The sequence below is a fragment of the Chryseobacterium sp. WLY505 genome (genome assembly GCF_030846215.1).
Lineage (GTDB): Bacteria > Bacteroidota > Bacteroidia > Flavobacteriales > Weeksellaceae > Chryseobacterium.
The window spans coordinates 1-115,343 of sequence record NZ_JAVCWI010000013.1 but is presented as its reverse complement, the minus strand read 5'-3'; the positions used below and the strand labels follow the sequence as shown (position 1 = coordinate 115,343).

At 36.5% G+C, this 115,343-nt stretch carries 106 protein-coding genes and 1 tRNA gene (1 of these 107 running past the window's edge); 66 read left to right on the top strand and 41 right to left on the bottom strand.

Going from position 1 to position 115,343, the window contains the following annotated elements:
* Both RAH34_RS20150 and RAH34_RS20145 read left to right on the top strand, forming a co-directional pair.
* On the top strand, window positions 1–585 hold the 3' portion of the coding sequence (locus RAH34_RS20150; RefSeq protein ID WP_306597301.1) for a carboxypeptidase regulatory-like domain-containing protein. 228 nt of this gene lie to the left of the window's left edge; 585 of the gene's 813 nt are visible here — the last part of the coding sequence; the start codon falls outside the window, past its left edge; its stop codon occupies window positions 583–585.
* 79 nt (window positions 586–664) lie between these two features.
* A complete protein-coding gene (locus RAH34_RS20145; protein WP_114822027.1) occupies window positions 665–1,399 on the top strand; it encodes an SIMPL domain-containing protein in 735 nt (244 codons plus the stop codon).
* Window positions 1,400–1,452: 53 nt separating this feature from the next.
* Here the strand turns inward: RAH34_RS20145 and RAH34_RS20140 are convergent, their stop codons facing one another.
* From RAH34_RS20140 to RAH34_RS20120, 5 genes are all read right to left on the bottom strand, one after another.
* Entirely contained in the window at window positions 1,453–1,965 is a 513-nt protein-coding gene (locus RAH34_RS20140; RefSeq protein WP_306597300.1) for a GNAT family N-acetyltransferase, read from the bottom strand.
* Between the two features lie 3 nt (window positions 1,966–1,968).
* The gene (locus RAH34_RS20135) at window positions 1,969–2,190 is read right to left on the bottom strand and encodes a PspC family transcriptional regulator (RefSeq protein WP_034695702.1); all 222 of its coding nucleotides are present in this window, start codon (window positions 2,188–2,190) and stop codon (window positions 1,969–1,971) included.
* A 93-nt stretch (window positions 2,191–2,283) separates the two neighbouring features.
* On the bottom strand, window positions 2,284–3,540 hold the full coding sequence (locus RAH34_RS20130; RefSeq protein WP_306597299.1) for a DUF2851 family protein: 1,257 nt from the start codon (window positions 3,538–3,540) through the stop codon (window positions 2,284–2,286).
* Between the two features lie 27 nt (window positions 3,541–3,567).
* The gene (bshA, locus tag RAH34_RS20125) at window positions 3,568–4,716 is read right to left on the bottom strand and encodes an N-acetyl-alpha-D-glucosaminyl L-malate synthase BshA (protein WP_079240311.1); all 1,149 of its coding nucleotides are present in this window, start codon (window positions 4,714–4,716) and stop codon (window positions 3,568–3,570) included.
* A gap of 26 nt (window positions 4,717–4,742) precedes the next feature.
* Window positions 4,743–6,446, bottom strand: coding sequence for a glycoside hydrolase family 3 protein (locus RAH34_RS20120; RefSeq protein WP_114822024.1), 1,704 nt, complete (start codon window positions 6,444–6,446; stop codon window positions 4,743–4,745).
* Between the two features lie 115 nt (window positions 6,447–6,561).
* Between RAH34_RS20120 and RAH34_RS20115 the strand changes: the two genes are divergently transcribed.
* Entirely contained in the window at window positions 6,562–7,101 is a 540-nt protein-coding gene (locus tag RAH34_RS20115) for a hypothetical protein (protein ID WP_306597298.1), read from the top strand.
* An 87-nt stretch (window positions 7,102–7,188) separates the two neighbouring features.
* On the opposite strand, the gene RAH34_RS20110 is transcribed toward RAH34_RS20115, so the two are convergent.
* From RAH34_RS20110 to RAH34_RS20070, 9 genes are all read right to left on the bottom strand, one after another.
* Complete coding sequence (locus RAH34_RS20110; protein ID WP_306597297.1) at window positions 7,189–8,175, bottom strand: hypothetical protein; 987 nt, start codon at window positions 8,173–8,175, stop codon at window positions 7,189–7,191.
* 151 nt (window positions 8,176–8,326) lie between these two features.
* The gene (gene ribA / locus RAH34_RS20105; RefSeq protein WP_034695719.1) at window positions 8,327–8,923 is read right to left on the bottom strand and encodes a GTP cyclohydrolase II; all 597 of its coding nucleotides are present in this window, start codon (window positions 8,921–8,923) and stop codon (window positions 8,327–8,329) included.
* Window positions 8,924–8,941: 18 nt separating this feature from the next.
* On the bottom strand, window positions 8,942–9,400 hold the full coding sequence (locus tag RAH34_RS20100; RefSeq protein ID WP_114822022.1) for a hypothetical protein: 459 nt from the start codon (window positions 9,398–9,400) through the stop codon (window positions 8,942–8,944).
* Window positions 9,397–10,011, bottom strand: a complete 615-nt coding sequence (locus RAH34_RS20095; RefSeq protein WP_114822021.1) for a DUF4254 domain-containing protein — start codon at window positions 10,009–10,011, stop codon at window positions 9,397–9,399. The genes RAH34_RS20100 and RAH34_RS20095 overlap by 4 nt, the downstream gene beginning before the upstream one ends.
* A 15-nt stretch (window positions 10,012–10,026) precedes the next feature.
* On the bottom strand, window positions 10,027–10,239 hold the full coding sequence (locus RAH34_RS20090; RefSeq protein ID WP_076596910.1) for a twin-arginine translocase TatA/TatE family subunit: 213 nt from the start codon (window positions 10,237–10,239) through the stop codon (window positions 10,027–10,029).
* A 31-nt stretch (window positions 10,240–10,270) separates the two neighbouring features.
* The gene (locus RAH34_RS20085) at window positions 10,271–11,833 is read right to left on the bottom strand and encodes a murein hydrolase activator EnvC (protein WP_114822020.1); all 1,563 of its coding nucleotides are present in this window, start codon (window positions 11,831–11,833) and stop codon (window positions 10,271–10,273) included.
* Window positions 11,830–12,675: a DUF4292 domain-containing protein gene (locus RAH34_RS20080; protein WP_306597296.1), complete on the bottom strand. Its 846-nt coding sequence runs from the start codon at window positions 12,673–12,675 to the stop codon at window positions 11,830–11,832. The genes RAH34_RS20085 and RAH34_RS20080 overlap by 4 nt, the downstream gene beginning before the upstream one ends.
* Window positions 12,676–12,778: 103 nt before the next feature.
* Window positions 12,779–13,795 (bottom strand): sugar phosphate nucleotidyltransferase, encoded by a 1,017-nt coding sequence (locus RAH34_RS20075; protein WP_114822018.1) that lies wholly within the window; start codon window positions 13,793–13,795, stop codon window positions 12,779–12,781.
* A 153-nt stretch (window positions 13,796–13,948) separates the two neighbouring features.
* Window positions 13,949–15,376 (bottom strand): oligosaccharide flippase family protein, encoded by a 1,428-nt coding sequence (locus RAH34_RS20070; protein WP_306597295.1) that lies wholly within the window; start codon window positions 15,374–15,376, stop codon window positions 13,949–13,951.
* Between the two features lie 101 nt (window positions 15,377–15,477).
* On the opposite strand from RAH34_RS20070, the gene RAH34_RS20065 reads away from it, so the two are divergent.
* On the top strand, window positions 15,478–16,815 hold the full coding sequence (locus tag RAH34_RS20065) for a dihydroorotase (RefSeq protein WP_306597294.1): 1,338 nt from the start codon (window positions 15,478–15,480) through the stop codon (window positions 16,813–16,815).
* Window positions 16,816–16,996: 181 nt separating this feature from the next.
* On the opposite strand, the gene RAH34_RS20060 is transcribed toward RAH34_RS20065, so the two are convergent.
* The 3 genes from RAH34_RS20060 to RAH34_RS20050 form a co-directional block, all read right to left on the bottom strand.
* A complete protein-coding gene (locus tag RAH34_RS20060; RefSeq protein ID WP_306597293.1) occupies window positions 16,997–19,294 on the bottom strand; it encodes a GH92 family glycosyl hydrolase in 2,298 nt (765 codons plus the stop codon).
* A 76-nt stretch (window positions 19,295–19,370) separates the two neighbouring features.
* Window positions 19,371–20,054: a response regulator transcription factor gene (locus tag RAH34_RS20055; protein ID WP_306597292.1), complete on the bottom strand. Its 684-nt coding sequence runs from the start codon at window positions 20,052–20,054 to the stop codon at window positions 19,371–19,373.
* A gap of 12 nt (window positions 20,055–20,066) precedes the next feature.
* Window positions 20,067–21,320 carry a sensor histidine kinase KdpD gene (locus tag RAH34_RS20050; RefSeq protein WP_306597291.1) on the bottom strand — a complete coding sequence of 418 codons (1,254 nt, stop codon included), beginning with the start codon at window positions 21,318–21,320 and terminating at the stop codon, window positions 20,067–20,069.
* 159 nt (window positions 21,321–21,479) lie between these two features.
* Here RAH34_RS20050 and RAH34_RS20045 point away from each other — a divergent pair, with 159 nt between their 5' ends.
* The 9 genes from RAH34_RS20045 (at window position 21,480) to RAH34_RS20005 (ending at window position 30,323) form a co-directional block, all read left to right on the top strand.
* Complete coding sequence (locus RAH34_RS20045) at window positions 21,480–21,890, top strand: DUF1573 domain-containing protein (RefSeq protein ID WP_062672251.1); 411 nt, start codon at window positions 21,480–21,482, stop codon at window positions 21,888–21,890.
* A 175-nt stretch (window positions 21,891–22,065) separates the two neighbouring features.
* On the top strand, window positions 22,066–22,947 hold the full coding sequence (locus RAH34_RS20040) for an SDR family oxidoreductase (protein WP_034695744.1): 882 nt from the start codon (window positions 22,066–22,068) through the stop codon (window positions 22,945–22,947).
* Window positions 22,948–23,031: 84 nt separating this feature from the next.
* The gene (locus tag RAH34_RS20035) at window positions 23,032–24,972 is read left to right on the top strand and encodes a M1 family metallopeptidase (protein ID WP_306597290.1); all 1,941 of its coding nucleotides are present in this window, start codon (window positions 23,032–23,034) and stop codon (window positions 24,970–24,972) included.
* A gap of 806 nt (window positions 24,973–25,778) precedes the next feature.
* The gene (locus RAH34_RS20030) at window positions 25,779–26,666 is read left to right on the top strand and encodes a DUF2589 domain-containing protein (RefSeq protein ID WP_306597289.1); all 888 of its coding nucleotides are present in this window, start codon (window positions 25,779–25,781) and stop codon (window positions 26,664–26,666) included.
* A 15-nt stretch (window positions 26,667–26,681) separates the two neighbouring features.
* Complete coding sequence (locus tag RAH34_RS20025) at window positions 26,682–27,377, top strand: hypothetical protein (RefSeq protein WP_114822010.1); 696 nt, start codon at window positions 26,682–26,684, stop codon at window positions 27,375–27,377.
* Complete coding sequence (locus tag RAH34_RS20020) at window positions 27,377–27,955, top strand: hypothetical protein (protein WP_306597288.1); 579 nt, start codon at window positions 27,377–27,379, stop codon at window positions 27,953–27,955. The genes RAH34_RS20025 and RAH34_RS20020 overlap by 1 nt, the downstream gene beginning before the upstream one ends.
* A gap of 11 nt (window positions 27,956–27,966) precedes the next feature.
* On the top strand, window positions 27,967–29,229 hold the full coding sequence (locus RAH34_RS20015) for a S8 family serine peptidase (protein WP_306597287.1): 1,263 nt from the start codon (window positions 27,967–27,969) through the stop codon (window positions 29,227–29,229).
* A complete protein-coding gene (locus tag RAH34_RS20010) occupies window positions 29,226–29,429 on the top strand; it encodes a hypothetical protein (RefSeq protein WP_114822007.1) in 204 nt (67 codons plus the stop codon). The genes RAH34_RS20015 and RAH34_RS20010 overlap by 4 nt, the downstream gene beginning before the upstream one ends.
* Window positions 29,430–29,495: 66 nt before the next feature.
* The gene (locus RAH34_RS20005) at window positions 29,496–30,323 is read left to right on the top strand and encodes an endonuclease/exonuclease/phosphatase family protein (RefSeq protein WP_306597286.1); all 828 of its coding nucleotides are present in this window, start codon (window positions 29,496–29,498) and stop codon (window positions 30,321–30,323) included.
* Window positions 30,324–30,327: 4 nt separating this feature from the next.
* Here the strand turns inward: RAH34_RS20005 and RAH34_RS20000 are convergent, their stop codons facing one another.
* Together RAH34_RS20000 and RAH34_RS19995 are read right to left on the bottom strand one after the other, a co-directional pair.
* Window positions 30,328–31,014 (bottom strand): response regulator transcription factor, encoded by a 687-nt coding sequence (locus tag RAH34_RS20000; RefSeq protein ID WP_306597285.1) that lies wholly within the window; start codon window positions 31,012–31,014, stop codon window positions 30,328–30,330.
* Entirely contained in the window at window positions 31,004–32,326 is a 1,323-nt protein-coding gene (locus tag RAH34_RS19995) for a sensor histidine kinase KdpD (RefSeq protein WP_306597284.1), read from the bottom strand. Before RAH34_RS19995 ends, RAH34_RS20000 begins: the two co-directional genes overlap by 11 nt.
* A 248-nt stretch (window positions 32,327–32,574) precedes the next feature.
* Here RAH34_RS19995 and RAH34_RS19990 point away from each other — a divergent pair, with 248 nt between their 5' ends.
* Window positions 32,575–34,944 (top strand): outer membrane beta-barrel family protein, encoded by a 2,370-nt coding sequence (locus RAH34_RS19990; RefSeq protein ID WP_306597283.1) that lies wholly within the window; start codon window positions 32,575–32,577, stop codon window positions 34,942–34,944.
* A 106-nt stretch (window positions 34,945–35,050) separates the two neighbouring features.
* Window positions 35,051–36,916: a M1 family metallopeptidase gene (locus RAH34_RS19985; protein WP_306597282.1), complete on the top strand. Its 1,866-nt coding sequence runs from the start codon at window positions 35,051–35,053 to the stop codon at window positions 36,914–36,916.
* Window positions 36,917–37,106: 190 nt separating this feature from the next.
* Here RAH34_RS19985 and RAH34_RS19980 read toward each other — a convergent pair whose 3' ends face one another.
* From RAH34_RS19980 to clpB, 9 genes are all read right to left on the bottom strand, one after another.
* On the bottom strand, window positions 37,107–38,516 hold the full coding sequence (locus RAH34_RS19980) for a phosphatase PAP2 family protein (protein WP_306597281.1): 1,410 nt from the start codon (window positions 38,514–38,516) through the stop codon (window positions 37,107–37,109).
* A gap of 108 nt (window positions 38,517–38,624) precedes the next feature.
* Window positions 38,625–39,638 (bottom strand): zinc metalloprotease, encoded by a 1,014-nt coding sequence (locus RAH34_RS19975; protein WP_306597280.1) that lies wholly within the window; start codon window positions 39,636–39,638, stop codon window positions 38,625–38,627.
* Window positions 39,639–40,031: 393 nt separating this feature from the next.
* Window positions 40,032–41,036, bottom strand: coding sequence for a zinc metalloprotease (locus tag RAH34_RS19970; protein ID WP_306597279.1), 1,005 nt, complete (start codon window positions 41,034–41,036; stop codon window positions 40,032–40,034).
* 249 nt (window positions 41,037–41,285) lie between these two features.
* Complete coding sequence (locus tag RAH34_RS19965) at window positions 41,286–41,927, bottom strand: response regulator transcription factor (protein WP_114821999.1); 642 nt, start codon at window positions 41,925–41,927, stop codon at window positions 41,286–41,288.
* A complete protein-coding gene (locus tag RAH34_RS19960; RefSeq protein WP_228412040.1) occupies window positions 41,924–42,580 on the bottom strand; it encodes a sensor histidine kinase in 657 nt (218 codons plus the stop codon). Before RAH34_RS19960 ends, RAH34_RS19965 begins: the two co-directional genes overlap by 4 nt.
* Before the next feature lie 107 nt (window positions 42,581–42,687).
* Window positions 42,688–43,335 carry a hypothetical protein gene (locus RAH34_RS19955; RefSeq protein ID WP_114821997.1) on the bottom strand — a complete coding sequence of 216 codons (648 nt, stop codon included), beginning with the start codon at window positions 43,333–43,335 and terminating at the stop codon, window positions 42,688–42,690.
* A gap of 20 nt (window positions 43,336–43,355) precedes the next feature.
* Complete coding sequence (locus RAH34_RS19950) at window positions 43,356–43,895, bottom strand: hypothetical protein (protein ID WP_114821996.1); 540 nt, start codon at window positions 43,893–43,895, stop codon at window positions 43,356–43,358.
* Between the two features lie 202 nt (window positions 43,896–44,097).
* Entirely contained in the window at window positions 44,098–44,250 is a 153-nt protein-coding gene (locus RAH34_RS19945; protein WP_306597278.1) for a hypothetical protein, read from the bottom strand.
* Window positions 44,251–44,387: 137 nt separating this feature from the next.
* Window positions 44,388–46,982 (bottom strand): ATP-dependent chaperone ClpB, encoded by a 2,595-nt coding sequence (gene clpB, locus RAH34_RS19940; protein ID WP_114821995.1) that lies wholly within the window; start codon window positions 46,980–46,982, stop codon window positions 44,388–44,390.
* Between the two features lie 371 nt (window positions 46,983–47,353).
* On the opposite strand from clpB, the gene RAH34_RS19935 reads away from it, so the two are divergent.
* The 20 genes from RAH34_RS19935 (at window position 47,354) to RAH34_RS19840 (ending at window position 65,064) form a co-directional block, all read left to right on the top strand.
* Window positions 47,354–47,932 (top strand): TetR/AcrR family transcriptional regulator, encoded by a 579-nt coding sequence (locus tag RAH34_RS19935; protein ID WP_306597277.1) that lies wholly within the window; start codon window positions 47,354–47,356, stop codon window positions 47,930–47,932.
* Window positions 47,933–48,174: 242 nt separating this feature from the next.
* Window positions 48,175–49,491, top strand: coding sequence for a phenylacetate--CoA ligase family protein (locus tag RAH34_RS19930; RefSeq protein WP_306597276.1), 1,317 nt, complete (start codon window positions 48,175–48,177; stop codon window positions 49,489–49,491).
* Complete coding sequence (locus tag RAH34_RS19925; protein ID WP_306597275.1) at window positions 49,491–50,576, top strand: 2Fe-2S iron-sulfur cluster-binding protein; 1,086 nt, start codon at window positions 49,491–49,493, stop codon at window positions 50,574–50,576. Before RAH34_RS19930 ends, RAH34_RS19925 begins: the two co-directional genes overlap by 1 nt.
* Before the next feature lie 115 nt (window positions 50,577–50,691).
* Window positions 50,692–51,630, top strand: coding sequence for a 1,2-phenylacetyl-CoA epoxidase subunit PaaA (gene paaA / locus RAH34_RS19920; RefSeq protein WP_062672210.1), 939 nt, complete (start codon window positions 50,692–50,694; stop codon window positions 51,628–51,630).
* A gap of 7 nt (window positions 51,631–51,637) precedes the next feature.
* A complete protein-coding gene (locus RAH34_RS19915) occupies window positions 51,638–52,240 on the top strand; it encodes a hypothetical protein (RefSeq protein WP_306597274.1) in 603 nt (200 codons plus the stop codon).
* Window positions 52,241–52,256: 16 nt separating this feature from the next.
* Window positions 52,257–52,538, top strand: a complete 282-nt coding sequence (gene paaB / locus RAH34_RS19910) for a 1,2-phenylacetyl-CoA epoxidase subunit PaaB (RefSeq protein ID WP_062672207.1) — start codon at window positions 52,257–52,259, stop codon at window positions 52,536–52,538.
* A gap of 101 nt (window positions 52,539–52,639) precedes the next feature.
* On the top strand, window positions 52,640–53,389 hold the full coding sequence (gene paaC / locus RAH34_RS19905; RefSeq protein WP_114821990.1) for a 1,2-phenylacetyl-CoA epoxidase subunit PaaC: 750 nt from the start codon (window positions 52,640–52,642) through the stop codon (window positions 53,387–53,389).
* Between the two features lie 6 nt (window positions 53,390–53,395).
* A complete protein-coding gene (locus tag RAH34_RS19900; protein WP_306597273.1) occupies window positions 53,396–54,205 on the top strand; it encodes an alpha/beta hydrolase in 810 nt (269 codons plus the stop codon).
* 3 nt (window positions 54,206–54,208) lie between these two features.
* Window positions 54,209–54,673 (top strand): 1,2-phenylacetyl-CoA epoxidase subunit PaaD, encoded by a 465-nt coding sequence (gene paaD / locus RAH34_RS19895; protein WP_034695803.1) that lies wholly within the window; start codon window positions 54,209–54,211, stop codon window positions 54,671–54,673.
* 142 nt (window positions 54,674–54,815) lie between these two features.
* Window positions 54,816–55,616, top strand: a complete 801-nt coding sequence (locus tag RAH34_RS19890) for an enoyl-CoA hydratase-related protein (RefSeq protein ID WP_306597272.1) — start codon at window positions 54,816–54,818, stop codon at window positions 55,614–55,616.
* Between the two features lie 79 nt (window positions 55,617–55,695).
* Window positions 55,696–56,829, top strand: coding sequence for a 3-hydroxyacyl-CoA dehydrogenase NAD-binding domain-containing protein (locus RAH34_RS19885; RefSeq protein WP_306597271.1), 1,134 nt, complete (start codon window positions 55,696–55,698; stop codon window positions 56,827–56,829).
* Between the two features lie 270 nt (window positions 56,830–57,099).
* Window positions 57,100–57,408 carry a hypothetical protein gene (locus RAH34_RS19880; RefSeq protein WP_306597270.1) on the top strand — a complete coding sequence of 103 codons (309 nt, stop codon included), beginning with the start codon at window positions 57,100–57,102 and terminating at the stop codon, window positions 57,406–57,408.
* 9 nt (window positions 57,409–57,417) lie between these two features.
* Entirely contained in the window at window positions 57,418–57,831 is a 414-nt protein-coding gene (locus RAH34_RS19875; RefSeq protein ID WP_034695815.1) for a PaaI family thioesterase, read from the top strand.
* Between the two features lie 89 nt (window positions 57,832–57,920).
* Entirely contained in the window at window positions 57,921–59,126 is a 1,206-nt protein-coding gene (gene pcaF, locus RAH34_RS19870; protein ID WP_306597269.1) for a 3-oxoadipyl-CoA thiolase, read from the top strand.
* A 96-nt stretch (window positions 59,127–59,222) separates the two neighbouring features.
* A complete protein-coding gene (locus RAH34_RS19865; RefSeq protein WP_047429267.1) occupies window positions 59,223–59,816 on the top strand; it encodes a transferase hexapeptide repeat family protein in 594 nt (197 codons plus the stop codon).
* Between the two features lie 74 nt (window positions 59,817–59,890).
* Window positions 59,891–60,487 carry a transposase gene (locus RAH34_RS19860; protein ID WP_306597268.1) on the top strand — a complete coding sequence of 199 codons (597 nt, stop codon included), beginning with the start codon at window positions 59,891–59,893 and terminating at the stop codon, window positions 60,485–60,487.
* A 58-nt stretch (window positions 60,488–60,545) separates the two neighbouring features.
* Window positions 60,546–61,373: an alpha/beta hydrolase gene (locus RAH34_RS19855; RefSeq protein ID WP_306597267.1), complete on the top strand. Its 828-nt coding sequence runs from the start codon at window positions 60,546–60,548 to the stop codon at window positions 61,371–61,373.
* A 109-nt stretch (window positions 61,374–61,482) separates the two neighbouring features.
* Window positions 61,483–63,978, top strand: coding sequence for a phenylacetic acid degradation bifunctional protein PaaZ (paaZ, locus tag RAH34_RS19850; RefSeq protein ID WP_306597266.1), 2,496 nt, complete (start codon window positions 61,483–61,485; stop codon window positions 63,976–63,978).
* Between the two features lie 138 nt (window positions 63,979–64,116).
* Window positions 64,117–64,731, top strand: coding sequence for a transposase (locus tag RAH34_RS19845; RefSeq protein ID WP_306597265.1), 615 nt, complete (start codon window positions 64,117–64,119; stop codon window positions 64,729–64,731).
* A 171-nt stretch (window positions 64,732–64,902) separates the two neighbouring features.
* Window positions 64,903–65,064 carry a hypothetical protein gene (locus tag RAH34_RS19840; RefSeq protein ID WP_306597264.1) on the top strand — a complete coding sequence of 54 codons (162 nt, stop codon included), beginning with the start codon at window positions 64,903–64,905 and terminating at the stop codon, window positions 65,062–65,064.
* Between the two features lie 59 nt (window positions 65,065–65,123).
* Here RAH34_RS19840 and RAH34_RS19835 read toward each other — a convergent pair whose 3' ends face one another.
* Complete coding sequence (locus RAH34_RS19835) at window positions 65,124–65,801, bottom strand: CPBP family intramembrane glutamic endopeptidase (RefSeq protein WP_306597263.1); 678 nt, start codon at window positions 65,799–65,801, stop codon at window positions 65,124–65,126.
* A 233-nt stretch (window positions 65,802–66,034) separates the two neighbouring features.
* Between RAH34_RS19835 and RAH34_RS19830 the strand changes: the two genes are divergently transcribed.
* On the top strand, window positions 66,035–66,805 hold the full coding sequence (locus RAH34_RS19830) for a DUF4241 domain-containing protein (RefSeq protein ID WP_306597262.1): 771 nt from the start codon (window positions 66,035–66,037) through the stop codon (window positions 66,803–66,805).
* Window positions 66,806–66,807: 2 nt separating this feature from the next.
* Window positions 66,808–67,494: an SMUG2 DNA glycosylase family protein gene (locus RAH34_RS19825; RefSeq protein ID WP_306597261.1), complete on the top strand. Its 687-nt coding sequence runs from the start codon at window positions 66,808–66,810 to the stop codon at window positions 67,492–67,494.
* A gap of 82 nt (window positions 67,495–67,576) precedes the next feature.
* Here the strand turns inward: RAH34_RS19825 and RAH34_RS19820 are convergent, their stop codons facing one another.
* Window positions 67,577–68,398 (bottom strand): T9SS type A sorting domain-containing protein, encoded by an 822-nt coding sequence (locus RAH34_RS19820; protein WP_114821975.1) that lies wholly within the window; start codon window positions 68,396–68,398, stop codon window positions 67,577–67,579.
* 36 nt (window positions 68,399–68,434) lie between these two features.
* On the bottom strand, window positions 68,435–68,986 hold the full coding sequence (locus RAH34_RS19815) for a phage tail protein (protein WP_114821974.1): 552 nt from the start codon (window positions 68,984–68,986) through the stop codon (window positions 68,435–68,437).
* Between the two features lie 255 nt (window positions 68,987–69,241).
* Here RAH34_RS19815 and RAH34_RS19810 point away from each other — a divergent pair, with 255 nt between their 5' ends.
* From RAH34_RS19810 to RAH34_RS19740, 15 genes are all read left to right on the top strand, one after another.
* Window positions 69,242–70,006: an enoyl-CoA hydratase/isomerase family protein gene (locus RAH34_RS19810; RefSeq protein ID WP_306597260.1), complete on the top strand. Its 765-nt coding sequence runs from the start codon at window positions 69,242–69,244 to the stop codon at window positions 70,004–70,006.
* Window positions 70,007–70,451: 445 nt separating this feature from the next.
* On the top strand, window positions 70,452–73,415 hold the full coding sequence (locus tag RAH34_RS19805; protein WP_306597259.1) for a SusC/RagA family TonB-linked outer membrane protein: 2,964 nt from the start codon (window positions 70,452–70,454) through the stop codon (window positions 73,413–73,415).
* Between the two features lie 10 nt (window positions 73,416–73,425).
* Complete coding sequence (locus tag RAH34_RS19800; protein ID WP_306597258.1) at window positions 73,426–74,928, top strand: RagB/SusD family nutrient uptake outer membrane protein; 1,503 nt, start codon at window positions 73,426–73,428, stop codon at window positions 74,926–74,928.
* A 160-nt stretch (window positions 74,929–75,088) separates the two neighbouring features.
* Complete coding sequence (locus tag RAH34_RS19795) at window positions 75,089–75,706, top strand: hypothetical protein (protein ID WP_306597257.1); 618 nt, start codon at window positions 75,089–75,091, stop codon at window positions 75,704–75,706.
* A 35-nt stretch (window positions 75,707–75,741) separates the two neighbouring features.
* On the top strand, window positions 75,742–76,326 hold the full coding sequence (locus RAH34_RS19790) for a hypothetical protein (RefSeq protein ID WP_306597256.1): 585 nt from the start codon (window positions 75,742–75,744) through the stop codon (window positions 76,324–76,326).
* A 94-nt stretch (window positions 76,327–76,420) separates the two neighbouring features.
* Window positions 76,421–76,711 (top strand): transcriptional regulator, encoded by a 291-nt coding sequence (locus RAH34_RS19785; protein ID WP_034695841.1) that lies wholly within the window; start codon window positions 76,421–76,423, stop codon window positions 76,709–76,711.
* 64 nt (window positions 76,712–76,775) lie between these two features.
* Complete coding sequence (locus RAH34_RS19780) at window positions 76,776–77,066, top strand: hypothetical protein (RefSeq protein WP_114821968.1); 291 nt, start codon at window positions 76,776–76,778, stop codon at window positions 77,064–77,066.
* A gap of 30 nt (window positions 77,067–77,096) precedes the next feature.
* A complete protein-coding gene (locus tag RAH34_RS19775) occupies window positions 77,097–77,393 on the top strand; it encodes a hypothetical protein (RefSeq protein WP_306597255.1) in 297 nt (98 codons plus the stop codon).
* A gap of 25 nt (window positions 77,394–77,418) precedes the next feature.
* Window positions 77,419–77,904: a Coq4 family protein gene (locus RAH34_RS19770; protein ID WP_114821966.1), complete on the top strand. Its 486-nt coding sequence runs from the start codon at window positions 77,419–77,421 to the stop codon at window positions 77,902–77,904.
* Between the two features lie 12 nt (window positions 77,905–77,916).
* Window positions 77,917–78,231: a hypothetical protein gene (locus RAH34_RS19765; protein ID WP_306597254.1), complete on the top strand. Its 315-nt coding sequence runs from the start codon at window positions 77,917–77,919 to the stop codon at window positions 78,229–78,231.
* A 44-nt stretch (window positions 78,232–78,275) separates the two neighbouring features.
* Window positions 78,276–78,791, top strand: a complete 516-nt coding sequence (locus tag RAH34_RS19760) for a hypothetical protein (protein ID WP_306597253.1) — start codon at window positions 78,276–78,278, stop codon at window positions 78,789–78,791.
* A gap of 57 nt (window positions 78,792–78,848) precedes the next feature.
* The gene (locus tag RAH34_RS19755) at window positions 78,849–79,646 is read left to right on the top strand and encodes a DUF4173 domain-containing protein (RefSeq protein ID WP_306597252.1); all 798 of its coding nucleotides are present in this window, start codon (window positions 78,849–78,851) and stop codon (window positions 79,644–79,646) included.
* 6 nt (window positions 79,647–79,652) lie between these two features.
* Window positions 79,653–80,399, top strand: coding sequence for a DUF1361 domain-containing protein (locus RAH34_RS19750; protein ID WP_306597251.1), 747 nt, complete (start codon window positions 79,653–79,655; stop codon window positions 80,397–80,399).
* Between the two features lie 11 nt (window positions 80,400–80,410).
* Complete coding sequence (locus RAH34_RS19745; RefSeq protein ID WP_114821962.1) at window positions 80,411–80,950, top strand: hypothetical protein; 540 nt, start codon at window positions 80,411–80,413, stop codon at window positions 80,948–80,950.
* A gap of 60 nt (window positions 80,951–81,010) precedes the next feature.
* Window positions 81,011–81,523, top strand: a complete 513-nt coding sequence (locus tag RAH34_RS19740; RefSeq protein ID WP_047383035.1) for a hypothetical protein — start codon at window positions 81,011–81,013, stop codon at window positions 81,521–81,523.
* 82 nt (window positions 81,524–81,605) lie between these two features.
* Here RAH34_RS19740 and RAH34_RS19735 read toward each other — a convergent pair whose 3' ends face one another.
* The 3 genes from RAH34_RS19735 to RAH34_RS19725 all read right to left on the bottom strand — a co-directional run bounded on the left by RAH34_RS19735 (window position 81,606) and on the right by RAH34_RS19725 (window position 84,447).
* The gene (locus RAH34_RS19735) at window positions 81,606–83,264 is read right to left on the bottom strand and encodes a S8 family peptidase (RefSeq protein ID WP_306597250.1); all 1,659 of its coding nucleotides are present in this window, start codon (window positions 83,262–83,264) and stop codon (window positions 81,606–81,608) included.
* Window positions 83,265–83,532: 268 nt separating this feature from the next.
* Complete coding sequence (gene dtd, locus RAH34_RS19730) at window positions 83,533–83,982, bottom strand: D-aminoacyl-tRNA deacylase (RefSeq protein ID WP_114821960.1); 450 nt, start codon at window positions 83,980–83,982, stop codon at window positions 83,533–83,535.
* Between the two features lie 9 nt (window positions 83,983–83,991).
* The gene (locus tag RAH34_RS19725) at window positions 83,992–84,447 is read right to left on the bottom strand and encodes a hypothetical protein (protein WP_306597249.1); all 456 of its coding nucleotides are present in this window, start codon (window positions 84,445–84,447) and stop codon (window positions 83,992–83,994) included.
* 109 nt (window positions 84,448–84,556) lie between these two features.
* Here RAH34_RS19725 and greA point away from each other — a divergent pair, with 109 nt between their 5' ends.
* The 7 genes from greA to RAH34_RS19690 all read left to right on the top strand — a co-directional run bounded on the left by greA (window position 84,557) and on the right by RAH34_RS19690 (window position 90,480).
* Complete coding sequence (gene greA, locus RAH34_RS19720; protein WP_034695856.1) at window positions 84,557–85,027, top strand: transcription elongation factor GreA; 471 nt, start codon at window positions 84,557–84,559, stop codon at window positions 85,025–85,027.
* 57 nt (window positions 85,028–85,084) lie between these two features.
* Window positions 85,085–85,474, top strand: coding sequence for an HIT family protein (locus tag RAH34_RS19715; protein WP_047429226.1), 390 nt, complete (start codon window positions 85,085–85,087; stop codon window positions 85,472–85,474).
* Between the two features lie 68 nt (window positions 85,475–85,542).
* Entirely contained in the window at window positions 85,543–86,730 is a 1,188-nt protein-coding gene (clpX, locus tag RAH34_RS19710; protein ID WP_114821958.1) for an ATP-dependent Clp protease ATP-binding subunit ClpX, read from the top strand.
* A gap of 74 nt (window positions 86,731–86,804) precedes the next feature.
* On the top strand, window positions 86,805–88,781 hold the full coding sequence (locus tag RAH34_RS19705; protein WP_114821957.1) for a T9SS type A sorting domain-containing protein: 1,977 nt from the start codon (window positions 86,805–86,807) through the stop codon (window positions 88,779–88,781).
* Window positions 88,782–88,810: 29 nt separating this feature from the next.
* Complete coding sequence (locus RAH34_RS19700) at window positions 88,811–89,008, top strand: signal peptidase (protein WP_226798771.1); 198 nt, start codon at window positions 88,811–88,813, stop codon at window positions 89,006–89,008.
* Between the two features lie 61 nt (window positions 89,009–89,069).
* Window positions 89,070–90,362 (top strand): TlpA disulfide reductase family protein, encoded by a 1,293-nt coding sequence (locus RAH34_RS19695; protein WP_306597248.1) that lies wholly within the window; start codon window positions 89,070–89,072, stop codon window positions 90,360–90,362.
* Between the two features lie 44 nt (window positions 90,363–90,406).
* A tRNA-Met gene (locus RAH34_RS19690) sits at window positions 90,407–90,480 on the top strand.
* A 416-nt stretch (window positions 90,481–90,896) separates the two neighbouring features.
* On the opposite strand, the gene RAH34_RS19685 is transcribed toward RAH34_RS19690, so the two are convergent.
* The 7 genes from RAH34_RS19685 to RAH34_RS19655 form a co-directional block, all read right to left on the bottom strand.
* Window positions 90,897–92,195, bottom strand: a complete 1,299-nt coding sequence (locus RAH34_RS19685) for an HlyD family secretion protein (RefSeq protein ID WP_306597247.1) — start codon at window positions 92,193–92,195, stop codon at window positions 90,897–90,899.
* A 172-nt stretch (window positions 92,196–92,367) separates the two neighbouring features.
* Window positions 92,368–94,563 carry a peptidase domain-containing ABC transporter gene (locus RAH34_RS19680; protein ID WP_114821954.1) on the bottom strand — a complete coding sequence of 732 codons (2,196 nt, stop codon included), beginning with the start codon at window positions 94,561–94,563 and terminating at the stop codon, window positions 92,368–92,370.
* Between the two features lie 190 nt (window positions 94,564–94,753).
* Entirely contained in the window at window positions 94,754–96,268 is a 1,515-nt protein-coding gene (locus tag RAH34_RS19675) for a vitamin K epoxide reductase family protein (protein ID WP_306597246.1), read from the bottom strand.
* A 1,223-nt stretch (window positions 96,269–97,491) separates the two neighbouring features.
* The gene (locus RAH34_RS19670; RefSeq protein WP_306597245.1) at window positions 97,492–98,553 is read right to left on the bottom strand and encodes a DUF3810 domain-containing protein; all 1,062 of its coding nucleotides are present in this window, start codon (window positions 98,551–98,553) and stop codon (window positions 97,492–97,494) included.
* Entirely contained in the window at window positions 98,543–99,988 is a 1,446-nt protein-coding gene (locus RAH34_RS19665; protein ID WP_306597244.1) for an MFS transporter, read from the bottom strand. The genes RAH34_RS19670 and RAH34_RS19665 overlap by 11 nt, the downstream gene beginning before the upstream one ends.
* Before the next feature lie 30 nt (window positions 99,989–100,018).
* On the bottom strand, window positions 100,019–100,756 hold the full coding sequence (locus tag RAH34_RS19660) for a 1-acyl-sn-glycerol-3-phosphate acyltransferase (RefSeq protein ID WP_114821949.1): 738 nt from the start codon (window positions 100,754–100,756) through the stop codon (window positions 100,019–100,021).
* 3 nt (window positions 100,757–100,759) lie between these two features.
* Window positions 100,760–101,218, bottom strand: a complete 459-nt coding sequence (locus RAH34_RS19655) for a GtrA family protein (RefSeq protein WP_062672481.1) — start codon at window positions 101,216–101,218, stop codon at window positions 100,760–100,762.
* Between the two features lie 355 nt (window positions 101,219–101,573).
* Between RAH34_RS19655 and RAH34_RS19650 the strand changes: the two genes are divergently transcribed.
* From RAH34_RS19650 to RAH34_RS19620, 7 genes are all read left to right on the top strand, one after another.
* Window positions 101,574–101,837 (top strand): hypothetical protein, encoded by a 264-nt coding sequence (locus tag RAH34_RS19650; RefSeq protein ID WP_062672483.1) that lies wholly within the window; start codon window positions 101,574–101,576, stop codon window positions 101,835–101,837.
* 85 nt (window positions 101,838–101,922) lie between these two features.
* Window positions 101,923–102,774: an ATPase gene (locus RAH34_RS19645; RefSeq protein WP_306597243.1), complete on the top strand. Its 852-nt coding sequence runs from the start codon at window positions 101,923–101,925 to the stop codon at window positions 102,772–102,774.
* Between the two features lie 16 nt (window positions 102,775–102,790).
* On the top strand, window positions 102,791–105,076 hold the full coding sequence (locus RAH34_RS19640; protein WP_114821946.1) for an NADP-dependent malic enzyme: 2,286 nt from the start codon (window positions 102,791–102,793) through the stop codon (window positions 105,074–105,076).
* 228 nt (window positions 105,077–105,304) lie between these two features.
* Entirely contained in the window at window positions 105,305–105,889 is a 585-nt protein-coding gene (gene ruvA / locus RAH34_RS19635) for a Holliday junction branch migration protein RuvA (protein WP_114821945.1), read from the top strand.
* 57 nt (window positions 105,890–105,946) lie between these two features.
* Entirely contained in the window at window positions 105,947–112,978 is a 7,032-nt protein-coding gene (gene sprA / locus RAH34_RS19630; protein ID WP_306597309.1) for a cell surface protein SprA, read from the top strand.
* Window positions 112,979–113,085: 107 nt separating this feature from the next.
* Window positions 113,086–113,463 carry a glycine cleavage system protein GcvH gene (gene gcvH / locus RAH34_RS19625; protein WP_047098621.1) on the top strand — a complete coding sequence of 126 codons (378 nt, stop codon included), beginning with the start codon at window positions 113,086–113,088 and terminating at the stop codon, window positions 113,461–113,463.
* Window positions 113,438–113,815 (top strand): VanZ family protein, encoded by a 378-nt coding sequence (locus tag RAH34_RS19620; protein ID WP_306597242.1) that lies wholly within the window; start codon window positions 113,438–113,440, stop codon window positions 113,813–113,815. Before gcvH ends, RAH34_RS19620 begins: the two co-directional genes overlap by 26 nt.
* The last annotated feature ends 1,528 nt before the right edge of the window (window positions 113,816–115,343 follow it).

The following is a 115,343-nucleotide window of genomic DNA, read 5'->3' as shown; positions in this document are numbered from 1 at the left end:
GAATTAAGATTTGTAAAAGAAGATTTCAACAGAGTCTCCAGAAGGGTTCTTAGCAATGGGAATAACTTACCTCTGTTTATTACACTTCACCAGATTCCGAGAGATGTGGGTGAAGTAAAAATTGTAAAAAAACTCACCGGAGATCTGGAAACAGATTCCCGGATTGTAGCCAAAGTAGATAAAGGAGAGCAGGTAAGAGATGCCGTTGGCCTTCCGCAGCCGGTAGGAAAAATGAGAGAGAAGCCGGCAGAAGTGAAAAGTGTTCTTTTACCAATACTTTTAGGAAACCTCAATGTTCAGGGCGTATATGACCTGATTAGCGGGAAAGCCAGAAGACAGAAAAGACAATACAGGTATGATGATCTTCAGGAACATATTGCCTGGGTTCGGGATAGAATAGACGATGAATATTTTATCAAAGCCGGAATTCCTGGTGACAGAATTTCAGAATTTATTCAGTTTTCATTTCTGGCAAAACCTCAGGTACGAACGTATGTAAAAGCAAGAAATCTTTCCGGTGTCATGCTGAGGCTGGAAGAAACCGTACCACTTTTTATGGAAAGACTAAAGGAGAGTCAAAAGTAATTCAAATGTTAATAAAATCTTAAAATATTGGAATAGAAATTGATACCATATAATGTAACAATCCAAATTCACAAATTTTATGAATAAAAACATTTTTGCAGTAGCTATTGCAGCACTGGGATTTATCATTGGTCTTGGCTTTTTAGGAAATGCTATTAAAAACAGAAATAAATCTGAAAATACCATTTCCGTAACAGGATTAGGAACAAAACAGTTTACATCAGATCTGATCACCTGGTCCGGAAGTTTTTCCAAAAATAATGTAGACCTGAAATCAGCCTATGATGAACTGGCAATGGATAGAAAAGTAATCAATGACTATCTGCTTTCAAAAGGAATACAACAGAAAGAGATCGTATTTTCTTCGGTAGATATTCAGAAGCAGTTCAGAAGCTATAATGATTCAAACGGAAACTATGTTCAGGGGGAATTCTCTGGTTACAATCTTACCCAAAAGGTTTCTATTGAAAGTAAAGAAGTGGGAAAAATAGAAAACCTTTCCAGAAATATTACCGAAATTATCAACAGGGGAATTGAATTCACTTCTTCTTCACCAGCCTATTTCTACACCAAACTGGCTACAGTGAAACAGGAAATGATTGCCAGCGCCACAAAAGATGCAAAAGAACGTGCTGAGAAAATTGCAGAAAACTCGGGAAGCAGTCTGGGAAATCTGAAAAAGGCAACGATGGGAGTGATTCAGATTACGGCACCCAATTCCAATGAAGATTACTCTTACGGTGGAACTTTCAATACTTCATCCAAAGAAAAAGAAGCCAGTATTACTATCAAACTGGAGTATGAAGTAAATTAATATAAATATCAGTAAAAGAAAAACGCCGGAATAGCTTCCCGGCGTTTTATATTTTAAGCATAAATAATTTTATGAATTTCTTTTTTAGCTTCCTCTATATTTTCAGGAGTGTAGTTAGCAAGCAGCCATAAGTTCAAGGATTTTTTTCCTTCACCATAGCTAGGCTGTACATGAGTGGTATCAATCAGGCTGAAATTATTTCTCTGATAAAAAGAATAACGTCTTGCAGCATCTTCACTCAATTCTGCAGGCTCAATTTCGAGGATAATCTGTGGATAATTGTCCGATAAATGATTCATGATATGAGAACCTAATTTTTTACTTCTGAATGCTTCAAACACTTCAAAATGCTCTACAAAAACAAAAGAACTCAGTTTCCAAAGGATGAGGTAGCCAATAGCTTCCGATTCTTGGATAACAGACATGAATTCTACATAAGGATTTGAAAATAAGCTTTCAAACTTATCTTTATCTCTTTGCTCGTCTACAGGAAAAGTTGTGGTGTATGAAGCATAGATTTCCTGAACCCTATGATCTTCTGCAGAAGTAATCGGTAAAAATTCCATAATTTATAAATCAAAGACACTCGGTCTTCTGGTGATGAAAATATCTTTAATCCAAAGGGTAAATGCCAATCCTAAGTAGATCAGAAAGAAAAATCCAGCCGTTGCAAAAGTAGAGTAGATGAAGAAAATTCTCAATTTAGAAACAGGAATTCCCAGCTTGGCACCTGTTCTTGTCAGTACACCAAACCATTCTCTTTCCATTTTATGACGGATATTACTCAGCATTTCCAGATTGTTATTTAAGAGTTAATCTAATACTCAAAGTTAAGGAATTTTTTTGACAAAGATTTTTGAATGATATAACCGGTTCAGATCCCGTTATTCTTTTAAAAGTTTGAATCCGATAGCGCAGGATAAACAGTTTTTCGGTTCACAAAAGGTTTTATGATGATAAATAAGACTTTGACTTTCCAGAGCGCTGGTGATCTGTAATCCAAGCTTTTTCCAGCCATTAATGACGGTATTTTTCTCGCCATCAATTGTCTTGTAAAGCTCAATGATTTCGTCTGCAATATCTTCCTGATGGTATCTGTAATAAGCATATTGTAGGGGGATTACCGTGTTTACAATGAGAAGATCTACAAAATCTTTACTCAATGTTTTAGGCTGCATTTTGGAAATACTTCCGAAATTAAAATGAAAATCCCAATACTCAGAGGCTTTTATAGATTTGAAAATGGAGTAGAGTTGTTCTGCACTTCTCGCTTCCATAATTTTTGAGAACAAATTCTGATGTTTGTAAAGGTCTGCTAATTGAGACAATCGGATGGTTGGAAAATTGGGAGGTCTTAATCTTAAAAACTTAGGATGAAATTTTAAATCAGAAATGGAAAATTTAGCTTTAATGAAATCAAATTCTCTTTTCCATATTGTCATCTGCCCGTCCTGTGGTTTTTCAAGCCATCCTGAAATTCCGAATAATAAAGCTTCAAGCTGAAGAGGATTCTGACGGATTTTATTGACAATACTGTAATCTATACTTTCTGCAATCTGCCGGAAAATTGAAGCATTTACTTTTAAACCAAATGAGTAGGCAAAACTGTGAAACAGCACTGCTTCAAAGTTATTCTTGTACAGATGTAAGTTCAGTTCAAGCTCTGAAGATTTTTCATCCAGTTTTTTCAGGATACTCTCTTCATGAAAATTGACGGGTATTTTTTTAGGATCAAAAATCTTTTCACAGGCAATAAATTCATCTCCATTAATAAGTTTATCATATTTCCATACGATATTTTCATCAATATAATTATGCAGTTCCAATGTTGGAACTTGCTTTTCTGTAAGTTCACGAATTTCTAAGTCGTGCTGAAATACCACATGAAGAATGATATTGTGGTAATTGGGATCCTGGGAATGATTATGGAAAATCCAGTCTGAAGAGCGTACGTGCAGTTCTATATTTCCTGCGAGAACTAGGCCATTGATTTTGATTTTAGCATCAAGAAAATCAGGGCCTGCATTTTTATTCCATTTTCCGAAATGGATGATCTCAACGGAATTTCCTTCAATATCCTTGAAGTCAAAATGTTTGAAAATCTTATAGTTCCAAAGATATTGAAGTAGTTTTTCCGTCATAAGTGTGACGTAAATATAATAGAAATATTATACTTTCGTCAGCTCCTTATTAAAGTTTTCTATGGTTGTTCTATACATTTTCTCATAGATAGGAAGAATGTTTTTCAAATCGAATTTTATCGCCTGATCTTTCGCATTTTGCTTCATTTTGGCTAAAAGTTCATCATTGCTCAACAATTTGATGGTGTAGTTGCTCATGGCTTCCACATTTCCAATTTCAGCCAAATATCCTGTTTCTCCCTGAATATTCACCTCAGGAATTCCTCCTGCATTGGAACTGATGACCGGCGTATAAGCTGCCATAGCCTCCAAAGCTGCAAGACCGAAACTTTCCTGTTCAGAAGGCAGAAGAAATACATCTGAAAGCTGCAAGATTTTATAGAGATCATTCACCTTTCCTAAAAGGCGGATTTTTGAAATAAGTTCCGGGTTTTCTTCCAGAAACTGATTTACTTTTTCCATATCAGGACCTTCACCAATGATGATCAGCTTGGATTTAACTTTTCTTTCCACATTCTTAAAGATCTGCAGCACTTCGTCTACACGTTTTACAGGACGAAGGTTAGACACGTGGATCAGAATTTTTTCATCAGGATTGGCAAACTGAGTTCTCTGGCACTCAGAGCAGTCATCAAATTCAGAATTATCAATAAAGTTGGTAATCACCTGAATTTCTTTTTTGATATTGAAAAACTGAAGGGTATCTTTTTTCAGACTTTCAGAAACTGAAGTAATCGCATCAGACTGATTGATTGAAAATTCTACGGCGTGTTTATAACTTGGGTGCTGCCCTACAAGGGTAATATCTGTACCATGCAGCGTAGTGACCAACGGGATATCATTATTGTCTTCCTTCAGCATTTGTTTTGCCGTAAAAGCAGCATAAGCATAAGGAATGGCATAATGTGCATGAAGAAGATCCAGTTTATAAAGATTGACAACCCTGTAGATCATAGAGCTTAACGCAATATCATAAGGCTGATACTGGAAAAGGGGATACGTCTGAACATTTACCCTGTGAAAGAAAATATTCGGGTTGGTGATATCTAATCTTGCAGGAAGTGCAGAACTGATGAAATGTACTTCATATCCTTTATTGGCAAGGGACATTCCTAATTCTGTTGCTACAATTCCGCTTCCTCCATAGGTGGGATAGCAAAGTATGCCTATTTTCATTAGATTATTGTTGTTTTAATTTTGTATTATTTGGTTTTTGTTGAGGTTGTCATAGGAAGATCTATACCCATTCCTGGTTTCAACTGATCATTAACCAGTACAGGAAGTTTTCCCCATATTTTTGTTTTTCCGTTGAAAGCATCCGCAGTTGCATTCATAGAATCATCATTGTTTTCATACGAAACGAGAACGGTTGAAACTTTTGAGATGTCAATATCCTTTAAGGCATAAGCACTTCCGAATACATTCAGAATGACATTTTGATTTTTGGTAAGATCAGAAAGTACTCTTTTAGATTCTGCTGAAATTTTATAAGGTTTATAAGCCGTAGAATTATCTTTATGGAAACCTACGATAACTGTAGATCCTGCCGGAATAGTTTTAATTTCCCCAGCTTTTTTAATGATAATATTATTTCCCAATCTGTTGGCGAAAGTCTGGTAAGGAGCTTCTTCAAGAGGAACATAATAAATCTGTTTTCCTGTAAGAGGCAGTAATTTCTTTTCGTCTTTTAATAAAGTCAGTGCATTGGAATAAAGATTCTGTACCAATTGGGTATGAGAATTATTATTCAAGTCAGTATTGATATTTTCAGGATTTTTAGGAGTGTATTGAGTTAATCCAAGGAAATATTTGGTTAAAAGGATTTTTTTCACACTTTCCTCTACTCTGGATTGAGAAATTTCTCCTTTATCAATTGCTTTCTGAATCAGTTTTTTACCTTCAGAAACACCTTGTGAGAAAAGCATGATATCATTTCCTGCTTTAAAGGCCATTGCATCCAGTTCACCAGGTTGGTATTTATTGGCTACAGCGCCCATATTTAATGCATCAGTGATGATTAAACCTTTGTAACCCAGCTTATCTTTCAGTAATCCTGTAATAATATTTTTAGAAACAGAAGCGGGAATTCCTTTTTCTGATTCTAAGCTTGGAACATATAGGTGGGCAACCATTATCCCTCCGATTCCTTTATTCATTAATGCCTTAAATGGTGCCAGTTCCACGGTGTTAAGTCTGTCAATATTGTGAGAAACTACAGGGAGATCAAGGTGAGAATCTGTGCTGGTATCTCCGTGACCCGGGAAGTGTTTAATCGCAGCTAAGATATTATTATCCTGAAGACCATTGGAGTAGGATAGGGCAGAGGTGATTACATTATTCACTTCAGAGCCGAAGCTTCTGTTCCCGATAATCGGATTATCAGGGTTGGTATTGACATCCACTACAGGGGCAAAATCCCAGTTGATTCCCATTCTTTTGCAATCCTCTGCAATTTTTGCAGCCATCTGATACACAAGATTTTTATCCTGAATAGCACCTAATGTCATGGCCCATGGAAATTTGTGAGCGGTGGCAATTCTCTGGTATATTCCCCATTCTGCGTCCATACCGATCATCAAAGGAACTTTAGACTTTTGCTGAAATTCATTCACCAGGTTTATTTCCCTAGCTGCATCATCCTGCATTAAAATCAGACCGCCTATTTTATCATTCGTAACGATATTTCTTATCTCGCTGATATACTCTTCTCCTCTGTTGGTATACAATGCCACAATAAAAAGCTGTCCTAGTTTTTCATCCTGAGAAAGATTTTTATAGGTTTTATCAACCCATTCCTGAGCTTTTTTTACCTCTTCCTTAGTAGCATTTTTTGGCTGATACTGGGCTTTCACCTTAGGGCTTATCAATGCAGCAATAAAGAGTGAAGTGTATAATAATTTCTTCATGACTTTTTGAATAAGAACAAAAATACAATTAAAAAAGTGAGGAAAACAAAGTTTTTGAAATTTTTGGTATATGATTTGAATACGCAATATAAATAATAACTAAACTTTACTAAAAATGAAAAAAATACTTCTTTTCTTATTCCTGGGGGCTGTAGGTTTTACTGCTTATAGCTGTGATAATAGTGATGATGTTGTGGTACAAGGTCAGGATAATGATACGTATTCAACAGCATATGATATTATTCCGAAATTTAATAAACAAGATAGCTATACATATCATTTTGATGATGCATTTAAAAGTCCATTACTTGAATCTGATGTAGTTCTGATTTATTTACAGACAGGTCTTACCAATAATAATTCTCCAATCTGGAAATTACTTACCTATACAGAATATCCTAATAATGGTGCTGATAAAGTTGAATACTCATACGATTTCAGTAAGTTTGATATAGGAATTGATGTGAGATCAACTACTGGAGTTAACCTTGATAATAATCCAGTATACTACACGAACAAAAAATTCAGAGTTGTCATTGTTCCTGCAAAAACAGGTACATCTAAGAGTGAAGCAGCTGCTGCAGTTGATTATTCAGACTACAATAGCGTAATTAAGTATTACAATATTGATGAGTCTAAAATCAAGACTAGATAATTTAGAAATATCTTTTCAGTTTTTTATAATTAAAAAAGTCCCGGGAGAACATCTTCCGGGGCTTTTGATTTTTTTATAATAATTGGGTTAGCAACCTCCTCTAAAACCACATGGTAGATCTGGGTCTGGCGTAGTAACTCTAGGTGGTACTACATGAGTTGGATCAAATGTTTTTTTTATTATTTTTACATTTCTAATGTCAATTGTATATGCACTCTCAGGAACATGATTGGCAGGCCTTTCACCTGATTGTTCGGGTAAATAATATATGATAAGGCTATTCTTAGGTGCTGTTGTAGAAAAATAAAAAGTGTAGGTTTTGTCCTCACGATTCCATTCGGTTGTTTTTTCCGTCTTTTGTGTTTTATAGTAGTTAGCAACAACAACTTTTCGTCCAACATTCGGCCTCTCAGCGCAGGGATCATTTCCAGGTATTTGTGGTGAGTCTGATAATTCCAAGGCTAAAGTTGGAACTGCTTCACTTTTATCAATATTAAATAAGTCGTCATCTAATCTGTTTTCTCGATTGTTATTTTTAGTAACATATATGTAATCTGATATGTTAGAAGTTATAATAATTTCATATGTTTTATTCTCTTCAAAATATTGTTCTATCGAAATTGCATTTGAAATTGGATCGTCTACTATGGTTGCATCTCCTCTTGTTGAAATAACTGTTTTACTGCGATTCTCTGCTTTTAGCATAACACCATGCCAATACAAATAGCCTGAGTAGTTAGGAACTCGACGTGGCTTTCCATAGCCCCTAACTAAATATCCATTTTGCTCTATTGGATTTGGTCCATAACATTTTGTTGAAGTAAAATAACTCCCTTGTGGACTTATTAAATCTGTAAAAGAGCATCCCCCATTTTCGTTTATGACACCAGTAGTAAAAGATAAATCCATTATAACTGATTCGGTAGCATTCTTAGCTAACATATTTTTAGATATCAATGAAAGCTCAGTAGTATTTTTAGGAAGTGAGTTTTCATCTTGAGAATAAAGTATATCATTGCTATTTGCACAGCCAATGAAAAAAAGTGAAGAAATGATAAATAGTGTTTTTTTCATAAAATTATAATTTCATCGCAAAGATAAAACTTTATAAAAAATACACTAATTGGTGAAATGTTATAGAAATAGAATGTTCTATTAATTTCAGTAATTAAAAAGCTCCAAAAAAATATATTTCTTGGAGCTTTTTATTATATCTTTTGGAAAATTAATTATCATTGTCATCCAGAAGATGTCCAAAGAAGTCTTTTTTGGTTTGCAGATATCCTTTGCTTATTTCATTGGCAGGAATCTGTAACGGTACTCTTGAATTAAGGTGAATATTGCTGTCTACAACATATTTTACCTTTTCAGGATTATTGGTGAGAAGGTTGATATCTTTTACATCCAATAGATTCAGGATTTCAATGGCTACGCCAAAGTTTCTATCATCTGCGGGAAGTCCCAGTTCAAGATTAGCCTGTACAGTGTCCAGACCTTTTTCCTGCAGGGAGTATGCCTTCAGTTTATTGATGATCCCGATGTTTCTTCCTTCCTGGCGAAGGTAGATGATAATTCCACCGTTTTCATGGATATATTTCATTGCAGCATCCAATTGTTGGCCGCATTCACATTTTTTTGAATGGAAAACTTCTCCGGTAATACATTCTGAATGGAAACGAACATTGACCGGTTTTGAAAAATCTGTATTTTCAGCAACAATGGCCATATGCGGCATCCAGTCGTTTTCGTTTTCGGAGAAAGCGATCATTCGGAAAGTGCCGTGCTCTGTGGGAACATTGGCTTCCGCCTGAATTTTAATCATTGATAGTTCAATTAGTTTTTAACTTCCTGGCAAAGTATCTTCAATAACAGAAATATTGGTTTTTAAACGCACCAGATATCTGTTCAGCACTTCATCGTCGTCTCTGTCAAGATTTTGCCTTAGCTTTTGAATTTTTTTGTATGATTTTTCGAAGCTTTTAAGGGCTCTGCCTTTTCCTGCAGAATTGCTGGCATCAATAGCATATAAATAATTCTGAAGACTGTATTTCAAGCTGGTGATCTCGTCATTTAATCCATTGTTTTTAAACTTGGGAAAAGTAGAGATCATGTTTGAAATTTCAGAAGCATTTACATTCTGTTTGATATTGATATTAAAATTCTTCTTAGAGCTTCTGTCTGAATCAGACCCTTTAGCATCACTGTAAAAATTATTTGACAACGGAGAAAGATTGAGCTTCTCCGATGCGCAGGAAGATGTTAATATGATAAGTACTCCAAAGAAAAATAGTCGTTTCATTTTTGTTGCCCTTTTTGATAAAGGATTGGGTTAAGACTTTCATCGTTGTACATTTTCATTTGTTTGTACACTTTCATCTTAACGTTACCGTTTTCAATATCAGTAAGCAACTGATCTATAGAAGTTGATAGGTCTTCTTTCTGAGTAAGCAGAACATCCAGTTTAGCCTGGCAGTTGTTTCTGTGTTCTTCAGAAGCAGATTCTCTATTAGCTTCTAACGACATATGATAAACCTTTAATGCAAGAATTGATAGCCTGTCTACTGCCCAAGCGGGAGTTTCTGTATTTATTTTTGCTTCAGGTTTAGGAGTTATATTTTCAAACTTATTAAGAAACCAGCTGTCAATATATTCTACCAGATCAGTTCTTTTCTGATTGGAGGCGTCTATTGTTCTCTTCAGTTGAAGAGCGTCTGCCGGATCAATATTTTCATCTCTAATTATATCTTCCAAATGCCATTGAACGGTATCAATCCAGTTCTTTGCATACAAAATCCGTTCCAAACTATCTTTTTCGAACGGGTTATTAATTAGAGTGTTAACGTCATCAGACACGTGATAGTCTTCAATAGCTTGATTGAAGACTTTCCATGCAGTCTCGGTAAATTTCATTAATTCTGCGGAATTTTAGTTGCTGGAAGAATTGTTATTGTTGGATGCCGATTTATTTTCAGAACCAGGTTTATCTTCTTCTTTTACTGCATCTTTAAATTCCTTGATTCCTGAACCTACTCCTCTCATTAATTCCGGAATTTTCTTTCCTCCAAAAAGTAATACCAAAAGTATTGCTACGATAAGGATGTGCTGCCAAGATAAGGCAAGTATTGTTAGTGTATTCATCTCTTAAAATTTTTGCAAAGTTACACTTTTTTTAATATGAAATCCAACCTAATGGATCAACTGGTGTACTTCCGTTCCATACTTGGAAATCAAGGGTATAAGCGCCATCAAAATCCTGAGCTATTGTACCTACCGGAGTTCCTGATGAAACCTGCTGTCCTTTGGAAACGCTTACATTTCCTAAGTTGGAATAAATGGTAAAATAACTTCCGTGTTTGATGATTACAGTCTTTGTTCCGTCATTGTTGGCGAGAACTGAAGATACTGATCCCGGGAACACTGATTTTGCGCGTGTACCTGAAGGAACGGAAATTTTAATCCCGTTATTTTCTTCAGTAATATTTTTGAAAACAGGGTGTGGCTGTCTTCCGAAACGGTGAGTGATTTGTCCGGCTCTGTCTGCAGGATAACCAAGTCTTCCTCTGTTATCTGCAAAACTGCTTCCTGTAGCGGTGGAAACTCCGTAGCTTGTCATGGCTTTGGTCTCTGCTGCCTTTTTCTCCTCTTCTTTTCTTTTTGTAAGAGCTGCTTCTGCTGCTCTTGCCGCCGCCAATTTATCAGCGGCTTCTTTAGCTCTTGCATTGGCCTCATCCGAAGCTTTTTTAGCGGCTACTCTTCTGGCTTCATCTCTGGCATTGGCTTCTGCTTTTGCTGCTTCTTCATTACGTTTTCTTTCTTCTTCCGCTCTTTTTGCTGCAAGATCTGCTGCTCTTTTGGCTTCTGCTTCTGCAAGTCTTCTTTCTCTTTCAAGGGCCTCTGCTCTTGCCTTGGCTTCCGCTTCAATTCTTGCTTTTTCTCTTTCAGCAGCTAGTTTTGCCAAACGTATTTTTTCTGCTTCCGCTTTCTTTCTGGCTTCTTCTTCTGCTTTGGCAATTCTTATTTCTTCTGCAATAATAGCTCTGATCTGTCCTTCCAATGCTTTAGACTGAACTTGTTTTTGTTTAAGTTCAGCAGTCAGTTTAGATTCGTTTTTCTTGAAATCAGCTACCAATTGCTCCTTTTGAGCTCTCTCGGCATTGATGGTTGCCAGATCTTTCTGTTGGTTAACCAATAGAGTTTCCTTCGCTTTTACAGAGTTTTGTTTCTGAGCGATGGTTTTTTTGATGAGATTAGCGGCATCTGTGATTTCAGCTGCTTTTTTATCCTGGTAGTCCGAGTATTGCTTCAGATATTGAACTCTTCGTATGGCTTCTCCTAAATTTTTAGCAGAAAGTATAAACGTTACTTTGTTCTGTACTCCTTTGTTTTTATAAGCATTCACCAAAACTTCAGCATAGTTTTTTCTTAAAACAGCCAGTTCTTTATTCTGACGGTTGATTTCCAGCTGACGTAAGTAGATATCATCTTCAATGAATCTTTTTTCTTTCTGCGTATTATTATAAACCTTTTCTCTTAAAACCAATTTTTGGTTGACATTAGAGAGATAGGCTACGGAAAGTTTAGATTCACTTCTGGTTTTGGCTAAATCGGTATTTATTTGTGCAATTTGTTTTTTAAGTTCGGCATTCTGCTTTTGCAGCTGTTCTTTGGTCTGCTGTCCATGGTGCAGTCCGAACATCAAAACACCTATTAAAAAGCTAAATTTTCTAATCATTTAATCTCAATTTTCTTATAACTGGATGGTACAGAATAAGGTGTTTCCATCCTCGAAAAGTCAAATTTCGTATTTTCCAGTAAAATCTGACTAGATTTTGAGCCTTTTATAATTATTTTAACATTTTTTGGAAGGCGAATTCCTTCGTATTCATTCCAGTCACTGTAAGAAACCTCCAGTTCGTCTGACGATAGAATATCTTTTAAATTGACAGCGAGTAAATCGTAATTTGTATCATACTGGAGAGCCACTTTATACTCTCTGTTTTTTTCATCCGTTACTATTTTCTGGTTGGTATTGGAAACCATTTTAAATCCCTGTGCATTTTGTGTCAGGTCAAACTGTCTGTCATTAATTTTTACGAAAGTTCTTCCCAGCAATATTTTTTCCAATGATTTATAATCAATGAAATTAACATTCAGCATATTATTAAGATAATCAAAGTCGGAATCTATATAGGTTTTATTGATTTTATCCTGTCCTTTTATCCCTTCCGGTGTAGCAATACCTCTTGCTGCATTGATGAACAAGGCTCTGAGATTCATCCACACCTTTTTATCATTTTCAATATAGATGGTTGCATCCAGTGTAGGAACATAGCTTCCGGTCTCTACCCTTACTTTGCTGTCTATTTTGATTTGATCAAATTTTGGTGGGATCAATACATGTTCGTAAAAAGTGAGCTTATCCCGCACCGGTTCATTGACATCTTTTGGGCTTCCTTCATCTTTTGTAGTATTAATGCTGTCACGGGTCTGATCTGTACCACTTTGAGCAGTGTTACGGGTCTTACAGGATGATAGGGCAAGAATCAGTAAAAGAAAAGGGATCCAGTTTTTCATGTATTTATCTTTAATTAAAAATACGTTGCAATATTAACGCCAAACCACACAAAATCTTTTGTGTGGCTTGATGATATGATGTTTATATAAATATTTTCTATTCTTATTTAGATAAAAAATCTAAAACGGAATAATCTCCTAAAGAAATTTCTCTGGCAACTCCGAAATACTGTGCAGAATTACCGATCATAGAATTGGAAAGATTTCCATGGTTGATTCTTGTATTTTCCTGAATAAGAGAGTTCTCGATATTAGAGTTTACAACAGTTGTGTTGTTTCCTAATGAAACTCCAGGACCTACTTTTGAATTGGATATTTTCACATTTTCTCCAATAAAGCAAGGCTGAATAATCAGAGAGTTTTCAATCACAGCCGAAGCCGGATAATTCTTCATTTCCTCTTTTTCATATTCAAGGATTTTGCTGTTGGTTTCTACTGTAGCATTTTTGTTACCGCAATCCATCCAGTCGTTTACTTTTCCAAGGGTAAATTTCGCTCCTTTAGCTCTAAGGTTTTCAAGAGCTGTTGTCAATTGATATTCACCACCATTTTTAATATCATTATCCATGATATAATTGATTTCTTCCATCAGCTTTTCAGCGCTGTTGAAATAATAAATACCAATAATGGCAAGATCCGAAACGTACGTTGTTGGCTTTTCAACAAAGTCGGTAATGAAACCGTAATTATCCAGTTTTACAACCCCGAAAGCCGATGGATCTTCAACACTTTTCACCCAGATTACTCCGTCAGAATTTTTGTCCAACTGGAAGTCTGCACGGAAAAGAGTGTCTGCAAAAGCAATAACGATATCACCCTGCATAGACTGTTCCGCACATTTAATGGCATGAGCGGTTCCAAGAGGATCGTTTTGATAATATATGCTTCCTTTTGCTCCCAGCTTTTCAGCAATCTGAATAAGGGATCTTTCGATCTCAGGGCCAAAATCTCCGATGATAAAAGCTACCTCTTCAATATTTTCTCCTGCAACTTTAGCAATATCCTCTACCAATCTCTGAACGATCGGTTTTCCAGCAATAGGAATAAGAGGTTTTGGAACTGTCAGTGTATGTGGACGTAATCTGGAACCACGTCCAGCCATAGGCACAATAATTTTCATAAATTATATGTATAAAAGATGTTTTGTTAGTTGTTTTTGATATTTAGGTTAAAGATAATAATTAAAACCTTTGGAAAAGTATGATTTATATCTTTTTAAATAATTGTTTAAATTAACAATAGGTTGGTGTACAAGCAAAATAAAGACCAAAGTTTAATTCTTCCTGATTCTTGATAAAATCAGGTTTTTTTCAGAATAAATCAAAATTCCTGTAAAGATCAAAAAGAGTAAATTACTGGTAATAATATTATAATTGAGAAACTTTACAATGATGAAACTGAAGATACCAAGCAGCAATAGAAAGAAAGACATTTTCTTCATTCTGTAGGGAATAGGATAATATTTTTGACCTAAGAGATAGGAAACAATCATCATAACAACGTAAGCACCAAAAGTAGCCCATGCAGATCCTATCATGCTGTGGTAGTAATTTAAAGCAAGGAGATTAAGTCCTATATTGATTCCTGCTCCGAGCCATGAAATGACAGTTCCCATACTGGTTCTGTCTGTTACCTTATACCATGTTGAAAAGTTATAGTATATTCCAAAGCAAAGATTGGCAATAACAATAATCGGAATAATATCTATAGCGATCCAATAAGACTTATTAGGAATAAAAACTGCTTTCAGCCATGATATATTCGCAATGATTCCCAATGCTACAGCACAGGCGAAAAAGGCAAAATATTCTGCAACTTTGGCGTAGGTTTTTTTCGCATCTCCTTTATCCATTTGTTTAAAGAAGAAAGGTTCAATACCCATTCTGTAAGCGGTAACAAATAATGTCATCAGTACAGCTAGCTTATAGCATCCTCCATAAGCTCCGGCTTCTTCATCTGAAATATGATTTCTCTGGATAGACTTATCAAAATTTTCATTAATCATAAAAGCAAAACCTGCCAGCATCAGCGGAAAGGAATATTTGATCATGCGCTTAAACAAAGAGGTTACAAACTGGAATCTTACCTTTAATATGATAGGAAATAATAATAAGAAGCCCAGCGCACTTCCTGCCAGGTTACTAAAGAAAGGATAGTCAACATTTTGGTCCAATCCCATGCTTTTTGATATACTTGCCGGAATCCAAAAGAATAAAGCTGCGGTAAAAACAGCCTGAAATATAGACTGAACAATTCTTACAGCAGAATATTTAATGGGCTTGTTGTGGAAACGCAGCCATGCAAAAGGAATTACCAACAGATTGTCAAAAAAGGCAATCAGGGCAAACCATCTGATGTATTCAGGGTTATCGTGGTATCCTGCATAATCAGCAATGGGTTGATTGAACAAATAGCACAATGCAAGGAAAAGAGTGGACGTAGAAAATAAAAACCAGAATGAGGTATTGAAGGTTTTTTTCTCATTATCCTCTTCGGCTGAAAATCTGAAATATGCTGTTTCAAAACCAAAAGAAAGGATAATGTTCACAAATGAGATCCACGCATAAAGCTGGGTGAAAATCGCAAAACCTTCATTGGGAATCTTATAGATCAAAAGTGGATTAAGGATAAATAGAATGATTCTTGGCGCTATTGCTCCTACTCCGTAGATGATTGTTTGTCCTAATAGTTTCTTGTACAAAGCCGAATTTTTTTTGCAAATGTAAAACTTTAAGCATTCGTTTTGCGATTTTGGGGTGAATTAAAACTTAAAATCTTAATTTTACAGCGAAATAAATTGAAATGAAAGTTCTTATAAAAAACGTAAATATCGTTAACGAAGGAAAAGTCTTTGAAAGTGATATCCTGATAGAAAATGATTTGATTTCTAAAATAGCGGCAGGTATTTCTGAAGATGCGGATCAGGTTATAGATGGCTCAGGAAAGTATCTTCTTCCCGGAGTAATAGATGACCAGGTGCATTTCCGTGAGCCGGGACTTACCCATAAAGGAGACATTGAAAGCGAATCAAGATCTGCCATAGCTGGTGGAATAACCAGTTTTATAGATCAGCCCAATACTGTTCCCAATGCAGTTACCCAGGAGTTACTGGCAGATAAATATGAGATTGCTTCTCAAAAGGCATATGCCAACTACGGTTTTATGATGGGCGGAACGAATGATAATCTGGAGGAAGTTTTGAAAACAAATCCTAGAAATGTTCCCGGAATTAAGTTGTTTTTAGGTTCATCTACAGGAAATATGCTTGTGGATAATCCGGAAACACTGGAGAATATTTTCAGTAATACCAAAATGCTGATTGCCGTTCACTGTGAAGATGAAGCTACCATCAGAGCCAATACTCAGAAATATATGGATGAATACGGGGATGATATACCTGTAAAATTCCATCACCTGATCAGAAGTGAAGAAGCATGTTATAAGTCTTCATCCAAAGCCATTGAGCTTGCGGAAAAAACGGGAGCGAGACTTCACGTTTTCCATCTTTCAACAGCAAAGGAAATGGAACTTTTCCGAAATGATATTCCCTTAAAAGATAAAAAAATTACTGCTGAGGTTTGTGTTCATCACCTTACTTTTACCAATGAGGATTATGAAACAAGAGGAGGTCTTATCAAATGGAATCCGGCGGTAAAAACCCAGAAAGATAAAGATGCCCTTTGGGAAGCATTATTGGATGACAGAATTGATGTGATTGCTACAGATCATGCGCCACATACTGCAGAAGAGAAAAATAATGTATATACAAAATGCCCCTCAGGAGCACCTTTGGTGCAGCATTCACTGGTGGTGATGCTTGAAAACTATAAGAACGGTAAAATATCGCTTGAGAAAATCGTTGAAAAGATGGCTCATAATCCAGCAATCCTTTTCAAAGTTGAAAAAAGAGGTTTTGTAAGAGAAGGGTATAAAGCGGATCTTGTTTTAGTAGATTTAAATCAGGATTGGACGGTTTCCAAAGACAATTTACTATACAAATGTGGCTGGAGTCCACTGGAAGGAATGAATTTCCACTCTAAAGTTACCCATACTTTTGTCAATGGACATCTGGTGTATGATAATGGTACAATTGCTGAGGGAAAATTCGGAGAAAGATTGCTTTTTGAACCAAGAGATTAATAAAATATTATTAGGATAAATCAATAGGAGCGGGCTTTAGCCCGCTCTCTTATTTTATATCTTCCATTGGCTTCAGCCAAAACTTATTCTTAGTTCTCGCAGATGTAGGAGATTACGCAGATTTTTTTACCCAATCATCTGCTCAATCCGTATTATCTGCGAGAATAGATTTATTCATTATTTACTTCTTCGCTTTATTCCCCATGTAAAAAGTAAGTTTTCCGCCATTCATAATATCAGAATGCTTCAATGTAAAGTTTTTAATCTCTTTTCCATTCAAAAGAACCTTCTGTATATATACATTTTTCGGACTTTGATTGATCGCTTCGATTTCAAAAGTTTTTCCGTTTTCCAGATTCAATACAGCGTTATCAATCGCAGGGCTGCCGATAGCATAATCTTCAGAACCGGGAGCTACAGGATAAAAACCTAATGAACTTAAAATATACCATGCACTCATTTGCCCGGCATCATCATTTCCGCCCAGCCCGTCCGGTGTTGCTTTGTATTGCATTTCCAGAATACGACGGATTTGTGCCTGTGCTTTCCATGGCTGTCCGGCCCAGTTGTAGAAATAAGCTACATGGTGAGCAGGTTCATTTCCGTGAACATAGCCACCGATAATTCCTTCCCTTGTAATATCTTCGGTATCTGCAAAGAATTCATCTGGTAAATGCATCGTGAAGAGTTCGTCCAGTTTAGATGCAAATTTCTTCTTTCCACCCATCATCGTGATCAGTTCCGCTGGATTTTGTGGAACAAAGAAACTGTAGTTCCACGAGTTACCTTCAATAAAACCTTGTCCATGGGTACTTAAGACATCAAAATCCTTTTTAAAGCTTCCATCAGCCAGACGCGGACGCATAAATCCGATCGTTTTGTCGAAATTATTTTTCCAGTTTCCAGACCGTTTGATAAACTGATTATAGATTTCTGTTTTGTTTAAATACTTTGCAAGCTGAGCAATCGCCCAGTCGTCATAGGCATATTCTAATGTATTGGAAACTGAAGTTCCATTCTTTTCAGCAGGAATATATCCAAGATCAATGTATTGTCCGATGCCTTCATAATTTCTTTTATTAGCAGTTTCTATACAAGCTTTCAATGCTTCTTCAGGATCGCCTTTATAATTTCCTTTAATAATGGCATCAGCCACTACACTTACACTGTGGTATCCACTCATACACCAGTTGTCATTGGCGTAATGTGACCAGATCGGCAGCATTTTCATCGAAAACTGATTGTAATGAGCCATCATTGATTTTACCATGTCGCCATTTCGTTTAGGCTGGATGATATTAAAAAATGGATGGAGTGTACGGTAAGTATCCCAAAGAGAGAACGTCGTATAATTGGTAAAGCCATCCGCTTTGTGAACATTCTGATCCAACCCTTTATATTCTCCATTTACGTCCATATAAGTAGTAGGATTAATGAAGGTATGATACATTGCTGTATAGAAATTCGTTTTTTCTGTGTCCGAGCCTTTTATAACAATTTTATTTAATTCCTTATTCCAGTTGTCCTGGGCTTGAGCTTTAGCCTGATCGAAGGTTATATTTCCTGCTTCTTTTTCCAGATTTTCCAGGGCATTGGCCTGGCTTACCGGAGAAATGGCCAATTTTACTTCAATAGCTTCATTTTCACTGGTATCAAAATCAAAATACATTTTCAGATCCTTGCCTGCGATTTCCGGGAAATTCTGATTTTGGTCAAATTTTCGCCAAAACCCTTTATAAACTTGCTTTTCATCGAAATTTTGCTGGCCGTAAGATTTAAAAGGTTTTGAAAACTTCATGGCAAAATAAACCGTTCTGGTTCTTGCCCAGCCGTTGGTCTGCCGGTAGCCTGTGATGGTATTTCCGTTTTCTACACGAACATATGTCCATACATTTTTTCCATCATAGTTATAAATACCAGCCATCAGATCCAGAATAATATGAGACTGGTCAGATTTCGGGAAAGTATAGCGGTGAATTCCCACTCTTGGTGTTGCCGTCAGTTCTGCAAGGATATTGTGATCATCCAGTTTTACTTTGTAATATCCGGCTTCTGCTGTTTCGTTCTGGTGTGAAAATCTACTTCTGTAGCCACTTTCCGGATGGGAAGCTGTTCCCGGATTCAACTGAAGTTTTCCTACAGTAGGCATCACCAGAAAATCTCCCAGATCAGAATGTCCTGTTCCGCTGAAATGGGTAGAGCTGAAACCTACAATGGTTTTATCTTCATAACGGTAGCCGGCACAGTATTTATACACCTCGCCATTATACTTTCCGTTAAGTTCATATGAGATGGAGTCTGTTTCAGGGCTTAGCTGTACGGCACCAAAAGGAACAGTGGCTCCCGGATACGTATGTCCCATCTTTTCGGTTCCGATAAGTGGGTTGACATATTGGATTAATTTTTCAAATTTTTGAGCCTTAAACTGTGTACTTACACATAAAAGAAATAGAAAAACAGTAGATCTGTGATTTTTCATTAATGATCAATTTTCAAAGTTTAAAATTAATTAAAATCATCATTTGCTGTTGTGTTTTAAAGTAATTAAGGGCTATTTATTCTTTTTCAGAAAATCGGAAACCTATTCCGTGGAGGTTTTCTATTAAAATGTTTTGCTCTTCAGCCAGTACTTTTCGTAATCGGGAAATAAATACATCGAGGCTTCGTCCCATAAAATAATCATCATCTCCCCAGATGGCCCTCAGAATTTCCTGTCTTTTGACCACCAGGTTTTTGTGGCGGATAAAATATAAAAGGAGATCAGATTCTCTTTGGGTAAGGGTAACACTGTTTTCCATGCCTTGGAGGGTGTAATTTTTAGGATCAAAATCATATTTCCCAACTTTATATTTGAGCAGAGAAGTATCTGTTTTCTTTGTGCGCTTAAGGAAAACTTCAATTTTCAGCATCAGTTCTTCAATACTGAAAGGCTTTACCAGATAATCATCAGCCCCTATTTTAAGCCCTTTGATTCTGTCTTCTTTTAAAGCTTTTGCAGAGATAAAAATAATCGGAACCTCAGCATTTTTACTACGGATTCGCTGTGCTACCTCAAATCCGTTCATGCCGGGCATCATGATATCCAGCAGACAAATATCGAAATCCTGACTGTTAAATGCTTCCCATGCAGATTCACCATCAGAATAACAGCTGATATCATAATAACTTTCCAGGCTGTCTTCCACCAGAAAAGCTATTGTTTTGTCATCTTCGGCATATAAAATTTTAGATTTCTCCATACTTACACATGATTAATTTGAAAACGGGAAGAAGAGTGTTGTAGTAATTCCTTTATCCTCATTATTCTCCACAGAAATTTTCCAGTGATGCTGTTGAACGACTTTTTTTACATAAAATAATCCCAGTCCGAAACCATTCACTTCTTCACTTCTTTTGGTATGTACCCGATAAAATTTTTCAAAAATATGAGGAATATTTTTAGCGGGAATTCCCATTCCGTTGTCTTTAAACTTTAAATATAAGCCTTTTGAATCTTTATAGGCTGAAATTTTGATCACAGGATTTGTTTCACAATACTTGATGGAATTATCCAGCAGGTTGTAAATGATATTGGTAAAGTGAAATTCATCTGCCATTACTGAAGTACTGTTTTCAATATCGATCTCAATGCTGAGGTCCTTGTTTTTATGCTGCACATTGTCTGCAATTTCCTGAATAAAAGGAAGAAGCAGAATTTTTTGAGGTTTTAATGAAAGCCCGGCCGCATCGTTCTTCGCAATATTCAATATTTTCTCGATATGGCTATTGAGCTTGTGACTTTGATTGATAATAATGGAAGTATAGGTCTGTAGTTTAGAGTTTTCCTGTACCATTTCCTGTTTATTAAGCGCTTCCGAAGCTAAAAGTATTGAGGATAAAGGAGTCTTGAACTCATGAGTCATATTATTGATAAAATCACGCTGCAACTCCGAAAACTTCTTCTGCTGAATGATCGTATAAATAGAATATACATACACCAAAAGGATGATGATAAGGGCAAATGTAAGGAGATACCAGAATCGTAATGAACTGATCAGATAAGTGGTTTTATCCGGGAAGCGTATGGAAAAGTAATAGATCAGATTTTTATGCTTCGGAAAATTGATCACCTTATTGCTGGGGCTTTCCTGATGCGAGGTCATGTATTTTCCATAGATCATTTTATCGCTGTGGCAATTGTATAATGCATACACATAATCTGTATTGATCTGAAAGCGGGTAAATTCTGTCTTTAGATAATATTCAAGAACTACGGGGTGAAATTCATTGTTGATATTAACCACATAATAATCGTTGGCAATATTCTGTACGGGATTTTCAGTATAGGATGTCTTTCCTCCGGAAAGTTTTTCTGCAACCTCCATTAAAGCAATATTGACTTTTTGGTTAAACTTTTTATCTTCAAGATTATAAGCCTGTATCGTCCACATCAATTGTGCTATTAAAATTCCGATAATAGCAATGAACCCCAGTGTGATGATAATATTGAGCCTTTTTATTTTCATTTCCTGAAACAATATTATCCAAAAATATCTATTTATCTTTTATCATTAACAACTCATTAACAAATGTTAGACAGCGGTTAACAAGTTGTAATCACAGTCTGCTTTACATTTGCTATATCGAAAGAAAATAATCAGTTTCAAATATTAAAATGTATACTCATGAAAAAACTAAAAATTACAGCTCTTTTGGCCGTGTTGGCATTCTCTCCTTTTTATGCTAATGTATTGACTGCAGACGCTCCATCCATTGTGAAAATGGTTGCAGATGCTATTAAATGGAAATCAGAATCTATTGATGTGGGAAATATTCCTCAGGGTAAACCGAAATTGATCAGATTTGAGTTTACGAATACAAGCTCAAAACCAATCATTATCCAGAATGTAGCGCCTTCTTGCGGATGTACCACTGCGGATTATACAAAAACACCTATCCAGCCTGGAAAAAAAGGATTTGTGGAAGCCAGCTATAATGCGGCGGCAGTTGGACCATTTATGAAGACGGTAAACGTTACTACCAGTGACAGCAAAACTCCTAAGACACTTTCTTTCAAAGGAGTGGTAGCTTCTTAATACATTGTTTTAACAAATGAAAAAATAGCCTGGTAATTGTTATCAGGCTATTTTCTTTTTACATAGTTAATCTATTTTAAGAATAATATAAGGAACAATTATTTGTAGCATTATTTATCAACCCATTTTAAAGGATTGCATTTCAATATTTAGTATTTTTAAGAAAAAATATTTTATGAGTCTATATACACAACCTATGCTGCGCGAAGGTGCACTAAAAGATAAAGTAGCGATTGTAACAGGAGGCGGAAGCGGTCTTGGAAAAGCGATGACCAAATACTTTCTTGAATTGGGTGCCAAAGTAGTGATTACTTCCAGAAACCTGGAAAAATTACAGGGAACAGCTAAGGAACTGGAAGAAGAAACAGGAGGTAAAGTGCTTTGTGTAGCTTGTGATGTAAGAAACTGGGATGAGGTGGAAGCTATGAAAGAAGCAACGTTGAAAGAATTTGGAAAGATTGATATTTTATTGAATAATGCTGCCGGAAACTTTATCTCTCCCACAGAAAAACTGACTCACTCTGCCTTTGACTCTATCCTTGATATTGTTTTAAAAGGAACAAAAAACTGTACTCTTTCAGTAGGAAAACACTGGATAGATTCTAAAACTCCGGGAACTGTGTTAAATATTGTAACAACATATGCATGGACAGGTTCTGCTTATGTAGTACCATCTGCTTGTGCAAAAGCGGGAGTTCTGGCGATGACCAGATCATTGGCTGTAGAATGGGCAAAATACGGAATCCGTTTCAATGCCATTGCGCCAGGACCTTTCCCAACGAAAGGAGCTTGGGACAGACTTCTTCCTGGAGACCTTCAGGAAAAATTTGATATGAAGAAAAAAGTTCCGTTGAGAAGAGTAGGAGAACATCAGGAGCTTGCCAACCTTGCGGCTTATCTGGTTTCCGATTATTCAGCATATATGAATGGGGAAGTGGTAACCATTGATGGAGGAGAATGGCTTCAGGGAGCCGGAGAGTTCAATATGCTTGAAGCAATTCCTAAAGAAATGTGGGATGCGTTAGAAGCGATGATTAAAGCAAAAAAATCGAATTAAATTAAACTTATATTAAAAAAACTCCCGGATGTGTAACAAATCCGGGAGTTTTTTTTACCTATACACTAAATAATACTTTTTCAAATGAATTTTAAACTTCCAACCCTTGTTTCGACGCTTGCAGTGGTTCTGTTCTCAGGATCTGCCTATGCACAGCAAACTCCGAAATATGATTACGTAGAAGCATTTAAGCCGTTCTTTTATCCGCAGACAGGTACAGCAACCCGCTCTGCAAGCGGACAGCCGGGACACGCTTATTGGCAGAATTCAGCGGATTATCATCTGAATGTCAGTCTGAATGAAGATAAAAAAGAGATTACAGGTACAGCAGAAATTACCTATACCAATAACAGCCCTGACAAATTAGGTTTTCTGTGGCTGCAGCTGGATCAGAACCTGTTTGCAAAAGATTCCAGAGGAAATGGGGTAGTTCCGCTTTCTGGAAGCAGAAATGGAGCTCATGGAGAAGAGTTTAATGGTGGATATACCATTAAATCAGTTAAACTTGACGGTAAAAAAGAAGTAAAATATACCATTACTGATACGAGAATGCAGATTGATCTTCCAAAGGAATTAAAAGCCAATGGTGGAGTTGCAAAAATAGAAATTGAATATTCATTTATTTCTCCTGATTATGGGTCAGACAGAATGGGAATTCAGGATACTAAAAACGGTAAAATATTTACTATCGCACAATGGTATCCGAGAATGTGTGTATATGATGATGTCATGGGATGGAATACGCTACCTTACCTTGGAGCTTCAGAGTTTTATTTGGAATACGGAAATATTACAGCTAATATTACTGTACCTGCCAATCAGTATGTAGTGGCATCCGGAGAACTTCTGAATGAGAAAGAAGTGTACAGCAAAGAAGAAATCAGCAGATGGAATGAGGCGAGAAACAGTGATAAAACAGTAATGATCCGTCCTGAGTCTGAAATCGGTAAAAATAAAACTTCAGGAACAAAAACCTGGAAATTTAAAATTAATCAGACAAGAGATTTTGCATGGGCATCATCTGCCGGATTTATTTTAGATGCTGCAAAAATCAATTTACCTAGTGGAAAAAAATCTCTGGCTATTTCAGCTTATCCTGCGGAGAGTGCCGGTGATAAAGCATGGGGAAGATCTACCGAATACACAAAAGCGGCTATAGAACATTATTCAAAAAAATGGTATGAATATACGTATCCGGCAGCCACCAATGTTGCAGGAAATGAAGGTGGAATGGAATATCCGGGAATTGTTTTCTGCCATATGGATTCCAAAGGGGAAGATCTTTGGGGTGTTACAGACCATGAGTTCGGACACAACTGGTTTCCTATGATTGTAGGATCTAATGAGAGATTATTTGCCTGGATGGACGAAGGGTTCAATACATTCATTAACGGACTTTCAACTGAAGCTTTCAATAAAGGAGAATATTATCGTAAACCGAATCTGGCACGATCAGGAACGTATTTGTTAACTGATAATCTTGAGCCTGTAATGGTAGGACCTGATAATATGAAAGAAAGAAGTATCGGAGCTTTGGCTTACTATAAGCCGGGAACAGGATTGGAAGTTTTAAGAGAAACAATTCTGGGCCCTGAAAAATTTGATAAAGCATTCAGAACATATATTGACCGTTGGGCATTTAAACATCCGACGCCATGGGACTTCTTCCATACAATGGAAAACGTTTCGGGAGAAGAACTGAACTGGTTCTGGAGAGGATGGTTCTTTAATAAATGGAAAATTGATCAGTCAGTTAAGAACGTACAATATGTAAACGGAAACTTTAAAAACGGAGTTCAGATTACGGTTGAAAATATTGGCCAGCTGCCAATGCCTACAACGGTACAGATCAGATTCAAAGACGGAACTGCACAGACTGTGAAAATTCCTGTCGAGGTTTGGAAAAGAAATACGGAATGGACATTCAAGGTAGATTCTAAAAAAGAAATAAACGAAGTAAAACTGGATCCGGATTCAGTAGTTCCTGATGTCAATCTGGAAAACAATAGTAAAACGCCGGCATAGAAACGTTGAATCTATTTAAGTTGGCGATTATATACAATTTTACGCCATTGTCATTCTGACGAAGGAAGAATCTCGTGTAAAACCTGGATTCTTCATTTCACTGCGTTACATTCAGAATGACAGAGTGATAATAATAAGTAAGATAGCAGATTAATGTAAAATTGTATATAATTACCTTTAAATTTAACGCAAAGATTAAAATTTAATGCTGAATTTTTAAGGGAGCAAAGATGGAATCAATAGAATTGATTCTTTCTAAGCGTAAGCATATCCATACAGCTTCATCAGCAACTTTGTTGCTTTCTTAGCTTACTTAAGAATATACAATTTTACACCATTGTCATTCTGACGAAGGAAGAATCTCACATAAAACCTGGATTCTTCATTTCACGGCGTTACATTCAGAATGACAGAGTGATAATAATAAGTAAGATAGCAGATTAATGTAAAATTGTATATAATTACCTTTAAATTTAACGCAAAGACTAAAATTTAATGCTGAATTTTTAAGGTGGCAAAGATGGAATCAACTTTATTGATTCTTTCTAAGCGTAAGCATATTCATAAAGCTTCATCAGCAACTTGTTGCTTTCTCAGCTTCCTTAACAATAATAATAGTTAATATGATCTTTGCGTCTATAAAATAAATATTTGCTATATGCATTACAAAAGCCTGAGCTTACCACCGTAAGTTCAGGCTTTTTATTTTTAGGGTGTTTTTCCGGGATAAGTAGAGGGGTTTCCCTACAATGTTTTGGTAGTCAGTGATATAATTTTGTCCCACAATATTAATCAAAACAAAAAACATGGAAACATTAAAATCGGTGCTTGAAGCAAGCCACGCCAAAAAAACAAAAAATGAGTTAATTGATCTTTTGTCAGGAGTAGAAAAAGTGCTTACCCCGGCAGTCTATGAAAAAGTATCGGGAGTTGAAACTTCAGAACTGAGTTCATTGACGAATAAAGAATTATTAGCCATCGTAGACGAATTCAAAAAAAGCTATGATGAAAAGTGGGAAAAATCTTTTTCAGGAGCGTCTTCAGAAATCATGAAAATGATTGCAGGTAAAATAGCTGCTGATGAAGAGATTTTCAGAACTTCTGATGCAGCCAGCGCAGATTTTGCCGCAGAATTGGGAAGCATTGACTTTGCAACTATTATTGGCGGACCTTTGGATGCTTGTGTAAAAGCACAGTCTAATGCCTCTATTGCCACCGTTAATTTCATCAATGAAGTTGGGTTCGAACTTACAGATCCAGCCAATGCTGCCAGTCCTAAAAAACTGAGAATGGCAGAATTCAAGTACAAAAAAAATATTCCGAATCCGGATTTTAAAGAAGATGAGCCGGTAAGTGCTAGCAACCCAAAAACGATTCCGAATGATGTAGAAATTTCAGTGCCTTTTATTGCGCTGTTGAATGTTCCAAGCTTCAGAATTGAAACCTGTGAAGTAGACTTTAATGTTAAACTTAATTCTACCTACACAAAAGACGTAAGTGATGAATTCGGGATCAATGCCGGAGTATCCGGTGGATGGGGACCTGTAAAATTCAAAGTGGATGTATCTTATAAGAGAACTTCCAGTACAGGAATCAAAGTGGAAAAAGAATATTCTCTTGGGGTAAAAGTACGTGCCACCAATGATGAAATGCCTGCAGGGCTTGAGAAAGTGCTTGGACTTCTTTCACAATAACAGATTTTACGAAAGATGATAAAACTATCAGATTACCTGGATTATCTCAACAACGAGATAATTCAGGCTCGTAAAAAAGCAGACGAAAATGCGGTTCTTATTGCCAAAGAGTACGCCCGTCATGAATACCTTAAATATTTCAAGGTTCCGCGTTATGCGCTGCCCAGTGTAAAGATGGATATTCCGATCAAAATCACAGATATAGATTCAGATTCTAAGTATAATTTTAAACTGAATGAAGATCAGTTTGTGACAGAAATAAATGAAAGAATCCGTCTGGTGAATAAGGAGAAGAAATTTAATATTCCTGAAATAAATAAAAGGCAGATTCAAACTGAAGAGTTTAAAACCCTGTTCAGTAAACTGGAAAAAAATGATCAGAAATTCGGACAGCTCCCAGCCACTGAAGTTCTTAAACTGGATCTCAGAAAGAAAATGCAGCTTCTTAATTCCGGAATATTCCGACCTCAGGAAGGAACAGAAGAAGAAACTGATGAACTGAAAGAAATTTTTTCAAAGGTTCTTTTGAATAAATATACGTTGGTGAATGCAAAACTGAACAGCATTTACATAGATCCTAACACCAGTGCAGCAGAAGATAAAGATAAACTATTCATCAACCTTCATGTAGAAATGGAGGAGGAAGGAATCAGGATTGTGTCCTATAAAGATAAGGACGGCAACGAGATAGAACAGATAACTTTTGAGTAATGCAGGAACTTATTCACTTTACGGTACAGAAAATCAAAGAATTGCTGGAACAGTTCAATGAAGTTCAGGCTTTATACCTGTCAAAATCATTTGACTTTGATGCCAGGTTTGATGCATTTCTCAACGAAGTTCTGGAATATTTTCGTACCAAAGGAAACACCAGCCACGAATCTGAAGTGTTGAAAATTATGAATATGATTTCCACCGTTAAAAGAGGTTTTAATCCTATAAAAATGGAAAAAATAGTGAATGGGAGAAGGGAAATGCTTGGAGGATTCTCATTCAACGGGATGGAAAGTATTTATGGTATTCTCATTGAAATATATGCCAGGGAAAACAAAAAACTTGAGGATGCGGAAGAACTTATTTCAGGAATCATTGTCTCATTATATCAGAACGGTATTCTGGATGATGAGAAGCTGAAAGACATGAATTCTGTTCCGAAAATTGAACGTTTCTGGACTTCACTGGTTGAGCAGAATACAGCCATATCAGGAATTAATAAAAAACTCAGACTGACCATTATTCCGGAGGATATTTTTCTTATTCTGGAAAAGGTATTTCTGAAATTAATTTAAAAAAGATTATTATGGAAACCGGAAGATATATCGTTCTGTTGCAGAATCAGCAGAAAACAGCACTCAAAAAAATAGAGAAAGAACTGGAAGTGAGTATCACCTCTTCAGAATTTCTCTCCAAAGAAAACCGTTCTTATGAAATCATTGATCAGGACAATGGTGTGCTTTACAAAAACCTGGGAGTTCTTGTGGTGGATAATATGGATGAAGATCAATTGAAAAGTGCCGTGAAAGATGAGTCAAACTCTATTGTATACTACGAAAAAGAGAGGGAATTTTTTCCTGCAGATGAATTGCAATTGATTAATGAACTCAAAAAACAGTCTGCTGGACTCTCAGAAAAAATTTCAGAACTTGAAAAATATATCACCAGCAAACCTTTGCCTCAAAAATCATTCATTGAAATGGAATGGGGATTAAAAGCAATCGGACTGGAAAATGCGAACTATACAGGAAAAGGAATTGATGTCTGTCTTCTCGATACCGGCCTTGAAACTTCTCACCCGGATTTTTCCAATGAAGAAATTGAAGGAAAGTCTTTCATAGATGGTGAAGACTGGAAAAGGGATCCCAACGGACACGGTACACATTGTGCCGGTGTTGCCACAGGAAATACAAGAAGTGATACCGGAAAACGGTACGGAATTGCCAGGGACTGCAATCTGAAAATAGCAAAAGTACTTGCAGACAATGGAAGAGGAACTACCAGCAGTGTCATTGATGCGATAGACTGGGCCATTTCTAAGAAATTCAGAATATTGTCTCTTTCACTAGCTTCTCCGGTGAAGTTTGATGATCAGCCATCTGTTCTTTTTGAAACCATTGGGGAAAGAGCATTGGAAAATAACTGTCTTATTATAGCCGCTGCAGGAAATGACAGCAACAGACCGCAGATTCCGCAACCTGTTTCAATGCCGGCCAATTCAAAATCAATTATGGCCGTAGGAGCTATTGATGCTCAGATGAAGATCGCGAGATTTTCAAATGCCGGCCTCAATCCGTCCACAGGAGGAAGTATCAATGTCTGTGCTCCGGGAGTTGACATTATCAGTTCGTATCCTAAAAATGCAAAAAATAAAAGTAATTTGTACTACAGCATGAGCGGTACAAGTATGGCAGCACCCCATGTTTCCGGGCTTGCCGCTTTGTATATGGAACAGTTTCCCGATAAATCAGCAAAAGAGATCTGGGAACTGATTGAAAGCAAAGCAAGACCTATTGAAGGCATAAAATACAGAGATATTGGAAACGGTTTAATACAGATATACTTATGATCACTTACCTCGCAGTTTTAAAGAAAGATATAAATTTAAAAAAGCTTGAAGTTCTCCTCAAAAGCAAAGACATAAAGCTGGCTGCTCACTACAAAACCATTGGTGTTGTAAAGCTAGAAAGTGATATTTCCATTTTGGTGTCTGAATTTCAGGAGTATTTTATATCTATAGAAGAAGAAAAAGATAATTTAACAATATAATCACATCAATAAGGCTTTTCTGTCGCAGAGAAGTTTTATTTTTGTCTCTTAATGATAAAATAACATATGAATTTCAGATTTTCAATGGTGTTTCTGATGTTTTTTGCATTAGGATTCTCACAAGACCTTACCGTAATGAGTTTTAATATCAGACTGAATGTAGAGTCGGATAAAGATAATGCCTGGCCAAAAAGAAAACAGGACGTTGCCGATTTATTGACGTACTATCATCCTGATTATTTCGGAGTACAGGAAGCACTTCCGGAGCAGATGAAAGATATTAAAGCAGGTGTGAAAAACTATGACTATATCGGAGTAGGAAGAGATGACGGTAAAGAAAAAGGAGAGTTTTCTGCCATCTTTTATGATACAACCAAACTGGAAATTGTAAAATCCGGGACGTTCTGGTTATCTGAAACTCCGGAAAAACCTTCAAAAGGCTGGGATGCGGCACTGAACAGGATCTGTACTTACGCCATATTTAAAGATAAAAAATCGAAGAAAGAATTTCTGGCTATGAATCTTCATTTTGATCACATTGGAAATGTAGCAAGAGTAAAATCTTCCGAATTGATCCTGAAAAAAATCAAAGAACTGAATCCAAAGAATCTTCCGGTGACACTGAGTGGTGATTTTAACCTGACAGATGATTCAGAACCGATTAAAATTCTTTCCCAGAATATGAAAGATACTTTCTATCACTCAGAAACGAAACATTATGGCCCGGTAGGAACATTTACTGCTTTTGATGTCAATACAGTCCCGAAAGACAGAATCGATTATATTTTTACACGAGGTTTTAAGATCAGATCTCACCGACACATCAATGACAGAAGAGAAAACCTCTTGTATCCGTCAGACCATTTTCCGGTGATTGTGAATCTATCCCTATAAAAAATCAATTGGTTGGAAAATCAATTTCAAATCCAATTCCTCTCAGGGATTGGATTTTTATTTGGGGATCACTGTTGAAATATTTACGAAGCCTGCTGATAAAAACATCCAGACTTCTTCCTGTAAAATAATCATTGGTTTCCCAGAGGTTATCCAGAATATTATCCCTTGTAATGATGGATCGGTTATGCTTCAGAAGATATAATAAAAGTTCCTGTTCCCGTATGGTCAGCCGATTATTTCCGTTAGGATGTGACAACAGAAGTTTGGTGGTGTCCAGTGAAAATTCTCCTATTTTTATCTGGCTTTCCGTAACGGCGGGAAGTGTTCTCTTCAGAATATTTTTAATTCGTAAAACAAGTTCTTCAGGATCACAGGGTTTTGCAATATAATCGTCGGCACCTATTTTCAATCCGGTCAACCGGTCAATTTTTTGATTTTTAGCTGTCAAAAATAACAATGGGAAATTACTTCTTTCCTTAATGATCATTTTCGCCAGTGAGAAGCCATCGATATTGGGCATCATCACATCCAGAATTCCGATCTGAAAGGGAAAATCAGCCTGAACCAATGATACGATATCTTCCGGATTCTGAAACCAGCTGACTTCAAAATCTTCCAATTCAAGATACTGCTTAAGAATCATTCCGAAATCCGGATCATCTTCTGCCAGAAGGATTTTAGTTTTCATAAGGAATTGATATTTTAAAAGTGCTGCCGGTATGAAGCTGACTGGAAACTTCTATTTTTCCACCATAGTTGGTAATGATTTTTTTTACGAAATAAAGTCCCAGCCCAAGACCTTTGCTATTGTGAATATTGTTATTCTGTATTCTGTAGAATTTTTCAAAAATATTATTCAGTTCTTTTGTTTCCATGCCCTGACCATTGTCGGAAACTTCAAATTCTAATTGTTGAGAACGGTTACGGACATCTATTGTAATAACCGATGCTCCATATTTTACACTGTTTTCACAAAGATTTTTAATGACCGTTTCCATTAGATTTTTATCAAAAGGAAGCTCTTGTGAAATTGTATTTTCAAGCTTAAAATCTGTAGTTGGATAAGTAATGGAAAGATCCTGAATAAAAAAGTTCCAGTCCTCAGGTTGTATGGTGGTCATTTTATCAGGAATTTCATCTTTATGAAGTTGAAACATCAGGCTTTCAAGACGTGAAATCTGTCTGTCAATCAAAGGAAGTGTTTCAGGATTCCACTCTTTTTTTAATGCTTTCGAAGCTATTTTTAAAGTAGCGATAGGTGTTTTAAACTCATGCGAAATGTTATCCACAATGTTGTGGAGAACTTCCACCTGCTTCTGCTGCTGAATAAGATTTCTGATCGTGAAAATATAAAGCAGAAGAACTCCTGAAAGAAGAATAATGCAGCAGATAATCAATAAGGTAAGCTCTTTGAAAACAATACTTTTTATATTTCTGATCTCAAAATCTGTCTGGGTTTTAACAAGAAAGGTATTCTTTTTTTCAATATGTCCTTTTTCCGTATCATTTCTTTTGGTGGTTGAGGTTTCCCAGCTTCCGTTACTGGCAATGCGTGGATTTTTTAGCTTATCCTGCGTTTCAAAAATAACAATAGGTTCGGTAATTACTTTTGAGCTGTCCGGAAGATGTACAATGGAAAGATACCGTATTCTTGCGGAGATTTCGTAACCGTCTTTTTGGTAGCGGCTGTCGATATAATGAATCAGTCTTTCTCTGGCAGATTTCCTGTTTTCTATGAAATAACGGAGAAAATCTTTTTTGTTGATCTCCTTATTATGATACTGTATAATGATTTCCTGAAGAGAATCATCATTTCTTTCTTTAGCCTCCTGAATGTCTTCAAGATTGTCCGTGTAATTGGTAAGCCCATCATTCACAGATCTGTAGATATCCCTCTCTTTTACCTGGTAGGTTTTATACATAAAATAAACCTGGATTCCCAGTAAAAGCAGGAATAGAGCGGCAAAAACCGGGATGAGAATTTTACTCTTGGCTATCATTAAAACAAAGATAAAACTTTAGTCATTTTCCGGAAATGATTATTTTATTATTAACCTTCCATTAACCATAGTGTTGAAACTTCAAAAATAAAGCTTCATCCATCCGTTTGGATCTGGATGTTTTGATACCAAAAAAGACATTAACCCATCATTAACCTTCTGTTAACCGTGTTTTTTCCAACCAATACAGAATTTTGTCCCCATAGAACAGAACAGTAGTTTTTGTTGGAGAGGATAAAAAAATAACCATGTATAAAATTCTTTTTCTTTTGTGTTTTCCCATTTTGATTCTTGCCCAGAAACAAAAAGCCGGAGGAACAGTGATGAATACCGAAAACGAAAAGCTTTCCTCTCTAAAGGTGAAAGTGTATAATGCTCAGAATACATTAATCAAAGAATTAAAAACAGATGACAATGGGAAATTTGTACTGGAAGATATTTCAGAGGAAAATATAAAACTGGTCATTAAAAATCAGGGATATTCTTTATTTGAGAAAAAAGTGGATTTAAAAGAGTCTGAACCACTCAATATCATTCTTAAAAAAGAATCTCAGGAAATAGAAGGGGTGGTAATGACGAAACGTAAACCTTTAGTGAAAAGAAAGGTAGACCGTCTGGAATTTAATGTGGAAAACAGTAATATTTCCTCACTCAATGCCTGGGAAATTCTAAAAAATACACCCAGTGTTACCATCAACAACAGTGTACTGAGTGTAAAGGGAAGTACCGGAATTCTGGTGACGATTAATGATAAAAAAGTAATGCTGACAGGGGATGAGCTTAAAAATCTTCTGGAAAATACACAGGGAGATGAAGTGAAATCTGTGGAAGTGATTACCAATCCGCCTGCCAAATATGAAGCTTCAGGAAGCGCAGTATTGAATATTGTTCTGAAAAAGAATAAAATTGAAGGCTACCGCGGTATTCTTTCATCCAAATACGTGCAGACGCAATATGCAAAAGGCGTTTTTGGTCTCTCTCAATATTATAAAAAAGATAAACTTTCCTTAATGGGAAGCTATTATAAAGGGCTGGGAACGTACTACCGGGAAGGAACAGACTATGTAAACTATCCGGAAAGCCAAACCCGATGGGTAAGTACGATGAACAGGAAGGATAAAAACAATAACCAGAATACCCTGAATTTTAATGCGGAATATGAACTGGACAGCCTGACCAATCTAAGCCTCAACTACTCAGGGTATTTTTCTCCAAAATCCTTCGGAACTTATCATGTTCCTACATTGATCTATAACCAGCAGGATACTGTAGAATCTGATTATACGACGATCAATGATCACCGTTCCCGTTCCATCAATAACTCGGTAAGTTTTCAGATAGATCGTAAGCTGAATAAGAAAAGCAGTCTTTCATGGATCAATTATTTTACCGGAAATAATGTGGATAAATACCAGAATGTAATTACATACCTGAACTTTGCCGGACAGCCACCGAAAGAAGATAATTTCCTTACACAGAATAAAGCCGATGTTCAGCTGTATTCCACTCAATTTGATTATCACTGGAAAGGGGATAAGCTGGAACTAGAATCCGGTACGAAATATAGTTTTGTAAAGACAAGCAGCCAGCTTGATTTCTCCGATAATGAGAACGGAGTATTACAATACCGGCCGGAAAAAAGCAGTGTTTTTGATTATAAAGAACACAATTTTGCCTTATATTCTTCATTAGCCTACAATATCGGGAAATGGAGCTACAAAGGTGGACTTCGAGCAGAAATGACCAATCTTGAAGGGGTGGTTTCAGAACCTTATGAATTGAATAAAAGTAACTATTGGAAATTCTTTCCCACTTTTTATGCACAATATACCACAGAAAACAAACAGGAATTTGGGTTCTCCTATGGGAAAAGAATCAGTAGACCTTCTTATTCATGGCTGAATCCTGCAAAATCTTATTATAATCTTTTTTCCTATTATCAGGGAGACCCAAAATTAAAAGCCACCATTACCCATAACCTCAATCTTACTTATTCCTGGAAAGACTGGAATCTGGATGTATACTACAGAAAAGAAATATATCCGTCCATGGAAATCTCTTATCAGGAGCCAAGTACCAACAGTTTGATTTATTATTTTACCAATATTGAGAAAGGAGAAGCTTTCGGAATCAGCTTATACAAAAATTTCCAGGTGAAATCCTGGTGGAATATTATCCTTTCTGAAAATCTTGAGCACAACGAGAATTATTTCATAGGAATTGATGGAATGTTGTATAAAAATAAAGTCTGGAACTGGGTTTCAAACATCTCAACAAGCTTTACGCTGGATAAAAACAGCGACTGGAAAATGGAAATGGGACACCGCTACTATTCTCCCGGCATACAGGGAACCTTCAGAATATCTTCTCTATGGTCAGCCTATTTTGTAATGAATAGACAATTCTTTAGTAAAAAACTGGAAGCAAGCCTTATTTTTAGCGATATTTTCAGATCCACAGAGCAGAAGGTCAGCACAAAATATGCAAATCAGGATAATTATTTTCTTGATTATTCCGATACTCAGGGAGTGACATTTTCATTGAAATTCAACTTTGGAAATCAATCGGTTAAAAATGCTAAAACCATTAAGAAGACCGCCGAACAGGATCGGTTGTAGAATATTTTAATATAAAAGTTGATTACAGTGAAATATTATCTTGAAAGAATAGCTGTCTGATGGTACATTTTCGCTATTTTTGATGCCTATCTTTAAAAAGATCGCTATGAAGAAAATTTTTTCCGGAATGCTGATCGCAGTTTCTTTACTGCAATTGTCAGCTCAGGAATTGTATATGCCGAGGAATATCAAAAAAGCGTACGAGAGAGGAACACGTGATATCTCCGGAGCGCCAGGAAAAAACTACTGGCAGAATAAAGGAGTGTATAATGTAGAGGTGAAAGTAGATGCTGCTACAAAAATAGTTTCAGGAAAAGAAACTATTGTTTATACCAACAACAGTCCGGATAATCTGAATGAGCTGGCTATACGATTTGTGAATAACCTTCACAAGCCACAGTCGCCAAGGTCGGGATTTGTATCCAAAGATTTTCTTTCATCCGGATTGAAAATTAAGTCTTTTACTGTAAACAATATAAAATATGAGATCAACAGTGATGACTGGAGTACTGTTGAAAAAGTAAAATTAAAATCAGCACTCAAATCTAAGTCAAAAGCTGAGGTTAAAATAGAGTGGGAATATCCATTGTCGGTTCAGAGTGGAAGAGAAGGACAGATTGATCCTGAAACCTTCTATGTGGCCTACTCTTTTCCAAGAATTTCTGTGTACGATGATTACAATGGATGGGATATGCTTCAGCATTCGGACAGACAGGAATTTTACAATGATTTCAATGATTACAGTTTTGCTATTACCGTACCAAAAAATTATGTAGTTTGGGCAACCGGAGATTTTCTGAATCCGGAAGCCGTGCTTCAGCCTCAATATTTAAAAAGATATAAAGCCTCCCTGAAAAGCGATAAGCTGATGCATATTGCCACAGAACAGGAAATGAAGTCCGGAAAAGTAACAAAACAGAACAAGTGGAATGTCTGGAAATTTAAAGCAAATCATATTACAGATTTTTGTTTTGCGATGAGTAACCATTATGTGTGGGATGCTGCCAGTGTTCAGTTAAAAACAAAAAGAGCCAGTGTTCAGGCAGGATATAAAAACGGAGCAAAAGATTTTGAACATTATGTAGACTGGATGCGCTATAACCTGGATTGGTTTTCAAAAAACTGGCCGGGAGTAGAATACCCTTACAATGTAATGACGGCTATTCAGGGATATGCAGATATGGAATATCCTATGATGATTAATGATACCAGTATTCCTGATGATCTTAATGATGCCAGGTTGACGGCAGATCATGAGATTGCCCATACTTATTTCCCTTTCTATATGGGTATCAATGAAACAAGATATGCATTTATGGATGAAGGCTGGGCGACCACGCTGGAATATCTTATAGGAATTGATGAAAACGGTGAGGCGGCAGCTAAAGAATTTTATAAAAACTTCCGTGTTAAAAAATGGATCAATGATCCTTCTGCAGAGCAGGATCAACCGGTGATCACGATGAGTACACAGGTGAGCGGTGCCGGATACGGAAACAACTCTTATGTAAAATCTTCATTGTCTTATCTGGCTTTGAAAGATTATCTGGGAGATGAACTCTTCAAAAAAGCATTGCACCATTATATGGACAACTGGAATGGGAAACATCCGGTTCCATGGGATTATTTTAATTCTATGAATACAGGATCAGGAAAAAATCTGAACTGGTTTTTCCACAATTGGTTTTATACCAATAATTATATTGACTTAAAAGTAACAGGAGCATCCCAGATGAATGATATGCTTACTATCAACGTAGCGAATGTAGGAGGTTTTGCCATTCCGTTTGATGCAATATTGTCTTATGATGACGGTACTACGGAAAAGCTGCATTTTTCACCTTCAGTGTGGGAAAAAGATCAAAAACTGACTGATCTTGTAATTCCTATTAAGAAAAAAGTAAAATCTGTACAGCTGGACGGAGATATCTTTATGGATTATACTCCGGATGACAACCGTAAAAACCTATAAAAGTAAAAGAGGCTGTTCCAAAAGTCAAATAATTGGCTTTTGTCATTGACTACGTCGAATCTTCGATTTCTGACGAAGGAAGAATCTTATTAATAGTCAATTGAGATTCTTCACTACATTTATGAACTTCGTTCGCAGACTTTCAGTCTGTGTTCAGAATGACACTTTTGAGACAGCCTCTTTTGTATTTTTAAAAGTAGGCAGTTAATCTTAAGCCTAATGTAATATAACTGATTTTTTCCTTAGCAATCAGGTTGTTCAGTTCCTGATCCAGTTCTTCACTTTCTTTGATCTCATCGCTGAAGGAATATTGAATTGTAGAATTGATCTTATTATAATCTGTATAGAAAGTAAGGCCTAATCCCGGATTGAACTTATAGGTCATGGAAGCTCCTGTATTCCAGCGGAAAGCCGGTTTGGGTTTGTATCTGGCGATCTGAAGTTCATTGTTGGGAGCATCAATATCGTTTCCTTTTAAAAATACTTTTCCACTTGCTGTTGCAGCATATCCTCCGGTTACCTTTACAGTAAGCTGCCATTTATCTGATAATTCATGAGAAAAATAAGGTCCAATACCTGCAGAAAGGAATCCCATGGATTGTGTTTTGATTTCGTGATTGCCAAAATCCTGTTCGTCATCAAATGTTATTCTTTGGGATTTAATCGGGAAGCTGCTGAAAGACACATCTGCACCCACACCCCATTTTTTTGAAAAGAAGTAAGCTCCTTCCAATCCTCCCTCAAAACCAATTTGTTTTTTATCATCCAGTTCAGATTCCCTCAGGAAGTTAGTGGTACCCAACGCAGTTCCCATTTTTAAAGAGAGAAAAGATGGATAATCGTTACCCTGTATCCTGGATAAAATACTTAAATTATCACCCTTGTTATTATAAATTTTGTCAATAAAGAAATATCCCAGTTCCGTTGATATAATTCCGATACCTGCACCAGCCAGAATATCCGGAACCCAGTGTCTGTTGTTTAAATTTCGCCCAAGCCCTGTAAGAGTGGCTGAACCATATCCTGCAATACTGTAGGCAGGATTTACCAAACCATATTCTTTATGTAGAAAACTGGCATTGGTAAAAGCCATTGCCGCATGTCCTGAGGGAAAAGAGTTATTTTTGGATCCATCCGGACGTTCCACTTTTGCAGTATATTTAATGGAATTGACTAAAATCGCCATGATGGCTAAACTGGTACCATAAGATAAAGTTGCCCGTCCCAAATTATTACGGCCCTTTACGCCTGCCAGTTTTAATCCGTAAACAGCTGCAGCAGGAGCATATTGAAGATAATCATCGTATTTTACTTTGAAGTTGGGGAGATATCGGTTTCTTACTTCACGTATATTTTCTTTTTCTCCCCATGTTGCAGCAGCTGCAGTAAAAAGAAGAGCCGGAGCTACCGATTTTTTTACCCATTCTTTTTTGAAAAAAGGAGTTTTCTGCTGAATAGAGTTTCCTGAACTGATCATTGCCAGGTCTTCTTTGAGATTTCTGGAGGGTATCGTATCCTGTGTTTTAATTTGGATCGTATCCTGAGCTTTAATACAGTATAAATGCAATAGTATTCCTGATGCTAATGCTATTTTTTTCATCTTAGTGGTGTTGAAATTTAAATCGCGTAAAAATATTAAAAAAATCTATCCCAAAAATTGAGATAGACTATTTTAATATTTTTATAATATTTGAACTGAGGTTATTGGTTATCTTAACCCCGCTCTTGGTCCGGAAGCAGCTACCACAGCCTGCATTCTTGTTTTCTGGTTGGCAGAAAACATCACCATAGATTTGTCATCTACATAATCCATATAGTTCATGAACATCTGAGAACGGCTTACACCACCACAAACTCTGTTTAGAGGGTAGGTAGGGTTTCCGTAGTTAGGGCCGGGAGATGTAGGAGTATCATTGGAGTAATCTGTCTGGCATCCAGCATCGGATGATCCCCAAAGGTGTGGAAGATTCAGGTAATGTCCTACTTCATGCGTTACAGTTCTTCCTAAATTGAACGGGGCAGAAGCACCTGTTTTACCTATATACTGATAGCCTATTACAAGACCATCATACCATTGTCCTGCATTTTCAGGGTAATATGCGTAGCCTAGAGTTCCAGGTTGGTTGTTTTCGTCAAGAATTGAATTAACTACCCAGATATTCATATTTTTATTGACATCAGTAGCATCAATACCTCCGGTACTGGCTTTTTTCATTTGTTCCAGATCAGATCTCCAGCCTGTTTTTGTGCTCTGCTTACGGTTGGTAGCGACTAGTTTGAAACGGATCTTTACATCACCCGCTGCGACTGGCTGGAATGCAGCAGGGATTTTGTTGATATCAGAGTTGGTAGCACCATAATCGGCATTAAGGACTGCAATTTGTTCTGCGATTCTTGCATCGGAAACATTTTGAGCGGAAGTGTTGTAAATGACGTTAAAAACAACCGGGATTTCAACAGTTCCATCGGCAAGAACTTTTCCCACTTTAAGATTTTCTGCAAACTTTTCAGTACTGAATTCAATATCAGCCATTTTTTGTTTGAGTGCAGGGTTTTTCAGAAGCATTGCCTGTCTGATTTCTTCTGACGGACAACCTCTTTTAAGAGCGCTCGGAACAGTGTTATCCTGATCCGGAGAAGTCTCGTTTTGGTTGGTTAAGCTGTCGTTGTTGCATGCCGACATAAGGCCCAGAATCAGGGCTCCAAATAGGAATTTTTTCATATCGTTATAATATAATTTGGTTGAGGGCGTGAAATTATATCATTTAAAATTAATATGCAAATTATTTCTGTAAATATTTAATGAATACTTAATTTTTAGTCAATTTAATTGAATTAAAATCAATTAATTTTAAAATGTATTGAATTTTAGTTAAATTATATTATTTATTTTATATTTCACATTCAAGTGTATTTTAATGATAAATAATTTTTATCATTTTATGTTTTTTGTAGAATATTTTTTATAATAAATCTCAGTAATATTGTTTTTAAAACGAATTCAGAAACCTTTGATTTCAATATTTTCATTTGTGTGCTGAAAATGAGAGCAGATACAAAAAAAAGTCTGTCTCAAACTTGAGACAGACTTTACATATGTAAAAATATTTTAATTTTAATACACTCTCAATCCGGATCTTGCGCCAGAAGAAGCTACTACAGACTGCATTCTTGTTTTTTGTCCTGCAGAGAACATAAACATAGCCGCATCATCTACATAATCCATATAGTTCATAAACATTACAGATCTTTGTACGCCACTGCACGTATTATAGAGTGGGTAAGAAGGTTTCCCATAATTAGCAGTAGTTTGTGTAGGGGTATCACTTACCTGGTCATTTCCACAATTGGCATCTCCCCAGATATGTCTTAAGTTCAGATAGTGACCTACCTCATGTGTTGCAGTTCTTCCCAGGTTGAAAGGAGAAGAAGCTCCTGTCTTTCCAAAATATGGAGCGGCAATTACAACACCATCATTCCATAAACCTGCAGATTCAGGGAAAGTCGCGTATCCAAGAATAGTACGGCCCTGGCTGGTCATTTTGCCTACTACCCATAAGTTTAAATAATTGGTAGGATTAGTAGCATCAATTCCTCCTTTGGAGGCTTTTTTCATATCATCATTAGTTGCCCAGCTTGTTTTTGAAGTGGATTTTCTAACGGTATTTACCAATCTGAATTTTACTTTTGTATCACCTGAACTTACGGTTTGGAATTCAGTCGGGATTTTATTGGCATCACTGTTGGTGCCTGAATAATCTGCATTCAATACCGCAATCTGCTCTGCAATTCTTGCATCAGAAACGTTTTCAGCTGTAGTTTTGTAAATGACGTTTACGATAACAGGGATTTCTACAGTGCCATCGGCTAGAACTTTTCCGAATTTCACATCATTGGCGAATTTTTCTGTATTGCTTTCTAAAGCCGCGAATCTTTGTTGAAGTTCAGGGCTTTTTTTCAATGCTTCCTGTCTGATTTCCTCAGAAGCACAGCCTCTTTGAGCTAAGCCAGCAGAAATTGCAGCTTCGTCAGTTGTGTTTTCATTTTGATTGGTAATGCTGTCATTGTTACATGCAGCCATTACTGTGAGCATAAAAGCTCCAAATAATAGTTTTTTCATATCAAAATCATTTAGGTTGAGGATGTGAAATTATATTATTTAAAATTAATATGCAAATGATTTTCGTATTTGTTTACGATTGTGTTAAATATTTCCGAATGTTGTTGGTTTTAATTTAATGATTTTAGAAATGCGTTGAATTTTAATTAATTTTAATTAATCTGCTAATGTGATCTTAGTTTTTAATTATTTTCTGTGAATACTTTTCGTTTAAATTTTAATTTTAAAGAATTTTTTCATGGTGAAAATCTAATTTGCGAAACCATTTTTAATGGCAAAAACTGCAAGTCCTACACGCGTTTTAAGATCCAGTTTTTCACATAGCTGGTCACGATAGCTTTCTACTGTTCTGGGGCTGCAGCACATTCTGTCTGCAATTTCCTTATAGCTGAGTTCCGTTACCGTGTATTTCAGAAATTCTTTTTCTCTGTCGGAAATTCTTATGGCAATTTCAGTTTCTGTCTCTTTATTCAGGTTGGAAAATATGATTTTGGAAGCCCAATCCGGATAAAAAAAGCCGTCCGTATTGAGGCGTGTAAGTGCTGTTTCCAGATCTCTAGGGTGGGTGTTTTTCAGAAGATAACCTTTGGCTCCGCTCCTGATCATTTTAATAACACTGTTGTCATCTCCCTGCATACTGAGGGCCATGATTTTAATATCGGGATGGTTTTTGGTAAGCCAGGCTGCGGTTTCAAAACCATCCATAATCGGCATACTGATATCTAAAAGAATAATATCAGGAATGGGATGGCCTTCTTCAAATTTCTGGATGAGATCTTTCCCGTTTTCACTTACATAGATTACTTCAAACTCGCTGAAGTTACCGATAATTCCTTCAAGAGCTTTTGCTATAAGTATATGGTCGTCAACAATGACAATCGTTTTTTTCATGACTGTTTTTTTAAGATAATATTGATTTGTGTTCCCATATTTTCCTTACTTTCCATACGAAAATTCGCTCCTATAATTTGAGCCCTGTTTTTCATATTCGTGAGCCCTATTCCGTTGGATTTGATCTGTGAAGTATCAAACCCGATTCCATCATCACGGATATCAAGCTCCCAAAGAGTGTCTTCTGAAGTGTTCAGACTTATAAAAATATTTTTACAATGGGAATGTTTTATACTGTTCTGAATAAACTCCTGAGTAATTCTCAGAAGAACATTTTTATGAACAAAGCCTAAATCAAGTTGTTTAAAATTGTGTTCAAAACTTACATGACATTTTTTGAAGGAATTGGTATTATCCACTTCTTCCTGTATCAAAGTTACAATTTCCTTCTGGTTGATATTGTCATCTGTCAATGTTTTGGACAAGCTTCTAAGATCCTGCAGGGACTGGTTGATAATCTGTGAAACCTGATCAATTCTTTCATTTGCTTCCGGTACCTTATTCTCATAAAGCATCTGCTGTACATAAAGACTTACGAGGGTAAGTTTCTGACCAATATTGTCGTGCAGCTCCCGGCCGATCTGCTGCATGGTAGCCTGCTGGATTTCCAGCTGGGTAGACAGAAGTTCTCTTTGATGAAGTTCGGTTTTCATCTCAATCTCATTTAAATATTCTCTTTTCCTCTGTCTGTAATTCCGGATGTATATAAATACGGCTATCACAAACATCAAAAAAAAGATATTGAATGAGATAATGGTGATTAAGAGTTCTGTTTTCCCCATATAAATGAACTTGCAAATAAAATATACATCACTGCTCCTGAAACCTGAAAATAGATAAAATAAATGTCCCAGATGTCTATATATTTCCAGAGGAGAGAGTTAAATGTCATAAATGGCTGATTGGCAATATAAAAAAGCGTAATTCCAAGATTAATATAAAACATTCTGTTTTTACTGAAATTAAGAATCTCGGATGAATTAACCTGTTTATAATACTCCATAATCACGAGACCCATTAAAAGTAAACAGCCAACATTGTAATTGAAAGAAAAAATGACTTTCTTTTCGGGGAAAAAAAGCCCCCTGAGGATATAGGTTAAAATATATATACCCGTCAGAATGTAAAAAAGTTTTACCTTTTTCAGAGACTCTTTTGCATACAGCCAATAAAAAAATATAAACTGCAATGGAATTACGAAGTAGTTGTAAAAATTTATTCTGTCTATTTTAAGTGGTTTCTCGCCCCATTTTACAGCTGACTCACACAGGAAAATAATAATGAGATAAATGGCAAGATACTTCCAGGGTTGTTTTTTTACACGGTTATAATAAATCAGAGAGATTAAAGCAGCAAAGGCTTCTCCCCAATACATAAATGATGAAAAAATTTTCTGAATTTCAGTCATACAGCGTTTAAGAATGGTAATTAATAGGAAGTGCCCATAGGGGGAGCCGGAGGAATAAGCGTTCCGCTGTTTTCTCCCACTGTTCCGTCGTCATCATGTTTGTAAGCTGCACTTTTACTTTTTGCTGTGCTTAGTCCAAATGCTTTGCCTTCCCCGTGTGCTTGAAGAGTATTAAAATCAGAATCATAGGCTACTCCGGTTTCATTTGTCTTTTTCATGGTAGGAATTAAAACCAATGTGTGCTTTTCGGCATATTCCTGAGGTACCGGATGAGATGCCATGATATCCCAGTTTTCAGTTTTAGGATAAGAAGCATAATAAAATCGGATTCCCAGATCTTCCGCAGAGGTAGCAGGATCTACTTTTGCCGCTTCTTCTTCGATTTTTGCAATGAAATTTTTTAATTTCGGAAGGTCAAACCAAATAGAATGCGCATCTTGTATTCCTAAAGTAGTGTTGATTGCGCTTAAGTGGTTTTGACGATAATTGTCGATCAGAGCCTGGATAAGACTGTTTGACATAGTCCCGGGCTGCAATGGATTGTTTGATTCTGTATTCATAGCTTAGTGTTTTGCGGTAAAACTCAATTAATATGCAAATCTCGTAAAAAATATTCTAGAAAATCTATTCCTTAATTGGGAATTCCACTGTTATTTTTACCGTGTTTTTACGGATTGCATGAAAAAAAATAACAATTCAGAGCTGATAAGGCTTTGGTTCATTCAATAAAAAAACGGAGAAATTCTGCTTCTCCGTTTTTCTTTAAATACATGGATACTTTCTCCAGTCCCTGCAGATGTATCCTGATGTACAGCATAAATTGGCAGGGCAATTCATGTTTTCATCACACATAATGATGGGAGCGATAAGACCGCCATCGATTTTTTTCAAATCGTCTCTTTTTAGTTTTTTCATGCTGATTCTGTTTTAGTTATTAGTATAGTAAATATAAGTTTATTTCACTTAAATAAGAAAAATAGTTTAAAAAATAAGTGCTGCAGATTATTCTACAGCACTTATTCACAAAAATAATGTATATGAAAAAAACTATTTTATTGTTCGGTAGGTCGGAAAACTAATCCTGTTTCCACAAAGTAATCCAAAGTGATTCTGTCTCCGTCATTTACATTCCCTGCAAGAATTTCTTTAGACAACTTGTTGAGAACTTCCTGTTGGATCACTCTTTTCAATGGTCTTGCTCCGAAGGCAGGATCATATCCTTTATCCATCAGATAATCTACCGCATCCTGAGTGAAAGTCATAATGATGTTTCGTTTAGATAACATTTCATTAAATCCTCTCAATTGGTACTGAACGATTTTTCCGATCTCTTTTTTTCTTAAAGGCTGGAAGAGTACAATTTCATCAATTCTGTTCAGGAATTCCGGACGCAGCGTCTGTTTTAAAAGATCAAAAACTTCATCTTTTGTTTTATCCACAATTTCATCCTGATTTTCCTCAGTAAGATTCTCAAAATTCTCCTGAATCAGATGTGATCCTAAATTCGAAGTCATGATGATGATAGAATTTTTAAAATTCACCACTCGTCCCTTATTATCTGTCAGACGTCCATCATCCAGAACCTGAAGTAACGTGTTGAAAACATCAGGGTGTGCTTTTTCAATCTCATCGAGAAGCACTACGGAATAAGGTCTTCTTCTAACCGCTTCAGTCAGTTGTCCCCCTTCATCATATCCTACATAGCCTGGAGGCGCTCCCACCAATCTTGAAACACTGTGACGTTCCTGATATTCACTCATATCAATTCTTGTCATATTGTTTTCATCATCGAATAAGAATTCCGCCAATGCCTTTGCCAACTCGGTTTTACCGACTCCGGTTGTCCCCAGGAATAAGAAAGATCCGATTGGCTTTTTATCATCACTTAAACCGGCTCTGTTTCTTCTGATCGCATCTGCAACTGCCTGAATCGCTTCATCCTGCCCAACCACTCTGTGATGGAGTTCAGATTCAAGATTCAATAGCTTGTCTCTTTCTGATTGCAGCAATTTGGTAACAGGAATACCGGTCCATTTCGCAATCACTTCAGAAATATTTTCTGCAGTAACCTCTTCTTTGATCAGTTCATTCTGATGATTCTGCATTTCCAGCTCTACTTTGGCTAGTTCTTCTTCTTTTTCACGAAGTTTTCCGTATTGGATTTCCGCTACTTTTGCATAATCTCCGGCTCTGGAAGCTCTTTCTGCCTCGTGTTTCAGGGATTCTATATCTTTTTTGATCTGGGTAAGATCTTCACTTTTCTGTTTTTCTTTCAGCCATTTCGCATTGATCTCATTTCTCTGTTCAGAAATTTTAGCAATATCTTCTTTAAGGTGATCAATTTTGGTCTGATTGCCTTCCCTTGAGATGGCTGCCAGTTCAATTTCCAGCTGCATCAGTCTTCTGTCCAGAACGTCCAGCTCTTCCGGCTTGGAATTGATTTCCATTCTCAGTTTTGCAGAAGCTTCATCAATAAGGTCAATCGCTTTATCCGGTAAGAAACGGTCTGAAATATATCTTTGAGACATTTCCACCGCGGCAATAATTGCCTCATCTTTGATTCTTACCTTGTGGTGCGCTTCATATTTATCTTTAATACCACGAAGGATAGAAATTGCAGATTCTGTATCCGGTTCTTCCACCATTACTTTCTGGAAACGTCTTTCCAGCGCTTTATCTTTTTCAAAATACTTTTGGTATTCATTCAATGTAGTGGCACCAATCGCTCTTAATTCTCCTCTTGCTAAAGCAGGCTTTAAGATATTGGCAGCATCCATTGCTCCTTCACCGCCTCCGGCTCCTACCAAAGTGTGGATCTCGTCGATGAAAAGGATGATCTGTCCATCAGACTTGATCACCTCATTCACAACGGATTTCAGACGCTCTTCAAATTCACCTTTATATTTTGCTCCGGCGATCAAAGCGCCCATATCCAATGAGAATAACGTTTTATCCATCAGGTTTTCAGGAACGTCGCCACTGATAATTCTGTGAGCAATTCCCTCAGCAATAGCTGTTTTACCTACACCAGGTTCTCCAATAAGGATTGGATTGTTTTTAGTTCTTCTGGAAAGGATCTGTAAAACCCTTCTGATCTCTTCATCACGCCCGATTACCGGATCCAGTTTTCCTTCAGCTGCTAACTCGTTGAAATTTTTAGCATATTTATTTAAAGACTGATACGTTTCCTCTGAGCTTGCAGAAGTTGCTTTACTCCCTTTTCTTAATTCTTTTATAGCGCCTTCCAACAGGTTTTTGGTTACGCCCATATCTTTCAGCATTTTGGATACTTCAGAAGTAGTTTCCAAAAGAGATAGCCATAAATGTTCAATCGTTACATATTCGTCACCCATCTTCTTGGCAATGTTGGGTGCATCCAGCAATACTTTGTTGGCAGATTGTGAAAGATAGATATTTCCTCCCTGTACTTTTGGAAGTTTTTCTAAATTCTCACGGTTGCGCTCTCTTACTAAATTAGCATCTGCTTCAGATTTTTTTAATAAGAAAGGCGATATATTTTCATCCACCTGAAAGATTCCTTCAAGGAGATGTTGAGGTTCGATACTTTGATTGCCCAGTTCCATAGCAACCTGTTGTGCTGCCTGGATGGCTTCCTGTGATTTTACAGTATATTGGTTTAAGTTCATATTTTTATATATTTTTGGTAATGGTTTGTTTAAAGTTTAGTTTTTAAAAAACATCAAGAAACCAAATTCTGAGGCTTAGTTTCTTAATGCCATCAATTATTTAATCATTTATTCGATGACTGTATCGCAAAAACTGTTCAATTATTAAATTTACAAAAAAATAGGACAAATTTTCCGGATATTGTATTTTTAACGGAAATTTAACTTGACAAAATTTCCGATTTCGTAATTATTTCTTGGAAATCATGAACAAAAAGTCATAACAAGGCCAATTAACAGAATATCTAAACTACGGTTCGCAGGTCTTTTTTCTTTTTATGTTCAAAAAATGAACAGTTTAATTCAGAATAATTACTTTTGCATTTTACCAGATGGAACTAAAAGAAAAACAGAAAAAAATATTAGACGTAGCCGTAGAACTTTTCAAAGAGAAAGGGTATATGGGGAGCTCAGTAAGAGACCTGGCAACGAAACTGAATATCAAGGCAGCATCGCTGTATGCACACATCCGTTCAAAGGAAGAAATTCTGGAATGGATTTGTTTTGGCATTGCTCAGGAGTTTTTCGATGAGCTTCAGGAGGTGAAAAATACAGCTATTGCTCCAAAAGCAAAGCTGAATCTATTATTGGATAAACATCTTTCTGTTGTTCTTAAAAACCGTGATGTTACCCATATTTATTCCAATGAATGGAAACACCTTGAAGAAAGACTTCCCGAATTTGTAGAATTAAGAAAAAACTATCAGCAGGAAGTTGAGAAACTGATTTCCGAGATTTACAAAGCCGAAAAATGGGAACTGAAATCACCATCATTCACCACAAGATTTATCCTTCATACCTTAAATAATTCCTATTTCTGGTTCAAAAGAAGTAGTGATTCTACGGATGAAATTACCGATGAGATCAGAGAAAAGATTCTTTTTGGCCTGCTTGGAAATCAGAAAAAATAACCACTTCGCTTGTCATTGACTACGTCGAATCTTCGATTTCGGACGAAGGAAGAATCTCGTGACAGACTGTTAGATTTTTAAAAGATTCTTCACTACACATTCGTTCCGTTCAGAGTGACATTGGGCATAATTTTAATAATTTTTCTTATTTAGAATCATTCAAAATATGACAAAAGTCATAAAAATTTTGCCAGCTAGCAAAATCTTTTTAAATTTACACCTAACAAATGTTAGTTAGTTTTATGGATTTTTCAGTTGAATATCTGGAGCTGGGTCAGTTGAGACAGCTTCAATCCGACCGGTTGATCAGCCTGATCAGCTATTTGGGAGAGAAGTCGGAATTTTATAAAAAGAAATTTGATGAATTACAAATATCTCCGCAGGGTATAAGGTCGATTGAAGATATCGCTAAACTTCCTATTACTTACAAACAGGATTTAAGAGATAACTATCCTTTCGGATTATTTTCTGTTCCTAAAAATGAGCTTCAGCGTATTCACTGCTCAAGCGGAACAACAGGGAAGCCGACTGTGGTAGGATATACTAAAGAAGATGTGGACCTTTTCAGTGAAGTGGTGGCAAGATCTTTACATGCTGCAGGAGCAAGACCTGGAATGCAGTTGCACAACGCTTATGGTTACGGAATTTTTACAGGAGGTTTAGGCCTTCATTACGGAGCTGAAATGTTGGGGATGAGTGTTCTTCCTATTTCCGGAGGAATGACGTCAAGACAGGTAGATCTGATTGTAGATTTCAAACCTGAAGTGATCTGTTGTTCACCGTCATATGCTTTAACGATTGCGGATGAATTTGCCAGAAGAGGAATTACTGCAGAAGAGATCAGTCTTAAATATGCTGTTTTAGGCTCAGAGCCGTGGACGGAAATTATCAGAGGTCATATTGAAGAAAAATTAGGCGTTCATGCAACCAATATCTATGGATTAAGTGAAATTATCGGTCCGGGAGTTTCCATGGAGGATTTTGAAGAGAAAGGAGGAGCTTATATCTGGGAAGATCATTTTTATCCTGAGATTTTAGATCCGGTTACCAAACAGCCGGTTCCTTTCGGGGAAGAAGGCGTTTTGGTGATCACTACTTTAACCAAAAAAGCAATGCCTCTTTTACGCTACTGGACGAATGATATTACAAGTCTTTACTACGATGAAAATGCCAGAAGAACCATGGTGAAAATGAAACCTATCGTTGGAAGAGCCGATGACATGCTGATCGTAAGAGGAGTCAATGTTTATCCAAGTCAGATTGAAGATGCTTTTTCTTATGTAAAAGGAGTGGTTCCAAACTACTATCTTACGCCTGTAGAGAAAGAACATATGTGTATTGCTTTGGATATTGATGTTGAAATCGATGATGAATTGGTAAAATCTCAAAAAATAGAAGCCAATACCGATGATTATTTTAATTTTGTCGGCAACTTTGGGAAAAACATAGAAAACGAAATAAAAAAGAGGGTAGGAATCACTACGAAAGTAAAAGTTCATGCTCAGGACAGCCTGCCGAAGTGCGAAGGTGGAAAAATTAATAGAATACTTAAAAAATAATGAATTCATTTTATAAACTTAAAACAGTTAAAGTTCAGAAAGATACTTCCGAAGCAGTGAATGTGGCGGTAGAAATCCCTGAAGAACTGAAAGATAAGTTCAGGTTCAAGCAGGGACAGTATCTGAATTTCCGAATGACAATCAACGGAAATGAAGAAAGACGTTCTTACTCTATCTGTAATGCTCCAAGTGAAAAGGGCAATACGCTGGAAGTATTGGTGAAGTTGCTTGAAGGCGGAAAAGTATCAGGCTATTTCAATGAACACCTTCATATGGATGAAGTGCTGGAAGTAATGCCTCCGATGGGTGGCTTCAATACTTCTTATCACCCGACAAACGTAAAAACTTATGTTGGTCTGGCTGCAGGAAGCGGAATTACTCCTGTATTATCCAATATTAAAGAAAGTCTTTATCAGGAACCGAATTCAAATGCCTATTTGTTCTACAGCAACAGAAGCATGAATCATGTTTTAAGAAAGGCAGAGATTGATAAACTTGTAGAGCATTTCAACGGAAGACTGAAAGTGATTTACCTGGTAAGCCGTGAGAAACACGAAGATCCTGTTTTTGAAGGAAGAATTTCGTCAGAAAAATTAGAGCAGCTGTTTGAAAGATATACAGATATTGATGTAAAAGAAGCTACTTATTTTATTTGCGGACCTTCAGAAATGATTAAGGGGATTGCAGACTATCTGAAAAAAGACAAAAAAGTACCTGCTATTCAGGTTTTATTTGAATATTTCACCGCTCCGGATGAAGAAAATACGGAGGAAATGAGTGATGAATTCAAGGCCATTGCCAATATTGAAAGTATGGTAACGGTAATCATTGATGATGATGAATATTCGTTCCACCTTAATTCTAAAAAAGAGAGTATCTTAGATAAAGCATTGAAAGATCAGCTTCCGGTTCCTTTCGCATGTAAAGGAGGCGTTTGCTGTACGTGTAAAGCACAGGTTCTGGAAGGAGAAGTTTTCATGGAGAAGAACTATGCGCTTACCGAAGAAGAAGTAGCCAGAGGCTTCGTTCTTACCTGCCAATGTCACCCTACAACCAATGTGGTGATGCTTAATTATGATGTTTAAGACAATTTGAAAATGAGAAAATGGGCTAATTTGAAGATGCTATTATCATATTTAAATTTCCCAATCGCCTAATTCTCAAATTTTCAAATTATTTAATTTTCAAATTCAAAAAAAGATGGACTTAGAAAAATTTGTTCAATACGTTCACGAAGAAAATAAAGTAGAACCAAAAGATGTAATGCCAGATGATTACAGAAAATTATTGGTTCGTCAGATTTCACAGCACGCGCATTCTGAAATTGTAGGAATGTTGCCGGAAGCCAACTGGATTTCCAGAGCGCCTTCATTGAGAAGAAAAATGGCTCTTTTAGCTAAAGTTCAGGATGAGGCAGGCCACGGCTTATATCTTTATTCTGCCACTGAAACGTTAGGTGACGGAAGTATCAGAGCAGACAGAGATGCTACTTATGATGATATGCTGGAAGGAAAAGCAAAATATTCAAGTATTTTCAACTATCCTACCTTAAGCTGGGCAGATATCGGTGCCATCGGTTGGTTAGTAGACGGTGCTGCGATTATGAACCAGGTAATGCTGATGGGGAATTCTTACGGTCCTTATTCAAGAGCGATGGTGAAAATCTGTAAGGAAGAATCATTCCACCAAAGACAAGGATACGAAATTCTTATGGCATTGTGCCGTGGTACAAAACAACAGAAAGAAATGGCTCAGGCTTCATTAAACCGTTTCTGGTGGCCAGCTTTGATGATGTTCGGACCTAATGATGACAGTTCACCCAACTCCAAAATCTCTATGAATTACAGAGTAAAAAGAGAAAGTAACGACAGTCTTCGTCAGAGATTTATCGATGTTACTGTTTCTCAGGCTGAGTTCCTGGGATTAACCATTCCTGATAAAGATCTAAAATGGAATGAGGAAAGACAGCATTATGATTTCGGAGAACTTCCGTGGGATGAATTCATGGAAATCTTAAAAGGAAACGGACCTTGCAACAAAAAGCGTATCGAAACGAAGAGAAAAGCGCAAAGAGAGAATGCTTGGGTAAAAGAAGCTGCGGCGGCTTTTGCAGAAAAACAGAACGAAAAAGTAAACTAGAAAATCAGTGAAAACCTTACTTCAGATATTTTTATTATTGGCTGTTTCTTTTTTTAAAGGTCAAAGTGTTGATATACTTGCAAACATACCTTTAAAACTTGACAGAGAAAATGAAGTAAGAATTTACGTTGGTAATGGAATTACAAACAGTGGAAAAGTTTTTAGAATTTATCTTAACGAAAAGAAAAAATGGAATGTCGAATTAGTACAATGGTTTTTTCCAAAAAAGATAAGTGAAGATGAATTTCAATCAATTCCTCCTATTGTAACAAAGCCAAAATCAAAAATTCCATTAAAAGAAGTCTTTTTAAATCTTGAAGCATTAAATATTGGAGATCTTCCGAAAGAAACATTTTTTAATTATAAAAAATCAAAACGAAAAGTTATTTTTGATGAAGATGAAAAAGATTATGTTTTAATGTCGCAGGAGATGAGTGTCTTAGATGGTGCAGATTTCTTAGTGAAATATAAGTCTTATAATAGACAGAATGAGTTTCATTATCTTAATCCCCAAGTCTATTTAGATAAGTACCCAGGGATTGATGAATATGAAAGTTTCATGAAAATTTTAAAATATGTTGAAGATAACTTCAATATCAAATTAAATTAAAAAATAAAAATAGATAATGAGTCAATTAGATATGTGGGAAGTGTTTATTCAGACTAAACCGGGATTATCTCACAAACACGTTGGAATTGTACAGGCACCAACAGCAGAAATGGCTTTGCAGAACGCAAGAGACGTTTATACAAGAAGAAAAGAAGGAACTTCTGTTTGGGTTGTTCCAAGTAAATATATTGTGACTTCAGAAGGTGTGGATAAAGAAGCATTCTTTGATCCGGCTGATGACAAACTTTACCGTCACCCAACCTTCTACGAGATTCCAAACGACGTAAAAAATATGTAATAAGACTTTTGAGATAATAGACAGATAGATAAAAGACCTTAAGGTTTACTTGTCTATTTTCTATCCATCTATCATCTATCCGTCTTTAAATTGATTAAACAATGAACCCATTATATAATTATTTATTAAAACTAGCAGACGACAGTTTCATTATGGGGCAGCGTTTGTCTGCGTGGTGCGGTGAAGGTCCTTACTTAGAGGAAGATATTGCATTGACGAATATTGCGTTGGATGAACTAGGTCAGGCGAATAACTTTTACGTTTACGCTTCAAGAGTGATTGACAACGGAAAAAGTGAAGATGATATCGCATTTTTAAGATACGAGCACGAATATGTGAATGCCCATTGGGTAGAACTTCCTAATGAAGATTATGCACAGACTATTCTTAAAGTATATGTATTGTCTGTCTATCAGAAACTGATGTATGAGGCATTATCAAACTCTGCTAATGAAGAATTGGCTGCCATTGCTCAAAAATCATTGAAAGAAGTAAGATATCACTACACTCATGCGTCTTCATGGATGAAGATCTTTGCTCAGGGAACGGAAGAAAGCCGTGGACGTTTGGTAAAAGCCATTGAAAATATCTGGGAATATACGAAAGGTCTTTTTGCTAAAACTGAAGGTGAAGATGACCTGGTTGTTTTAAATATTGCTCCCAATTCAGATGCTCTTTACGAAGAATTCCTTGCTGTTACCAAGAAAGATTTTGCAGACTTCGGTTTAGAATATCCTGAAAATGCTTTTATGCAGCCAAAATCAAGAACAGGATATCACACAGAATATTTCGGATTTATTCTTTGTGAGCTTCAGTATATGCAGAGAGCGTATCCTGGCTGTACCTGGTAATAAATTATGAAGAAGTTGCTTCTTGGGATATTGGCTTTTTTTCTTTCAGCCTATGTGATACTATGTGTTGGGATTTATTTCTATCAGGAGAAAATTATTTTTTATCCTGAAAAATTACCGGAAAATTACAAGTTTACATTTGATGGTGATTTTGAAGAAGTACCCATCAAAACGCAAGATGGAAAACATTTGAGTTCTGTTTTATTCAAAGCTCAAAATCCAAAAGGAGTCATCTTTTATCTTCATGGAAACGGAGGATCAATAAAAAGCTGGGGAGAAGTCGCTCAGCTCTATCGAAGTATGAATTATGATACTTTGATACTTGATTACCGTGGTTACGGAAAAAGTGAAGATAAAATTAATAGTAAAGACCAGCTTTTTTCGGATGTTGAAAATGCTTATAAAGAACTTTTAAAAAGATATCCGGAAAACAGAATTATTATTTTAGGATATTCCGTAGGAACGGGATTAGCCGCAAAATTAGCATCCATGCATAATGCAGGATTATTGATTTTACAGGCGCCGTATTACAGTATAGAAGATGAAATGAGTCAGAAATTCTCATTCCTTCCAAAGTTTTTACTGAAATATAATTTTGAGACTGGTGAATATTTAAAAACCGTTCAATCGCCCGTCGTTATTTTTCATGGTGATAAAGATGAGGTTATTAACTATAAAGCCTCTTTAAAGCTTAAAAATAACTTTAAAAAAGGTGATCGTCTGATTATATTAAAAGATCAGTATCACAACGGAATAACAGATAATTTGGATTATCAGAATGCAATGAAAGCCATTCTTGATTCTGATAAAAAATAAAATATGAATCAGCTTTTAGATTTATTAAAAACCATTCCTGATCCGGAAATTCCGGTCATTGATATTGTGGAATTAGGAATTGTAAGAGATGCACAGATTACAGGTGAAAATACCTGTGAGGTGATCATTACACCTACCTATTCCGCTTGTCCTGCCATGTTTACCATTGAGGAGGATATTATCAAAATGATGAAAGAAAACGGATGGGATGCGAAAGTGGTAACCAAGATGTTTCCGATCTGGACAACAGACTGGATTACTGATGAAGCGAGAGAAAAACTCCGTGTTTACGGAATTACACCTCCGGAAAAAGGAGCAGACGAACACCACATCGGGAAACCGAAAAAATGTCCGCGTTGCGGTTCCGAGCATACCAAGCAGATCAGCAGATTTGGTTCTACTTTGTGTAAGGCATCTTACCAGTGTTTGGACTGCCTGGAACCTTTTGATTATTTTAAATGTCATTGATGAGTTATTCATCAATCCACCACAAACTTTACGGCTATGCAAAGCATAACGAAGGAATTGTTAGAATGTTAAATTATTAGACGGTTACATTAATTTATATTGTTAAATTAGTGCGTTGTTAAATAATAAATTAATAAAAACTATGTATACACAACTTGATATTGAAACGCATTTTGACGGAAAGCTGAAAATCGCATATCTTAATCAACCAGACACGATGAACGCCCTTACTAAGCCGGCTTTATCAGATCTCAGAGACTTTGTTAAAGAGTGCAGCGAAGACGAAACGGTAAGATGTGTTGCTATTTCCGGAAGAGGAAGAGCATTCTGCTCAGGTCAGAATCTGGACGAAGCTTTTGTAGTAGGCAAAGAACACCATGATCATGACATCATCAGAAAAATTGTGGTAGACTATTACAATCCATTGGTAATGGAAGTTACCCGTTGCAAAAAACCGGTTATTGCTTTAGTAAACGGTCCTGCAGTAGGGGCTGGAGCAATGTTGGCGTTAATCTCTGACTTCGTTCTAGCGAATGAGAAAGCATATTTTGCTCAGGCATTTTCAAATATCGGTTTGATTCCTGATACAGGAGGAACTTACTTCTTACCGAAACTTCTAGGTAGACAATTGGCCAATTATTTAGCATTTACAGGTAAAAAATTATCTGCAGAAGAATCCAAAGCGCATGGCCTTGTAGCAGAAGTGTTCACTGAAGAAGAATTTGTTCCGAAATCTATGGAAATCCTTGAAAGAATGGCAAACATGCCGACAGCAGCCATCAAGCTTACGAAAAAAGCATTTGCCAATTCTTATACCAACACATTGAAAGAACAGCTTGAACTGGAAGGTGATCTTCAGCAGGAAGCTGCAGAAACAGAAGATTTCATTGAAGGAGTAAACGCCTTTTTACAGAAAAGAAAACCTAATTATAAAGGAAGATAAATCATAGATATTAGATTTTAGAAGTTAGATGTTAGTCAATAATCTAACTTCTAATTTCTAGCTTCTAACATCTAAAAAAATGAAAAATATTGGAATTATCGGTGCCGGAACCATGGGAATCGGCATTGCACAAGTAGCCGCAACGAACGGATGCAAAGTTTGGGTTTACGACGCCAACGCAAAACAAGTAGAAACGGCAACGGTAGGTTTGGAAAAAACCTTGACCAAATTGGTTGATAAACAAAAAATTTCAGGAGAGAAAATGACTGAAATTTTAGCTAATATTTCCATTGCTACGGAATTGAAAGATTTCAAAGATTGTGAGCTGATTATAGAAGCCATTATCGAAAACAAAGAGATCAAAACCAAAGTGTTTACAGAGCTTGAAAACTATGTTTCTGAAAATTGTGTTCTCAGTTCCAATACCTCATCTATTTCTATCACCTCTCTGGGTGCAGAACTCAAGAAGCCGGAGCGCTTCATCGGAATTCACTTCTTCAATCCTGCTCCGTTAATGCCTTTAGTGGAAGTTATTCCATCTTTATTAACAGAAAAAACATTAGCAGAAAAAATCTACAACCTCATGAAAGAATGGGGAAAGACTCCTGTTATTGCCAAAGATATTCCAGGATTCATCGTCAACAGAATCGCCAGACCTTATTATGGAGAAGGCCTGAGAATTGTTGAAGAAAACATCGCCACACCGGAACAGGTAGATGATGCTATGAAAACATTGGGGAACTTCAAAATGGGACCTTTCGAACTGATGGATCTTATTGGAGTGGATGTCAACTTTGCAGTAACAACCACCGTTTACAAAGATTATTTCTACGATCCGAAATACAAACCGTCTTTATTACAGCAAAGAATGTCTGAAGCCAAACTTCACGGCAGAAAAACAGGAAAAGGGTTCTACGATTACAGCGAAGGAGCAGAAAAACCTGTAGCTCAGAAAGACGATGCTTTATATCAGCAGATCTTTTTAAGAATCATTTCAATGCTGATCAATGAAGCTGTTGAAGCCAAAAGATTAGGAGTTGCCAATGATGAAGATATCGAGCTGGCAATGCAGAAAGGCGTCAACTATCCAAAAGGTTTATTAAGCTGGGGGAAAGAAATCGGGTATTCAAAAATCTCCGAAACCCTTCAGAACCTTTACGAAGAATATCAGGAAGAAAGATACAGACAAAGCCCTTTACTGAGAAAACTATAAAGATTAACAGCATATTTATTATGAGTAGGTCAAGGAGGAAAACTCCCATAACAGGAGTTACAACTGCAGTGACAGAAAAGGAAAATAAAAGAGATGCCAATCGAAAATTAAGAAGGTTGAACAAAATCAAAATCCATAAAAGAGATTATGATTTATTTCAATTAAGAGAGATCTCAAATGTATGGGGGTTCGATAAAGATGGTAAATATTATGTCAAAAATCCCAGCAAAAGATCTTTAATGAAGTAAATGGAAAAAGAGATAAATTTTCATGAATATAGATGAATTCAGGGCAGAGCTGGAGATCAGACTTTTAATTGAGAAACAGTATTTAACTCAGGAAGCCTCTTCGGTTGATGAGCAGGAAAGACTTGAGCTTTTAGGAAAGTTTAATGAAAAATATAAAGAGCTGATCAAAAGATTAGCCAGCGAAAATGGAATTGATTTAAACGAATCTTATCCCTCTGAAGATTCATCAGACTCAGAAAACCTTTCATACGGGCAGATTATTCTTGGGAAAACCATGAGTGTTTACGACAGATTATCTGATGAACTGTATGAAGAAATAATAAACATATAATTAACAGAAATGAATCCAAGACAAGTAGCAGATTATATGTTCAATCAGGATTATTTTTCCCAGTGGATGAATATCAAGATGATTGAAGTAAAAGAAAATTACTGTTTAATAGAAATGCCAATTAAGAAGGACATGCTGAACGGATTGAAAACAGTTCATGGCGGAGTTACCTTTGCATTTGCAGACTCTGCGCTGGCATTTTCTTCCAACAATACCGGAGATGCTGCCGTAGCATTGAACTGTATCATCAATTTTACCAAAGCAGGAAAGGAAGGCGATGTTTTCAGAGCAGAAAGTGTTTTGGTGAATGATACGAGAAAAACAGCTGTTTATGACATTCAGATTACCAATCAAAACAAAGAACTGATTGCAAAATTTGTAGGAACAGTGTATAAAATCGGAAAAAAAGTAACAGAATTATAATAAGCAGTAAGCTTGAAGCAATAGGCTGTAAGCTTTTTTGAAGCTGATAGAGCCTACTGCATATAGCTTAAAGCCTAAAGCAAATAAAAATGAACAACGTATACATCATAGACTATGTCAGAACTCCCATCTCAAAACTACAGGGAGGATTATCAGAAGTAAGAGCCGATGATCTTGCTGCTATTGTTATTAAAGAAGTAGTAGCTAGGAATCCTGAAGTTCCTGTTGAGGAAATTGAGGATGTTATTTTCGGATGTGCCAATCAGGCGGGTGAGGATAACAGAAATGTTGCCAGAATGGGACTTTTATTAGCTGGTCTTCCTTACAAAATTGGTGGAGAGACTGTCAACAGACTATGTGCTTCAGGAATGTCTGCGGTAGCCAATGCATTTCGTTCCATTGCTGCAGGAGAAGGAGAAATTTATATTGCAGGAGGAGTAGAGCATATGACGCGTTCTCCTTATGTAATGTCAAAACCTAGCGCAGCTTTCGGAAGAGACAGTCAAATGTTTGATACTACTTTCGGTTGGCGTTTCATCAACCCAAAAATGAAAGAAATGTATGGGGTTGACGGAATGGGGGAAACTGCTGAAAACTTAGCAGATATCCACAAGATCAACAGAGAAGATCAGGATAAATTTGCCCTTTGGTCTCAGCAGAAAGCGACAAAAGCTCAGGAAAGCGGAAGACTGGCAGAAGAAATTGTAAAAGTTGAAATTCCTCAGAGAAAAGGAGATCCAATCATTTTTGAAAAAGATGAATTTATTAAGCCTGCTTCATCTATGGAAGGTTTGGCAAAACTTCGTCCGGCTTTCAGAAAAGAAGGAACAGTAACGGCTGGAAATGCGTCAGGAATGAATGACGGAGCTGCTGCTTTGATTTTAGCAAGCGAAGAAGCTGTTAAAAAATATGGGTTGAAACCCAAAGCAAAAATCCTGGGATCTTCCGTAGCTGGTGTAGAGCCAAGAATCATGGGAATCGGACCTGTAGAAGCTACCCAAAAGCTATTGAAAAGATTAAACCTTTCCCTGGAAGATATGGATATCATCGAATTAAACGAAGCATTTGCAGCACAGGCACTGGCTGTAACAAGAAGCTTAGGGTTGAAAGATGATGATGCAAGAATAAATCCGAACGGAGGTGCTATTGCCATCGGTCACCCACTGGGAGTTTCCGGAGCGAGAATCGTAGGTTCTGCGGCAATGGAACTTCAGAAGCAGGATAAAAAATATGCATTGTGTACCCTTTGTATCGGTGTCGGACAAGGATATGCAATGGTCATCGAAAAAGTATAATGAATTTGAAAGTGAGATAATTTGAGAATTTGAAAATGTTTAAAGACATTATTAATTTTCTAATTATCCCATTCTCAGATTTTCAAATTAAAAAATATGAACATCTACTCATACCACGGGATTCGTCCCATTATAAAGCCCTCTGCCTACATTCATCCGCAGGCAGTTATTATCGGGAATGTAGAAATAGGTGAAGAAGTATATATTGGTCCCAATGCAGTAATTCGCGGTGACTGGGGGAAAATTATCATTAAAGACGGAGCCAATGTACAGGAAAACTGTACCCTTCACGTTTTCCCGAATATAGAAACGATCCTTGAAGAATCAGCACACATCGGACATGGCGCGATTATTCATTCCGGACACATCGGAAAAAACTGTCTGATCGGAATGAACTCCGTGGTAATGGACAAAGCCTATATAGGTGATGAAAGTATCGTCGGAGCATTAGCTTTTGTACCCGCCAATTTCAGATGTGAACCAAGAAAACTGGTGGTAGGAAGCCCAGCAAAAATTATCCGTGATGTTTCTGACGAAATGATTCACTGGAAAACAGAAGGAACAAAATTATATCAGGAGCTGGCAAGAGAAGGAAAAGAAGCTATTCTGCCTTGCGAACCGTTTACAGAATATGTTCAGCAGATTCCAACCAAAATTGTGGATTACAGTATTTGGGATGATATAAAATAAAAGTATAACTTATCTTGAATATTTAGAGATAATCAAACCCAACGGGTTTTTAAAACCCGTTGGGTTTAAATCAAATGTCAGATTTAAAAAGAATGATTAATACAGAAAATTTTGAATTTGAAGGTACCTATCACATTTTCTCTCATGTAAATGGGACTGAAGTGATTTTTCGTGAACCCTCAAATTATCAATTTTTTCTGGAAAAGATAGAAAAATATATTCTTCAGGTCGCTGATATTTATGCTTATTGTCTGTTACCTAATCATTTTCATTTGTTGTTAAGATTTAAGAATTTTGATGATGTGAATAGTGAAAATGAACATCAGTTTTTAATGAAGCATTTTGGTAATTTATTGAATGCTTATGCTAAAGCTTACAACAAAAAATATAATAGAAAAGGAGCTCTTTTTCTGAATGTGGTAAAACGAAAGAAAATATCTGATGAGAAATATTTATTGAAGGTTCTCCATTATATCCATAATAATCCGGTTAATCACGGATTTGTAAATAAAATTGATCAATGGAAGCATTCTTCGTATAATTCATATTTGAATCCTGAAAAAGAAAGTAAATTGAATAGAAAGGAGATCATGCAGTATTTTGATTCGGTAGAAGTTTTTAGAAATTATCATCAGTCTACTGTTGAATATGACTTTTTAAATTTTGAATAATTGCTAATAATCAAACCTAACGGGTTTTTAAAACCCGTTAGGTTTAACAAAAATAAATATGATTAAAAAAATTGCGCTTGCATGCAGCATAATGTTGGCGGTGGGCTGTACGTTATCAGCACAGACTGTTGCTACAAAACCGCTTACAATAGGAGAAGTGAGGACCATTAAGTCCAAAACATTAAATGAAGACAGAACGCTGAATATTTATCTTCCGCAGGGATATGATAAAACAAAATCATACCCGGTGATCTATTTATTGGATGGAAGTATGAATGAGGATTTTATTCACGTGACGGGATTAGTACAATTCTTTAATCAGATGTATTCTATGCCGGAAACTATTGTGGTGGGAGTTGCTAATGTAGACAGAAAAAGAGATTTTACTTTTCATACGGACTTAAAAGACTTGCAGAAAGACTATCCCACAACAGGACATTCTGATAAGTTTATTGAATTCGTTGAAAAAGAACTAAAACCTTATGTGGAAAGTCAGTTTAAAACCACAGATAAATACCTTTTCGGTCAGTCTTTGGGCGGGCTTTTGGCAGCGGAAATCCTTTTGAAAAAACCGGAAATGTTCAATAACTATTTTATCATCAGCCCAAGTTTGTGGTGGGATGACGAAAGTCTTTTAAAACAGGCTCCACAACTGCTTTCAAAATCTGCGGATACTAAAAAATTCGTTTATGTTTCTGTAGGGAAAGGAGAACATCCGGTGATGGTAAAAGACGCAGAAGCTTTCTATGATGTTTTGAAAAAAGCAGGAAAGAAAAACTGGACGTTGGAATATAAAATGATGGAAACAGACAATCATGCAACCATTCTTCACAGAAGCTTATATGAAGGATTGGTGAAAATGTTTCCTTATCAGGAACCAAAATAATTTGTAACTGAAATAATAATACGGATTCAAACCTTATAGGTCTCGAAGACCTATAAGGTTTAGATGAAATTATTAAAAAGATTAATCAAAGCAAAAAGTAAAAAACTATATGGAAAAGTTAAAAAACTATATCTACGGACAATGGGTAGAAGGTACCGGAAGCGGAGTTCCCTTGTACAATGCCGTTACAGGAGAACAGGTAGCTGTTTCCGATACAGAAGGGCTTAATTTTGAACAGGCTCTTGACTACGGAAGAACCGTAGGATATAAAAACCTGTCTTCAATGACTTTCTACGATCGTGGAGAAATGCTGAAAAAAGTAGCTCTTTATCTGTTAGAAAGAAAGAAAAAATACTACGACTTATCATACAAAACAGGAGCTACACACGTAGATTCTTGGGTGGATATTGAAGGTGGTTTCGGAACTTTCTTTACCTATTCCGGATTGGCAAAAAGAATGCTTCCGAATACTTCATTTTGGGTAGATGGAGATACCCAGAAGATTTCTGCTAACGGAACTTTCTTAGGAACGCATATCTTAACACCAAGTGAAGGCGTTTCTGTACAAATCAATGCTTATAACTTTCCGGTGTGGGGTATGTTGGAAAAATTATCCACTTCCTTGCTGGCAGGTGTCCCTTCTATTGTAAAACCATCTCCTTTTGGATCTTACCTTACCAATGCTGTATTCCAGGATATGATTGAAAGTGGAGTCTTGCCTGAAGGAGCTGTGCAGTTAGTGTGCGGAGAACCAGGAAATATCTTAGATTATGTACAGGATGGAGATTCTGTATTGTTCACAGGTTCAGCCAATACAGGAAGAAAATTAAAATCACTGCCATCTATTGCAGGAAATGCGGTTCGTTTCAACATGGAAGCAGATTCATTAAACTGTTCAATTCTTGGATTGGAAGCAAAGCCCGGAACTCCGGAATTCGATCTATTCATCAAAGAAGTTCGTAACGAAATGACAACAAAAGCAGGGCAGAAGTGTACTGCAATCAGAAGAATCATTGTTCCTGAGCACTTAATCGGTGACGTTCAGAATGCTTTGTCTAAAGCTTTGGATCAAACAAAAATCGGAAACCCATTAAGCAGAGAAACCAAAATGGGATCTTTGGTAGGAAGACAGCAGTATGAAGAAGTTTTAAGAAAAGTAAATCTATTAAAATCAGAAACAGAACTTGTTTATGACGGAAAACACGAGCTTGTAGATGCCAACTATGAAAATGGAGCATTTATGAGCCCGAAATTATTCCTGAACGACAAGCCTTTCGAAAAAAATATCTCGCACGATGTAGAAGCTTTCGGGCCGGTATCTACATTAATGCCATACAAAGATGCTGAAGAAGCAGCTGCATTGGCAAAAAGAGGAAAAGGAAGTTTGGTAGGATCTATTATTTCTCATGACGAGAATTTTATCGCAGAAACATCCTGGAAAATGGCTTCCCAACACGGAAGAATCTTTGTATTGAATAGAGATAACGCCAAAGAAAGCACTGGTCACGGTTCACCGCTTCCGACATTAATGCATGGAGGTCCTGGTAGAGCTGGTGGAGGAGAGGAAATGGGCGGACTGAGCGGTCTTCATTTCTTCCTACAGAAAACAGCAATTCAGGGATCACCGGATGTGTTGAAAGCAATTACTAAGATCTACCAGCAGGGAGCAGAGAAAAAATTTTCAGATAAACATCCTTTCCAGAAGTATTTTGAGGAAGTAGAAGTAGGAGATTCTTTAGAAACTGCAGGAAGAACAGTTACCGATGCAGATATTGTCAACTTCTCCAATGTTTCATGGGATCATTTCTATGCGCATACAGATGCTACAAGTTTAACAGGTACCATCTTTGATAAAACTGTTGCTCACGGATATTTCATTCTTTCAGCAGCAGCAGGATTATTTGTTTCAGGTAAAAAAGGACCTGTTATTGCCAATTACGGATTGGAAGAATGTAGTTTCTTCAAGCCTGTATACGCCGGAGATACTATCACGGTTTATTTAACAGCAAAAGAAAAAATCAACAGAGGAGTAAAAGGAAGAAACATTCCTTCCGGTGTTGTAAAATGGTTGGTTGAAGTAGTGAATCAAAGAGATGAGGTAGTTTGCGTAGCAACAATTTTAACATTGGTGGCAAAACAATCTCCTTTCATTGATCTGAATGTGAAAAACGTTCAGAAAATAGTAAACGGATTAACAGAAACAACACCTTCTCTTTGGGGGAAAATGTCTCCACAGCAGATGATCGAGCATTTAGAGCAAGCGGTATTGGTGAGCTTTGGTGAGCCCGAAGCAGAAAAATGTTTTACTCCGGAGGAAAATCTTGAAAAATGGCAGGATTCTCTTTATAACCACAGAGCAATGCCAAAAGAATTTACAGCTCCATTCCTTCCACAGGATGGCTCACTTCCTGAACTAAAACACAAAAACCTGGAAGCTGCAAAATTATCATTCATGGATAACCTGAAAAAGTTTGTGATCTATTATAAAGAAAATCCACAGGCAGAACACATGAATTATGTTTTCGGAAAACTGAATAAAGAAATGTGGGAACTGATGCACAAAAAGCATTTTACACACCATTTCCAGCAGTTTGGATTGATTTAATTAATGAAAATATAAGTTTGAAATCCCTTTCAGTAATTGAAAGGGATTTTTTAATGGACGATTACCCTTGTCAAGGTTTTAAACCTTGACAAGGGTAATATTATTTTATATTTTCAAAGTTTAAAAACACAAAGTGAAATGGCAGATATTAGAACAGCTCCAATTGAAGCAGATTGTTTTTACCACATTTATAATCGTGGTATTAATGGTGAAGCTATATTTAAATCAGATAGGAATTATTTGTACTTTCTCAATAAAGTGAGCGAATTTCTTATTCCTGTATGTGATGTATATGCCTATTGTCTGATGCCTAATCATTTTCATCTTTTGATTAAGATAAAGTCCGATTTAGAACTGAGTAGCTTTATTGTAGATCAAAATTTTGGAGAGGCTTTAAAAAATGGTCTTCATTCTCCTCAGAATATTTTCTCAAAACAATTTGCCCTGATTTTCAATTCTTATTCCCAGGCTTTTAATAAAGAAAATAAAAGACATGGAGCTCTTATTGAATCTCCTTTTATAAAGTTGATTACATCAGATAAATATTTAATTAATAGTATAATTTATATTCATCAAAATCCACAAAATCATTCAATCAGGCAGTTTACAAAATATAAATTTTCCTCCTATCAAACCATTCTAAGTAAATCAAAAACTTTATTGAAAAGAGATGAGATTATTGAATTATTTGATAATAAAGAAAATTTTGTATTGTCACATCAAAGAGACATTGATTTTGATGGCGAATTTTAGTTTAAAAGTCCAGCTTATCCTTGTCAAGGTTTTAAACCTTGATAAGGATGTTGGTTGGTTGTAATGTATTTTATTTCAGTTAGTTATTTTGTTTTTGTTTAAAATTACTAACTTTAATAGGCGAAATCCGAAAAGCATATAGAGTAGGAGAGAACATCAAAACAAACCACTATGAAAAACTTAAAAAAACTTTCAAGACATGAGTTGAGATTTCTTAAAGGTTCCGGACCAAACTGGTCTTGTGCCCTTAATCCTTGTCCTCCCGGAAGCTGTTGTCTTCCTGGAAGATGGCCTGATATTGCCAGAGCATGTTATATATGTGCTGATTCTTAGATTTTTTAAACTTAAAACATACATAAAACTGCAATTCCTTTTGATTTGCAGTTTTATTTTTATGATCTATTCCTAATTTTAAAATATCCATATATTAAAACTGGTAAAGCCAATATCTGAAACAAAAAGATAAGCAGCGAAGGAATTCCTTCCAGATGGTTTATATTGGCTTTCATGAAGATCTGCTGGCCTAACGGACCGTTTGAAAATACAATAATATTAAACAAATTCCAGCCCAGATGGAGACCTATTGGAAGATATAGAGATTGAGTTTTAGCAAAAGATATAGCCAGCATCCACCCAAAGATGGCGGTCATCCCAAAAATAATTCCCATTTGAAAAGGATTCCCGAATGCATTATAAGAAAACCAATGATAGATTCCGAAGCAGGCAGCAGATAAAAGACAGGCTTTTGTCATTCCCCATTTTTCTATAGCAAGATAAAGCAAAGCTCCTCTGAAAAGTAATTCTTCAAACAGTACAGATTTCAGAACCCACCATATACCCGTTAATGCAGCAGATAATGTAAGTTGTTTATTCAGAATCCAGCCATTATTAATGAATGCAGTTGTCATGATATGATAAAGGCTGCAAATGGCAGCAGCCAAAAGAAAACCAGTACTCCAATGAACCAGCCTGGTTGGGTTAGGCTTGAATCCTAAAACAGAAAGATCTTGTTTTGCTATAAACTTAAGGAGAAGCCATGAAATGATAAGCTCAATGATAATTCCGATCATAGGTTAAAAGTTTTAGTTGGCTGAAGTTGCTATTTCATTGAAAACGAATTTAATAAAAAAATAATATAAATTAAAACCTGGAAATGGGATGATAAAATATGATGATTTAATTTCTTTTTGATCAGCAATTTATTGAAGTGAATAATTAAGTTGTAAGAGATTCTTAGTTTCAACTTCTTCTTTCTCTTGCAAAAAAGTACTAATTTTAAGATTCAATCATAAAATCGAGAGCAATGAACGAAAACTGGATGCAAAAATGGGAAGAAGTAAAGGATATTCTGGTTTGTCCTACAGATCTGGAAACTTATTTTACTTCTGATGAAATTATGGGGAAGAAAATGGAGACCATGAAAATTGGAAATGTTTCTCTTCCCTCCGGAAAAGTGGTGGTAAGAGATCCATTGGTATCTCTGAATGCCAATCAATCGCCTTATTTTATTCAGGCTCCGAAAGGCAATTTTCCTGTAACTATTGCTGTAGTAAAATCTGAAGATTGGGGAGATAGATATGCTGTAGTAAAAGTTGAATTTACCAAAGAAAAACCTGTTATTTATAGAGAAGCATTGGTTGGAATTGAAGAACTGGAAGGAGTGACTGATGAAGATTTTTTTGGCTTTGAGGTAGATGCCGGTTTAGGTTGTATTGCAGATAAAGAAGTGCTTCCTTTTGTAGATCAATTTGTTGATGAAATAAATGTCGACAATGTTTATGACGATTATTTTGCAGGGCTTTTCTCACAAAGTTATAAAGATTATCCCAACAATCAGAGAGAAGCGGGAGACTGGATCAACTGGACGGTTCCAGGTACCAGCTATCAAATTCCGATGTTTGCCAGCGGCTTTGGTGATGGCAGCTATCCTGTTTATTTTGCTTATGATGACAATGGAGAGCTGTGTGGTTTATATATTCAATTTATCGATATTGAATTGGCTTTAAGTGACGATGATGAAGAGGATGACGATGAAAACGATCAGCCTGAAAATTTTATTTTTTCTAAAAACTAAATATGAATACAACTTTTGCAGACCATGTTATTACGTTCAATAAAAACCTGAACTATACAGGTAATTTACCTGAAGGTTTTGATGTTCTGAATCCGTATCTGGAAAATCCTGAAACATTAATGGTAATGCAGAAGTTTTATCATAAATATTATAATGATTCGTCCCGGAGAAAATTTATCATTGGAATCAATCCAAGCCGTCATGGGGCTGGAGTAACCGGAGTTCCGTTTACCGATACCAAAAGATTGGAAAGTGTCTGCGGAATCAAAATGGAATCTGCCCGTACTCATGAAATTTCTTCCGTATTTATGTACGATATGATCGAAGGCTATGGTGGAGCTGATCTTTTTTATGAAGATATTTATATCAATTCCCCATTTCCGCTTGCGATCGTAAGGAAAACAAAAAACGGATGGCTTAATGCTAATTACTATGATGATAAAAAACTTTTCGAAGCTGTAAAAGACTTTATGGTCGAATCTCTGAAAAAGCATATCAGCCTTAATCTCGATACATCAGAGGTTTTTATATTGGGTAAGAAGAATGCTGATTTTATTTCAAAATTAAATAAAGAAGCAAAATTGTTCGATAAAATGACGGTGTTGGAACATCCAAGATATATCCAGCAGTACAAATTGAAAGAAAAACAGCTTTATATAGACAAGTACATTTTAGCCTTAAAAAAATGACAAAATCCCTTCGTCGAAAGGGATTTGTCATTCATGAATTAGAATCTTTGTGGGAATATGGAACTTGTGAAATTTCTTACAATTAGTTTTTAATAATCTTGGTAGATTCTGTAGCTGTTTTAATAATATAAACTCCTTTTGGAAGCTCTGAAATATTGATTTCATTATTTCCCTTTTGAGTTGGTATAGTTTTCAGCATTTTACCATCCATGTTGTAGATTTTGGCTTCACTGGCTTTTTCTGTAGTAATAGAAATAGGTCCGTTGGTTGGATTAGGATAAACAGTCAGGTCTTTTTTTATGCTTTTAGTTTCCGAAGTACCCAATACAAGATTACTGTCTTTTACCCAGGTGAAAGCATCAAAACCTACATATCGGAAAGCTCCGTTTGCAGTGATTTGTAACTCATCAATCACAATGTTTGAGTAATTCTGACCATTTAAGTTGGTAAGATCAATTAAGGTGTATCCATTGGTGCTGCCTAAGCTGGTTGCAAATCCGGTAGTTTTTGTTTGCGTAAATTTTGTTACTCCGCTTAATTTTCCGGTTACAGTAAGTGTTCCTGCTACGTTAAGATCTAGGTTCAATGCAGAAAGATACATCCAGAATCGGTTTACTTTAAATAAATTGGAAGTAGTCTTTATACTGAATGAAGGTGGAGATTGAGTATCATTGGAGTTATCAATGTATCGGTTATCATTTGATGTTCCACTCCAGCCGGTTCCCGGGAAATTCCCCTGAATGTCAAAAACACTTACATGTGAAATGATATTGAAAATGACTCCGTTATCGGTGAAGCTTGTACTCCCGTTCGATTCTGTCTCAAATTGTTCTGTACTGGTCTGCCCGAATGAGAAAATTGAAATGAGCAGACTACAGATGGTTAAAAAAGTAGTGCTTTTCATGATATTTGTTTTAAATGTTAGGTTATTGTATAGATATTAATCTCTTGGAGGGTAAATACCTTCAACACAAATGATATAATTTAAACCCAGGTATGGTGGCATGTTATTCACAGGCAGATTTTGTCCTATGAAGGCAATACTTTGATTATTAATAATCGTATCAGGGTTAGCATCATTCACGAAACTAGGTACTGCATTGAAATCTCTTCCCACTTGTGTTCCTGAGATAGCTATTGTTGAAGTGGCCATGGGAGTAGATGAATTGGCATTTTTATTGGCTACCTTAAGCTGAAATCCTGCTCCTACACTTGGAAGATTGGATGCTAAAAGTGTATTTTGTGTAGTTCCGGACACTACTCCCAAAGGATAAAACTGGTTGGCATTTACATTTCCTGCTCCTAAAGCCATTCGTCCTTTTAAGTTAGGGAGAGCGAAAGTAGTAATACCGTCTCCGCCATAAGTTGTTCCTAAAATAGAGAATAAGGCAGAATTTCTTGAAATGCTTATCAGACTTCCGTCGCAAAACATCCAGCCTCTAGGTGCGAAATTTCCTGCAAATAATTTTACAATTCCAATGTACTCGTCCATGATAATATGTTTTAGTTTTTAAATTTCTTACTCTCTTGCAGGCTTTTCAGAATCCGCCTTTTGATTATTTATGCTCAGTTCAAAGGAACGATTAATAACAGGGTGGTGCTAGAGTAGAAAATACCAAATTAAAAACTCCGTATTTCTACGTAATAAATGTGAGGGAATATGCAGGTTGCAAAAGAAAATTTATCCTTTAAGTTTCTCTGAACGAGCTGTATTTCGTATTTTTGTAAGAATCCAATAAAAAGAAAAATGAGCGAATTTGTAGCATCAGAAATTAAAAATAATATTGCCGAAATCAGTTTCGGAACACCCAAAAGCAACTCTCTTCCTGGAGCAATTTTAGAAAAACTTGCAGAAACCATCCTTGAAGAAGGAGCAAAAGATGAGGTGAAAGCTATTTTAGTAAAAAGTGCAGGTGAGAAAGCGTTTTGTGCAGGAGCAAGTTTTGACGAGCTTTTAGCCATTGAGGAACTTGAAGCTTCTACGAAATTTTTCGGAGGTTTCGCTAAAGTTTTAAATGCAATGAGAAACTGCGGTAAAATCGTAGTGGTAAGAGTTCAGGGGAAAACTACCGGGGGAGGAGTTGGAATTGCCTGCGGAGCAGATTATTGTTTTGCTACTAAAGATTCAGCGCTGGCACTTACTGAAATCAATCTTGGAATCGGACCTTTTGTAATTGGGCCTTATGTGGAAAGAAAAATAGGGAAGTCACAATTCTCGGCAATGGCAATAGACGCAGACTTCAGATCTGCAGAATGGGCTGAGCAGCATAATGTTTATCATTCCGTTTCAGATACTATTGCGGAAATGGATGAAAAGTTAGAAAAGTTTTTACAGACTTTAGCATCTAGAAGCAGCGATGCTCTAGCACTAATTAAAAAAGTTTCATGGGAAGGAACTGACCACTTCAATGAGCTGATGCCGGCAAGAATTCATATGAGTGCCAGTCTTATTCTTGAAGATTCTGCAAAGAAAAATATTGAGTCCATTAAAGAAAGACTACGGGCAAAGTAATTTGTTTTTTAATGGCTGGAAGATAACTGGATTCTGATCCGGATGTGATCCGTAGAATAATTGTTTTCTACGGTTTTTTTATGCCTTATTGTCTTTTTATAGAGCTTGTTTGATTTTTTTTTAAAATAGAAATGATAGTATATTTTACTCGCGTTTAGGAATTGAATTATTATTAGTTTATTGTATGTTTTTAATGTTTTAGTATAAATAAATATTGATTTTAATATATTATCGACAGTGTTTTAACTTGTTTTAAATAATTGTTTAATTTTTATTAAACTTGTTTAATTGAATTTTAACTTATTTTTTTAATTGATAATTAATAATTTATTAAAATTATTAATCAATTGTTTTGAATTCAATTAAAGTTCTTTTTTATTGGTTTTTTATCATTTTTTATTACATATATTTGCGTTCATACTGTTAAAATGTGTTAAATATGAAAATGAAATTAATATTAAGTACTGCTGTGCTGTTCTTTGTAGGAGGTCACATGGTAGAAGCCCAAAAGGCTAAGCGTGACACCATACCTCAGGATACTAAGATTGATGAAATTGTGGTGGTTGCTTATGGAAGCCAGAAAAGAGAAACAATGGTTGGCTCCAATACAGAAGTTAAAGCAAAACAATTTGCTGACCGTCCGATAACAAGTATCGGGCAGGCGCTGGACGGTGCCAGTGCCGGTGTTAAAGTAAGTACGGGTACAGGGCAGCCGGGAAGCTCGCCAAGTATTCAGATCCGTGGAATAGGTTCTTACGGAATTACAACAAATCCTTTATACGTAGTAGACGGGACTATATATACCGGATCTCTTGCGGCAATTAATCCCAATGATATCGCATCATTCAATATCCTTAAAGATGCTGCTTCTACCTCTCTGTATGGTTCTGCAGCTGCTAATGGTGTGGTTCTCATTACTACAAAATCCGGGAAAAAAGGAAAAGATTCTTTTAATTTCAGCATGAGTACCGGAGCGGTAGGAAGATCGATCCCGGAATATGACAGAGTGAATGTTTACCAATATTATCCGCTTATTTGGGAGTCACTAAGAAATGGAAGATTTGCATCTAACCCCTCATTAGGGCTCGCTGCTGCTAATAATTATGCTTCTATAGTTTTGGTTACTGGAAATACTGCATTCGGACCAGGGGTTCTAAAAACGAATGTATTTGACGTTGATCCTCACCAGTTAGTTATTGATGGAGTATTAAACCCAAACGCTAAATTGAAATATACAGATTTAGACTGGCAGAAACCTTTGATGAATACAGGATTCAGACAGAACTACGAATTGAATTACAGTGGAGGAAGTAATACTACAACATATTTTTCTTCCGTAGGATATACCAACGAAACCGGATATCTTATCAAATCTGATTTTGAAAGATTTACAGCGAGATTAAAAGTAGATTCGCAGGTTAAAAGCTGGCTGAAATTAGGAACAAGTATCAGTGGAGTCTCTTCCAATGGAAACAATTCGGTAGAAGGGGTGGATAACAATTCTGCTTATATCAACCCATACAGATGGACAAGAACGATGGGGCCGATCTATAGCCCCTATGCTCATGATCCTAATACATTTGCTACCCTTTATGATGCGGCAGGGAATATTGTGTATGATGCAGGAAGTGCCAGAGGCGCTGATGCAGCGGCTGGAAGAAATGTAATTCAGGAAACACTATTAAACAAAGATCTCTCTAAAAATTATTATATTATTTCCAGAGCCTATGCAGAAATCAAAGTAGATCCTTATCTTACTTTGTCTACCAACGCAGGGTATGATATCAGAAACAACAGAAGAAGTACCTACGGAAATAAAATTATTGGTGACGCTGCTCCCGGAGGTTCGGCAGAAAAGTATAGCTTTACAGAGCAAACCTTTACCTGGAACCAGCTCCTGAATTATAAAAGAAAATTCGGCGACCATAATTTTGAATTCCTTTTAGGGCATGAAAATTATAAATTCATGTACGAGTACCTGTATGGATATAAAAAAGGCCAGATCGTAGATGATAATGACGAACTGGTTAACTTTGTTACTCCGTCAACGCTTACTTCACGTACAGACAATTACAGAAAAGAAGGTGTCTTTTCAAGATTAAACTATGACTACAAATCAAAATACCTGCTTTCAGGATCTATCCGTTGGGATGGTTCATCCAGATTTGCCAAAGATGTAAGATGGGATTCATTCTGGTCAATCGGTGCGGGATGGAGACTGAAAGGAGAAGAGTTCTTAAGTAATTCTAATCTTATCAGTGAATTAAAGTTGAGAGGTTCTTATGGTGAAGTAGGAAATGACAGAACAGACAGTTATTATATGTATAAAAGTACTTATACTTTAGGATATAATAATGCTCAGGAACCCGGAATTTTATTTGGGTTTCTGGCAGATCCTTCGATTACCTGGGAGGCTAACAAGCAAACCGATGTAGGGGTTGATTTCGGATTTTTGAATAATAGAATTACAGGATCTGTAGAATATTATAACAGAGTGACTGAAGATCTTATTTTCCCGGTTCCTCTTCCGGTTTCTGCCGGAGTTCCTGATAATACGATCAGTAGAAATGTGGGGACAATGTATAATCGTGGGTTTGAATTCAGTATTAATGCAGATGTTATTAAAACGCAAAATTTTGTTTGGAATATCAATGCCAATGCATCAACACTTAAAAACCAGATTACAGAACTTTCCAACGGGATAACGGAAATTATTAACGGAACTAAAAAGATTTCTGTAGGGCACTCAGTATATGATTATTGGTTAAGACAATGGTACGGTGTAGATCCGGCTGATGGTTCTCCATTATTCCTGGTAGCTGATGCCTATGCGAATACAACAGCTGCTGATATCAGAACCGTGAACGGTGAAAAGGTTACTACCAATTTCAATAAAGCGAAATATGACTATTCCGGAACAGCAATTCCTGATTTGTTTGGAAGTTTCGGAACAACAATTTCCTATAAACAATGGTCATTATCTGCAATGTTTACCTATCAGTTAGGAGGAAAAACGTACGATTCCAACTATGCTGCTCTGATGTCCAGCTACTCACAGGGTGGAGCTTTAAGTACGGATATTCTCGACAGATGGACAACGCCCGGGCAGATCACTGATGTCCCTGCTTTGAGTACATCAACATATACCAGTTCAAATGCAGCTTCGTCAAGATGGCTGGTAAGCTCAGATTTTCTTACATTCAGACAAGCAACTTTAAGCTATAGCTTTACTCCGGAAACTTTATCTCAGCTTGGGGTTTCAGGATTAAGGATTCTTGTGTCCGGTGAAAATTTGTGGAGTAAAACAGCAAGAAAAGGATTGGAACCTGCTCAGGCATTCAACGGTACTGCATCAAACAGATATACTCCGGCCAGAGTGGTAACAATTGGATTTAATGTATCTTTTTAAAAAATTAATTATGAAAAATATCGCGAAACAATATATAAAATGGGCTGTTATGCTTTCAGTCTTTACAGGAATGGTCTCATGTGAAAGTGATTATCTGGAAACAGATCCTACTACTGCGGCTTCTGAAGAAGCAGCGTATTCAAGTTCAGCTAACCTTATGGCCATAATAAATGGAATGCATAGAGATATGTATTACAGACAAAGTGATCAGGGACAGAATGGTCAGGGTGGAATTATGATTATAATGGATGCTCTGGGAGATGACCTTGTCTTTCCGTCTACAGGAAATGGCTGGTATGTCTCAGCAGTAAGATGGCAGGATCAGGTAAATGATAATGCCTCCAATGATCTTTATCCTTACCAGTTTTATTATGCATTGATCAGAAATGCAAATATGGTTATTGCTAACGGTCCTTCTGTTCCTGCACCTACTGCAGCTGATGCCGCTACTATCAAAACAGCAATTGGTGAAGCATATGCATTCAGGGCTTTCTGTTATTATATGCTGGTTCAGATTTATGGTAAAAGGTACGTGCCTGGTACTAATAATACTCAACTTGGTGTTCCTATCAGATTAGTAGCGAACGAAATTCCTTTAGCCAGAAATACAGTAGAAGAAGTGTATACCCAGATCAATAAGGATCTTGATGAGGCGGCAAGCAGATTGGCTGGGGTTTCCAGAGCTACAAAATCACATTTTAATGATAAAGTTATTTTTGGATTAAAGGCTCGAATTGCATTGACGCAAGGGAATTATCCCGCAGCGGTAACTGCCGCTCAATCGGCTCGTGCTGGATTTCCATTGATGGATAATGCTACCTATAATGCCGGCTTTAATAATTTGGCAGGCAACGGAGAGTGGATGTGGGGAGCAACCATTGTCGCAGATCAGGGAGATACATTTTCAAATTTTGGAGCATATATGTCAAGGAACTTTAACTCTACGAATATTCGTCAGGCTCCAAAAGCGATCAACAGTAAATTATTACTTTCATTTCCATCTAGTGATGTAAGAACCAAGAATTTTGATCCGTCAGGTGCGCACACGGCACTTGCTTTACCTTCAACATATTCGAAATTCCCTTATACAAGCCAGAAATTTCTTGCAGCAAGTCAGGCAGACAGTAGAGTAGATGTCCCTTACATGAGATCTGCAGAAATGTATCTTATTGAAGCGGAAGCTTTAGCAAGATCCGGAAATGAAGCCGGTTCTAAAGCCGTTTTCAATGTATTTGCGAAAAACAGAAATCCATCTTATGCAGGTGCTGCTACAACAGGTGCTGCTTATATTACAGAAATTCTTGACAGCAGAAGACTGGAATTCTGGGGCGAAGGTTTCAGATTCCTGGATCTTAAGAGACTAAATCAAGGTTTAGATAGAACAGGTGCCAACCATTCTTCTGTGGTAACCAATAACTTAATGACAGTAGCTAATACAGATTTACGTTGGGAATTCCTGATTCCAAGAGCTGAGATCAATGCCAACCCATTGATTGTTCAGAATCCATTGTAACACGTACAGATTTTAATATATGATTGAGAATCCTGCTTTAGTAGGGTTCTCTTTTTTTTAGTAAACGATGAGGTTTTCTGTAAAAAATATTATCAAAATTTAAAATAAAGAGTTGCTACATTCAAAATAAATTATAACTTTGTAATTCAAAGTTCTTTTTATGGATTCAAAAAACTATCACGAAGACTTATCCCATATCCGTTCTATGATGGAACGGTCCTCCAGATTTATTTCGCTAAGTGGTTTATCCGGAGTTGTTGCAGGTTTAACGGCTATTATTGGAGCTGTATATGTGTATTTTGTTTTTCAGAGAGAAGGAATCAGTTATTTTGATGGGGACAGAAATATTCTGGGGCCTGCCTTGGTTAAAGAACTTGTTCTGATTGGGATTGCAATTTTGGTTGTAGCTGTACTTAGTGGTTATATTTTTACCGCCCATAAAAGCAAAAAGAAAGGTTTGAAAATCTGGGATGCCACGACAAAGCGACTTTTGATTACCTTTGCAGTGCCTTTGGTAGCAGGAGGAATCTTTTGTCTCGCGCTTCTTTATCATCATCTTTTTGTTTTCATTGCTCCGGCTACGCTTATTTTTTATGGATTGGCTCTGGTAGCAGCAGAACGGTATACATTAACAGATGTAAAGTATTTAGGATATCTTGAGATTATTTTGGGACTTGTTTCTTTGTTCTTTTTAGGATGGGGATTGCTGTTCTGGGCTATTGGTTTTGGTGTCCTGCATATTGTGTATGGATTGATCATGCATAAGAAGTATAAGTAATGGGAATTGGTTTCGTCATAGTCATACACCTTTTTATGATTGCTGTTCTCAGTTTTATCTTTGCGGTGGTAAGTGGTACTTTTACTTATTTTATCAGCAAAAAAGAAAATAGAAGACGGAAAATAATATTAGCATTAATTGCTCCTTTTGCAGCTTTGTACACGTTTTATATTGTTGGAATTATTGGTTTGTCCATGGTGTCTAATAATAAGAAAGTTGATGTTGGAATTGGTGATGCCTGGTATGTTCCTTTGAAAAATGCTCATCAGCTGTTATTTATTGATTTGCCTGAACAAGCGAGCATTAATACCGGAAGTGGGCTGACATTGGTTTCGCAAGTGACTAAAATAGAAGAATTGGGTAATTACGTTTTTGGAAAAACATTTGAAAACGAATATTTTTTCGTGGATTTACAAACAAATGAGGTAAAAACTTTTCAAACAGAGAAAGAGCTAAGTGCCTTACATGTAAATAAAAAACTCAATCTGGTAGACGCAACTGAGTTTTATTCAGAAAAGAAAAATGCTATTATGGGCTATTGGCCTTTGTTGATAATGTTGTTATCTCTTATTATCAGTATTGGAGCGGTGTACATATGGAAGTTAATATTAATTTTTTAGGTATAAAATTACATCAGGCCGAATTGATAGAGAAGTAAAGAAAATAAAAGATAGTCAGATTTTGACTGTTCCAGAATAGATAAGATAAAGTAAAATGATCAAAATAAATCAGCTCAATAAAGAATTCGAAAGCCGTGTAAGACTGGGTATTATGTCCGTTCTTATGGTTAACGACTGGGTTGATTTTTCCGAAATGAAAAACCTGCTCGAAATAACCGATGGAAATCTGGCAAGCCACAGCAATGCATTGGAGAAAGCTGGTTATATAGAAGTGAAAAAAGAATTTGTAGGCAAAAAGCCTAAAACCTCTTACCGCGTTACCCAAAGTGGAAGACAGGCTTTTACGGAACATTTGAATGCACTGGAAAAATTATTGGGGCGATAGTCCTATATTTTTTTGAAAATTAACTTTGAATCACAAAGTGCTTTTTAAATTTAAATTAAATAAAATGATAACACAAAAACAAAAAACACTCGCAATTTATGCCCTTCCACTGGCTTTACTCAGTATCCCATGGGTTGGAAATCTAGTGTCTAAAGAAGTAAACTGGTCAGGATCCGATTTTCTGATTGCAGCAGCTTTGCTTTTTACAACCGCTTTTCTCATCAATCTGGTCAGAAACAGAATTATAAAACAAAGTCAGAAAGTGATGATATGTATTTTCATTTTGTTGGCTATAGCATTGATATGGCTTGAGTTGGCAGTAGGGATTTTCGGAAGTCCGTTTGCCGGAAGCTAAAATTTGGTTTGTGATTAATCCTAAATACTTATGAAAGATTCAGAAATAATAAACCTGGGTAAGGCAGTATTCGGAATATTTTTTTCAATTGGAACTCTTTGTCTTTTAGGAGCTCTTATTACAAAAGATAACTGGTTTGCCGGAGCAGGGTATTTGCTAATCGTTTTTGGAGTGCCAGTCAATTTATTATGCATATTGGGGTTTTTGACCTATGGTGTTATAAATACATCAAAATTTAAAGAATGTATGATAGCCATACTGATTTTGACAGCCAATATTCCCATTGCATTTACTTATGCTGTTATAGGCTTGGGGTATTTCAATTAATATCCATAAATATATCAATACTATTATGAAAAAAATACGCGTTCGATTCCTGCTTTTTGTATACGATAAAACTCAAAAATTATACAGAAAATATTTCAAAAAGAAAAAAAGACAGTGGCAGTTCAATGAAAAACAGCTATTGGAGTTTCAGGAAGATTCCTTGGGCCGAAAACTGGGAGAATTTTACAGGAAACACGGCTTCTCCATGATCCCAAAGATGGAAAACCATGATGTTCACCACCTGATTACCGGCTGTGGAACCAACTTCGAAGATGAAATTGCCATGCAGTATCTGCTTCTGGGAAACGGTAAACTCAATGCGCATCTTCTGGCAGCTGTCATATTAGGAACAATTATTCTCCCTGAATATGTGAAAATTTATATCAAAGCTTATAAAAAGGGGCAAAATATGAGAACCTTTCATCATTGGGACTTTGAAGAATTGCTATGGCAGAATTATGAACATGTGAAAGACTTTATTCAACAGAAAGAAACAGTAGTTCTTCATTAAAAACCAAAGATAATGGGAAAAATAAAATTCAGTGCGCTGGGAGAAAGAACATTTTTAATTTCCTTTTTGCTGGGTACCTCTTTGCTGCTTTTATTTTGGATCACAAGAGCTGAATTTCTGATCATATTCGGGTTTTATTACGTTGTGATTGCTGCTGTAACGAACCTGTTGATCACTTTATATGAGTTGATGGAATACCTGAGTGATGTTTCCGAAAAGAAAAGAAACGGAAATTCTGTTCTTCTATTGCTGCTTAATATTCCTATTACTTTTCTCTACCTCACCCTATTCTTAATTTTTGATAATCTCAATACCTGGCCACATTAAATCTTTCAATTCTTTAAATTTTCAATCTTCAAATAATTAACCTCATGAAAACACATCATTATATATTTCTTACAGCCCTTCTCTTTGTCATAGTCTTTTATAATCAGGATGTTGGGCTGAATCTTGGAATTCTTGGAATTGTCTATGCCGTATTAACACTGTTTAGAACACCGGAAAAAAATAAAACAAGAACATTGTATGCACTTTTTGGAACAAGTATCCTGTCCAGTATTGCATTTGCCTGGTTCGGAGATTTTCCATCCTTTATTGCGGTGGTAAGCTCGCTGCTTTTGCTGGGATATAAATCGAAGAACAAGAGGTTGAAGATTCTCTTTTTAATTCCGGTTTTTATCGTAAACTGCTGTACTTCATTCTGCCGTTTTTTCAGCTTTGATGAATGGCTGCCTAAGAAGAATATTCCAGGATTATGGCAAAAGACATTCGCTTTCATCTTGATCCCGCTGGTGCTGGTTTCTGTTTTCTTTGGAATTTACTCTGCAGGAAGTGATCATTTTGCTGCTCTTTTTACAGATTATGAGCTGGATCTTAATATCTGGTAGGTATTCTGTCTCTCGGTTTTAGGGTTTTTTATCGCCTTTAATTACTGGAACTATGCGGTGGAAAAGCTCATCTACAAAAACAATCATGTCCTGGATAATGAGTTTAGTAAAGATTCCAGAATTCCCAAGGCTACTTATTCTTTTCTTGATCTTGATACAGAAAGAATGAGTGGAGTAATCTCTTTTGTCTTATTGAATGTCTTATTGGTGTTCTTTATTATTACCTATAATTATGAACAATTTTATGAAGCCTTAAAAACACCGGTTCAGCTTTCCGAAGAAACCCATGAAAGGGTGAATGCTGTAATCATGTCTATTATAATGGCAATTCTGGTGATCATGTTCTACTTTAAATCCGGATTTAATTTTGATCCAAAAGCAGGTTCACTGAAATTATTAGCCAAAATATGGATTTTCCTCAATGCTGTTCTTGTGGTTTCCGCTGCCCTTAAAAACTATGAGTATATTATTAGTTATGGATTTACCTATAAAAGACTTGGTGTATTTGGTTTCCTGCTGTTATCATTAGTTGGTCTGGCGTTGACTTTTATTAAAATTCAAAAGCAAAAAAGAAATATTTTCCTTGTTAATACAATGATCTGGTATTTTTATGGAACTGTCCTTGTGTGCAGTTACTTCAACTGGGGTGGTTTTATTACTTCTCAGAATATGAAACGAAAGGATTTTGCGGTCAACTATCATGTAACGTCTATCAACTTCAGTGAAAAAGCACTGCTGAAATATGCGGATGAAAAAAATGACCAGAAACTTAAAAAGACCGTACAGGATAAAGTGAAAAACGAAACATTCAAAACATTCCTTTCCAGGATCTTATATTATCAGACCATCAAATAAAATATCATGAAAAATGTAATGGAATCCTCAAGATTTAAAATTAATGTATTGTTAATACTGATGACCCTATTCTGTTTCAGCCTTTCAGCTTTCAGATATTATATCAGCGATACAAAAGTGTTTTTGTTTCTCAACTGGAATCTTTTTCTGGCATGGATTCCTTTATTACTAAGTTCTTTTATTCTTGCCTTTAGTATCAAAAGCAAAACTTCACTGATCTTTATTATAATAGTCTGGATATTGTTCTTTCCCAATTCTCCCTACATTCTTACAGATCTTTTTCACCTCAGAGTAAGGAATGAGATACCGATCTGGTATGACCTCATTGTGATTCTTTCCTATGCCTGGACAGGGCTGATCAGTGGTTTTATAAGTCTTAATGATATTGAAAAAAGACTTTCTGATTATATGAGTAGAACTATCATCAGCGGGGTCGTTGTCCTCTTTCTTTTCATGAGCAGCTTCGGAGTCTATCTCGGCCGGTTTTTGAGATGGAATAGCTGGGATGTTCTCAATAATCCCTTTGGTCTGTTCTCGGATATTGTGGTGAGATTTATCTATCCCATGGAATATACCAAAACATGGGGTGTTACTCTTTTGATGGGAATAATGCTCAACTTGATGTACTTTACATTTAATGGGCAGGAACAAATGATGAAAAAGAATTACAACCGGAAAATAAAACATTCAACGGATTGGAACAATTTTAGCATTTCAATGAGCGCAGCATCATACATGTTGATCCATTCTTAAAATTAATTATTATGAAAAAAAGCTTATTGTTAATTCCTTTGATTATTGTTGCCTGTAAAAAAGAACCTGCTGTGACAAACGTTCCGGAGAAGGACTCTACAGTGGTAACAGAAATGCCGGACTCTGTGGTAAAAAAAGATTCTGTAGCATTAAGGAAAAAAGATTCAATTATTAACAATGCTCCGGCCACTAAAGAAGTATTGCGCAAAGGCGTAATGAGAGATGAAAAAGACGGCCAGATTATAAGAACTGCAGACGCCAATCAGTTACCTTTTACCATTGGAGAAGAATTTACAAAAGACGATCAGGATTTGATTTTAAAACTGACCCGGTACGACCGTCCCAATATCAAAGCGAAAATATCAACAAAAGAGAAAGATTTCAATATCCGTTTCAATCAAATCAGACTTCCCAACGGGAACTATGACGGACCTTTTGGAAGAGAAATTACTTATGATACACCCGGAAATGGCGAAGTATGGTTAATTATCGGAAAAAGTAACATGGCTTCGGGAAATACCAAAGGAAGTTTCACAGTAACCGTGGAATAATACCGAATCAATTTGGTACAATTTCTGCAAACTAAATCTTTAAGTTTAAAATTTAAAATTATGAAAAATATAGTTCTAACAGCAATGGCCGCCTCAGCTGTACTCGTAAGTTGCGGAACCGTACAGTCGCTGGTTCAGAATACATTTCCCTACACAACAAATGTTTTGGTGTCTACGGGAGTTCCTGCAGACAAAGAAGTTTCTTCCACTGCAACAGCTACCAATGTACAGACATGGTTCGGAGGAAATAACAATGCGAAGATTAAAGATGTAAGAATTTCAGATGCAAAAATCTCCGTGGCGTCTCCTTCAGGGGGAAATCTGAGCGCATTCAAAACCGTAAAAATATACGTTTCATCCAACGGAACGGGGGAGAGATTGATTGCTTCACGCTCTAATATCTCGACCAATTCTTCCAGTTTAAATCTGGATCTTAATGATACCGGATTCCTGGATGAAATTGTAAAAAGCTCAGGATTAACGGTAAGAACCGTTTATGAATTGAAGAATCAGACTTCTTCAGATATGAATATCAAGGTAGCGCTTAATTTCAGCAGCGTTCCTGCAAAATAAAATCAATATAATTTGATAGCAAAAACCCTCTTTCAGTTTACTGAAAGAGGGTTTGAAGTAAAATGTATAAAAAATCTTGTATTTAGAGTTTGGTTAATTTTTCAACAACTCTTCTCTGGCCCTCATAAATATTGATGATGTACTGCCCTGTTGGAAGTTGTGAAATATCAATTTTTTCATTGGGTACAACAGAATTTTTAAGCACCGTACGCCCCTGAAGATTAATAATCTCTACATCCAGCTTTTTATTTTCACTGCTTGTAATGGCAATGAAACTGCTTGATGGATTGGGATAAATTTTAACTTCCAATGAAGGTAAAGTCTTAACAGGTGCTGCAAAATTACTTTCTAACTGAAGGATAGCATTCTTCACATTAGGAAGAGGACCAATCTTTTGGCCAGTCACAGTTCCTCCCTGAGGAATCCCCGTTGAAATTAATAGGTTTTTCATTGCTGAAGGTGTTAAATACTGACCTGTAGTCTGACGATAGAAAGACTGGATCAAAATAGCTGCAGATGAAACCACCGGTGTTGCAGAACTTGTACCGCTGAAATAATTATAAGTTCTGTTGTTATCATTGTCATATTTCGCATAAGATCCATACCCTGCTGCCATCACACTGCTTCCCCAACCCTGAACATCCACTCTGTTTCCAAAAGTACTGAAGCTTAATTTTGAATGGGTAGTGTTAGGAGATCCGGCCCCTACAATAATAGCTCCACTGTTTCCTCTTGCAAGGTAGGTCGCATAAAACGGGTCATCAAGATTCTGATTTCCATTACCGGCCGCTGCAATGATAATAATTCCTGAATCAGTAGCAGCTTTTGTAAGATCCCAGATTACTTTATCATATTCCGCAGGACAATACTGACCGTCTTTTCCACCAGTCTGCATTTCGTATAATATAATATCTCCGGCCTGAGATGCATTGATAGATCTGCTCACCGCAGAAGCTCGGTTGTATCCCACCGTCGTCCATTCCATATATCCTTTTATTTCAGAAGCACTGTAAGCAGCTCCTGTAAGCCCTATATTGTCTTTTATAGAACCTAAAATACTTACTACAGCAGTTCCATGGTCGCGGTAATTGTTATTAGCCAATCCAGCATTCGGAGAATAGCCGGGTTCAAGTTGTATAGAGTTTTGGTTAGACAGCATTTCATGAGTTTTATAGAAACCATATTCTACATCACGCACACGGATATTTTGTCCTGTGATTCCTCTTGACCATGCATATTTGGCGTTGATTCCCGGATTGTCATTCAGATAGGTCTGCAGGCTTTCCAGATCAGGAGTGGCTACAAAAGCATTTACCAAAGGTGGTTCGATAGGCTCGGCACTCATTACAGATACATATTCTATCTCAGGAAATTTTTCAAGAGTGTGGATGATTTTTTCTGAAGCTTCTTTGTTTTGAAGGGGAATGTCAGCCTTATAAATTCTTTTCAGCTTTTCCACAGACTCCCCGGAATTACCGATGGCTTTGCTGCTTCTGGTCATCTCATCGAGTTTGCTGTCCGTAAAATCCAGATCATACTTAAATGAAATGTGGTTTTCTCTTGAAAATCTTTCCAGGTCAGCATTTCTGCTGAAAGCCGTTTTTTCAGAATTGATGCCTTTTGAAAAGCAGACGTAAATAATTGAATTGTGATCGTTAGCCATTTTGGGCTGGCTGTTCTGTCCGAAAGACAATGTAGAACAGAACGCAAAAAATGCGAAAAGATTGATTTTTGTTTTCATATAATTTTGTTAAATGGTTGTGAATCAGTTTTGATTTACATCAAAAATAACAATAAAATAAAAACAAATCACATTTTTGTGAATTTAATTTTAAAATTTTCATTCTTTCCTTTTGTGTAAAGGATTTCTTTACTTACGAAAATAAACGTGACAGGTTTTCAAATCCTGTCACGTTTAAAAAAGATTATTTAATACCCGTATATCAAAAAAAATACGCTTCATAAATTGAAGCGTACCGAGTGTATTTTACACATTTGTTTTTCTCTGCTTAGCTTTTGGTGATAGAATCCATCACAATGGTAACCGGTCCGTCATTGACCAGGGAAACTTTCATATCTGCTCCGAAAATTCCGCTTTCTGTTTTTAATCCCGATTTGGCTATTTCTTCTTTAAAATAATCAAAAAGCGGTATAGCTTTATCCGGTTTTGCTGCCTTTATGAAAGAAGGCCTGTTGCCTTTTTTATAATCTGCAATCAATGTAAACTGACTGATGCAAAGGATTTCTCCTGAAATATCTTTTACAGAAAGATTTAACTTGTCATCTTCATCTCCAAAGATTCTCAGGTTTAAAACCTTCTGTACAAGCCAGTCCGCATCCGTCTTTTCATCATTTTCATCGATACCTGTCAGCAGCATAAGTCCTTTCCCGATTTCTCCAACAATTTTTCCGTCCACTTTTACACTGGCTTCGGAGACTCTTTGTATAACGATCTTCATTTTGTGTTTTTAATAATAAACATTTAAAATTTTACTTGCAGCGTCGTAATTGTAAGGATAAGTTTTAGGCGGCAGGGAAGTTTTTGCGCCTGATTCCGGCTGCCCCGTACTTAAAATCCATCTGGTATTATCTTCAGGACATACAATGGCAATATTATCTTTTACCTCAAGAGTTGTATTGTTACCAGGACATATATGCGGGGCATTTCTGTCGTACACTTTAAATCCGTTGGCTGTTCGTACAATAATCAATCCTCTGGTTCCCGACTGCTGCTCGTTCACATAAATCCAGCCGTTGATATTGTTCAAAACATAGTAAGCAGGAAGGTTTAAATTAAGCGATACATTGATGGGAACATTGGGGAAACAGTTCACCGTATCTTCTCTGCTTCCACAAGAGTTTATGGTTAAATTACTGAAAATCAATAGAATGAAAATGGATAAGATTGAAAAAGTTTTTTTCATTTCAATTTAAATTTTTATATATTTGTAAAAATTAAACGATTACAACACGAAAACATTGTCCGGCAAATGTCGGATTATTTTTTTATACTAAAACTAAATTTTGAAAATTATGGCAAGCTATGTTACTAAGGAGGGCCTAGAGAAAATGAAAGCTGAGCTGGAACAGTTGGAAACTGTGGAGAGACCAAAAATTACTCAGCAGATCGCAGAAGCAAGAGATAAAGGAGATTTATCGGAAAATGCAGAATACGATGCGGCTAAAGAGGCTCAGGGGATGCTTGAAATGAGAATTTCCAAGCTGAAAGATGTAATCTCTACCTCTAAAATTATAGACGAAAGCCAATTAGATACTTCAAAAGTTTCAATCTTAACAACAGTGAAACTTAAAAATAATGCTACCAAGCAGGAACAGGTATTTACATTGGTACCGGATAACGAAAGCGACCTGAAGACAGGAAAGATTTCTGTGAACACTCCTATCGCAAAAGGTTTGTTAGGAAAAGCTATTGGCGAAATTGCTGAAATTACTTTACCCAACGGAAACAAACTGTCTTTTGAAGTATTAGACATCTCTTTATAGTCTGATATTCCTTTCTATTTCTGAACTTCTAAATATCTAACCCAAACTTCCGATAAAATGAGCACTATATTCACAAAAATCATTAATGGCGAAATTCCCTCTTATAAGATTGCAGAAAATGAAAACTTTATTGCATTCTTAGACGCAATGCCTTTGGTGAAGGGACATACTTTAGTAGTACCCAAAAAAGAAGTGGATTTGATTTTTGATCTTGAAAGTGAAGAATACAAAAACCTTTGGGGATTTGCCCAAGAGGTAGCCAAGAAGATCAAAACTGCAGTTCCATGTGTAAGAGTAGGAGTAGCAGTGGTAGGACTTGAAGTTCCTCATGCACACATCCATCTGATTCCTTTAAATAAGATGGAAGACATGAATTTCAGAAATGAAAGATTAAAATTAACGAACGAAGAATATACAGAGATTCAACACTCAATTATTAATTCTTAACAACCAGAAAATCGTAAAAAAGTAATTTTTTACGATTTTCTTTAACATATACATATATATTATATCATATGAATTCCAACCAATGTTCTTTCTGTGGCAGAAAAAGAAATGAAGTACAGATGCTGATTTCTGGCCAGAATGGTTTTATTTGTGAAAATTGTATAGAGCAGGCGCATGCTATCGTAAAAGATGGTGCATCAAAAACAGGATATTCACCTGCTGATAGTATGGAAGAGCTTAAAAAGCCCAAAGAGATCAAAGAATTCCTTGATCAGTATGTGATCGGACAGGATCAGGCAAAAAAGCAGCTTTCCATTGCTGTGTATAACCATTATAAAAGATTGCTTCACGCTCAGGACGAAAACAGAGAAGTAGAGCTTGAAAAGTCAAACATTATCATGATCGGGGAAACCGGAACTGGTAAAACCCTTTTGGCAAAAACAATAGCCAGAGAACTGAATGTTCCTTTCTGTATCGTGGATGCTACTATTTTAACTGAGGCAGGATATGTAGGAGAAGACGTTGAAAGCATTCTTTCTAGACTTCTGATGGTGGCAGATTACGATGTGGAAAAGGCTGAAAAAGGAATTGTTTTTATTGATGAAATCGACAAGATTGCCAGAAAATCAGATAATCCAAGTATTACAAGAGACGTTTCAGGAGAAGGTGTACAGCAGGGATTATTAAAGCTGCTGGAAGGAAGTATTGTGAATGTTCCGCCACAAGGAGGAAGAAAACACCCGGATCAGAAATATATCCAGGTCAACACTCAAAACATTTTATTTATTGCGGGAGGAGCTTTTGATGGGATCAAAGAAATCATCGAAAGAAGAATGAACAAGCAGGCAATCGGCTTCAGCTCCGAAAAAATAAATAAAACAGACGAAGACGAATATATATTAACAAATATTAATGCAATTGATCTTCGTACTTTCGGTTTAATTCCGGAACTTTTAGGAAGATTTCCAATCATCACTTACCTCGATAAACTCACAAAAGAAACGCTGGTAAGAATCATGAAGGAACCTAAAAACTCTATCGTGAATCAATTTGTGGAACTTTTTAAAATGGATGGCACAAATTTGGTTATTACAGACGGAGCTATTGAAAAAATAGTAGAGGAAACTATCGAAAAAGGACTCGGTGCAAGAGGCCTTAGAGGGACTACCGAAAAAGTTCTAGAAGACTATATGTTTTCAATAGGAGAGGAGAAAGATATCATCTTAACTGAAGATAATGTTTTGATTAATAGATAAAAAATTTTTTTTTTAAGAAAAATAATAATACCTTTGCGGGTGAAGATTGTATTAACACACAAATAATTTATACAATGAGAAAAAGTTTATTTGCTATAGGTCTTTTAGCAATTAGTTACTCTGTTCAGGCGCAGATACTATGTCATGTTGACACTAATGCTAATATGTATGTGAGCGAAGGCACCCTAGTTTATAGCGGTGGAGGTGTACAAACAAAGGGTAATGGCCTTTTGGACGTGCATGGAAATATCATGGTTGTAGGATCTGGTACGGATCTCTTAAAAACAATTGATGCCAGCGGTGCTGATAAGACGGATGGCGGAAATATCATCTTAAGACTTAATACCCCTGCTTCTTTTGCTACTTCCACGTATGGCCAGCTGTACATCGATGGACTATCCCAGTCCAACATTACAGGTATTGTAACCAAAGAATACCGAACTACAAGTAATGGAAGTGGTAATTATTTCCAGCAAGTCGCTTTACCTTTCTCTGGTAAGGCTTTAAGTTCTTTATCTACTGAAGTTGGTAAGACTTTCAATACTGGAAGATACAGCAATCCAATTCTAAAGTGGGATAATGCCAATGCAGTTTCTGCACATTTTACAAATTTAGCATCTACTACTACTGACGGTCCGGGATATTATATGCTGAAAGTGTCCAACAATGACTGGAATCCAAGCACACCTGCAACAGGAACGGTTTTCAATATTAATGGAAAACCATATGCTCCGTTAGCTGGAGCTGTATCATTACAGAATGCCGGGAAATCTAACGTGGGACCTTCTAATGTTGTATTCGGAGCTGGAGGTAATGCTGTGAATTCTTACAATGAAAAGTATAACACTTATCTTGATGATTCCTTTGAATTTACTACAACGCCATGGTCCGGAACATTCGGCCAAAACTTCTATCAATTCGGTAATCCTTTCCTTACCAACTTAGATTTATCTAATATCGGATATACTGAAAGTGTTACAGGATCAGACGGAAATGCAGTAAAAAATATCTGGGGTATTGAATATAATCCGGGTACTGTTGTTACACTTCCTGGAGGTTCTACTTATGCTACAGGAGCACAGGTTGTTACTTATGTGGCTACAGGTGACGGAGTAGCTCCGGCAGTTGGAGATGTGAACTTAGATAAAATGGTTATCAAACCTATGCAGTCGTTTAAAATAAAGTTAAGAGACAATACAGCTCAGACTTTAGACTTTAATACACTGAGAAGATTCAAATCAACCGCAAGAACAGCAGGTACTCCAAATGGTGTAAATGCAGCTAAAATGGCTGGTAAGGGTACAAACAGTACAGTGAAACAGCTTGGGGTAATTGGTCTTGATGCTAATGGTAATGAGATTTCCAGAACATATTATGTGGTTTCTCCATCATTTACAACAGGACACCAGGTTTCTACAGCTACAACAGTTCAAAGTTCAGCGGGTACTAGAATCATTGGTACTTACGAAGAAGCACTGAATGGTGGGTATGATAATAATTATACTAACTATTGGTTATATATTAACGAAGCTAATGAGAATAACTTCCAAGGTAAAAATGTTAAGTTAGTTAACTATAAACTTGACCAGGTTAAATCTTATAAGTTTGAGATCAGAGAAAATGCAGAACTTATTCCTGCTGGTACACACCAGTTATCTTCAGGAATTGGTTTCTACTATCAGGCAGAAAATGGAAATTTGGTACAGGCTAAACAGGGAGATGTTGTAGCGGTAACAAATGAAGAAGCTAACTTGTACTATGGTGAACCAAGTAATATTACTTTAGGTGTGGATAAAACAGCTCCTGGTGTTTCAAGAACACTTGTTGTTTATGATCCGTCTATTACAAATTACATTGTTAGATTCGATCCAAAATGGAAAAAAGCGGACATTCAAGTTTATGATATGAGCGGTAAACTGGTAATCTCTAAGAAAGCGGTTGAAACATCCAGAGATTTTGTAATCGAGCTAGATGGCTCAGTTAAAAATTCATATGTTGTAAAAATCGTTTCTGATAAGGGAGAAACTGTTAACACTAAAATCTTAAAATAAACCACATGAAAACTATTAATAAACTAGTCTTGGCATTTTTCCTGTTTGCTATATCTCTGGCAAATGCCGCTCCACCACAACCAGCAATCCCGGGAGGAGGAGGTAACGGAGGAAACGGTACTGGGTCACCTGCCTCACCAATTGATATGTATGTATATGTACTGGGTATCGTAGCAATAGGATTTATTGTTTACTTTACAAAAAAGTACAAGAGCGTAAAAGCATAAAATTTTATTAAAATAATATTAAACTCTCTGATTAGTCGGGGAGTTTTTTTATTTTTACTTTATGAAAAAGATTTATACGCTATCAGCGGTTTTGGCTGCATTGGCTTTGCAGGCTCAATTTACTGTTACAATTCAGACTCCGGCAGACTTTAAAGATAAGGATGCTATTCTATATACCTTAAACGGATCAAAAGATATTATTGTTACTAAAGAACAAAGTAAGAATAGTATATGGACTTTTAAATATCCAAGCCATTATATGGGGATGATGAAAGTTTATTTTCCGGGTTCTAATAATACCGTAAGCTTTATTTCTGAAAATAAAGATGTCAACTTTAAACTGGATATTCAGAACAATAAAGTAAAGGATGTTGCTTATCTGGATGAAGCCAATAATCTGATGAGTAAACAACAGGAAGGCTCACAAAAAAAAGAACTTATTTTGCCCGCTTTGGCACAGATCAAAGAATATTACAAAGACAATACGGATTTTGGAAAAGCTCTGAAAGCAGAAATTGACAGACTTTCTGGTACTTCAAGTTCTATTGATGCTACACAACACCCGTTTATTACTTATTATAATACGAATTACAGCAAGTTTCTTTCCAACTCACCCGATTCCGTGAAAAAAGTAGATCAGGAAGAAATAATCAACTTTCTGGACAAATCAAATGATATGCTGGAAAGCTCATCATTATTGAGACCTGTATTGGTAGCTTATCTGAATTCAGGAGGGAATACCAATGTTACGGCTTCTGTGGATAAGTTGTTAGACCGTCTAAAAGTAGAAACGCCAAGAGGGCAGACTGTTTTGTCTGAATTGATTGATATTTTTGATGTCTATCAGATGGATGAATACAAGAGCAAATATCTGTCTCTTGCCAAAAATCTTAAATGTACCATCACTGACAGGCTTGCTTCTACATTAAAATCGAACGCCAACATTGAAATGGGAGCAGTTTTCCCTAATTATAAGTTCCAGTCACCTGTTAATACCACTGCAAAATCATTACACGATATTAAAGCAGATAAAAAGGTTGTTGTCTTCTGGTCATCCACATGTTCACACTGTGAAAGTGAACTTCCGAAACTTTTGGAAAAATACAATGATCTGAAATCAAAAAATATTCAGATTGTAGGGCTGTCTTTAGATGTAGATAAGAATTCATATACCCAAAAAATTGCTGCATTTCCTTGGGTGAATGATTCAGAATTGAGAGGATGGAACAGTACTTACACAGATTTGTACAATATTCATGCAACTCCGACGTATTTTATTTTGGATGCTAACAATAAGATAATCAGCAAACCAGATCATGTTGGAGATGTTTTAGAATATTTTAAGGTAAAATAATTTTGGAGGTAAAGAAATATTTTCTATATTTGCACCACCAAAACGGCGAGGTAGCTCAGTTGGTTAGAGCGCAGGATTCATAACCCTGAGGTCACGGGTTCAATTCCCGTCTTCGCTACAATAAACCGCAATCATTGATTTAATGATTGCGGTTTTTACTTTTAAAAGAGTTGTTCCTTTATCTTTTAATTCTTTCACATGAATTTTACTTTTTCACGATTTCATTCTTCTGATGGAATATTAAGGGAATAATCATACTTTTTCTGCTTCATTATAATGTTCGTTTAATTTTCATGATCAACTAATGCTATGATTGTCCTCATATTCGTCGTTTTCTTGCCTTTTTTTGAATGATCATATTTTTTGCAACAAAACCCTTTACTTAGGTAGTTTGTGGCTGTAACAGGCAATTTAAACGAATGAGATTGATTGAACTTCTGCAAAACATTATCAGATGACTCGGAATTTTAAAAATAAATAATAAAAACCCCGTTTTACAATTTGTAAAACGGGGTTAATTTTTAATAAAGCTTATTAAACCTGATATCCAAGCAGCTTTCTGATCTGATAGAAGAATCTTTCAATCAAACGCAGATCCTGTGTTACAATTTCTGCGCTGCCTCTAAGCTCTTTATCGAATGTAAGCGTTTTGTTGTAGCTTGTTTTTAATCCTTTTGGTAAAATTACATCTACATAATAATTTCCTTTATCATCAGGAATCAGAGAGATGTTCTGTACCTTTCCTTCGATGATACCGTATTCCTGGAATCGGTAGTTATCTAATTTAATCAATACTTTCTCGCCTGGTGTTATTTTTCCTGAATTCGTTGTAGGAACAGACATTCTGCCCACTAATTGTTCTTTATTTCTAGGAAGAATAGAAAGGATGGGTTCACCTACCTTTACAAACTGGTTCTCGCCAAAGAACTGCTGGAAACTGGCAACACCATCAGTGGATGAGATCACAAGATAGTTCAGTTCCCACTGTTTTAGAGATTTTCGCAGCTGTTCAAGAAGTTGTAGAGTTTGTGAAGAGTATGTAATTCTGTCTTTTTCTGTATTAATGGCAGTTCCGCTTTTGGTCTTATTCAGATTGGAAATTCCTTCATCCATTTGGGATATGGAGATTTTAATATTCTCAAGGTTTTGCTGCGCCTGAAGATATTTGATCTTTTCGTTTTCAAGTTCCATGGCTGAAATAACCCCCTGGTTGAATAATTCCTGAGATCTGTTGAAGTTTTTCTTTGTCAGATCATATTTTATAGATTCCAGGTTTTTCTGCTGTTTCAAAGTAGCAATTCTTATTTTATATTCTGAAATGCTTTGATTGGCAGCCAGGTTTTCAGGAGCATAAGGCTGCAGTCTTGTGAAAAGCGCTTCATCCTGAAATGCTTTTGCGAAACTGTTATATTCACCCTGCAATTCACCCAGCTTAAATCTTGAAGCCTCAGCAATAGGGAAGGTATACAATTTATCAGGGGTGATAGAGTCTACCAGTTTTTTAAGCTCTAAAATATCTTTATAGTTAGCTGCAGATTGCATCACCATCAGAACATCATTCTTTTTAACTTCCTGATGGTCTTTTATGAATATTTTTTCAATTTTGGAGCTGGTTCGTGCTTCTATTTTCTCAGGAGGGTTCTGAGAAGTTACAATAATAGGAGCCGGTACAAATTCCGGATATTTTATAATGTAGCTCATAAAGAGGATCAACAGGAGGATCACAAATATCACAGTATTTCCCCATCGGATCATCCAGTGGGGTGGCTGGGTCAGAATATCCTGTACGCTCTCTGAGCGAAGTTCAATATTGTCTAAAACGTCTTCTTTCATTGTTCTAAGGTAAAATTTCTCCAATATTTCAGGGAGAATATAATTTAAATAAATGGAAAGTTTCCATCATACCCATTCCGGTGCTGAAGTATTTGCATCAGGTAGGTATTTTAGATTTTTCATTATTAATATTAGTCTTTAATTTAAGCTTTTCGAATTCTACTAAATACCATTAGCTGCCTAATTCAAGCTGATTTCTTACAAGTCTGTAATATTCCCCTCTTAAATCTACCAGGTCGGCATGGCTTCCTTCTTCAACTACTTTTCCCTGATCCAGTACAATGATTTTATCAGCATGTCTTACCGTTGAAAGTCTGTGGGCAATCACCACTGCTGTTTTACCTTTAAAGAACTGTTCAAGATTTTCCATAATCACTTTCTCATTATTGGCATCCAGTGCAGAGGTAGCTTCATCAAATAAAATATATTCAGGAGATTTGTAAACAGCTCTTGCAATGAAAAGTCTCTGTTTCTGACCACCGCTGACACCAACTCCTTCATTTCCGATCTTAGTATTATAACTTAAAGGAAGGCTTTCAATAAAATCTTTGATGTTGGCTATTTCTACAGCACGTCTCAGTTTTTGTTTATCTATATGATCTTCACCTACCGCAATATTATTGGCGATGGTATCATTGAATACATATCCTTCCTGCATTACAACTCCACAATGATCTCTCCAGTATCTCGGAGAAATATTTTTCATATTGGTATTTCCGATTCTGATTTCACCCTGGTCCGGATCATAGAATTTCATCAACAGTTTCAATAAAGTGGTTTTTCCGCTTCCGCTGGCTCCTACAATAGCTGTGGTCTGCTGATAAGGAATCGTAAGGTTCAGGTTTTCAAAAACCGGAACGTCAGAACCGATATACCTGAATGACATATCTTTGATTTCGATATCTTGCTTCGGAACATCTGTGACATACTGTTCATTTTTATCTTCTTCATCATCTTTATCATGGATTTCTCCTAATCTTTCAAGCGAAATCTTAGCATCCTGAGTCTGCTTGATAAAGTCGATAAGCTGAAGAAGCGGGCTGTTTAGCTGCCCAATAATGTACTGAACAGAAAGCATCATCCCCAAAGTAAGATTTCCACTTAAAACAAGTTTTGCAGAAAGGAAACTCACCAGAATATCTTTCATCTGATTGATGAAGTTTCCTCCAACAGACTGCCATTGTTCCAATGAAAGAGATTTTATTCTGATCTTAAACAGTTTTACCTGAAGAAATTCCCAGTCCCATCGTTTTTGCTTCTCGGCATTATGCATTTTGATTTCCTGCATACCGTTGATAAGCTCAATGACTTTACTCTGTTCCTGAGATACCTGAGAGAATCTTTTATAATCAAGCTCTTTTCTCTTTTTTAAGAAAAAACTGATCCAGCCAATATATAATACGGCTCCTACAAGATAGACGATGAAAAGCCTGTAGTCATAAAATAATAATACAATACTGAAAATAATAAGGTTGACCAATGAGAATAATGTATTCAGTGAAGAGCTTGTAAGAAGCTGCTCAATTCTGTGGTGGTCATTAATTCTTTGCATGATATCTCCTGTCATTCTGGTATCAAAGAAACTTATCGGAAGTTTCATCAATTTGATAAAGAAATCGGAGATGATCGAAATGTTGATTCTTGCAGAAAGGTGAAGAAGGATCCAGCTTCGGATGGTCTCAATTCCCATTCTTCCCAGAAATAGCATGATCTGAGCAAGTAAAACTACATAGATAAAATTAATATCCTGATTCTGAATCCCGACGTCTACGATACTTTGGGTAAGAAAAGGGAATATCAGGGAAAGTAAACTTCCTCCCAATAACCCGATGGCTAATTGTATCACAAGTGTTTTATACTTGAGAAGATATTTGGATAAGAAGGTAAAGCTTGCCTTACTCTCTTCAGCGTCAAACTCTGTCTGGAAGAATGCCGGCGTTGTTTCAAGAATCAGAACAATTCCTTCTTCTGTATTTTCGTTGGCATTTTCTCCAATCCAGGACTTGATGAATTCTTCTTTGGTATAAGTAATCAGTCCATAGCTGGGATCTGAAATATAAACTTTGTTGTTTTTGTCGATTTTGTATACAACAACAAAATGGTTTTTATTCCAGTGTGCTACACATGGAAAAGGAACTTCTTCCTTGAGGGTATTAAAATCAATCTGGACTCCCATTGAGCGGAACCCAAGATTTTCGGCGGCATCGCTCAGGCCAAGAAGGCTGCTTCCTTCACGTGTTGTTTCGGAAAGGTTACGAATCTGCTGCAGGGATATACTTTTACCATAATACTTACTGACAATTCTGAGGCATGTAGGCCCACAGTCTTTGGTATCTGGTTGCTTGTAAAAAGGAAACTTTTTTTTCAAAACTACTACTCATTATAAAATGCCGTCAATAAATGACGACATTTTTGCTTTAATTCAATTATAATTCAATGAAATGGTAAACAGGAAATAGTCCCATTAATCACCGTTTTTCTACTCTTTTACATCTTTTCAGATGGTTATTTTGTTTTTCCTAAGATAGTGAAATTTTTAAATGAATGAGATTTATTTACTAGATCTCATCATCTTCTATTAATTCATCAATAAAGAATAAAATATCTTCACGATCGTACTTGTCAGGAAACTGATATCCATTGATGATGAAGATAGGAGTAAAGCTTAATCCTGCGTTACTATTTTCTATGGACATCTCTACCAATGGATTCAGATTTTCTGAATTTACGTTTCCTCCGGATAGTGCATTGATTTTGCTTTCATCTTTCGTTTCAAACCATTCTTCTACAGCATGTAAAAATTCTTTTTCGGGTTTGTTATGATAGATATGAGTTAAATCTGAGATAAGCTGAGTGTAATTTTCAGGAGCTCTGTCCGGGCTGTAATTGAATCTCATCTGTAATGAAATATGCTCAGGATATTTTTCCAGAAGACCTTCAACAAGCTTATGTGCATCTTTACAGAAACCACAGTATGGATTGGAAACGATAGAAATACGAAGCTTGGCATCTCTTTTTCCAACAGCAAAAGTTTCAGTATCCTGGAATTCTATTTTTGGATTTTGCTCCATCTGATTTTTGAAAAGCTCATAATTTCTTTTGAAGCGAAGATTTTTCGCATTTGATTTTTGAAGTGTTTCTTTTTGCTCAAGTAGCGTGTTGAAATAAATAACTGCAGAAAATACCAGAGCCCAAAGAATGACAGTCAGTAAAAGTGCACCAACGCTGAAAGAAAGATTCTCAAAAAATAAGCTGCTTATTACAATTTGTCCTACAAGAATTGAAATAATCAAAAGACATACTCTACAAAATGTTTTTTCTACAAATGCCTGGATGTACAGAGAATATCCGATGGCGAGTACAGAAACGAATGTAAAACCTTTTACAATATAAGCTGTAGCTGGTAAGAACAATCCTAATATAGCAAGTCCAGCAAAATAAATCAGAGAGAAGTCTGCAAATTTTAATCCCAGAATACTGGTTTTGTCCTGTTTGATAATCTTATCACATGAGTTGGCAGTCTGACTTGCTGCAGTGCCTCCGCCTCCACATATACTTCCGATAACAGTAGAGGTATTCCCGAATTTCTGGTTGAAAATTTCCAGGGAAATATAAACTCCTGCTAATGAAAGAATATTGAATATAGCTTCGTAAATAGATTGACTAAGAAAAGAATAAGCTATAACAGCCGCAAAAATGATATAAAGAACCGGTTTGAAATTGAAGGCCAGTTTGTTTTCTGCATTTTCCGTTTTCTCGAACAGCAATACGAAATCTGTTGATTTATTATAAAGTTCTTCCTTACCGAAAGTCTTAGCTTTTTCTGAATATACTGAATAATTGCTTCCTGACTTTTTCACCAATGAAAATGAGTTTTCCACAATAGCAATAAACTCTTCCGGAAGTTCATCCCAATATTCTTTGTCAAGTTCATAAGCATCATTTTTTACCCCCATAAAGTTAAGAGTATCACTGAATGCCAGTGCAGATGGGTAATTGGGATGGGAATTGAACTGGAAAATAAATTCCTGTTTATCGAGTTTTAGGTGGTTAATTAGTTTGTCAAAAATCATATTAATATTTTTATCTAAAATACACAGATGTTTTAAATATACAAAAAAAATTTTCCTTTATTAGTGAGATATAAATGGGTGTTGGTAGATTTTATTTGATCCTCAGTATTTTATTTTGTGGAATTAAGAGTCTGTAAGAAGATCCTACCCTGGAGTGCTATAGTATAAATGATAAATTCTATCTCCTGTTCAACGCAATTTATTTATGTTGTTTCCTGATCTGACTAAAGTTTTAACACCAATATAGAGGTTATACAATCTGAAAGAAGGCCGTTTCCCACAGGCGGGCATTATAAAGTTCTCATGGTTAAGTTTTACATTAAATTTACCTGTGGGAGTAACAGACGCCTTGCTTTAAAAAAGTATATTTCGTGTTTTTACCTGAAGCAAAGATGCATCTGTAGCTTTTATGACACAAGAAAAGGATGCCGGAATTGACCAATTTTGGATTATTTGTGATCCGCTACTCGCAATTTTTTTTGTATAATGTTTTGATTATCTGATATCTATGTTTTATTTGATGGAAAAGCTGGAAAAGTAACAGAGTGTAACTTATGCTTTTGGAAAAACGCGTACATAAGGCCTGGGAGGTGCTTTTATTGATTGTTAAGGAGAAATTAGATTAAATTGGCTGGCACAGTTTGAGCAGAATTCCGCTTTTTACGCAACACAAGAATTTAATTCGGATCGGGATTTTTTTTCAAAATAAATGATGTAAAAAGCTTTTGAAGATAAAATGGTATAATAACAACTGTATAAAATCCTATTTTGAGACAATAAATCGTTCGGATTTTAAAAATACGTTCTTTTTTGCTTATCATCTCCTGATGTTTTTGAAGTTGAATTTTTAGAAATATCATATAAAATACGGATGATAACTCCATTTTTTAAAATTGGAAAAAAGAGTGTAAAAGCGATATTTTTTATTTAAACAAATGTTTTGTTTTGTAGTTTTTTTATAGCTTGCACTGCGTTTTAACCTTGTTTTGTTTATTGAATGTCGCAATTTTATGTAATTTGTAACAAACTGAAATGAACTCAAAAAAACTTAAAAAATCATAAAGTTTTCATAAAGTTTTAAAAAAGGATAGAAATGTTTTTGTATTTATAAAATATGTTGTACTTTTACATCGCCTTGAATGAGGGAACAAGTCAAGGTAATAAATTTTTTTTCATCATTTGTGTTTTTAGAATCGTATCGCCTGATACGATTCTTTTTTTATTTATGATTCATAATTTAAGAGCAGATCAATAAAGTAAGAGTAGGTAACAGAGCCTTCTTGCTGATTACTTTTCAGAAACAGATTATTGGTAAATCCAAAGAAGTCATCCAGCCATCCCTGATGCTGAAAAACAAAGCTTTTTTCATAAGCACGGTCTCTTTTCATGGCAGGCGAATACTGAAGAAGAACATTCTTTACAAACTGGGGGTCTTCCTCCACAATAAATCTTAAAAGGCTTTTTAAAGTGAAAAACTCAGTACTGTATCTCAATTCCTGATTACCGGAATGAATGCCTATTAAATACCCTACAAAATTAGCTTCCTGCTCTCTGGCAAAACCCAGCTGATGAGAACTTTCATGAGCCGTTGTAAAGGGGATGAATGTATGGGGTAATTCACTGTTATATTGAGCTTCGGCTGTAAAAGGATTATAATATCCAAGAATTCCAGTAAAACTCATAACACTTTTGAATAAACTGGGCTTGATATCCAGAATTTGAGGTGCTTTTTTATCCGAAATATAAGAGGGCAATTTTGTCTGCCGATCCAGAATTTCCTTTTGTATAGAGGTAAGGTTGGTGATGACAAATACGCCGTTTCTGTCTTCGTGTACAGACTGTCTTGTTGCCTTGCATTTTTCAAGATAAACGAGGGCTAATTTTTTTGCCTTATTTATATTGGGTTCCTTCTGGCTGGAAAGTTTTTTAATAATCGGAGTCTGGAAATACAGCATTCCCCAGAAGATTTGATAAATAAAATAAAAAACATTTACAATAATAAGAATCCTTATCAGTGAATCATTTCTTCGCTGTTTACTGAATGAAGTAATCAAATAGTATAAAAGGAATATTCCCAATAGAATATACATCAAATCTCCAACAGAAAACGGAATCCAGCTGAACAGTGTCTGATGAGTCCCTTTCTGAAATTCAAAAAAACTTTCAAAAAAAGAAATCATCACTTTGGATTTTGAGAATCCATAAAACAAAAGAAATTGGGCAAGTAATACACCTGCCCAAAATCTCTTTTTCTTATATATGTTTGTTGTAGTATTAATGACCATTACCTTTAGATACTTTATCCAGATCAATACCCTGAGCTTTCAGAATACCACTCACACGGATCGCATAGAACGCAAGATAAGCAAAACAAATTACCCCTACGATATAACTGAAATGAATATTGGTAATATCCGCAATATACCCCTGTATAAAGCTCACAATACCTCCACCCATAATCATCATTATAAGGTATCCTGAACCTTGGTTAGTGTGCTTTCCAAGTCCGTTGATTGCCAATGCGAAAATACAAGGCCATAAAGTAGAGCAGAAAAGACCCACACTGGTAAATGCATACACAGATACCATTCCTGTAGTGAACATTCCTATAAGTAAAGCGGTGATCCCTGCCAGAGAGAAGATTAAAAGCATTCTTGCCGGGTTTCCTTTACTTAAAATATCACAGATAATCATCGCAATGATGATGAATCCATATACATAGAAAGGAGAAAGGTCATGCTTGGCCAATGCATTCACGAATAAAAACACACCAAATGCAAGATAAGGAGCTAAGAATCTTAAGATCTTTTTAAATCCGGCATTCACGTCAAATGCTTCTACAGCACCTGTCCAACGGCCAATCATTAATGATGCCCAGTATAAAGAGATGTAAGGAGCTACATCTTTTGTTTCAAATCCTAGATTTTTTTCCATATAAGCAGGAAGGTTACTTGCAGTAGAAACTTCCACTCCTACATACACGAATATGGCGATCATTCCCATTACCAATTGAGGATACTGGAAAGCCGAAGTTCTGTGTTCTCCCGGAGTTACATCATCTGTATTCTCAGTATTCGTTGGCGTTACAGCAGGAAGGGAAGAGAATTTAAGCATTAAAGCTACCAAAGCAAAAGCTGCTCCTAATATAAGGTAAGGTACTTTTACACTTTCTATACTCGCTTCCGTATTGGCTGCGCTTGCAGAACCAAAAATAGCAAATGCAACGATAAGCGGTCCGATAGTCGTTCCCAAATTGTTGATCCCTCCAGCCATTGTTAATCTCTGAGATCCTGTTTCCGTAGGACCTACTTCAATAGCTAACGGATTGGCAACAATCTGTTGAAGGGAAAATCCTAAACCTACAATAAATAATCCGGAGATCATTAAAGGGAAAGAATGCATATTGGCAGCAGGGTAGAACAACAGGGTTCCCAGTGCGGAAATCAAAAGTCCTACTATAAGGCCGTTTTTGTACCCGATTTTGTTGATCAAATCCTGTTTCAGGCTCTTTGACACAAGCATATAAATTAAAGAACCTACAGTATATGCTACATAGAAACATATCTGTACCAGCATACTCTCAGTTTGAGACAGATTGAAGGCTTTTTGAAAAACTGGGATCAGAATATCATTACTGGCTGCTACAAATCCCCAAAAGAAGAATACAGTAACCAATGGAATGAATTGAGCCCAATTGGTTTGTTTAGAATAATTTGACATATTTATTATAGATTTCACAAACAAATATAACTATTTCCTTTCAACGGAATACCTGATTAAGGTTTTTTTTATTTTCTCATAAGCCTCTGCCTTTAAGTCTTTTGGCGAATCTGTAGGCTCAATGATTCCATTAAAATATACCTTTACTCTTCCGGGGAAGCCTTTTGAGTTTTCAAAAGGGAACATTTCCTTGAGTCCCACAAAGGTATAAACAGCTATAGGAGAATGATGTTTTGAAGACAGCATAAAAGCTCCGTCCTTAAAATCATCCAGAATAACAGACGTGTCGTCCGGCACACCGCCTTCAGGAAAAATCGCAATACTGTTACCTTCCTCCATCTTCTCGGCACATCTTCGGTAAACGTCGGCACGGCTTCTTGCACTTGCTCTGTCTACCATTACACATATTCTTTTATATATAGTTCCGAAAATCGGAATTTTTACCAGTTCTTTTTTTCCTACAAAACATATCGGGTGATCAGGGAACAGAATGCAGACAAGCATAATGTCCATAATGGAAGTATGGTTGGAAATAAAAACATAAGGTATATTTTTGTCTTTTTCCTGTGTGGAAAGCTTAATCAGATCATATCTGAAGCCCATTCCGTAAAACATGCCGAAACACCAGATTCTGACAAGTTTGTAACCGTATTTGTAATGCTTTTTATTAAAAGATAAAATGTAAACCGGGATTCCGATACTGACTGTCAGAAAAAATGCCAACAGAAGCAACCAGAATCTCCAGAGATAATTTAAAATTTTTGCCACAGCTTAACCGTTAAAAATTACTTTCTTCTTTATCGAATAATTCAGAATGGAAACCAGCAATATTGCTGCAATTTTGCTGATCATTTCCGGGCTCAAGGTATAAAAAAATAAATTGATATTATCTTTAAATATGAAACTGTAGAATATCTGGAAAAAACCTAAGCTGAGTAATGTTGAAAAAAAGGAAACCACCATAAAATAAGCAAACTCTTTTCTCTTTGAATGTTTTCCTCTTTCAAACACAAACCAGATGCTCAGAAAATAATTGGTAATAATCCCGCAGCTCGTGGAAAAAATGTTACTTAAAGGGTAGTGTACTCCATAGAAGTTGGTTTCTTTTACAAAGAAGTGCGGAAGATAGGTACTGAAAATCTTAAAGCTTCCTATTTCTACAATGGCACTCAGTCCTCCTGCAATGATGAAGAACAAAACCTGTTTCTGGCGTAAGAGTATTTCTTTCATGTAATGAGTATAATGGTTGTACATATCGGATAGCACAATGAGCGGATTGATATCTCAGCAGGTAAACACTTTAGCGGATCCCTTCTGTTATTAGCCGTTTTAAAATCCCAATAATTATATGGCTTCACAATATGAATATGCAAATTTATAACTATATGTTAAACACTGAAAAAAGTTGTTAAAATATTTTTTTTAATAAAAATTATTTCTAATTTTAATATTCAGAATGATGTAATTAAGACCTGATAATAAATTCATTTTCAACTCCTTGTGTTGATGGTTTTTTCTATCTTGTAGTGCCTGGTTAAGCGCATATACTCCAACATTTTATGACCCAATTTTTAATAATATTTGTATGAAACGTCAAAACAAATACAGAAAATTCCAGCTTCAACAGAAAAATATTGAGGCTCTTGAGAAAGAAAATTCCCGCTTCAAAAGAGTGTATTCAGAGTATGAAAATATGTCAGACGAATTGTGGAATCTTGAAAACTCCAGCGGAGAACCCGTACCGGATGATTTTATCAATGCAATGGTATTACAGACTTCCTATCTGGAAGATGAAATAGAAGATTGGCTTATACAATTCAACGAAAAAAAAACACAAATCAAACATTAATGATTTTAGACAGCTTCCAAGTTGTTTTTAAACGCTAATTGAAGATAAATTCATAATTTAGCACCCTTAAATTAAAATCTAAAATATGGTTGCTATTGTAGATAGTGGTTCTACTAAATCGGATTGGGTAATACTTGATGACTTTAAGAAAGTTTTTCTGAAAACAGAAACCATCGGTTTTAATCCGAATTTTATCAACAGAGAACTTATCGCTCCTGAAATTCAGAAGAATAGCAATCTGATATCGGTTAAAAATTCAATTACCAAAGTCTTTTTTTATGGTTCCGGATGCGGTGTGAAAAAAAACTGCGAGACCATAGAAGAAGAGTTGAAGAAGGTTTTTGGAAAAGCAGAGATTATTGTGAAGGAAGACCTGATGGCTGCGGCTTATGCGGCATACAGTGGGAAGCCTGCTATCGTGTGCATTCTGGGTACAGGATCAAACTCCTGTTTTTTTGACGGTAAAAATGTAAAGATAGAACTGCCTTCACTAGGATTCCTGATTGGGGATGAAGGAAGCGGAAGTGCTATCGGAAAGCAATTGGTGCGCAGATATTTTATGAAAAAACTGCCTGCAGATCTTCATAAAGAATTTGAAGCAGATTACCAGCTTACCATAGAAGATGCATTGAAAAACATGTATCATACGCCGAGACCAAACGCCTATCTGGCAAATTTTACCAAATTTGTAATCGAAAGAAAAGATCATCCTTATTTCAAAGACATGGTTTTTGAAGAAATGAAAAGTTTCTTCGAATATCAGGTTCTTCCTTATGAGGAAGCGAATGACGCTGAAATCAATTTTATCGGTTCCATCGCTTATTATTATGAAAATACACTACGTTCTGTAGCTGCAGAACTTAATTTAAATGTGGGACATGTTGTGCAGAAACCAATTGAAAGCTTAGTAGATTACCACATTAAATACATACTTTAACAAAAAACAAAATTTTATGTCAAGTAACAACAATCGTGACGAAAAGAACTTTAGCCAGGCAGCGCTAGATTATCATAAAGCAGAACCCAAAGGAAAAATTGAAGTGATCCCATCAAAGCCACACTCTTCCCAAAGAGATTTGTCATTGGCTTACTCTCCGGGAGTAGCAGTTCCTTGTATGGAAATTCATGATAAGCCGGAAACTGTATATGATTATACAGGAAAAGGAAACCTGGTAGCAGTAATTTCTAACGGTACTGCCGTACTTGGACTGGGAGACATCGGTGCTGAGGCTTCAAAACCGGTAATGGAAGGGAAAGGACTTTTATTCAAGATCTTTGCAGATATCAACGTTTTTGATATTGAGATCGACGAAAAAGATCCGGATAAATTTATTGAAATTGTAAAAGGAATTGCTCCTACTTTCGGAGGGATCAACCTGGAAGATATTAAAGCACCTGAAGCTTTTTATATAGAACAAAGACTGAAAGAGGAATTGAATATTCCTTTGATGCACGATGACCAGCACGGAACAGCCATTATCTCCGCAGCTGCATTGATCAACTCTCTGCAGATTGCCAATAAAGATATTGATAAAGTGAAAATGGTGGTGAACGGAGCGGGTGCTGCAGCCATTGCATGTACCAAGCTTTATATTTCATTAGGACTGAAAAAAGAAAACGTCCTGATGTGTGACAGTAAAGGCGTAATCAATCATAAAAGAGAAAACCTTACTCCTGAAAAATTAGATTTCATCGCTCATACAGATATTGAGACATTAGAAGATGCTGTAAAAGGATCTGATGTTTTTGTAGGATTGTCAAAAGGAAACGTAATGACTCCTGAGATGTTACAGAGCATGAATGAAAACCCTATCGTATTTGCTCTTGCCAACCCTGATCCGGAAATTGCTTATGATCTTGCTCTTGAGACTCGTAAAGATGTGATCATGGCAACAGGAAGAAGTGATTATCCTAACCAGGTAAACAACGTATTGGGATTCCCTTATATCTTCCGTGGAGCATTGGATGTGCAGGCTACAGGAATTAATGAAGCCATGAAACTGGCAGCGGTACACGCTATTGCTGATCTTGCAAAAGAACCGGTACCGGAAGCTGTAATTTTGGCATACAATGTTCAGAATCTTCAGTTCGGAAGAGAATACTTCATTCCAAAGCCATTTGATAACAGACTGATCACAAAAGTATCAAGCGCTGTTGCTAAAGCAGCTATTGAAAGTGGTGTTGCGAGAAAAACCATTACGGATTTTGACGAATACGAGCACCAGCTTTTAGACAGAATGGGTAGAGATGAAAGATTGGTAAGAATGATGCAGAGCCGTGCGAAATCCAATCCGAAAAGAATTACCCTTGGAAATGCTGAAGAATACAATGTATTGAAAGCGGCTCAGATTCTTTATGAAGAAGGAATTGCTTACCCAAGTCTTTTAGGAGATAAAAAATACATCAAGGAGCAGATGGAGCGTTACGGAATTACTCTGGATGTTCCGATCATTGATCCAAGTGATGACGATCAGAAAGAAAACAGAAAAAAATACAGAGAAACACTTTGGAAACTTCGTCAGAGAAAAGGAATGAACGAGTACAAAGCGAAAAGATATGTACGTCAGAGAGACTATTTCGGACCTTTGATGCTGAAGCATGGTGATACGGATGGACTTATTGTAGGATTCTCTAAAAACTATACTTCCGTTTTACGTCCTGTTTTAGAAGTGATCGAAAAAGATAAAGGAGTAGACAAAGTAGCGGCAATGATGATGATTCTGTCTGAAAAGAAACCTATTTTCTTCGCAGATACTTCTATCAATCAAAACCCTACAGCAGAAGATCTTGTGAATATTGCTAAAATGGCAGAATTTACAGTAAAATCTTTTGCGATTGAACCAAGAATTGCAATGCTTGGATTTGAAAACTTTGCTGCCATCTCTGAAACTTCTAAAAAAGTGGCAAAAGCAGTAAGTATCCTTCATGAGAAATTCCCTAAAATGGTTGTGGATGGTGAAATCCAGCCGGATTTTGCAATGAATGCAGATCACCTGAGCGATTACCCATTCTCAAAATTAGGAACTACACCTGCCAACACATTCATCTTCCCGAATCTGGAAAGTGCAAACCTTTCTTACAAAATCCTGAGAGGAATGAAAGTAGCCCAGGTAATCGGACCGATCTTAATGGGATTAAAGCAGCCGGTACACGTACTTCAGATGCGTTCAAGCGTTGATGAGATTGTAAACCTTGCTACCATTGCTGTACTTGATGCTCAAAGAAGAGAGAAGAAATAACTCAGAATGAATGGCATCACTGGAAATCAGTAATCCGTTCCTCTTATTTAAAAAATGACACTGTAAACAGTGTTTCAGATAGTAAAAAGACTCCATATTTTGGAGTCTTTTGTTTTTCTGTTAATTCCTTGAATTCTTATTTAAAATTTAAGTTAAAAATCATTCCTACATCAAATGAAAACATTAATTAGTTTAAATTGCTATATTTGGGAGTTTTAAAAATTAATAATGATATTTTCTTTACAAGGCACTGTTCAAGAACTTACACCTACCTACGCTGTCATCAATGTTCAAGGAGTTGGTTACTATGTGGGAATCAGTTTGATGACCTCACAGACGCTGGTTTTGAATCAGCAGACCTTTCTATTTATTCAGCAGATCATTCGTGAAGATGCTCATCTTCTCTTTGGATTTAACACACGTTCAGAAAAAGAAATGTTCAATCTGTTAATAAGCGTTAATGGAGTGGGAGCTGTTTCAGCACTGATACTGCTGTCAACATTGAGTCTTGATGAGATTGCTTCTGCCATACTTTCCGGAAACAGTGCACTGATCCAAAAAGCAAAAGGAATCGGTGCAAAAACTGCCGAAAGAATTATTGTAGATCTTAAAGATAAAGTACAGAAATACAGCGATCCAAACGCGAACATTTCTGTGATGGTGGATAATAAAATCAAGGAAGAATCGTTATCTGCATTAGAAGTTTTAGGCATTCCTAAACGAACGAGCGAGAAAATTGCGGATAAAATTATAAAACAAAATCCAAGCATCTCGGTAGAAGAATTGGTTAAACAAATCTTAAAAAACATTTAACATTTGGTGGCGAATATTAAGCATCTTAACATATTTTTGTTCCTGTCGTTCCTGTGTATGTCTGTCAGTGCTTTTGCACAGGTACAGAAAGATACAGCGATCATAAGAAAACAATATGAAGTGGCTGACCCTACGAGGTATGAAGCCTATTACGACATAAAAACCGGGATGTACTATGTGTATCCCAAAATCGGAAATACCATTACAGGTCCGCCTACAGCCATGTCTCCGGAAGAGTATAAAGAATATATGCTTGCCAGCCAGACCAGAGCTTACTATAAGGACAAATCTGATAAGTACAATCTTCTTTTCAGAAAAGATAAATCAGATGCCAGGAGAAAAGGGCTTATCCCTTCTGTAATGATCAATAACAAGCTTTTCGAAACCATTTTCGGAGGTAACAAAATTGAAATCATCCCTTCAGGATATGCATCTCTGGATTTTGCAGGACTTTATCAGAAAATAGATAACCCAATGATCCTGCCTCAAAACAGGACCAGTTTTACCTTTGATATCGATCAGAGAATTCAGCTGGGATTATTAGGAAAAGTAGGGGAAAACCTTCAGTTGAAGGCCAATTATGACACTCAGAGTGGTTTTGCTTTTGAAAACAGAATGAACCTTGTCTGGCAGGCAAAAGGAAGCTGGAAAGATCTTCAGAGTAAAGGTCTTGGAAATGTAGATAAACCCAACGAAGGAGGAGAAGATAAAATCATCAAAAGAGTTGAATTTGGTAACGTAAACATGCCGCTTTCAACCAGTCTTATCCGAGGTTCCCAATCACTATTCGGGGTGAAAACCGAATTCCAGTTAGGAAAAACATTTGGAACCGTAGTCCTTTCCCAGCAGCAGGGAGAGGCTCGTAATATTGTCGTACAGGGTGGTGGTGTGATGAACAATTTTAAAGTCAATGCCATTGACTATGAAGAGAACCAGCACTTCTTTTTAGGACATTATTTCCTGAACAAATATGATGATGCCTTACTTAATTATCCGCAGATCAACTCAACCATCAATATTACAAGAATGGAAGTCTGGGTATTGGATCAGGGGAACAGCAACCTGGCGTATCAGAAAAGTATTATCGGGATCAGAGACCTTGGTGAAGGTCCAGGAGGAATTACGTTACCTGATAACTCTCTGAACGGTCTTTATGATGCTGTTTCATCGGTAGCAGGAACCAGAGAAGCAGGAAAGAATTATGGGACTATTTTCCAGGGACAAGTGCTTCCTGGTGATCCCACTCCTTATGATAACGGAGAGCAGTTCATTTACAATACAAAGGCAAGAAAGCTGAATGCTAACGAATTTACCTATCAGCCGCAACTGGGATATATTTCATTAAATCAGAAACTTAATGATCAGCAGCTATTAGCCGTTTCCTACTCCTATACAGTTAACGGAAGTAATAAAGTATACAAAGTTGGGGAATTTTCTGAAGAAAGCCCGGTACTGATTACCAAAGTGTTGAGAGTAAACAATAAGGTGAACACGCAGTCTCCCATGTGGGATCTGATGATGAAGAATATCTATTCTATCGATGCAGGACAGGTAGCTCCCGATGGCTTTATCCTTAATGTATATTACAGAGATCCAAAAACAGGGGGTAAAGTAAATTATCTTCCTGATACTCCTGTAAAAGATCAGAACTTATTGAAATTATTTAACTGGGACCGCCTCAATATGAACGGCGATATCCAGAATAATAAAGATGGAAGTAAAGGAGATGGTATTTTCGACTTTGTGAACGGGATTACCATCAGGCCTGAAACAGGAAGAGTCATCTTTACCAAAGTGCAGCCTTTCGGTAAATATCTGGAATCAAAATTGGGTACAAGTGATCCTCAATACGTTTTTCAGGATCTTTATACCAAACAAAAACAACAGGCGATCTCCAGTAACCTTTCACAAAGGTATACCATGGAAGGCCGTTATAAAGGTGTTCAGGGACAAGGTATTTCTTTAGGAGCTGTAAACGTTCCTCAGGGATCAGTAAAAGTGGCAGCAAACGGAGTACAGCTTACAGAAGGTGTAGACTATACCGTAGATTATATGCTGGGTACGGTTACGATCATTAATGAAAATGTAAAACAGTCCGGACAGGCCATCAATATTTCACTGGAAAACCAGTTGACCTTTAATACCCAAAGAAAAAGATTCTTAGGATTAAACTTAGAAAGAAGATTCAGTGAAAACTTTATCTTAGGAGGAACAGTAATCAATTACTCAGAATCTCCTCTGACTCAGAAAGTAAACTTCGGACAGGAAGCGGTAAACAATACCATGGCAGGGATCAACCTGATGTACAATAATCAGGCTCCTTATCTTACAAGATTGACCAATAAACTTCCTATGGTAAAAACCGAAGCTCCATCCAACTTAAACTTTAAGATGGAAGCAGCCTACTTATTGCCTGGATTGAATAAAGGAACAAATAATCAGTCTTATATTGACGACTTTGAACAAACAACTTCTAAAATATCATTAAAAGAACCGGCAGCATGGAGCCTTGCTTCAAAACCGGAAAAAAATACATTGCCGCCGTTTAATACAGTACCGGCAAATGATGATATTACAAGCGGATATGGAAGAGGATTATTAACATGGTATAACATCGACCCTAGATTCTGGAACGTTGGAGGAAAAGCTCCTTCAGGAATTACACCACAGTCTGTATCCAACCACGCTTCCAGAAGAGTACAATATTCAGAGATCTACAACAACCGGGATTTCGTAGCAGGAGAACAAACCTTTACGAATACTTTCGATATCTCTTATTTCCCTAAGGAAAAAGGACCTTACAACGTAAACCCATTGGCAGAACAACCACAAAGCAGATGGGCAGGGATTATGAGATCAATCAGTGTTCCGAACTTTGTTACTTCAAATATTGAATACGTTGAATTCTGGATGATGGACCCATATGCCGATGGTAAAACACTGGGTACCGATCCAAAACTTTTACTTCACTTAGGGAACGTTTCTGAAGATGTTCTGAAAGATGGAAAAATGCAGTATGAAAACGGACTTCCAACTCCAGGTAATCCTTCTTCTACAACGAATTCAAATTGGGGAACACAACCAAAGCAACCACCAATTTTATATGCATTCTCTACAGAAGGAGATGAAAGAAAAACACAGGATGCCGGATATGATGGTCTTACTTCTGACCAGGAAGCAATGAGATTCGGAAATACATTTGTAAACCCGGTAACCAATATTGCTGACCCTGCAGTGGATGACTTCGTATTCTATCTTTCTGATAAATTTACAGGAAGCCAGGCTGCTTCTGTTGTGGAACGATACAAATATTTCAGAAACCCTGAAGGAAACTCAGAAGCAAACTCTCTGAATGTAGCTTCTCAAACTCCGGATGCGGAAGATATCAATAAAGATTACAACCTTGATCAGACTGAAAACTATAACCAATATGTTATAAAGCTTGACCAGCCAAGTTTGTCACTTGGGTCAAACAATATTGTAGATGTTAAAACAGTAAAAGCAACTTTCCAGAACGGGCAGACTTCAGATGTTAAATGGTACTTGTTCAGAATTCCTGTAGCGAATTATGATCCAGCTGAAGGAACACACGAAGATGCAGTATTGAACAACGTAAGATTTGCAAGATTAATGCTGGCAGGATTTGACCAAACGTCTACCTTAAGATTCGGAACAATGGATCTTGTAAGATCAGACTGGAGAAAATATACCAGTAAAATTGCCAGTGTAAATGTTCCTAATTCCGACGAAGGAACCGGAACTGTGACAGATCCAAACTTTGAAATAGGAAGTGTAAATATTGAAGAAAATGCTTTGAACCAACCTCCATATGTATTGCCTCCGGGAATTGACAGACAGGTATTGAGTGGAAATGCAGGAGCGCAAAGACAGAATGAAGCATCACTTTACATGAAAGTGAAAGACCTTAAAACTGAGGCTAGAGGAGTATTCAAAAATACAACATTGGATATGAGAAGATACAAAAAGCTGAAGCTGTTTGTACACGCTCATGATCCATTGAACAGAGTGATTGGATTGGATGAGAATACCAAATTCTTTATCCGTTTCGGAAGCGATGCCACTGATAACTATTACGAGTATGAATCATCTTTAAGAATGACTCCTACTACAGCCACTGCTCCTATGGAGATCTGGCCAATGGAAAACGAGGTCGATTTTGATGTTCAGAACTTTGTAGATGCTAAAATCAGAAGAGACAAATCTGGTGTTGCTATTACAAATAGAACCGTTGACACAGGATATCAGGAACCTTATAAAAATATTTATATCAAAGGTAGACCTAGTTTAGGAAATATTACCACCATTATGATTGGGGTACGAAATGCAGATCCAAGAACAAACTCTACCATAACAAGAGTTCTTTGGGTTAACGAAATCCGTCTTTCTGAAATTGAGAATGATGGCGGATATGCAGGAAATGCCAGCTTAAACTTTAATATGGGAGACCTGGCAACAGTGAATGCCAATGCCTCGTATACATCGGTTGGTTTCGGAAATATCGATTCAAAACCGGCAGAAAGAACACAGTCTACCCAGTCCGCATTCAGCATCAATACTGCGATCAATGTAGATAAATTCCTTCCGGAAAAAACAGGGGTGAAAATTCCTTTAAACTATTCTTACTCGCAGACTATTGAAGATCCAAAGTACAATCCTCTGGATACCGACGTAGAATTCAATAAGGCACCAAACAAAGAGCAATTGAAAAAAGTAGCGAGAACCTATACTCAACAGAGAAGTATAGGAGTCGTTAACATGCATAAGGAAAGAGTAAATCCCAATAAAAAGCCTAAGTTTTATGATATTGAAAACGTATCAGTAACTGCTGTTTATAACGATGACTATTTCAGAGACATCTATACCAAAAGAAACTACAGACAGTATCTGAGAGGGTATATAGATTATAATTACACCTTTAAACCGTGGGTACTGAAACCTTTCAACAAGATGATCAGTGATACGGCAAAATCTACGAAGTATCTGAGATGGGTAAAGGAATTCAATATTAATCCAATTCCTACAAGAATCTCTTTCAGAACTGAAATCGACAGAAACTACAATGAGCTTGAGTTCAGAAATGTGGAAGCGATCCTTAATGGTGATATGAATAGTAATTTCGATGCTATCAGAAACAGAAACTTCTTCTTTGGATGGCAGTATGGATTAGGATTCAATTTCACAAAATCATTGAAACTGGAAATCAACTCCGCAACCAGAACGTTGAATGACAATCTGGATGTAAATTCGATGGACAGCAAATCGATCTTCGGAAATGTATTCAGAGCAGGGCGACCGGTATTGTATAATCACAGAGCACAGCTGAATTATAAACTGCCATTCCAGTATCTGCCTTATCTGGATTTCATTGATGCTGAAGTGGGATACGGATTTACCTATAACTGGGCGGCGAGATCTACATCATTGCTTGGATTTACTGACCCTAATACAAATCAGACCGCAAGTTTAGGATCTGTGGGACAGAATACCAATGTGATTCAGGCAACAGCTTCTGCGGATCTTCCGAAGTTCTTTGGACAGTTTAACTATTTCAAAAATATTAATGCCAAACTTCAGAAGCGAAGACAGGAGATGGACTCTCTGAATAATGTGTATTCAAAACAATGGGAGAAAAACAGATACCGATATAAGAAATATAAATTTAAGAATAAACTTACGCCACTTCAAAGTGCTGCATTCTTCTTAACTTCTTTCAAACAGCTAAACGTAAGTTATAACGAAACGAATGGAACAGTACTTCCGGGATTAATATCCGCGCCAAACTGGTATGGATACGGACAGACATTGGGAGGTCCTACACTTGGGTTCCTTTTAGGATCGCAGGCAGATATCAGAAGAACAGTAATGGAAAACGGATGGGTAAGTGAATCCAATTATATGACAGATCCGTATGTTAGAATGTCGACCAAAGAGCTGAGAGCAGATCTACAGGTGATGCCTATGAATGACCTGAGAGTCGATCTTAATGTGCTGCATACCTTCAACAGTAACTTCTCGCATACAGGATTTAATTATACCAATGGTGGAGTTCCTGATCCGGATTTTACATTCGCCAGCGAAATGATAACGTATTCCAATACAACAACACTTCTCAGTACATCATTTAAAGATGGGCAGGCCGTTTACCAGGCGATCAGAGAAAACGCAAGAGCTCTTTCTCAACAACTTGGAGGTCCGGGAGCAGTATTGGATAACAATGGATTTGCTCAGCACTATAGCATTGGAAATGCCTATGTATTGATCCCTGCCTTTAGAGCAGCAATGGAAGGGAAATCTGTAACCCCGATGTCTAATCCTAAAAAAGCAGGATTCCCGTTGCCAAACTGGAGAATTACCTATTCAGGATTAAAAAATATCCCGATGATCAGCGGACAGTTCTCAAAGTTTGATATCTTACATGCTTATACCGCTACCTATACAGCAACTGGTATTCAAAGCAATGTAGATTATCATGGAAACCCGAAAGGATACTATCAGACGGTAGATAATGCAGGTAATGTGATCAAGGATGGAGGTGATAAGATCAACCCGTATACATTCGCACAGGTTGGATATGTAGAATCTTTCTCACCACTTATCGGAGTAGACGTTACCATGAGAAACAATATGCAGTTCGGAATACAGTACAACAGAACCAGAATGATGGTACTGGGATTAGTCAACCAGACGCTTACCGAAGATGCCAATACAGAATATGTAGTAAGACTGGGGTATATTGTACGAAACTTCAGACTGGGAACAGCCAATATCCGCGGAAGAGGAACAAGAGGAAAAGGAAGCGACCTTAATATCAGAGGAGATATTTCATTAAGAGACAGTAAAACATCCATTATGAATATCCTGTTGAATGATGCTCAGGTTACCGGAGGACAAAGATTGATGAACATCAAACTTTCAGCAGACTACAATGTCTCCGAGAATCTGAACCTGAGAGTATTCTACGAACAGATGACCTCAAAGTATAAGATCTCCACAGCATTCCCGCTGTCTACAATCAGAGCAGGTATCTCAGCCACATTTACATTCGGAGATTCCGGAGGTGGATTCTAAAAATAATACAAACATAAAAGTCCTTCAGTTTTGAGGGACTTTTTTTATATCCAATATTTGAAACTACTATATTTTTGAATACATTTGTACAAAATAAAAATTTAAAAATGAACACACCATCAGAATTAAAGTACACGAAAGATCACGAATGGATCAAGATCGAAGGTAACGTTGCTACAATCGGTATTACAGACTTCGCACAAGGAGAACTTGGAGACATCGTTTACGTTGATGTAGATACTGTAGATGATGATCTTAATGGAGGAGACGTTTTCGGAAGTGTAGAAGCTGTAAAAACTGTTTCAGATCTATTCTTACCTATCTCAGGAAAAGTTATCGAGTTTAATTCAGAATTAGAAGATCAGCCTGAACTGTTAAATACAGATCCTTATGGAGACGGATGGATCATCAAATTGGAAATTGCTGATGGAGCAGATCAGTCAGAGTTACTTTCTGCAGATGATTACAAAGCAATCATTGGATAAGATTTCAAAAATATTTAGTAAGATACTGCCCATTTATTGGGCATTTCTTACTTATATGCTTCTCAAGCCGGGAGAAGAAAATCATGAATATTGGTTCATGTTCAGCGGTATCGACAAGGTATTGCATATTAGCATATTTGCAGCTTTGGGTTTCTCTTTCATTGCCGCATTTCCCAAAATAAAATTCTCATACTTTTTTCAGATTATCCTTCTCTATGCTTTCCTCACCGAAATTCTACAGGAAGAAATGGGACTGGGCAGATCTATGGAAACTTTAGATATCGTAGCAGATACCATTGGATGTCTCTTAGGATATTATACCTATAAGCTATTAATCAAACGTTTCTTTTAACCCATCGTTGAAAAAACAACCATCGTATTTCAAGCCTTTCCTATATATTTATATTATATAAGGACTTAAATACTCACCACCCCAAACTCTATTACTCACCAACTCTCAAACTCTCAAACTCTCCAACTCTCACACTCTCCAACCCAATAATCAGGAGCTTTATCCTGCTATCCATTCATACTCCTCGCGCCACCGCGCTCCCACGCTGTCACCCTGAGCGAAGCCGAAGGGTCTTCTGAACCCACCCACTCTCCAACCCAAGCTGCGGGGTAACCATTACTATCAGGGCTAGGGGAGGGGGAGTTATAAATTATAAATTATAAATTATAAATTGTGAATGATGAATGATGAATGATGAATGATGAACGATGAGGTTCTCGGGTTATTGAGTTTCGGGTTTCGGGTTTCGGGTTTCGGGTTGCGGGGTAGAGCAGTAAAATTAGTATTGCGTTTTCAATATTTCTGATTTCTATAGAAAGTGGTTAGTATACGAACATACCTCCATTTCCCTTGTGTCATTCCGGAGGAATCCCAACTTCTTTACAAGAGTCTTAAAGGAATTAAAATAACAGTATAATGTCTAAGACCTTTTAGCCGTTAGTATTAGCAATGTCATGCTGAGCTGAGTCGAAGCATTGTAATTAATTATCGTATACGAGTTAAATCTTATCACTCTATATTATATATAAATATATTCTTTAGCATTTCCCATCCTTCCCATTCTATATATAATATAAAAGCAAACATCTTCTCTGTGTCAATCTGCGAGATCTGTGGGCAATCATCACCCCAAAACCCGCATCCCGCACCCCGAATCATCCCTTTTCACCCTCTCCAACACAGAAACTCTCCAACCCTTATCGTTCCATATAGTATAAATGTATATAATAAGAAGATCTTCTCTGTGTCAATCTGCGAGATCTGTGGGCAATCATCACCCCAAACCCCGCATCCCGCATCCCGAATCATCCCTTTTCACCCTCTCCAACGCTCCAACTCTCCAACCCTCCCACGCTCTCACCCCATCCTCCAAACAAATGTTTAAAATTTTTCACCCTGCCTTCCAGTTGATTAGGATAAAATCCGCTCCGAATATGAAATTTATGTTAAATAAACTTGCGTAGAGTATATGAAGTTTCTATCTTTGCCCCACTGAAAAACGAAAGACATTCAGTAGCGCAGAAGAGCCTTTAGATAGGCAGAAACAATATAACTTCAAAAAGAAACGGACGAAAAAAACTTTAAAACTTTTTGTAAAAAAAGTTGCCGGTTTAAAAAGAGTTTGTATCTTTGCAGTCCCAATTAGAGGGAGCGCAGGAGTATAGAGATTGAGGGTTTAGGAGGAATTAAGGTTACTTAAAAAACTTTAAAATTTTCTTCAAAAACATTTGGTCATTAAAAAATAAAGTTTTACTTTTGCACTCGCAAATACGGAGCGACACTGACAGAAAGATTGCTTCGTTACAAAGCGGAAGATATAAAGATCATTGACATACAATATAACAACCAAGTAAGGAAAAACTAAAGC

Excerpts from the sequence above, each read along its gene's own strand:
- RAH34_RS20145 (WP_114822027.1), top strand. The coding sequence starts at position 665 with ATGAATAAAAACATTTTTGCAGTAGCTATTGCAGCACTGGGATTTATC.
- RAH34_RS20140 (WP_306597300.1), bottom strand. The coding sequence starts at position 1,965 with ATGGAATTTTTACCGATTACTTCTGCAGAAGATCATAGGGTTCAGGAA.
- RAH34_RS20135 (WP_034695702.1), bottom strand. The coding sequence starts at position 2,190 with ATGCTGAGTAATATCCGTCATAAAATGGAAAGAGAATGGTTTGGTGTA.
- RAH34_RS20130 (WP_306597299.1), bottom strand. The coding sequence starts at position 3,540 with ATGACGGAAAAACTACTTCAATATCTTTGGAACTATAAGATTTTCAAA.
- bshA (WP_079240311.1), bottom strand. The coding sequence starts at position 4,716 with ATGAAAATAGGCATACTTTGCTATCCCACCTATGGAGGAAGCGGAATT.
- RAH34_RS20120 (WP_114822024.1), bottom strand. The coding sequence starts at position 6,446 with ATGAAGAAATTATTATACACTTCACTCTTTATTGCTGCATTGATAAGC.
- RAH34_RS20115 (WP_306597298.1), top strand. The coding sequence starts at position 6,562 with ATGAAAAAAATACTTCTTTTCTTATTCCTGGGGGCTGTAGGTTTTACT.
- RAH34_RS20110 (WP_306597297.1), bottom strand. The coding sequence starts at position 8,175 with ATGAAAAAAACACTATTTATCATTTCTTCACTTTTTTTCATTGGCTGT.
- ribA (WP_034695719.1), bottom strand. The coding sequence starts at position 8,923 with ATGATTAAAATTCAGGCGGAAGCCAATGTTCCCACAGAGCACGGCACT.
- RAH34_RS20100 (WP_114822022.1), bottom strand. The coding sequence starts at position 9,400 with ATGAAACGACTATTTTTCTTTGGAGTACTTATCATATTAACATCTTCC.
- RAH34_RS20095 (WP_114822021.1), bottom strand. The coding sequence starts at position 10,011 with ATGAAATTTACCGAGACTGCATGGAAAGTCTTCAATCAAGCTATTGAA.
- RAH34_RS20090 (WP_076596910.1), bottom strand. The coding sequence starts at position 10,239 with ATGAATACACTAACAATACTTGCCTTATCTTGGCAGCACATCCTTATC.
- RAH34_RS20085 (WP_114822020.1), bottom strand. The coding sequence starts at position 11,833 with ATGATTAGAAAATTTAGCTTTTTAATAGGTGTTTTGATGTTCGGACTG.
- RAH34_RS20080 (WP_306597296.1), bottom strand. The coding sequence starts at position 12,675 with ATGAAAAACTGGATCCCTTTTCTTTTACTGATTCTTGCCCTATCATCC.
- RAH34_RS20075 (WP_114822018.1), bottom strand. The coding sequence starts at position 13,795 with ATGAAAATTATTGTGCCTATGGCTGGACGTGGTTCCAGATTACGTCCA.
- RAH34_RS20065 (WP_306597294.1), top strand. The coding sequence starts at position 15,478 with ATGAAAGTTCTTATAAAAAACGTAAATATCGTTAACGAAGGAAAAGTC.
- RAH34_RS20060 (WP_306597293.1), bottom strand. The coding sequence starts at position 19,294 with ATGAAAAATCACAGATCTACTGTTTTTCTATTTCTTTTATGTGTAAGT.
- RAH34_RS20055 (WP_306597292.1), bottom strand. The coding sequence starts at position 20,054 with ATGGAGAAATCTAAAATTTTATATGCCGAAGATGACAAAACAATAGCT.
- RAH34_RS20050 (WP_306597291.1), bottom strand. The coding sequence starts at position 21,320 with ATGAAAATAAAAAGGCTCAATATTATCATCACACTGGGGTTCATTGCT.
- RAH34_RS20045 (WP_062672251.1), top strand. The coding sequence starts at position 21,480 with ATGAAAAAACTAAAAATTACAGCTCTTTTGGCCGTGTTGGCATTCTCT.
- RAH34_RS20040 (WP_034695744.1), top strand. The coding sequence starts at position 22,066 with ATGAGTCTATATACACAACCTATGCTGCGCGAAGGTGCACTAAAAGAT.
- RAH34_RS20035 (WP_306597290.1), top strand. The coding sequence starts at position 23,032 with ATGAATTTTAAACTTCCAACCCTTGTTTCGACGCTTGCAGTGGTTCTG.
- RAH34_RS20030 (WP_306597289.1), top strand. The coding sequence starts at position 25,779 with ATGGAAACATTAAAATCGGTGCTTGAAGCAAGCCACGCCAAAAAAACA.
- RAH34_RS20025 (WP_114822010.1), top strand. The coding sequence starts at position 26,682 with ATGATAAAACTATCAGATTACCTGGATTATCTCAACAACGAGATAATT.
- RAH34_RS20020 (WP_306597288.1), top strand. The coding sequence starts at position 27,377 with ATGCAGGAACTTATTCACTTTACGGTACAGAAAATCAAAGAATTGCTG.
- RAH34_RS20015 (WP_306597287.1), top strand. The coding sequence starts at position 27,967 with ATGGAAACCGGAAGATATATCGTTCTGTTGCAGAATCAGCAGAAAACA.
- RAH34_RS20010 (WP_114822007.1), top strand. The coding sequence starts at position 29,226 with ATGATCACTTACCTCGCAGTTTTAAAGAAAGATATAAATTTAAAAAAG.
- RAH34_RS20005 (WP_306597286.1), top strand. The coding sequence starts at position 29,496 with ATGAATTTCAGATTTTCAATGGTGTTTCTGATGTTTTTTGCATTAGGA.
- RAH34_RS20000 (WP_306597285.1), bottom strand. The coding sequence starts at position 31,014 with ATGAAAACTAAAATCCTTCTGGCAGAAGATGATCCGGATTTCGGAATG.
- RAH34_RS19995 (WP_306597284.1), bottom strand. The coding sequence starts at position 32,326 with ATGATAGCCAAGAGTAAAATTCTCATCCCGGTTTTTGCCGCTCTATTC.
- RAH34_RS19990 (WP_306597283.1), top strand. The coding sequence starts at position 32,575 with ATGTATAAAATTCTTTTTCTTTTGTGTTTTCCCATTTTGATTCTTGCC.
- RAH34_RS19985 (WP_306597282.1), top strand. The coding sequence starts at position 35,051 with ATGAAGAAAATTTTTTCCGGAATGCTGATCGCAGTTTCTTTACTGCAA.
- RAH34_RS19980 (WP_306597281.1), bottom strand. The coding sequence starts at position 38,516 with ATGAAAAAAATAGCATTAGCATCAGGAATACTATTGCATTTATACTGT.
- RAH34_RS19975 (WP_306597280.1), bottom strand. The coding sequence starts at position 39,638 with ATGAAAAAATTCCTATTTGGAGCCCTGATTCTGGGCCTTATGTCGGCA.
- RAH34_RS19970 (WP_306597279.1), bottom strand. The coding sequence starts at position 41,036 with ATGAAAAAACTATTATTTGGAGCTTTTATGCTCACAGTAATGGCTGCA.
- RAH34_RS19965 (WP_114821999.1), bottom strand. The coding sequence starts at position 41,927 with ATGAAAAAAACGATTGTCATTGTTGACGACCATATACTTATAGCAAAA.
- RAH34_RS19960 (WP_228412040.1), bottom strand. The coding sequence starts at position 42,580 with ATGAAAACCGAACTTCATCAAAGAGAACTTCTGTCTACCCAGCTGGAA.
- RAH34_RS19955 (WP_114821997.1), bottom strand. The coding sequence starts at position 43,335 with ATGACTGAAATTCAGAAAATTTTTTCATCATTTATGTATTGGGGAGAA.
- RAH34_RS19950 (WP_114821996.1), bottom strand. The coding sequence starts at position 43,895 with ATGAATACAGAATCAAACAATCCATTGCAGCCCGGGACTATGTCAAAC.
- RAH34_RS19945 (WP_306597278.1), bottom strand. The coding sequence starts at position 44,250 with ATGAAAAAACTAAAAAGAGACGATTTGAAAAAAATCGATGGCGGTCTT.
- clpB (WP_114821995.1), bottom strand. The coding sequence starts at position 46,982 with ATGAACTTAAACCAATATACTGTAAAATCACAGGAAGCCATCCAGGCA.
- RAH34_RS19935 (WP_306597277.1), top strand. The coding sequence starts at position 47,354 with ATGGAACTAAAAGAAAAACAGAAAAAAATATTAGACGTAGCCGTAGAA.
- RAH34_RS19930 (WP_306597276.1), top strand. The coding sequence starts at position 48,175 with ATGGATTTTTCAGTTGAATATCTGGAGCTGGGTCAGTTGAGACAGCTT.
- RAH34_RS19925 (WP_306597275.1), top strand. The coding sequence starts at position 49,491 with ATGAATTCATTTTATAAACTTAAAACAGTTAAAGTTCAGAAAGATACT.
- paaA (WP_062672210.1), top strand. The coding sequence starts at position 50,692 with ATGGACTTAGAAAAATTTGTTCAATACGTTCACGAAGAAAATAAAGTA.
- paaB (WP_062672207.1), top strand. The coding sequence starts at position 52,257 with ATGAGTCAATTAGATATGTGGGAAGTGTTTATTCAGACTAAACCGGGA.
- paaC (WP_114821990.1), top strand. The coding sequence starts at position 52,640 with ATGAACCCATTATATAATTATTTATTAAAACTAGCAGACGACAGTTTC.
- RAH34_RS19900 (WP_306597273.1), top strand. The coding sequence starts at position 53,396 with ATGAAGAAGTTGCTTCTTGGGATATTGGCTTTTTTTCTTTCAGCCTAT.
- paaD (WP_034695803.1), top strand. The coding sequence starts at position 54,209 with ATGAATCAGCTTTTAGATTTATTAAAAACCATTCCTGATCCGGAAATT.
- RAH34_RS19890 (WP_306597272.1), top strand. The coding sequence starts at position 54,816 with ATGTATACACAACTTGATATTGAAACGCATTTTGACGGAAAGCTGAAA.
- RAH34_RS19885 (WP_306597271.1), top strand. The coding sequence starts at position 55,696 with ATGAAAAATATTGGAATTATCGGTGCCGGAACCATGGGAATCGGCATT.
- RAH34_RS19880 (WP_306597270.1), top strand. The coding sequence starts at position 57,100 with ATGAATATAGATGAATTCAGGGCAGAGCTGGAGATCAGACTTTTAATT.
- RAH34_RS19875 (WP_034695815.1), top strand. The coding sequence starts at position 57,418 with ATGAATCCAAGACAAGTAGCAGATTATATGTTCAATCAGGATTATTTT.
- pcaF (WP_306597269.1), top strand. The coding sequence starts at position 57,921 with ATGAACAACGTATACATCATAGACTATGTCAGAACTCCCATCTCAAAA.
- RAH34_RS19865 (WP_047429267.1), top strand. The coding sequence starts at position 59,223 with ATGAACATCTACTCATACCACGGGATTCGTCCCATTATAAAGCCCTCT.
- RAH34_RS19860 (WP_306597268.1), top strand. The coding sequence starts at position 59,891 with ATGTCAGATTTAAAAAGAATGATTAATACAGAAAATTTTGAATTTGAA.
- RAH34_RS19855 (WP_306597267.1), top strand. The coding sequence starts at position 60,546 with ATGATTAAAAAAATTGCGCTTGCATGCAGCATAATGTTGGCGGTGGGC.
- paaZ (WP_306597266.1), top strand. The coding sequence starts at position 61,483 with ATGGAAAAGTTAAAAAACTATATCTACGGACAATGGGTAGAAGGTACC.
- RAH34_RS19845 (WP_306597265.1), top strand. The coding sequence starts at position 64,117 with ATGGCAGATATTAGAACAGCTCCAATTGAAGCAGATTGTTTTTACCAC.
- RAH34_RS19840 (WP_306597264.1), top strand. The coding sequence starts at position 64,903 with ATGAAAAACTTAAAAAAACTTTCAAGACATGAGTTGAGATTTCTTAAA.
- RAH34_RS19835 (WP_306597263.1), bottom strand. The coding sequence starts at position 65,801 with ATGATCGGAATTATCATTGAGCTTATCATTTCATGGCTTCTCCTTAAG.
- RAH34_RS19830 (WP_306597262.1), top strand. The coding sequence starts at position 66,035 with ATGAACGAAAACTGGATGCAAAAATGGGAAGAAGTAAAGGATATTCTG.
- RAH34_RS19825 (WP_306597261.1), top strand. The coding sequence starts at position 66,808 with ATGAATACAACTTTTGCAGACCATGTTATTACGTTCAATAAAAACCTG.
- RAH34_RS19820 (WP_114821975.1), bottom strand. The coding sequence starts at position 68,398 with ATGAAAAGCACTACTTTTTTAACCATCTGTAGTCTGCTCATTTCAATT.
- RAH34_RS19815 (WP_114821974.1), bottom strand. The coding sequence starts at position 68,986 with ATGGACGAGTACATTGGAATTGTAAAATTATTTGCAGGAAATTTCGCA.
- RAH34_RS19810 (WP_306597260.1), top strand. The coding sequence starts at position 69,242 with ATGAGCGAATTTGTAGCATCAGAAATTAAAAATAATATTGCCGAAATC.
- RAH34_RS19805 (WP_306597259.1), top strand. The coding sequence starts at position 70,452 with ATGAAATTAATATTAAGTACTGCTGTGCTGTTCTTTGTAGGAGGTCAC.
- RAH34_RS19800 (WP_306597258.1), top strand. The coding sequence starts at position 73,426 with ATGAAAAATATCGCGAAACAATATATAAAATGGGCTGTTATGCTTTCA.
- RAH34_RS19795 (WP_306597257.1), top strand. The coding sequence starts at position 75,089 with ATGGATTCAAAAAACTATCACGAAGACTTATCCCATATCCGTTCTATG.
- RAH34_RS19790 (WP_306597256.1), top strand. The coding sequence starts at position 75,742 with ATGATTGCTGTTCTCAGTTTTATCTTTGCGGTGGTAAGTGGTACTTTT.
- RAH34_RS19785 (WP_034695841.1), top strand. The coding sequence starts at position 76,421 with ATGATCAAAATAAATCAGCTCAATAAAGAATTCGAAAGCCGTGTAAGA.
- RAH34_RS19780 (WP_114821968.1), top strand. The coding sequence starts at position 76,776 with ATGATAACACAAAAACAAAAAACACTCGCAATTTATGCCCTTCCACTG.
- RAH34_RS19775 (WP_306597255.1), top strand. The coding sequence starts at position 77,097 with ATGAAAGATTCAGAAATAATAAACCTGGGTAAGGCAGTATTCGGAATA.
- RAH34_RS19770 (WP_114821966.1), top strand. The coding sequence starts at position 77,419 with ATGAAAAAAATACGCGTTCGATTCCTGCTTTTTGTATACGATAAAACT.
- RAH34_RS19765 (WP_306597254.1), top strand. The coding sequence starts at position 77,917 with ATGGGAAAAATAAAATTCAGTGCGCTGGGAGAAAGAACATTTTTAATT.
- RAH34_RS19760 (WP_306597253.1), top strand. The coding sequence starts at position 78,276 with ATGAAAACACATCATTATATATTTCTTACAGCCCTTCTCTTTGTCATA.
- RAH34_RS19750 (WP_306597251.1), top strand. The coding sequence starts at position 79,653 with ATGAAAAATGTAATGGAATCCTCAAGATTTAAAATTAATGTATTGTTA.
- RAH34_RS19745 (WP_114821962.1), top strand. The coding sequence starts at position 80,411 with ATGAAAAAAAGCTTATTGTTAATTCCTTTGATTATTGTTGCCTGTAAA.
- RAH34_RS19740 (WP_047383035.1), top strand. The coding sequence starts at position 81,011 with ATGAAAAATATAGTTCTAACAGCAATGGCCGCCTCAGCTGTACTCGTA.
- RAH34_RS19735 (WP_306597250.1), bottom strand. The coding sequence starts at position 83,264 with ATGAAAACAAAAATCAATCTTTTCGCATTTTTTGCGTTCTGTTCTACA.
- dtd (WP_114821960.1), bottom strand. The coding sequence starts at position 83,982 with ATGAAGATCGTTATACAAAGAGTCTCCGAAGCCAGTGTAAAAGTGGAC.
- RAH34_RS19725 (WP_306597249.1), bottom strand. The coding sequence starts at position 84,447 with ATGAAAAAAACTTTTTCAATCTTATCCATTTTCATTCTATTGATTTTC.
- greA (WP_034695856.1), top strand. The coding sequence starts at position 84,557 with ATGGCAAGCTATGTTACTAAGGAGGGCCTAGAGAAAATGAAAGCTGAG.
- RAH34_RS19715 (WP_047429226.1), top strand. The coding sequence starts at position 85,085 with ATGAGCACTATATTCACAAAAATCATTAATGGCGAAATTCCCTCTTAT.
- clpX (WP_114821958.1), top strand. The coding sequence starts at position 85,543 with ATGAATTCCAACCAATGTTCTTTCTGTGGCAGAAAAAGAAATGAAGTA.
- RAH34_RS19705 (WP_114821957.1), top strand. The coding sequence starts at position 86,805 with ATGAGAAAAAGTTTATTTGCTATAGGTCTTTTAGCAATTAGTTACTCT.
- RAH34_RS19695 (WP_306597248.1), top strand. The coding sequence starts at position 89,070 with ATGAAAAAGATTTATACGCTATCAGCGGTTTTGGCTGCATTGGCTTTG.
- RAH34_RS19685 (WP_306597247.1), bottom strand. The coding sequence starts at position 92,195 with ATGAAAGAAGACGTTTTAGACAATATTGAACTTCGCTCAGAGAGCGTA.
- RAH34_RS19675 (WP_306597246.1), bottom strand. The coding sequence starts at position 96,268 with ATGATTTTTGACAAACTAATTAACCACCTAAAACTCGATAAACAGGAA.
- RAH34_RS19670 (WP_306597245.1), bottom strand. The coding sequence starts at position 98,553 with ATGGTCATTAATACTACAACAAACATATATAAGAAAAAGAGATTTTGG.
- RAH34_RS19665 (WP_306597244.1), bottom strand. The coding sequence starts at position 99,988 with ATGTCAAATTATTCTAAACAAACCAATTGGGCTCAATTCATTCCATTG.
- RAH34_RS19655 (WP_062672481.1), bottom strand. The coding sequence starts at position 101,218 with ATGAAAGAAATACTCTTACGCCAGAAACAGGTTTTGTTCTTCATCATT.
- RAH34_RS19650 (WP_062672483.1), top strand. The coding sequence starts at position 101,574 with ATGAAACGTCAAAACAAATACAGAAAATTCCAGCTTCAACAGAAAAAT.
- RAH34_RS19645 (WP_306597243.1), top strand. The coding sequence starts at position 101,923 with ATGGTTGCTATTGTAGATAGTGGTTCTACTAAATCGGATTGGGTAATA.
- RAH34_RS19640 (WP_114821946.1), top strand. The coding sequence starts at position 102,791 with ATGTCAAGTAACAACAATCGTGACGAAAAGAACTTTAGCCAGGCAGCG.
- ruvA (WP_114821945.1), top strand. The coding sequence starts at position 105,305 with ATGATATTTTCTTTACAAGGCACTGTTCAAGAACTTACACCTACCTAC.
- sprA (WP_306597309.1), top strand. The coding sequence starts at position 105,947 with ATGTCTGTCAGTGCTTTTGCACAGGTACAGAAAGATACAGCGATCATA.
- gcvH (WP_047098621.1), top strand. The coding sequence starts at position 113,086 with ATGAACACACCATCAGAATTAAAGTACACGAAAGATCACGAATGGATC.
- RAH34_RS19620 (WP_306597242.1), top strand. The coding sequence starts at position 113,438 with ATGATTACAAAGCAATCATTGGATAAGATTTCAAAAATATTTAGTAAG.